This window comes from Pseudoduganella aquatica, assembly GCF_009857595.1.
In the GTDB taxonomy this organism is placed as follows: domain Bacteria; phylum Pseudomonadota; class Gammaproteobacteria; order Burkholderiales; family Burkholderiaceae_D; genus Rugamonas; species Rugamonas aquatica_A.
Genome location: NZ_WWCU01000028.1, coordinates 1 through 86,925, shown reverse-complemented (window position 1 = coordinate 86,925; position 86,925 = coordinate 1). Strand labels below are relative to the sequence as shown.

Below are 86,925 nucleotides of genomic sequence, written 5' to 3'. Positions count from 1 at the left end.
TGGAATAAGAGCAACTGCTGCGAAATCTACATCACGGTCTTGGCGACCAAGGGCGGGTACGGCATCCAGTTGCTCTGCCCCGACGTTCCGTTTTCGGGGCAGATGGAATAATACAAGGGCGGGTTAGCACGCAGTGCGTAACCCGCCGCACCGCAGCGGCTACGGTTCGCGGCGCCGGTATTTGAGTGTTGCGCCGGCGCCGTCGAACAGCAGCACCAGTTCCGCCAATTGCGGCCTGCCGTCGTTCCCCTTCGGCAAGCTCGCGGCGGGCGGATACTGGTACTGCCACACTTCGTAGCCGCTGTTGAAGCGCAGCGCGGCTGCTGGCTCCCCCAGCGCCGCGCGCGCCGCTTCTTTGCTGGCCACGCCGGGCGGCATCGCCGCATCCGGCTCCCCATCCATGTAATCGAAACTGAGCAGCGTGCCGTCCGGCCAGCTGCGGTCCCATATCGGCGCGTAGTAGCTGCGGTCGAGCAGCACCTGGCAGTCGCAGTAGGGCAGCGTGGCCTCGGTTTGCGTGCCGCCCGCGTACAAGGCGCGGAAGGGCAGCGCCGTCGTGCGGCCGCCCGCATGCAGCGTGACGCCGAACAGCGGCCTGGCGGCAAACTGCAGGTAGTTGCCGTCCGGCGCGGCGCACACCTTGTCCGCGTCGGCCAGCATGTCGGCCAGCCACGCGAACATGGCCGAGTTGTTCGACACCAGCCCCGACTCGATCCCCACCAGGCACTCCAGCCGCAGGTCGCCCAGCCGCCGCATGCCTTCGGGCACGCCGGCGCTGCGCACCAGGGCGCGCCAGGTCATGCTGCTGGTCCTGCGGTTGGCCAGCAGTGCGGCGTCCTCGCGCCAGGCTTGCGCGTTGCGTTCCAGGGTGAAGCTGTGGTCCGGCGCCAGGGGAACCGGCAGCGCGATGCTGTCGCCCACCACTTTCAGGGTGACGCCGTCGAGCTTCACGCCGGGCAGGCGCGGCAGCAGCTGGAAACGCAGCGAGGACTGCGGCGCCAGCGCGCGCGCCTGTTCATAGCGGTCCATGCCGCGCAACATCTTGCGGTAGGATTTGTCGACCGGCTCGCGGGTGCCGGAGACGCTTACCGTGGGCATGGGTGTGTCCGCCCCCGGCGCCTGCGCCAAGGCCAGCGCCGAGATCAGCGCCAGCGCGCCAGCCAGCGGCTTGCGGATGCGTTGCGTGTCCATCCCGCCATGGTACGCCGCTGCGCGGCAAGGCCACGCACCGCAGCGGTGCGCTATCCGCTATGATGTTGTTGTCTTGGCAAAATCATCAGCAAAGGAAGCTTGCATGTCCACTACCGTCACCCTGTCCCATGAAGGCCAGCCGCTGCGCAGCGTGTCATCCCTGCACGGTCCGCGCCCCTGGCCGCTGGTGGGCAATCTGCTGCAAGTGAGGGCGCTGAGCGTGCACCGCGACATCGAGCGCCTGTGCCAGCGCTACGGCACATTCTTCCCGCTGTATTTCGGCCGCACCGAGGTGCTGGTGGTGGCCGACCATGAAGCCGTGGCCGCCATCCTGCGCGAGCGCCCGGACGGCTTCCGCCGCCCCAGCGTGACGGCCAATGTGTCCGAGGAAATGGGCGGCTTGCCCGGCCTGTTCATGGCCGAGGGCAGCGAGTGGCGCAACCAGCGCCGCATGGTGATGCAGGGCTTTGCGCCGCACGCCATCAAGGCCTATTTCCCTTCGCTGGCCAAGGTGGCGCTGCGCCTGCGCAAGCGCTGGGACGGCGCGGCGCAGGCCGGGCGCGATATCGACCTGGCGGCGGACCTGAAGCGCTACACGGTGGACATCATCGCCGGCCTGGCCTTCGGCACCGACGTCAACACCATAGACGGCGGCGAGGACACCATACAGCGCCACCTGGACGACATCCTGCCCGCCATCGCGCGCCGCAGCATGGCGCTGTGGCCCTACTGGCGCTACTTCAAGCTGCCGCAGGACCGCCGCCTGGAGCGCTCGGTGGCCGCGCTGGCCAGCGCGGTGGACGAGCTGGTGGCCCAGGCCCGCGCGCGTCTGGCGGCCGACCCGTCGCGCGCGGCGCGCCCCGCCAATCTGCTGGAAGCCATGATCGCCGCCGCCGACCAGCCGGACAGCGGCGTGGACGACCGCGCCGTGGCCGGCAATGTCTCGACCATGCTGCTGGCGGGGGAAGACACCACGGCCAACACCATCGCCTGGTTGCTTTACCTGCTGCAGCGCCACCCGCAAGCCATGGAGAAGGCGCGCGCCGAAGTGCTGCTGCACGCGCCGGATGCATCCAGCTTCAGCATAGTCCAGATGGACGCGCTGGACTATCTGGACGCCTGCATCCAGGAAGCCATGCGCCTGAAGCCGGTGGCGCCCTTCCTGCCGGTGGAAGCGCTGCGCGATACGGCGGTGGCAGGGATAGAAGTGAAGGCGGGGGCGCTGGTGTGGTGCGTGCTGCGCCACCACACGGTGGAGGACAGCCATTTCCCGCGCGCCGCCGAATTCGACCCGCAGCGCTGGCTGCCGGACGCCGGCGGCGCCATCGCCGCCGACAAGAAAGTGGGCGCGCCTTTCGGCTCCGGCCCGCGCACCTGCCCGGGGCGCTATCTGGCGCTGCTGGAGATCAAGATCGCCATGGCGATGATACTGGCGCGCTACGACGTGCTGGCGGTGGACACGGCCGGCGGCGGGGAGGCCGGGGAGGTGATGGGCTTCGTCATGTCGCCCGAAAGCCTGACGCTGCGCCTGAAATTCCGTAGCTGAAAACTATTAAGCTCATCCATTCAATTGTTAAATTAAATTACCACTGTGACAATTGCATAGAATCTAACTTGTTGTTTGAAATATACTCCCTGACGACTAAAATGAAGCGCATCTTTGCCCACGCAAACGACCAGGGGAGTCCTACCATGAACAGCAAAACCATCCAAAATCAAGGTAAATATTTCGCAGCAGCCATTGCCGCGCTGACGCTGGCCGGTTGCGCCGGCACCGAGCCCAAGCTGGGCGGCGGCGGCACGGTCGCCACCGGCGCGGCCGGCGGCGCCAACGCCGCCAACGCCAGCTCGCAGCTGGAAAAATGCGACAAGACGCTGGGCACGCTGGGCGTGGTCGAAGACCAGTCCGCGCCGTGGTACCACGCGCTGTCGCAGTACAAGCTGGGCTCCACCGTGCCGGTGCTGCGCATGATGATCCAGCAGTCCAACTGCTTCGTGGTGGTGGAGCGCGGCGCCGCGCTGAAGAACATGAATATGGAGCGCGACATTCAGCAAAGCGGCGAGATGCGCGCCGGCAGCAACTTCGGCAAGGGCCAGATGGTGGCGGCCGACTACACCATGAGCCCCACCATCAACTTCAGCCAGAAAGGCACGTCCGGCATGGGCGGCGCGCTGGGCGGCTTTGGCCTGATCGGCAGCGTGGCCGGCATGGTGGCGGGCGGCATCAAGGCCAACGAGGCCTCGACCACCCTGCTGATGATAGACAACCGCTCCGGCGTGCAGCTGGCGGCGGCCGAGGGCAGCGCCAAGAACTTCGACTTCAATGTATTCGGCGGCGTGTTCGCGGGTGGCTTTGCAGGCGCCGGTGGCTATTCCAATACGCCTGAGGGTAAAATCCTGATCGCCGCCTTCATGGACTCGTACAACCAGCTCGTGAAAGCGGTGCGCAATTACAAGGCGCAGGAAGTAGCGGGCGGCCTGGGCACCGGCGGCGCGCTGGGCGTGCAGGGCGGCAGCACCCCGGCTTCGCAGCCGGCTGCGGCGCCGGCGTCCAAGACTCCTGCAAAGAAGGACACCAAGAAAAAATAAAGGATAGTGCATGCGTAAACTGCTTGCGGGAGGAGTGGCCATGCTGATCGCAGGCAGTGCCTGGGCGGCTCCGGTTCAGGAGGTGGGCGAACGCTATATGAAGCTGGTGCTGGCCGTGGGCCAGCACGACGCTTCCTACGTGGACGCTTATTACGGACCGGCGCAGCTGCAGGAGCAGGCTGCGAAGGAGAAGCTCAGCCTGGCCGCCATCCGCAGCGAGGCGGCGGCGGCGCGCAAGGCGCTGCCTGCGCCGGGCGCCGATCCAGACGAGGCGCTGCGCATCGCTTTCCTCGACAAGCAGCTGCAGTCCATGCTGATGCGCGTCGATATGCTGGGCGGGAAGAAGTTCAGCTTTGACGAAGAAACCGCCACCATGTACAACGCGGTGGCGCCGCAGCATGACCGCGCCTACTACCTGGAGCTGCAGGACCGCATCGGCAAGCTACTGGGCGGCGAAGGGCCGCTGGCCGCGCGCGTGCAGGCCTTCCGCGCCAAGGTGGAAATCCCCAAGGACAAGCTGCGCCCCGTGATGGAGGCGGCCATCCGCGCCTGCCGCGAGCGCACGGCCAAGTACATCACCATGCCTGCCGGCGAGAGCTTCGTGCTGGAGTTTGTGCAGAACCAGCCCTGGTCCGGCTACAACTGGTACAAGGGCGGCGCGCACAGCCTGATCCAGATCAATACCGAATTCCCGATTTATATCGACCGCGCGGTGGACCTGGGCTGCCATGAAGGCTACCCCGGCCACCACGTCTACAACGCGCTGCTGGAGCAGACCCTGATGAAGGGCAAGAACTGGCAGGAGTTCAGCGTGTACCCGCTGTATTCGCCGATGTCGCTGGTGGCCGAGGGCAGCGCCAACTACGGCATCCTGATGGCGTTCACGCCGCAGGAGCGGCTGGACTTCGAGCGCGGCGTGCTGTATCCGCTGGCTGGACTGGACCCGGCGCTGGCCGAAACCTATGCCGCGCTGACGCAGCTGTTCGGCAAGCTGGCCTACGCGGACAACGACGCCGCGCGCGCCTACCTGGACGGCAAGGCCACGCGCGCGCAGACGGTGGAGTGGCTGGTCAATGTGCTGCTGTATCCGCCGGAGAAGGCCGAGCAGCGCATCCGGTTCTACGACGCCAACCGGGGCTATGTGATCAATTACACCGTGGGCGCGGATCTGGTGGGCGAGTACGTCAAGCGCCACGCCACCTCGGCCGATCCGGAGACGGCGCGCGCGCAGCGCTGGACGGCCTTCCGCCAGCTGCTGTCGTCGCCGCGATTGGCGGACAGCTTGCGGTGAAATGGCGGGTTAGGCGCAGCCGTAACCCGCCATTGCTGAATCAATCGCCGGCGTTGACGTTGCCGATGCCGTTGACGGTCTTGTTGATATGGCGCGGCTTGCCGTAATACGTCAGGCTGCCCATGCCGTTCACCACGGCGTTGAGCGTATCGTGCGCGGTGACTTTCACATTGCCGATGCCGTTGAAATTGACGTCGGCGCGTTCGGTGTCCAGCGCCTTGGTATCCACCTCGCCCACGCCCTGCGCCTTCAGGCGCAGCAGCTTGACCTTGCCTTGCGCTTCGAAGCGGCCAGCGCCCTGGTAGCTCACGTCCAGGCGTTCGCCCGCCATATTCTTCAGTACCGTTTCACCCGCGCCTTCGCCGATGAATTTGGCCAGCGCCGGCACCGTGATCACCACGCGCGGATCGCCGGTGGTGCTGCTGCTGTTGCGTTCGCGGTTGTAGATCTTCAGCTCGCCGTTCACCACTTCCGTCACCAGGCTGCCGAGGAATTTCGGCGTGCCGGACACCTTCAGCGACTGGGTCTTGCCCGCCTCCACGACGATGCTGTAGGCGCCCTTGCTGTCGATGGCGGTGAACGGCTGCACGGTGCGCACCTGCTCGTCGGCATGGGCGGAGAAGGAGGCGGCGGCAAGCGTTGCAATGGCGGTCTGGATCAAAAGACGGTGCATGGTTTCCCCTGTTTTGTGTTGAGTAATTAGTAACGCCATTGTAGTGAGGGGCCGCGCCGCTGTGGTGGATTTTGCGACGAACTGCAAAATCGGCGGCCCCAATTGCAACATTACTTGCCGCTGCGGGGGGATAGGCATACCATGGGCGCGCCTCCACCGACCACAACGACTATGCGCAGCACGGCCGCTCCGAACCGACGCCTGTCCCGCCTTACCGTCCACCTTTGGCTGACGCTGGGGGTGTCGCTGCTGCTGGCGGTCAGTTTCGCGTTTTACGTGCGGGCGGAGAAAAAGATCGACGTGGCCAACGAGCAGCAGCAGCAAGCTGCTTTCCTGGCCAACCAGCTGCGCCAGTCATCCGACGAACTGACGCGCATGGCGCGCACCTATGTCGCCACCGGCGAGGTGCAATACCGGAGCCAGTTCGAGCAGATCATCTCGGTGCGGGAAGGCCGCTTGCCGCGCTTCGCCAAGGAACCGAACAACTATTGGGAAGTGCTGCCGGCCGACGCCGTCCAGGCCGGCCAGGGGGCGGGCGCCTTGCCCCTGATGGCGCTGATACGGCACGCCGGTTTCACGCAGCAGGAACTGGCCCTGCTGGAGCAGGCCAAGCTGCGCTCGGACGCGCTCACCGTCACCGAATTCGCCGCCATGCGCCTGGTGGACGCAGGCAAGCCATCTCCGGCGGCGGCGCGCGCGCAAGCCAGCGCCATGCTGCACGGCGAGGACTACCACCGCGCCAAGGATGGCATCCTCGCGCCCATCCGCCAGTTCTCGCAGCTGGCCGACCAGCGCACGCTGACCGTGGTGCAGCTCAGCGAGCAGCGCGCCTTCCAGCTGCGGCTGGTGTTCCTGTGCCTGGTGGCCATGCTGCTGGTGATGGTGTGGATGGCGCGCGGCGAGGTGCTGGCGGTGCTGGGCGGCTCGGTGCCGCAGCTGTACCGCCATATTTCCCGCCTGGGCAGCGGCGATTTTTCCGCCCCGCCGCCGGCCGCGCCGCGCGACAGCGTGCTGGGCTGGGTGGGCGAGACGCAGCAGCGCCTGGCGCAGGCGGACGCCGAGCGCAAGCAGGCCGAAGGCGAACTGGCGCAGTACCGCAGCGGGCTGGAGCAGCTGGTGGAGGAGCGCACGCAGGCGCTGGCGGCCGCGCTGGACCGGGCCGAGGCGGCCAGCCGCGCCAAGAGCGTGTTCCTGTCGAATATGAGCCACGAGCTGCGCACGCCGCTGAACGCGGTGATCGGTTTTTCCGAGCTGATGGGGCGCTCGCAGTCGCTCAGCGAGGACGAGCGCGAAAACCTGCGCTTTATCCACCACTCCGGCCAGCATCTGCTGACCTTGATCGACCAGGTGCTGGCGCTGTCGCGCACGGACGCCGACCCCGCGCGCCCGGCGGGCGGCCTGAGCGACGTGGAGCAGCTGGGCGCGCAGCCGGCAGCGGAGCCGGCCCCATCCGACGCCGCCGCCGTGCCGCCGGCCGAGGTGCAGGCGCTGGACCACGCCACTTACGAGGCGCTGTGCAACGCGGTCCAGCACCTGGACCGCAAGGGACTCAACGAGCTGCTGCTGCGCGTTGAACCATCGCATCCGGCGCTGGCGCGCAGCATAGAAACCATGGCCGAGCGGCTGGAATACCGCGAGCTGTGGGAAGCGCTGCAGCAGGCCCGCGGCGCGAACGCGCCGGCGAAGCAGGGCGCTTAAGCGCGGCGCCGGCGGCGGTGGAAGGCCAGCGCCGCCAGCGCGATGCCCGAGAGCAGCAGGCTGGACGGTTCGGGGACGCCGGCCGCCGGCGTGCTGCCATCCAGGCGGAAGGGCGTGCCGCCGTCGCGCAGGAACAGGTCGCCGCCGCTTTCATCGAGCTGCAGGTAGCTGCCCGCCGGGTCGCCGGTGTTGGCGGTGCGGAATTCGAGATCCAGTCCGTAGAAACTCAGCAGGTAGTTGCCGGCATCGAGCGTCACCGCGCCGACGTTGAAGTTCACATCGTAGAAGGTGGTGTAGGGATAGCTGATGATGGCGTTCGGCACGGCCGTGTAGTCGCCGGGATTGAGCGTGAGCTCGTAGATGGCGGCGCCTATGCCGTTGTTGCCCGGGTCTTGGTAGATGGTGAAGGTGAACGCGCCCAGGAAGGGGTCTTCCGTCAAGCCCATCTGGAAGAACACGCTGTTGATGGTGCGCGTGCCGGCCAGGCTGAAATCGTCCAGCACACGGCTCTGCGCCAGTGCGGTGGAGAAGTAGCCGCTGCGGGCGTCGTCCGCGCCCAGGCCGTTGTCGTAGATCACGTCCGCATGCGAGAGGGCGGAGCAGGCGGCGAGCAGCGCCGCGAGGAACAGGCGTTTCATGCTTAATCCCGGAAACATTTATAGTTGATGAATGTTAAGCAGGTTTCATGCCTGTTTATTGGCCGTAGGCAAATACGGTACGCAGCCGCGTTGCGCGGCCGGCACTGTAAAATTTTCCGACACTACTTCAGCGCGCCGAATACTTTGCCGATCAGCTTGCTGCCGGTGCCGATGGGGTCGTTGCGGATGGCTTTTTCCTCCTCGCCTATCATGGTGAACAGGCCGTCCAGCGCGCGCTCGGTCACGTAGTCCTCCACCGTGCCGGCCTGCGCCAGGCCCATTTTCGACACCTTGGCCATGGCGCCGTTGTACTTGGCCGAGAGGTTGGACTTGTCCGTCACCTTCTTCACGATGGGCAGGAACTTCACACCCAGCTGGGCCGAGGTCTTTTCGCGGAAGAACTGCGTGACCGAGGTGTCGCCGCCGCTCAGGATGTTTTTCGCGTCGGTCAGCGTCATGTTCTTGACCGCGTCCACCAGCAGCGGCTTGGCCAGCGGCACGGCGGCCTCGGCCGCATGGTTCATGGACACCACCAGGTCGTCGAGCTGCTGCGCGTGGCCCGTCATTTTCAGGATGGGGCGCGCCTGCTCCAGCACCTTGGGCAGCGGGATCTTCACCTTCTCGTTGTTGAGGAAGCCGTTCTCCGTGCCGAGCTTGCTCACGGCCGCGTTCGAGCCGCGTTCCAGCGCCGCTTTCAGGGCGCCGTTCACGTCCGTGCTGGACAGGTCGGCCAGCGAGACGGCCCAGGCGCTGGAGGCGGCCAGCAGCAGCGGCAGCGCGCGGTAGGCCAGACGGGATGGCATGCGGAAGGATGAAAACATGGCGGACTCGCAAGGTAAGGGCAGTAAGGCATGGTACGCCAAGCGCGCCGCGCGTGCCAGTCTTCAGCCCTCACCGGGCCCCGCGCCCAGCCCCCAGCCCCCAGCCCTCAGCCACGTCTCAGGCCTGCGCGCCGCCCTGCACGCTGCTCAGGTGGCGCGGCGCCTGGCGGCGGCCGGCCATCAGGCGCAGCTCCTTGCCCTGCTGCTCGGTGTGCTCGGTGAGCTTCTGTACTTCGCGCTCCAGCAGCTCCACCCGCAGCGCGTGCAGGTCCAGGCCGATCTGGCGCACCGCGAAGTCCAGGGCGGTGCATTCGTCCGGGCGGTAGCTCTCGCCGTTGGGCTTGGGGCCGAGCAGCACAAAGCCGTACAGCGTGCCGCGATGGCTCATGGGCAGGGCCAGCTGGCCGCCGCCGCCCAACTGCGGCGCCATTTCGGCGCGCAGCGCCACGGCGATGCTGTCGTCGGCGGCCATGCTGTCCGGCGCGCCGGCCAGCGTGCCGGCGGTGGCCGGTTCGTAGCGGCCGTCCGCCTGGCGCAGGTAGATGGCGCAGCCGGCCTGGCTGGTGAAGCGGTCCATGGCCTGGCGGCAGGAGTCGAGCAGGGCGTCCACGGTGGTGATATGGGCCGCCTGTTTCACGTAGTGCTGCAGCTTGTGTTCGTTGTCGTGCCACTGGTGGAAGAAGACGCGCTCGACCCAGCGCTCCACCCGGCCGTGCATATGGTGGAAGGCCAGGTAGACCGCCAGCGCGATCAGGCCGTCCAGCACCAGCGTCACGGTGGGGGCATCCGCATGGCCGCCGCCGTGCAGCAGCGAGGACGAGATCCGCTCCACCACGCCGAACACGCACAGCAGCAGCACGCTGACCACGCTGAAGATCAGCATGCGGCTGATGGCGAATTCGAAATGGAACACGCGGTGCTTGAGCACGGAATAGGCCAGGCCGATATACATCAGCAGCTGGCCGGCGAACATGGCCATCACGGTCCAGCGCATGCCCTGGTAGCCGCCGTCCAGCGCCGGCACCCACACCAGGATGGGCGGGATGGTTCCCAGCAGGAAGGACAGCAGCAGCCAGTAGTGGCGCTGGCGCATCTCGCCGCGCGACTGGCGCCAGCCGTCCACCATGCTCAGCATCCACAGCGATACGCCGAGCGCGATCACGATGCCGGTGCAGGGCAGCAGCAGCGGCGCCTCGTTGCCCAGGCCGAACCACAGCGCATAGGCGGCCGTGGCCAGGCACAGCGCGCGGTGCAGCGGCAGCAGCCGCCACAGCCAGCGCCGCAGCGGCGTGTCCGGGTATTGCTGGTAATGCAGGGCGAACAGCACGCCGCAGTACCACAGCATGGGAAACGCGGTGAGCTGGACCAGCTTGGCCAGGCCGAGGGCGGCCCCGGCCGGCAGGTAGTTGATGGTCATGTACAGCGTGAAGTTCTGCACGCAGAAGGCCATGGCCAGCGCGCGCTGCGAGCGGTTCTCGCCCTGCTTGATGCCGATCAGCACGGTAAACAGCAGCGCGGGCACGGCCAGCGCCAGGCGCGCGGCGTAGTCGAACGATTCGGCAAAGGGAACCGGGCTGGCGACCGCCGCCACAGTCAGATGCTTGGTTTGTGCCTGCGGGCCGGACTGGTACAGGGTCAGGCCTACGGGCTCGCCCACGGTGAAGCGGCGCCATCGGTTCTGCACGCGGTCGAACTGCACGCCGTCGCCCGCCTTGGCGCCGAAGGCCAGCAGCGGCGAGCCGGGATCGAGCTGGAGGATCTGCAGCCGGTGCGTGCCCTGGCTTTCCGGGTGCAGGCCGATGTGGTCGTTCAGGCTGGCGCCCAGCGTGCCTTGCTCCTGCGCGAGCGCCAGGGCGCGGAAGGCGCAGCTGGCGTCCATCACCAGCAGCAGCGCGGCGACGGCGCTCAGGGTGCAGATCAGCCATTTCCAGCTTGCGGTAGACAATCGAAAAGCAGCCATTTGAAGCTCCTGTTTGGTGCTCCTGCGCGATCACAGCTTGGACAAGATTTCGATTATAAATTGACAAGTTGCAAGGGCAAAGCGATTTTTGGTTGCAAGCCGCCGCAGTCGCGTTCCGGCAACGGGCGGATGACTCTATACTGCTTCGATCAGAAGAACGGAGGCCGCCATGCAATGGGAAACCCACGAGATCAGCAACCAGTCCGCCGAGCTGAAGGACTACAACCTCTACCTGACCGATCCGCTGCTGCAGGACGCGGTGCAGCGCGGCGGGGCCGGCTGGCATGCGCAGGCGCTGGCCGGACAGGGCGCGCTGCTGGGCAGCGAGGCGGTGATACGCATGGGCGAGCTGGCCAACCGCCACCCGCCCGAGCTGCATACGCATAGCCGCAGCGGCGAGCGCATCGACGTGGTGGAGTTCCATCCCAGCTGGCACGAGTTCCTGGCCATCACGCGCCGCCACGGCCTGGTGTCCCTGCCGTTCGCCGAGCAGCGCGCCGGCGCCTGGAGCGCCTATGCCGCCAGCCAGTACCTGCACAACCAGATCGAGGCCGGCTCCTTCTGCCCGGCCAGCATGACCTTCGCCTGCATCCCCGTGCTGCGGCAGGAGACGGCGCTGTACGCGCAGCTGCAGCCGCTGCTGTTCTCCCATGAGCACGACGCGCGCGACCTGCCGGCCGCCGCCAAGAAATCCATCATGGTCGGCATGGGCATGACGGAAAAGCAGGGCGGCACCGACGTGCGCAGCAACACCACGCGCGCCACCCACACCGGCGGTGTGCAGGGACGCGGCGGCGAGTACAGCCTCGTCGGCCACAAGTGGTTCTTCTCGGCGCCCATGTGCGACGCCCACCTGGTGCTGGCCCGCACCGACGCCGGCCTGTCCTGCTTCTACGTGCCGCGCTGGCGGCCGGACGGCAGCAAGAATCCCATCCACATCCAGCGCCTGAAGGACAAGCTGGGCAACCGCTCCAACTCCAGCAGCGAAGTGGAGTTCCACGGCGCCTGGGGTGTGATGGTGGGGGAGGAGGGACGCGGCATCCCCACCATTATCGAGATGGCCACCAACACCCGGCTGCACAACAGCATCTCCAGCGCCGCCTTCATGCGCCAGGCGCTGGTGCAGGCGCTGAACCACGCGCGCCAGCGCAAGGCCTTCGGCCGCACCCTGGCCGAGCAGCCGCTGATGCGCTCCGTGCTGGCCGACATGGCGCTGGAAAGCGAGGCGGCGCTACGCGTGTCCATGCAGCTGGCGCAGGCCTTCGGCGAGGCGGGCAGCGATAGGGAAACCGCGCAGGCGTGGAAGCGCATCGTCACGCCCTCCGCCAAGTTCTGGATCTGCAAGCGCGCGGTCGAGCTGGCCGGCGAGGCGATGGAAGTCTTCGGCGGCAACGGCTACGTGGAGGGCGGCCCAATGGCGCGCCTGTTCCGCGAAGCGCCTGTCAATTCGATCTGGGAAGGTTCGGGCAATGTGATGTGCCTGGACGTGCTGCGCGCCATTGCGCGCCATCCGGACAGCATGCAGCTGCTGCTGGACGACCTGCAGCGCCGGGCCGGGGACGAGGTGCGCCTGCGCAGTGAAATCGCCGCCCTGCGCGACGCGCTGCGCCAGCCGCCTGAGCAGCTGGAAGCCGGCGCCCGCCGCTACACGCAGAAACTGATGCTGGCCGCGCAGGCGGTGCTGATGCGCGAACAGGCCGCCCCCGCCAGCGCCGAGGCTTTCCTGGCCAGCCGCTACGACGGCGAATGGGGCCGCGTGTTCGGCGCCCTGGACGGACGCGCCGACTGCGGCGCCGTGCTGGCGCAGGCCTGGCCCGGCGGAATTTAACAAGGTGCACGTGATCCCTGAACCGGGTTCGCTGGCGCTGGCAGGCGCCGCCATCCTGGCTCTGGCGGCCGCGCGCCGCCGCAAGGCACTGCGCGCCTGACCGCGCCTGGCCTGCGCCTGCGTCCGGGTCTGCACGACCTGCGCGCAGGCGCTACACTTGCGTCTTTCCCAGACGGAGGTGCATATGCCGGACCCTATCGAATTCCCCATCGCCCAGCGCTGGCCCGCCCAGCATCCTGACCGCATCCAGCTGTATTCGCTGCCCACGCCGAACGGCGTGAAGGTGTCCATCATGCTGGAGGAAACCGGCCTGGCCTACGAGCCGCACCTGGTCGACATCACCAAGGACGAAAGTAACACGCCCGAGTTCAAGTCGCTCAACCCCAACGGCAAAATCCCCGCCATCATCGACCCCGACGGCCCGGGCGGCAAGCCGCTGGCGCTGTTCGAGTCGGGCGCCATCCTGCTCTACCTGGCAGAGAAAACCGGCCAGTTCCTGCCGGCCGATCCGGCCGAGCGCTATGAAACCATCCAGTGGGTGTTCTTCCAGATGGCCGCCATCGGCCCGATGTTCGGCCAGGTGGGCTTCTTCCACAAATTCGCCGGCCGCGAGTACGAGGACAAGCGCCCGCTGCAGCGTTACGTGAACGAGTCCAAGCGCCTGCTGGCGGTGCTGGAAACGCGGCTGGAAGGGCGCGATTGGATCATGGGCGACAGCTATACCATTGCCGACATCGCCATGTTAGGCTGGGTGCGCAACCTGGTCGGCTTCTACGGCGCGGGCGAGCTGGTGGACTATGCCAGCCTGTCGCGCGTGCCGGCCTGGCTGGAACGCTGCCTGGCGCGGCCCGCGGTGCAGCGCGGCCTGGACATTCCGAAGCGCCCGCAGAACTGATAACAACAACCAAGGACGACAGAGTGCAAAAACCTAGCTCGATACTGGCGGCCGGCCTGCTGGCCCTGGCGGCTGCGGCCGCGCATGCGCAGGACGCGAACAGCGTGCGCGCCGATAAAAACATGATCAAGGCCCACCTCAGCTTCCTGGCCGACGACCTGCTGGAAGGCCGCGAAACGGGCAGCCGGGGCTACGACATCGCGGCCCACTATGTCACCACGCAGTTCCTGCAATACGGCCTGGCGCCCAAGGGCGACAAGGGCGGCTTCCTGCAGCGGGTGCCGCTGCGCGCCACACGCCTGGTGCAGGAGTCGCCGCTGCTGGAGCTGAGCGGCAAGGGCGGCACGGAAAAGCTGGCCTACCTGGACGACTACATGACCGGCGGCAGTTTGCTGGAAGACCAGTCGGCCGCCGCCGCGCCGCTGGTGTTCGCGGGCTATGGCATCGAGGCGGACCGCCTCAAGCACCACGACTACGCGGGCCTGGACGTGAAGGGCAAGATCGTCGTGGTCCTCGCCGGCAAGCCGCGCAGCTTCCCCACCGAAGAGGGTGCGCACTTCAGCAGCAGCGAGCAGAAGCGCGAGCTGGCCGCGCGCCACGGCGCCGTGGGCATGATCACCATTCCCACGCCGGCCTCGGAAAAAGCCTTCCCCTTCGCGCGGGCCAAGGAATACCGCTACATCCCCACCATGGCCTGGGTGGACGGCAAGGGCGTGGCGGCGCACCAGCAGCCCACGCTGCAAAACCGCTACACACTGAGCATGCCGGCCGCGCACAAGCTGTTCGCGCAGTCGAAGATGAAGTTGGATAGCATCTATGAACTGGTGGCGGCCGAGAAGCCGCTGCCGCGCGGCGAGCTGGACCTGTCGGCGCGCATGGCCTCGCAAAGCACGCGCAGCGACCTGGCCAGCAGCAATGTGGTGGGCATGATAGAGGGCAGCGACCCCAAGCTGAAACATGAATACGTGGTGTTCAGCGCCCACCTGGACCACCTGGGCCAGGTGAAGGAAAAGAGCGGCGACAATATCTTCAACGGCGCCATGGACAACGCCTCCGGCGTGGCCACGCTGATCGAAACGGCGCGCCTGTTCAGCCAGGGCCAGGTCAAGCCGAAACGCTCCATCCTGTTCGTGGCCGTGACCGGCGAGGAGAAGGGCCTGCTGGGCGCTGATTACTTCGCCAGCAACCCCACGGTGCCGGCCCGCGCCATCGTGGCCAACGTCAATCTCGACATGCCGCTGCTGACCTTCGACTTCAAGAACGTGATGGCCTTCGGCGCCGAGCATTCCAGCCTGAAGGGCAATCTGCAGCGCGCGCTGAAACCGATGAACCTGGAGCTGATTCCGGACCCGTGGCCGGAGCAGGGCCTGTTCACCCGTTCCGACCACTATATGTTCGTGCGCCAGGGCATTCCGTCCATCTTCCTGGCCACCGGCATGGCGTCGTTCCAGAAAGGCGAGGATGGCGCCAAGCAGTGGGAGCACTTCCTGAGCACCAACTACCACCAGCCCTCGGACGACCTGAACCTGCCCTTTAATTTCGACGCCGCTGCGCGCTTTGCGCAGCTCAATTACAACATCGCGCTGGAGATCGCCAACGCGGCCGAAAAGCCCACCTGGAACAAGGGTGACTTCTTCGGCGACACATTTAGGAAATGATATGACCTACGAAGAGTATCTCGACGAAGTGACCACCTTGATCGTCGAGAAATATAACCTTTCGGACGCTGCCGCCATCAAATTGGTAGTAGCGGCCCAGGACGCCGAGTTCTTCGTCAAGCATGACGACGACAAGGCCCTGCGCAATCTCGACCAGGCGCACAAAGACGCAAAAACCCTGTACACATCGGCTTCCGCAGCCGCTGCGCCGGTCCGCAAGCCGCGCCGCTGATCCTTCCGGGCCGCCGTCCGGCGGCCCAACTCCCTCTCGCCGTCAAGCGAAAAAAATAAAGTGGTATCGTCCGCCGCGCGGACGGGCCACGTCCCATGTTACACACAATTCCAACCAAGTATCACAAGTGTTTCATGGAATGTTGTATTCGAGTTCACATGATTGGAAAGCGTGGACGCGTGGAAATGTTACATATACATTCAATCTTGGTAAGCCCGCCACAAGCGACGATGTACCCAAAAACACCGTTACAAGAGAGAAGATCCATGAAGAAAAGTTTCCCATTTGCAGTGTTGATGTTGTCCGCCAGCCCGTATATTTTGGCGGAAGAAGTCCAGCCAGCCGCCGCGCCCGTCGCTGCGGAGCAGACGGCGGACGATATTCAGAAAGTGGTCATCGTATCGACCGGCAGCCGTGGCGCGCAGCGCACCCTGGTCGACACCCCGGTACCGATCGACATCCTGAGCGCCCGCGAGCTGACCAAGACCGGCCAGTCCACGCTGGACAAATCGCTGCAGTTCCGCGTGCCCTCGTTCAACACCGTGCAGACCCCGGTGAACGACGCCACCTCGCTGCTCGATCCGTATGAGATCCGCAATATGGGCCCCAGCCGCGTGCTGATCCTGATCAACGGCAAGCGCAAGAACTCCAGCTCCCTGATCTACACCCAGACCTCGCCCGGCCGTGGCGAAAGCGGCGCCGATATTTCCGCCATTCCGACCGACGCCATCAAGCGCATCGAAGTGCTGCGCGACGGCGCGTCCGCCCAGTACGGCTCGGACGCCATCGCCGGCGTGGTCAACATCATCCTGAAAGACGCCTCCGAAGGCGGCTCCATCACTGCGCGCGGCGGCATCACCCACGAGAGCGACGGCGAAATGGGCGGCCTGAGCCTGAACAAGGGCATCGCGCTGGGCGACCAGGGCTTCGTCAACTTCACGCTGGACGTGTCCAAGACCAAGCTGTCCAACCGTCCCGGCATCGTCGATGCGCGCGGCGACGCAAGCGACTTCGGCGCCACCATCAAGGACGTGCAGGCCTTCCTGGCCATCAAGCCGGACGCCGGCAACATCAACGGCGCGCCCGCCACCGAGGCCGCCAAGGCCCTGGTCAACAGCCGCTACGACCTGGCCGACGGCGTTTCGCTGTACGGCAACGCGGCCTATGTGCACAAGAAAATCGACAGCTTCGCGAACTACCGCACGCCGTACTGGCGTCCGACCGACTACGGCCTGCTGCACGCGTCCGGCACGCCTTACCTGGGCTATGTGCCCAGCTTTATCGGCAAGCTGGACGACTACAACGCCACCGGCGGCGTGAAGTTCCCGCTCGGCGGCTGGAACGCCGACGTGAGCCTGACCTACGGCGGCAACGAGCAGGAATACGGCGTCAGCAATTCGATCAACCGGGGCATGGCGGCGGACTTCGCCTCCGGCGCCAGCAAGGTGCAGTCGCCCACCAGCTTCGCTGCGGGCGGCGTGAAGTTCGAGCACTACGTGTTCAACGGCGACGTGTCCAAGCAGATCACACCGACCGTCAGCGCCTACGCGGGTACCGAGCTGCGCCATGAGAAATACCAGGTGCTGGCGGGCGAGGAAGCGTCCTATATCAAGGGCGGCGCCGACTCCTACGCCGGCAACGATCCGATCAACTCCTTCCCTTCGTCGCGCTCGAATTATGGCGTGTACGGCGGCGCCACCTGGGACATTAGCGACAAGTGGCTGATCGACGGCACCGGCCGCTACGAAAAATATACCGACTTCGGCAGCGCCTTCGTCTGGAAGGCTTCGAGCCGCTTCAAGGTCAGCGACAGCATCACGCTGCGCGGTTCCGCCTCCACCGGCTTCCGCGCACCTTCGCTGGCGCAGACGTTCACGCAAAAGGCACAATATTCCTTCGTGGCCGGGGCCGGCATCCAGGTCTCGGGTCTGGTGAACAACGTTTCTCCTGAAGCGGCTGCCCTGACTGTGCCCAAGCTGACGGCGGAGAAGTCGAACAATATTACGGTAGGCCTGGGTCTGAAGCCCGACAACGACACCTCGATCACCATCGACTACTACCATATCAAGGTCAAAGACCGCATCGTTCTTGGCAAGGAAATCAAGCCGGTTTGCACTCCGCCAACTGGTACGGTGACGCCAGCTATGACTGCCGCCTACAATGCCTGCGTCGCGGCGAGTCCTCTGGACAAGGTGATGGTGCCGAAGGGTCTGGTATCGCTCAGCTTCTTCGTCAACGCACTGACGAGCATCACCTCGGGCATCGACTATGTGGTCTCGCGCAAAAACATCCCGTTCGCGGATGGCAAGCTGACGCTTAATCTGTCGGGCAACTACTCGCTGAAAAACGAGCGCGACGGCGCGGTCAACAATCCTAGCCTGGTGGCCAACGCTGGCCAGTCGGTGCTGGACGCCACGCAGGAAGCGCTGATGTTCACCTCGCGTCCGAAGTTCAAGACCATCATCGGTGCCGACTGGGACTACAAGGACGTCAACCTGTCGCTGAACAACACGGTGTTCGGCCCGACCTACTTCCACCAGGCCGGCCTGGATTCCAACCTGGAGACGGCCTTCAAGACCAAGACCGTGACCGACTTCGCGCTGAACTACAACCTGAACAAGTCCACCACCTTGTCGTTCAACGTGAACAATATGTTCAACGTGACGCCGAAATGGCGCATCCGCGCCATGAACGCCGCCGGCCAGCAAATCCTGGACAGCACCGCGCGCGACGCCTACGGCATGACGCCGGCTGAAGTGCAGAGCAATCTGATCACCTTCAACGGCCGTTACTCCATGGTGACCTACGACGGTTCGCAGTTCAGCCAGCTCGGCCGCAGCTTCGCCGCTTCGCTGAACTACCGCTTCTAAGCCTTCAGCAGCTTAGGGTGGCTTGGGGCGGGTTAGGCGGCATGCGCCGCTAACCCGCCCTTTTTTATTTGACATGGCGCTGCTCGCGGCTTATATTCCAATAAGGTTATATAAGAAAGCGACCCATGCAAACCGATACGCTCAACCGCGCCTTCGCCGCCCTGGCCGACCCGACGCGGCGCGCCATCCTGGCCCGGCTGGCGTCCGGCGAAGCCACCGTCAACGAGCTGGCCGAGCCGTTCGCGCTGACGCAGCCGGCCGTTTCCAAGCACATCAAAGTACTCGAACAGGCCGGGCTGGTGTCGCGCAGCCGCCTGGCGCAGACGCGGCCGTGCAAGCTGGAAGCGGCGCGGCTGAAAGACGTGTCGGACTGGCTGGAAACTTACCGGGGCATGTGGGAAGACCGCCTGGACCGGCTAGGCGATTACCTCAACTCAACGGAAGGGAATAAAAAATGACGCAAGCATTCACCATCTCACGCCAGTATCCGCAGCCGCTGGCCAAGGTATGGCAGGCGTGGACCGAGGCCGAGCGCCTGCAGCAGTGGTGGGGGCCGCAGGGCTGCAAGCTGGAAGTGAAGCGGCTGGAATTCCGGCCGGGCGGCTTCTTCCACTACGCCATGCTGTTCGCCGGCATGCCCGCCATGTGGGGCCGCTTCAACTACCGCGAGATCGTGCCGCAGGAACGTATCGTGTGGCTGAATTCCTTCGCCAACGAGCATTGCGGCATTGCGCGTGCGCCCTTCAGCGAAGCGTGCCCGCTGGAGATAGAAAACACGGTGACGTTCAGCGAGCGGGACGGCGTCACCACGGTGTCGCTGAGCGCCATCCCCTTCGGCGAAACCGCCGCCGAATACCAGTTCTTCGACGAACTGCGCCCTTCGATGCAGCAGGGCTACGGCGGCACGCTGGACCAGCTGGAAGCCCATCTGCGCGCCTGAGAACCAATGGCTCTGGCAGCTCAGGCGGCGCAGCCTGCTCAGGCCGCTGCGCGCGGCTCGCCCAGGTAGGCGCCGCGCGGCGCGCCCAGGCCCTGCTTGACCTGCTTGGAAATCTCGTCGGTCAGCACTTCGTCTTCGCCCGCTTCCAGCGCGGTGACAATGGCGTGGGCGATGTCCGCCGGGGCCGATTTAGGCGCGTCCAGGCCGTGCGTCATGTCGGTGTCCATATAGCCCATGTGGGCCGCCAGCACCTGGGTGTTCTGCTCGCGCAGTTCGCCGCGCAGGCCGTTGGTCAGCGCCCAGGCGGCGGACTTGGATACGCTGTAGGTACCCGAGCTGGCGAAGCTGAGCCAGCTCAGCGCGGACAGCACATTGACGATGGCGCCGCCGCCGTTGGCTTTCAGCGCGGGAGCAAACGCCACGCTCAGCGCCATGGGGCCGAAGAAATTGGTTTCCAGCTCCCTGCGCACTGCATCGGCCGAGCCTGGCGTGGTGATGTCCGAACCGGTGAAGATGCCGGCGTTGTTGATCAGGATGGTGAGGTCGGGAATCGCCTGCACCGCCGCGGCGATGTCGGCCTCGCTGGTCACGTCCAGCTTGATCGGCGTCACGCCGGGCAGGGTGACGGAGGCGGGGTTGCGCGCGGCGGCATACACTTTGCGCGCGCCGGCGGCCAGCGCCGCTTTGGCCAGGGCCAGGCCGAGGCCGCGATTGGCGCCGGTCACGAGTACTACGGAGTCTTTGAAGTTCATGATGATTTCCTTTGGTTGATGGTCAATATGACCGGTCGTCTTAAAAGTGATTCAAAAAAAACGGCGTCCTTTTGGGAGTGCGCCGTCAACGCAAAATACGGGTCAGTACAGTGTGCAAGAACCTGTCCAGCGGGGCCTGGCTTTGCTCGGCCTTGGAGCGCAGCACCGCGCCTTGCCAGGAGTCCACGATAAAGTTGGCCATTTCCAGCGCCGGCTGCCCGGCGCTGATATTGCCTGTGCGCTGGCCTTCGGCAATCAGGCCAGCCATCATTTCGGTCCAGTCCGCGAACTCCTTGTGCAGGGCCTGGCGCGCTGCCGGGATCTGGTTCGACAGTTCGGTGCTGAAATTGCCCAGCAGGCAGCCGCAGTTGAAATCGTTCTCGGCATTGGCTGCAATCAAGGCCTCGAAATACTGCTGCAGCCTCGCCAGCGGCGGCAGGGCGGTGTTGTGCAGCACTTCGCCCAGCTCGGCCGCCTGCTCCGCATAACGGCGCAGCACTTCCAGTCCCAGCGCATCCTTGCTGGCGAAGTGGTTGTAGAACGAGCCTTTCGGTACACCGGCCGCGTCCGTAATATCCTGGACGCTGGTCGCATTGAACCCCTTGCTGTGCAGCAGGTTCAAGCTGGTGGCGACGATTTGCTCTTTAACGTTGGGCTTGGGCATGGCTATAATATGACCGGTCGGCTTAAAAAAATCAAGCATTATTTTTGGGACAGGGGAAGACGGCCTGTTTGACGCATATCAAAGCCGCGTGGGTGGGAATTGCTAGACTGAACTTCTGATTGGAGTTTGGAGGAGACGATCAGGCATAGCGTACACAGAGACGCTACTACCGGCGCCGGCGGTCGGGAAATATACCGGCACCAACAAGAAAAACCAAAAAAAACCCGCGAGTGCAGTGCGCTCGCGGGTTTTTTATATTTTATTTACGCTTGCTGGCGCTGCGGTCGCGGATAGGACGGAACTCGGAGCCTGCGCCCCAGTTCGGCCAGTCCTTGGAGTCGGCCAGGTCGCGGCCCACGGTGTACAGCAGTTCCAGGTCGCGCGCCATGCCGGTGAACGGCCACTGCGCGCTCCACTCGTCCGAAGGCTGGTGGTAGTTGTTGGTGTTGTACGCTTCCTCGGCGGCCTTGCCTGCCGCCAGGCCGCCGTCTATCCAGTCTTGGCCGGAACCGATGGAGAACGCCGGCACGCCGCGCTTGGCCATGGAGAAGTGGTCGGAGCGGAAGAAGTGGCCCGCTTCCGGCTTGGGATCCGGCGTGTACGCCATGTTCCAGCGCTTGGCTTTTTCTATGGTCTGGTCGATCAGTTCCAGCTTGGCGCTGCCGGAAATGGTGAAGTTGCGCGCAGGGCCTTGCGGGCTCAGGGCGTCCATATTGATCACGCCTGCGGTCAGCTCCAGCGGGTACAGCGGGTAGGCGCCGTAGTATTCCGAACCCAGCAGGCCTTTTTCCTCGGCCGTCACGGCCAGGAACACCACGCTGCGCTTGGGCGCAGGCAGCTTGCCGTACACGCGCGCCAGTTCCAGCAGCGCGGCGATGCCGGTGGCGTTGTCCACCGCGCCGTTGTAGATCTTGTCGCCTTTGGCGTCCGGCAGGCCCACGCCCAGGTGGTCCCAGTGGCCGCTGTAGATCACGGTCTGCTGCGGGCGCTCGCTGCCCGGCAGCAGGGCGGCGACGTTTTTCGATTTGATCACCTGCGTGTCCACCGCGTAATGCGCGGACAGGCTCAGGCCCGTCAGCGGCAGCGGCTTGAAGCCGCGCGTTTGCGCTTGCTTCTTGGCCGCCTCGAAATCCAGGCCGGCGCGCTTGAACAGGTCCACGACGACGTCGCGCTGTATCCAGGCCTCCATCGGCGCGTGCGCCTTGGCCGGCTGCTTGCGCACGATGTCGTACATGGTGTTGGTATTGGAGTTCTTCACCGTGGCCCAGCCGTAGGAGGCCGGCGCGGTTTCGTGCACGATGATGGTGCCCAGCGCGCCGCGGCGCGCCATCTCTTCATACTTGTAGGTCCAGCGGCCGTAGTAGGTCATGGCCTTGCCGCCGAAATCGCCCTCGCCGGTTTCGAAGTCCGGGTCGTTGATCAGCACCACCGCCAGCTTGCCCTTCAGGTCCAGGCCTTTGAAGTCGTCCCATTTGCGCTCCGGCGCGGTCACGCCGTAGCCGACGAAGACCAGCGGCGCCTTGTCGAAGTCCACGCGCTTGGCGCCGTTCATGGCGGCGCGCACGGCCATCTGCTCGCCTTGCAGGAAGGGCTGGCTGCCCTTGGCGTCGTTCAGTGTCAGCGTGACCGGACCCTGGATTTCAAAGCGGCCCAGCGGTACTTCCTGGGTCCAGCTGCGCTGGCCTTTGACCAGGTCGCCGCCCGGCTTCATGCCGGCTGCCTTGAACTGCTCGATCAGGTAGTCCACGGTTTTGACTTCGCCTGCGGTGTTCGGGCCACGGCCCTCGAATTCGTCCGACGACAATACTTTAACGTCCTGCGACAGGCGCTGCGGATCGAACTTGGGCGTATCGGTGGCCTGCGCCGCAGCTGCGGATAGCAGCAGGGTGGCTAGCATGGCGTGTTTCACTGTGAACCTCCTTGGGTAATGGATAGGCAAAAACGCTGCAAGTATCGGCCTAATCCCGGCGGAGGTCAACGGCGGCTCTGGCGGGTTAGCGCAAAGCGCGTAACCCGCCATGCCTTAGAGCCGCGTGTCGTAGCGCTTGCCCGCGATGGTGACGCCGCTGAGCGTCACATTGCGCGCGTTGTGCACGAACCAGGGCTCGGCGGCGCGCGGCGTGCCGAAGTCGCAGCGGGTGATGGTCACGTTAGCCAGCGGCAGCAGCGGCACGCCCGCCGGGCCGTTGTAGCTGTGCGCCACGGGGCCGAGCAGCACGAAGGCCTGGTAGCAGGAATACGCGCCGTCCTCGGTCTGCACATTGGCCACGCGCACGTCCGAAATGTGGATGTCCGATACCTCCGGCGGCCGCGTGCGCACGCTGTCGAAGGCGGGCGTGTAGTCGCAGTCGATGGTGATGATGGCGCCGCCGCTGGTGGCCACCGTCTTGGGTGCGATCACGCCGCCCGGTATCGGCGTGTAGAAGCCCGGCTTGGTGCGCACGCCGTTTGCCAGCGTGACCTGGCGCACGTAGAAGTGGCGCAGGAAGCCGCCCCGGTTCATATTCGTCTTCATGCGGATAGCGGTGCCGAGCGGATCGGTGGCCCAGTGCATATTGCGCACGTCCAGGTTCTGCGCGTAGACGTGCTCAATGCCGGCCGCCATTTCGCTGCCCAGTGTGATGGCGCCGTGGCCGGTGTTCATGATGCTGTTCTGGATCACCATGTCGCGCGTCGGGCCGTACTGCACGTCGGTGTTCTTGCCCGCCTTGATGGCGATGCAGTCGTCGCCGGTGTTGAACAGGCAGCCGTCCACCAGTATCGTGTCGCAGGATTCCGGGTCGAAGCCGTCCGAATTCGGCCCCATGCTTTCCATGCGTACTTTCTTGATATGCACGTTGCGGCAGTTGACCGGGTGGTGCTGCCAGAACGGCGTGTTCACCACCTGGTAGCCCTGCATCAGCACGTCCGTGCAGCCGACGAATTCAATCATGCAGGGCCGCAGGTAGTGGCCCGCGCCGAACACGCGCTGCTCGGCGGGCACGCGCGCTTCGGACAGCGCGGGCAGGTATTTCTCGTCGCTGCGCCAGTCGGCGTGGCTGCCTTTGATGAGGGCGAGTTCGGCCGGCGTGAGCTGCGGCGCGAGCGCGGACAGCGAGGCCGGATTGGCTTCGTTGACCACGCCCTGGCGCGCGGTGGCGCCGGCCGGCTTGTTGCGCCAGGCCCAGTTCCACCAGCCGTCCGCTCCGCCGTCCTCGAAGGGCACGTTGCCCTGGCCGTTCAGGATGCTGGTCCAGTCCTCGCCGGTGATGGCGATATTGTTCTGGTTGCGGGCGTAGACCATGGGTGAGTAGTTCAGGCAGTCGTTGCCCTGCCAGCGCGACAGCACCAGTTTGCCGTTCGGGCCGCAGTCGAATTCGCCGTGGCGCGCGTAGTCGGCCGGGTTGGCGCTGAAGTGCACGCGCGCGCCTGCCGCCAGGTGTACGTTGACGTTGGAGCGCAGCACGATGGGGCCTTTGCAGTACCAGTCGCCGGCGGGGATCAGCACGCGGCCGCCGCCGGCCTGGCTGGCGGCGGCGATCGCCGCGCGGATGGCGGGATGGCTGTCCGGCGAACCGGGCGCGGGCACCAGCTGGGTGGCGGCCGGTGTGCCGTGCGCGCCCGCCAGCGGCTTTGCCTCGGCCATCGGGCAGGGGCGGGCGCCGTGCGCGGTGATGACGAAGTCGCGCGCCGGGAAGGACAGCGGCTTGGCGAATTTGGCGGCGATGCGCTCGGCGCGCGTCCAGGGATTCACCGCTGCGTTTTCTGCGGCCATGGCCGGCGCGCCTGCGGCCAGTGCTGCGGCCGATGCGCCCTTCAGCAAAGCGCGGCGGCGCTGGTCGATGGCGTGGTGTTCAGTGTGTTTCATGCTGCGTGATCCTTAGCGGGTGAGGCGGAAATAGTCGACGTCGAGGTAGCCTGCGCTGGCGGGGCCTGCACTGAACAGGCCCACTTGCGCGCCCACCCAGTGTCCTTTGGTGGCGGAGAACGGCGCGCCGGCGGCGAGGTAGTCCTTGCCGTCCACGCTGTAGAGGAACTGCGCCTGCGCGCCTTCCGCCATCACCATGCGCAGCGACAGCGCGGATGGCGCCTGCGCCAGCAGCACCTTGCTCTGTTCCTTGCAGCGCGGGGCGAACGGCGTGCAGGTGGTGTAGACCAGCTGCGTGTCCGCGCCCAGCTTGCGCAGGCCCAGCCACGCGTAGCTCATGCCGTTCAGGATAAGGCCGGCCTGGCCGCCCTCGGCGGCGCCGTTCAGTTCCACGCGGGTGTCCACGGTGAAGGCTGCAGCGGGCAGCTTTTGCGCCAGGATGTTGGGCGCGGCGCGCACATAGCCGTCCGCCTGCGGCGCGGCCAGCACCGGCAGGCGCAGATAGCCGGGCCGCGCGGCCAATGAGTACCAGCCCTCTTGCGGATTGGCGTTCCACTGCCACTGCAAGCCCAGCGCCGGGCCGCTGAATTCGTCGCTGGTGGCCGGCACTTTGACCGGCTGGCGGGCCACCGGCTTGCGGTAGCTGGCCACCGGATTGCCTACGCCGGGCTTGGCGCCGGGCTGGCCGATCAGCGGCCAGCCATCGGTCCACGCCATGGGCTGCAGATGCACCACGCGGCCGTAGGCTTTGCGGTCCTGGAAATGCAGGAACCAGTCCTTGCCGTCCTGCGCGCGCACCCACGCGCCCTGGTGCGGGCCGTTGACGGGGGAGCTGCCCTGGTCCATCACTACGCGGTCCTCATACGGCCCTTCGATGCTGCGCGAACGGAACACCGCCTGCCAGCCTTCCTCCACGCCGCCGGCCGGCGCGAACACGTAGTACCAGCCGTCCTGCTTGTAGAACTTGGGGCCTTCCAGCGTGCGGTAACCGGGCAGCTTGTTGCCGTCGATGACGACCTTGCCCTGCGGGTCCAGCACGCGCTGGCCGTCCGGCGACATGGGGTGCAGCGTGAGCACGTTGTTGAAGCCGGCGCGGCTCTTGGCCCAGCCGTGCAGCAGCCAGGCCTTGCCGTCCTCGTCCCACAGCGGCGTGGGGTCGATCAGGCCGCGCCCCGGCATCAGCAGGTGCGGTTCGCTCCACGGGCCGCGGAAATCGGTGGCGGTCATGACGTAGATGCCGAAGTCCGGGTCCGGGTAGAAGATCCAGAATTTGCCGTCGTGGTAGCGCAGGCAGGGCGCCCACACGCCCGCGCCGTGGCGCGGCACCGCGAAATGCGCTGCGGGTACTTGTTTGGGCAGGGCGTGTCCCACCAGTTCCCAGTTCACCAGGTCCTTCGACTGCAGCAGCGGCAGGCCGGGCGCGCTGTTGAAGCTGGACGAGGTCATATAGTAGGTGTCGCCGACGCGCACCGCGTCCGGGTCCGAATAGTCGGCGTTGAGCACCGGATTCTGGTAGTTGCCGTTGCCCAGATCGGCAACCCAGGGTTCGGTGGCGTGCGCAGTGTTCAGTGTGGCGAGTAGTGCGCAAATCAGGAATGGTTTCATGGCGTCGCTTTTAACTGGTCTGGCCGATAATTTATTGGCCTGACCAATTAAAAGCAAACACTTTTTTGTAACGTGGACTATGCCACCGCGTCGGGCGCCTGGTGCTTGGTGGCGTACATGGCCTGGTCTGCATAACGCAGCAGCTGTGTCATGTCGGCGCCGTGGTCGGGATAATGGGCGATGCCGATGCTGGCCGAAGTGTGCAGCGTACGGCCTTCGCCCACGTGCACCGGGGCGGCCAGCGCCAGGTGGATCTTCTCCTTGACCAGCGCGGCGGACTCGGGCCGCGCCACATGCTCCAGCACCACCACGAATTCGTCGCCGCCGATGCGCGCCACCGTGTCGGCCTCGCGCACGCAGGAGCTGATGCTGCGCGCCACCGCCTGCAGCAGCCTATCGCCGGCCGAGTGGCCGTACAGGTCGTTGACCAGCTTGAATTTGTTCAGGTCGATGAACAGCAGCGCCACGCGGCCCTGCTGGCGCTGGGCGCGCGCGATGGCGGTGGCCAGGCGGTCATGGAACAGGCTGCGGTTCGGCAGGCGCGTCAGGTCGTCGTGCTGGGCCATGAAGTGCAGGCGCGATTCGAGCTGCTTGCGCTGGATGGCGGTGGCGATCTGGGTGGACACGAACAGCAGCAGCTCCTGGTCCTGGTCCGTATAGCCCTGGCAGGCTGCGCCGCCCTCGAACATGGCGCCGTCGCGCAGCACCAGCGCGCCTATGGTGGCTTGCGGCGTGCACAGCGGCACGCTCATCCAGCAAGCCTGTTCCGGGGCCGCCGCCACCAGCAGCGCAGGGGACAGGGTGGACATGGTGTCCGGCGCTACGCGCAGCGGCATATTGCGCCGCAGCGCTTCCTCGCACAGCAGCACGGCCAGCCGCGCGTCCGATTCGGGACCGCTGGCATTGGCGTGGTAGGCGAAATAGAGGACGTCGTCCGGCGCATCGCGCAGGACCACGGCGAACGATTGCACCGGCAGCAGGCCTCCGACGATTTGATGCATGCGCTGGTACAGCGCGGGCAGGTCTTCGGTGGCGTGCGCCGCTTCGGAGATGGCGTACAGCGCGGCCTGCATGGCCTCGGCGCGCTTGCTGGCGGTGATATCGCGCGCCACCGCGATCCGCAACTGGTCGGCCTCGGACCAGCGCGCCGACCACATGATATGCACGATAGAGCCGTCCTTGCGCACATAGCGGTTTTCGAAGCGGCTGTTGGGCTGGCCGTCCATGATGCTGCGCGCCGCCGCCAGCGTGCGCTCGCGGTCGGCCGGGGCCACCAGGTCTATCATGGCCATGCCCACCATCTCGTCCTGGCGGTAGCCGAAAATCCGTTCGCAGGCCGCGCTCACGAACACAAAACGCCCGTTGACGTCCACCATGCAGACGGCGTCAAGCAGGAGATCGGTGAAGCTGGCAACCGGAGCACTGACTAGCGGATTCATAGTGACTATTCTAGTCTCATTTGTTGTGGATTGCGCAATGTATTGCTCATTGGATTGATTACTCAAGGCTAGCATAACGCGCTAGCATCGTATGCCGTTATTCCATTCAAAAATCACGAGAAAGCCCCTTATGATGCCTTTCCGCACACCGAACCTCACTCTGGCGCTGCTGCTGGCTCTGCCGGCCTTCACGGCGCAGGCGCAGCAACAAGCTGCGGAGCCTTCCTCATCGGTTACGGTGGCGGGCAAGCGCAACGCAGCGGGCGACCCGCGCGAGATTATTGCCGCGCGAAGCAAGACCCTGTCGCCCAACCATGCGTCCTCCTGCGCCTTCATGAGCGGCTACAGCGCGGCCGACGACGAGACCATGCTGCGCTATATGAGCGACTTCAACCACGGAGGCCAGGCGGACGGCGCGCAGCGCCTGAGCGAGAACAGTCCGGCAGGCGACGTGTCCACCATAGACGACCGGCGCGCGGCGTCGTCCGATTTCGCCATGCCGGAGATCACCGACACGTCGCAATGCGGTGCGGCCGATTCGCGGATTGCAGTCGCCCGCAACCGCATCATGCGCAAGGACAAAAGCCTGGCCAACGCCTTCGTCGCGATGGACCAGCAGGACTACGCCACCGCGCAGCAGCAGTTCAAGCTGGCCTGGGACAAGATAGGTTACGGCGAAGCCGCCCTGATGCTGGGCAAAATGCACCTGTATGGCATGGGCACGCCGCGCGACACCAAGCTGGCGATCTACTGGCTGGAGCAGGTGGTGGACAAGCCTTACCACCCGGTCTTTGACCGCATGAAATTCGACCCCGCCCAGCCTGAATTGATCAACGATCGCGTGGAAGCGATCATGCTGCTGGCGAAGATCAACCTGGTGGGCATAGGCGTGCCGAAAAATGGCGCCGAGGTGCGCCGCTGGTACGCCAAGGCGGCCGACGTGGGCTTCGCACCCGCCGCGAACCTGCTGGGCATGGCCTTCCTGACCGGCTATGGCGGCGGCCGCGACGTGGCCAAGGCGCGCGCCAGCCTGCAGCAGGCGGGCGAGGAAGGCTATCTGCCGGCGCTGTATGAACTGGGCCGCCTGTACTACAACGGCGACGAGGGCCTGCCCAAGGACTACAAGATGGCGGGCGCCTATTTCAGCGCCGCCGCCAAGGCCGGCCACGTGGAATCGATCTACGCCGCCGCCCGCATGTATGACCTGGGCTACGGCGTGGCGCCGGACCAGCAGCGCGCCATAGCGCTGTACAAGCAGGCCGCCGTGAAAGGCCACCCGGCTGCGGAAGGCGCGCTGGCGACCTACTTCTACGAGGGCAAGCTGGTGCCGCAGGACTATTCCACCGCGCGCAAGCTGTTCAACGAAGCAGCCAAGCAGGGACAGGCGGACGCCATGTTCAACCTGGCCGTGATGACGATGGAAGGCCAGGGCGGCAGCAAGGACATGGCGGTGGCCTATGTCTGGTTCAGCCTCGCCAAGGCGGCCGGCTACGCCGATGCCGACGCGGCGCTGGCGTCGGTGGGACCGCGCCTGACCGCGCAGGAAAAGCAGCGCGCCGACGCGGTGCTCAAACCGACGGCAAAACGCTGAGAGTGCCACACATCCCGTAGGGCGGGTTAGCGGGGCGCGCCGAGCGCGGCGTAACCCGCCATAGCCGCCCGGCACGCTCCGCGCCGCAGCGCCGCTACAGGCGCGACAGCTCCGGCCCGCCGCGCCGGCCCAGCCAGGTGGCGTCGAAGCGCTTCTGCGCAGCCGCCAGCGCTGGCTTGTCGCCGCGCAGGCGGTACACCTCCACCAGGCCGCGCAGCGCCCAGCCGTTGCTCGGCGTGCGCGCGAACGAGGCGCGGAACGCGGCCTCCGCGTCATCCAGCCGGCCGGCCCGCAGCAGGGCCGCGCCCAGCGACTGGCGCACCGGGTAGTACCAGTACGGCGGCTCGGTGTAGGGCAGCGCGTCCTGCAAGGCCACCCCTTCCTCGTAGGCCTTGATGGCGGCGGCCAGGTCGCCGCGCGCTTCGGCCAGGCGGCCGGTGGCGACCGCGCGCGCGGTGCGCACTATGTCCTGTCCCGGCACGCCCCAGTCGGCGAGCGGCTTGAAGTCGCCGCCGCGCTCGATGGCCGCCAATGCATCAATCTCCTCCTGGCTGTTGGACTGCATGCCCTTGCGGGCATAGCCGACCGCGCGCGCGTAGTGCCACATGGCGCGCACCAGCACAAACTGCGGGTCGGGCGCGGGCAGGGCGATCAGCTGCTCGGGACTGCTGAACTGCACGTGCGAGAAGTAGGGCGCGGCCTTCACCGCCTGCATGCCGGCAAAGCTGGGCAGCGCTTCCACCGGGACCGATTTGTCCAGCTTGGCGGCGGAGGCCAGCGCCGTCGGGCCGTCGCCGCCCATCAGCGCGGACACCATGGCGAAGTGGATATTGTGCGGGTAGTAGGCGCCCTTGTAGACGGCGTCGCTTCCGGACTTTCCGAAATACTGCTCGTCGATGGCCATCGCATCCAGGTTGGACTGCAGCGCCTCGCGGTACAGACCCACGCGGTAGTAGATATGCGAGGGCATGTGGACCAGGTGGCCGGCGCCCGGAATCTGGCGCGCCAGGGTGCGGGCATAGGGCAGCGCCTTGTCCGGATGGCTGGACGCTTCCATGGCGTGGATGTAGTAGTGCACCGCGCCGGGATGGGTGGGGCTGCGCTCCAGCACGCGCTCCAGCGCGTCCACCATCTCCGGCGTGCGGCCCTTGCCGCGCGTGCCGGCCGCCTCCCAGTAGTCCCACGGCGACAAATCCATCAGGGACTCGGCGAACAGCACCTGGATGGTGTCGTGATTGGGGAAGGAGCGCGCCGCATCGGCCATGGCGTTGGCATAGGCCGCGTCCAGCGGGGCGCGGCTGTCCGGCGCAGGGGACTGGTAGCGCTGGGCCACCGCGCGTATCAGCGCCTGCTCGGCCGGCGTGGCGCGCCCGGCCAGGCTGGCGGCCTTGGCCGCAGCGGCGGCGGCGGGCTGCACCGCTTCCGGGAACATGGGTGCGTTGATGTTGGGGCCGAGCACCAGGGCCTCGCCCCAGTAGCACATGGCGCAGCCGGGATCGTGGCGCTGGGCGGCGCGGAAGGCGCGCGCAGCTTCCGCGTGGTTGAACCCGAACAGCAGGCGCAGGCCCTGGTCGAAATAGGCCTGGGCGCGGGCGTTGGCGGTGCTGACCGGCAGGTGCAGGCTGCCCAGATTGTTGTACAAGGGCGGATCGCTTGCGGCGGCGGGCTTGCGCTCCTGCTGGGCCGGGCGGAAGGGCGCGGTCTCGGTCTGCGCGGCCAGCATGGCCAGCAGCAAGGGAGGCCGTCCGGCCTGGGCCGCCGTGCACATGGCCTGCGAGCTGAATAGCGGATCGAAGCCGGCATCGAAGCCGGAGGCGGAGCTTTCCGCCTGCGTCAGCGCCACCGGACAGAGCGACAGCAGGGCGACAGCGGTGTAAATGCGTGGGCAAGGCATGGCGCTCTCCTTCCGTTTTTGTTGGAATCTCTGGAGTTTAGGAGACGGGGATCGAAAGGCAAGCGCGGTCAGGCGGAATATAATGGCGCACTCCATAGAAAGGCCATCATGTCGCTACGTTTCGGTACTGTACTGCTCCCTCTCGCAATCATTACGGCCGGTGTGCCGGTGCAGGCCGCCGTGGCGGCCCCCGCAGCGGCTCCCGCCATTGCCCCCGTGGCCGCGTTCGACAAATGGTCGGAAGGCTTTGCCGACGACTACATGCGCCTGAACCCCGAGTACACGACGGCCAGCCAGTATTTTTCCGGCGCCGAACAGGACCAGCTGGACCGGCTGCTGGCGCCAGTCACGCAGGCCGCCCGCGACCGCCAGGCAGCACTGGCGCGCGAGGGCCTGGCCAGGCTGGACGTCTTCCTCGCCGGCCCGCTCAGCGCCACCCAGCGCGCCTCGGCCGAGACCATGCGCTGGACGCTGTCGAACGAACTGGCCGGCCGGCCTTTCCAGGACCACCTGTTCATCTTCTCCCAGCTGGGCGGCCCGCAAGTTGCGCTGCCGCGCCTGATGACGCAGCTGCACCCCATGCGCCGCGCGGCCGACGTGGACAGCTACCTGGCGCGCCTGGAGCTGGCCCCGGCGCGGCTGGACGAAGCCATCGCCATGGCGCGCTCCGCCGCCGCGCGTTCGCTGCTGCCGCCGCGCTTCATCCTGGAGAAGGCGCAGCAGCAGGTGGCCGCCTTCCTCAAGCCCGCAGCCGGCGACAATGTGCTGGTGGCCTCGCTGGCCGAGCGCAGCGCAAAGATTGCGGACCTCACGCCGCAAGCCCGCAGCGCCGCCATCGCGCGCGCCACCCGCATCGTGGACAAGGGCATACGCCCGGCCTACGCCCGCGTGCAGGCCATGCTGGCGGAGCTGCATCCGCGCACCGGCAACGAAGCCGGCATCTCGCGCCTGCCGAACGGCGCCGCCGCTTACGACTATCTGCTGGCGCGCAACGCCGGCACCAGCCTGAACGCGGAGCAGGTGCACGGCATAGGCCTGCGCGAAGTGGCCCGCATCGAAGGGGAGATGGACAAATACTTGCGCCAGCTCGGCTACGCCGAAGGCAGCATCCAGCAGCGCATGGTGAAGCTGGACAAATCGCTGCAGCCCGCCAGCACGCCCGACCCGCGCCCGGCCATGCTGGCGCGCTACGCCGAGCTGCTGCGCGACGCCGAACAGCGCAGCGCGGCCCTGTTCAACCTGAAGCCGCGCGCGCCCATCGAAGTGCGGCGCGAACCCGCGCTGACAGAGACCACCAGCTCCGCGCACTACACGCCGCCGGCGCCGGACGGCAGCCGTCCGGGCGTGTTCTGGATGCCGCTGCCCGGCCCGGAATATGAGATGGTGGTGATGCGCACGCTGGCCTATCACGAGGGCGTGCCGGGCCACCATTTCCAGATCGCGCTGCAGCAGGAAATGGCGGACCTGCCCAAGTACCGCGCGCGCCGCATCTTCAGCGGCGGCAGCGCCAACAGCGAAGGCTGGGCCTTGTACGTGGAGCAGCTGGCGATGGAGCAGGGCTGGTACGAAGGCGACACGGTGGGCATGCTGGGCGGCCTGGCCGAGCAGCTGTTCCGCGCGCGCCGCCTGGTGGTGGACACCGGCCTGCACACCAAGGGCTGGACGCGCCAGCAAGCCATCGACTACGGCATGCCCGCGTCCGAGGTGGACCGCTACGTGGCCAACCCCGGCCAGGCCTGCGCCTACCTGCTCGGCATGCTGCGCATACTCGAACTGCGAGAGCAGGCCCGCAGCGCGCTCGGCGAGCGCTTCACGCTGCCCGCCTTCCACGACGTGGTGCTGCGCGCAGGCTCGGTGCCGATGGACGTGCTGGCCAAGATCGTGGGCCAGTGGATAGCCGATACCAAGGCTGCGGCGTGATGATGGCGGATTGGTTCTCGCCGGCGCAGTGCGTCGGCTACGTGGCGTTTGTGCTCGGTGTCGGTTCCTTCCTGCAAACCAGCGACCGCCGCTTCAAGCTGTTCATGGCCGGCGAATGCCTGGCCTACGTGGTGCACTTTGCGCTGCTCGGCAATCCGACGGCGGTGGCCAGCTCCACCATGTCCATGCTGCGTTCCCTGCTGGCGCTGCGCACGCGTTCCGTGTGGGTGATGGTGGCGGTGATCGCCGCCAACCTGGTCCTGGGCGTGGCGCTGGCGAAGCAGCCCAGCGACTGGCTGCCGCTGGCGGCCTCCTGCCTGGGAACGTATGCGCTGTTCCAGCTGCAAGGCATCCCCATGCGGCTGGTGATGCTGTGCGGGACCTGCCTGTGGATCGCCAACAATGTGATCGCCGGATCGATAGGCGGCACCGCATTGGAAGTGGTGGTGGCCGCCGTCAACCTGAGCACAATCTGGCGCATGGTGCGCCGGGACAACGCGGCGCAAACCGCCTAGGCCGCGCCAGGCAGGAGCAGCAGCTTGCCGGTGGTGGCGCGGCTCGCCATGTCCGCATGGGCCTGGGCCGCATCCGCCAGCGGATAGACGCCGCCGATATGGACAGCCAGCTTGCCCTCGAGGATCCAGCCGAACAGCTGCTCCGTGCGCGCGCGCAGCAGCTCCGGCGTATGGATGTGGTCCATGAACACCGCGTAGCCCAGCTTGATGCTCTTGGGCAGGCTCATGATGTCGAGCGGCCCCGGCCCGCCCAGCACCGGGCCGTACCAGCAGAACGTGCCGGAGCGCCGCAGCACGTCCAGCGAGCCCTGGAAGGTGGACGGGCCGGAGCCGTCGAACACCACATGCACGCCTTCGCCGCCGGACAGCCGGCGCGCCTCTTCGGCGAAATTGCCCTCGGCATCGACGATCACGTGGTCCGCGCCGGCCGCCTTGGCCGCCGCCACTTTGGCCTGCGACGACACGCGGCCGATGACGCGCCCGCCGCGCAGCTTGATGATCTGGCTTAGCAGCAGCCCCACTCCCCCGGCCGCCGCGTGCACGAAAGCGATGTCGCCCGGCTGGACGGGATAGAAGTCTGTCGCGAAATGGCTGGCGGTCAGGCCCTGCATCATCACCGCCGCAGCGGTCTGGTCGCTTATGCCGTGCGGAACGGGCACCAGCGACGCGGCGGGGATCGCGATCTTTTCCGCGTAGCTGCCGGGCGCGTAGACCCAGGCCACGCGCTGGCCCAGGGTGAAGCCTTCCACGCCTTCGCCCAGCGCAAGCACGCGGCCCGCGCCTTCCACGCCGAGGATTTTCGGATTCGGCATCTCGTTCCAGGCCATGCCCTGGCGCACGCCGATATCCATGAAATTCACGCCCGCCACGGCCACTTGCACCAGCACTTCTCCCGCGCCTGCCACGGGCTCCGGCCGCTCCATGTGCGCCATGGCATCGATGCCGCCGATTTTGTTCATCACAACTGCCTTCATTTTCGCTTCCTTTTTATAGATTAGTGATGACGTCTATAATAGGAATGAGTATCAGGACGATCAATCGCTGAAAGTCCATATCTATTGCCCACTCGTCCAGAACTGAAGAAACATGGATCCATTGACCGACATCCTCTCCGGCCTGCGCATCCGCCAGGCCAATTTCACCCGCATGGACGCCAGCGCGCCCTGGGGCGTAAATTCGCCGGGCGAGGGCGGCGTGAACTTTGTGCTGCTGGTGCGCGGCTCGGCGATCCTGTCCACGCCCGGCAGCCCGCAGCCGATCGCGCTGCGCAGCGGCGACGTGTTCATCAAGCTGGACGACAGCCCCTACCGCCTGGTCGACCGCGAGGACTCGGCCCTGATCGACTGCGTGGAGGTGGAGAAGCTGCGGGTTGGGAACCATATCCAGGTGGGCGGGGGCGGTGCTGTGACCACCTTCATCAGCGGCTGGTTTGCGCTGGACGCGCTGGAGGCGGGGCCGTTGATGCGAGTGCTGCCTCCGCTGCTGTGCCTGAAGCTGGACCAGCACCGCAGCCTGGCGTTCCAGTCGGTGCTGGAGATGCTGGCGCTGGAGACGGAGTCGCCCGGCATGGGGGCGGAAGCGGTGGTGAGCCGCCTGTTCGAGCTGTTGTTCGTGCATGCGATCCGCGCCTACTCCATGCAGCCGGGCGGTCCCACGCGCGGCTGGCTGGGCGCCATTGCCGACCGCAACCTGGCGCTGGCGCTGGAAGCCATGCACGGCGCGCCGGCGCAGGACTGGACCGTGGAATCGCTGGCGCGCACGGCCGGCATGTCGCGCTCCGGCTTTGCGGCCCGCTTCAAAACGGTGGTGGGCCAGTCGCCGCTCGACTATCTGACCCAGTGGCGCATGCACTGCGCAACGCGCTTGCTGCAGCAGGGGAATGCCGCCTTGTCCGAGGTGGCGCGCCAGGTTGGCTATGAATCCGTGGCCGCCTTCAACCGCGTGTTCCGCCGCGAAACCGCCATGACGCCGGGCGCGTTCCGCAAGCTAGGCCTACACGGCGTTCGGTGAGGCAGCTGCAGCTCAGACGCCCCACATGATGTATTCGTTTTGCTGGCTGGCCGAGCGCAGCATTTCCAGGAGCGGAAAAGCGCGGGCTGAGAAGCTCACCCGCTGCAAAGCCGCGTGTTCCGCGCTTTCGCCTTCTTCCTGCTCGGGCGTATGGATGTCGTGCTCCACATCCTGCTTAGGATGCTCCTTGGTAAAAGCCACTTCCTGCTCCAGCAGCGACAGCGCCTTGGCTGCTTCCGCTGCAGTGATCACGCCGCGCTGGGGGCTCTTGTGCAGCAGCCGCAAGATGCGTTCGGCGTGTTCCTGATACATCAATACTTCCGGGGAGGATTTGGATTTGAATGAAATTAACATACGCACAATTTCCTGGTCGGGTCATCCACGATGACGTTGCAAATACACTGCGTTTTGCCAGGCAGCCGCTTGAATAGACGCTGCCTGTTGAGATGACATTAGCCCCGTTCGGCCGAATTCCCAAATGAATTCGGCCCGCTTAAGCGGCTTTTAAGGGCGCGCCAGCTTTTTCACCATGGCCAGCGCAACTGCCTTGGCCGACTGCGGGTTCTGGCCCGAGATCAGTTCGCGGTCCTCCACCACGTTCTCGCTCCACGCCTTGGCCTCGACGAAGTTGGCGCCGGCTGCAACCAGGCCATCCTGCGGGAACAACTTCATGTGGCCGCCGTTCAGGAAACCCTTGGCCTGTTCTTCTTCTTCATTGGTGAAGGCCGTCATCTTGTAGTCCTTGTAAATCCATTGCGACGGCTGCGGACGCTGGCCCGCTTCCAGTTTGGCCACGTAGCCGTGCGCATCGGGAACGGTGGACAGCAGGGCGATGGTGCCGTGGCAGGTCAGGCCGGTGGTTTTGCTGTTGTTGTGGAAGTTGGTCAGCAGCTCGCCCAGGTCCTTGTTCTTCAGCAGGTCCTGCATTGGGATATGGCCGCCCGGCACAAACACGGCGTCGAACTTTTCGTAGCCGATCTTCTTCACTTGCGCCAGGCTGATGGCCGGCGAGCCGGTCTTGGCCGTCAATTTGAGCGTGGCCAGCAGCGCCTTGCTTTCCTGGCGCGCCTTCTCATTGCCGCCGAAGAAGCTCACATCGTCCGACTTCTGGTCGGCCGACGGCGCTTTGCCGCTCGGCGTTGCGAACACCACCGTGTGGCCGGCGGCGATGAAGGTCTGCACCGGCTCCATCAACTCGTTGAGGAAGAAGCCAGTCTGCATGACTTTGCCGTCCTGGAGGTTGAGCTTGTCCTGGTCGGATACCACGACCAGTACGGTCCCGGCGGTGGCGAAATTGGCGGCGGCGGCCAGCAGGCCGGCGATGATGGTCTTTTTCATTTACAACTCCTGAGTGTGAGGAGGGCGGCTTGCCCTCCGATGTACACAGCGTATTGCAAACGCAAAAGGCCGTAAATGTCGTAGGATTTACTTCACTTGTTACGTGGCGTAATAATTGATGCGGCGCTGGAGCCTGGATCAGGCGTAGGCTTGCAGCATGGACAGGGCCAGGCGGACCGTGGTGCCGCCCGCCGGACCCTTGCCGATTTCGACCTCTCCGCCCAGGCGGCCGATGCGCTCGCGCATGCCGGTAATGCCCCAGTGGCCGCGCTTGCCGTGCCGCGCGACGGCCGGATCGATGCCGACGCCGTCGTCGCAGACCTCGGCCTGCAAGCCGGTGTCGAGGAAGGCCAGGCGCACGTCGATATGCCGGGCCTGGGCGTGCAGCACGCTGTTCAGCACGGCCTCGCGCAGCACGCAGGCCAATTCCGGCCCCGCCTCGGCGCGCAGCTGGCGCGGCTGGCCCGTCACCGTAAAGCTCAGGCGCTGTTCCGCGCCGGGCGCCGCTTGCGCGGCCGCGTCGCGCAGTGCGGCGAACAATTCGTCCACGCCGGGCGCGCGGCGCAGCTCCATGACTTCGTCGCGGGTGCTGGCCACCAGCGACTCGGCGTAGTCGAGCGCCTGGCCGGCCAGGCGCTGCAATTCCGGCTGCTGCGCCAGCTTTTGCTCGACCACGTGGAAACGCAGCAGCAGCGCTTGCACCGCCTGCAGCAGATTGTCGTGCAGCGAGCGCGCAATCCGGCCGCGCTCCTGCAGCGTGGCATCCATGCGCAGCGCGATATATTGTTCGGCGCGGCGCCGTATCACGGACACCCGCCAGCGGTACAGCAGTGCGGCCGCCGCTAGCAGGACCAGCGCACAAGCCAGGTGGAACCAGGCCGTCTGCCAGAACGCGGGCTCGATCCGGAAGCTGAACTGGGCGCCTTCGAGGTTCCACACGCCGTCCTCGTTGGCGGCGATGACGCGGAAGCGGTAGGGGCCGGGCGGCAGGTTGGTGTACTGCGCGCGGCGCTCCGGCCCGGCTTCGCGCCAGTCCTGGTCGACGCCGTCGAGGCGAAACTTCAGGCGCACCCGCTCCGGGATCGACAAGGCGGCGGCGGTGAAGCTCAATTCGATCGCGCTGGTCTGCTGCGGCAGCACGAGCTTGTCGGCCGGCAGATATTCCTGCTCGGGTGTGCGCAGCGATTGCAGCAGCACGGTGGGCGCGCGTGGATTGCGCGGGATGCTGGCCGGATCGATCCAGCCCACGTCCGTAATCGTGGCGTAGTACAGGCGGCCGTCGTGCGCCAGTGCTAGCGAGGGCTGCGGCCGGGCCTGCGCCGCCATGCCGGTGACGCCGTCCTCGAAGTTGAACAGCTCGGCCTGCAGTGCCGTTTGCGGCGCACTCCAGTAGCGCGCGAGGTCCTGCGCCGGGATGCGGTGCAGCCCGTCATTGCTGTGCAGCCAAAGATTGCCTTGCCGGTCCAGCACCATGCCGGTGACGCGCTGCAGGCTGTCCGGCTGCTGCAGTTTCATGGCGTGCGCGCGGCCGCCTTCGATCCAGGCCACACCCTGCTCGCCCCCCGCCAGCAGTTTGCCGCCCACGTCTAGCAGGCTGAGCACATTGCCGATCCGCAGCCCGGCGCTGGCGGGCAGCAGCCGCGCTTCGGTTGCGCTGAGTTCGGCCAGGCGGTTGTTCGTCATGCCCAGCCAGGTCTTGCCGTTGGCGCCGGTGAGCATGCTGATCGGCGTCGCATCCTCCTGCCCGCGCAGGCGCTGGTCTTGCTCCCACTGGCCATGCTCGAAGGTCCAGAGGCCGCTGCGGGTAATGGACACCAGCAGGCGCCCCCCTTGTCCCGCCGCCAGCGCCTGGATTTGCTTGCTCGGCTCCATGCCGGCCGGCAAATCCCAGCGTTGCTGCGTGTCGCCATGGAACTCCCACAGCGCATCGGCAGTGCCAACCCACACCAAGTCGGGCGCCAGCCGCAGCAAGGTGTGGGGGGCGTCCAGCGTGGTCTCCTGCCGGCTGCCGTCGCTCTTCAGGCGTGCCAGCGGCGCCTTGGCGGCGCCCAGCCAGAGCTCGTCGCCAAAGCCGCGCTGCGCCAGCCAGTAAAAGGCGTTGACCGGAGCCGGCAGACGGTGGAAGCGGTGGCGGCGGTAGCGTTCCACCCCGCCCGGGGTCAGCAGCCATAGATTGTTTTCGCGGTCTATCGTGGTGCTGGTGTAGATGGTGTCGCGCTCCGTCCCGGTGGGGAAAAGTTCGGCGGCGCGCAGCACGCCGTCGCTGCCGGGCGCCAGCCGCACCAGCCCGTCCTCGCGCGTAGCCCACAGCGTGCCGTGCGGCCCGGGTATCGGCGAGCTCTGGTACCGCGCCGGCTGATCAAGCGGGGCAGGGCGCGGCGCGGCTTGTATGTCCAGCACCTGGTACTGCTGGCCGGGCGGTTTGAAGTACATGCCATCCGTGCACCAGGTGACCCGGGACTTCGGCGGAACCTGCGCGTGGACAAAGCGCTCGCTGCCAAGCGGGCGGACATAATTTTCGGATGCGATATTCACCCACAACCGGCCGGCCTTATCGTGATTGACCCAGCGCACCGAGCCTTTGGGCAGCGAGTCTTGCCCCACCGGCAGCCATTTTCCGTCCTGCAGCGTGACCACGCCGCTGCTGGTGGCGACATACATGACATTGTTCTTGTCCGTGGTGATGTCCATCACTGAGCCGCGCGGAAAGCCCCGGCCGGCGGCGTAGTGCGTGGCGCGCTCCGGCGTGAACAGGCTCAGGCCGCCGAAGTAGTAGCCGACGGCCAGGGCGCCCGCCACCTTGTGCGTGGACATGACGTTGGTCGACCGCAGGTCGTGGCCGTACACCTTGCTCACTTTGCGGAAACGCATGCCGTCAAAGTTGTAGAGTCCCACTGCGGACGCGAACCACAGCATGCCGTCGTCGGTCTGGGTTGCGGTCAGGGCCTGCTGGGGCGCGCCGTCCGCCTGGGTCCAGCGGCGCCGCTGGTAAGACTGCCCGTCAGGCTGCAGTTCGGTGGCGTGGGCGGCCAGCGCGAGCAGCCAGTAAAGCATGAGCGCTGCCCAGCGATGGTTAAACATGGGATTGCCTTGCATGCTGCAAAGCATCAATATTACCCGGAAGCAGCATCGGGCGTCGGGAGGTTGGCGCGTGCGCTGCCGTTTTAAGATCGCTGTCTGCTGCTAAGCCCAAGGATTAATAACAGTCAGACCTGCCGCCTCAGCGGGCCGGGTCAGTATCAAAGGGAGTACGCGGCTCTTGAATAGTTCCAGAATGCGTTAAGGGCTTGCGTCAGCAAGGCCCGACGCTTGCCGGCCTCGGCGGCTCGTCCGGTGTTTTGTCCCGGGTTTGGATCATGGTTTCAAGATCGTCATCCGTGATGCCTATCTCCCGTCCCAGGGCGGCGAGCGCGTCTCCCATGCGGACGCGGGCTTCGGGCTTCACCGCACTGGCCAGTATTTCACGAACCTCCGCCTCGGTGCTGCGCCCGTGCAGTGCGGCCCTCACCCGCAATGCACGGTGCACATCTTCGGGTAGGTTGCGTATTGTAAGCATAGCCATAGCGTTTCCCTTAAACTGCATTCAATGCATTCAATGCATTCAATGCATTCAATGCATTCAATGCATTCATACTAGGAAATTGCATGCAGGACTGCAAGGCGCTTGGTCGTCGCCGGACGCAAAAAAGCCACCCGAAGGTGGCTTTCTGAATTCTTGGTGGCCCGGGGCGGAATCGAACCACCGACACAAGGATTTTCAATCCTCTGCTCTACCAACTGAGCTACCAGGCCAAGAGCGCGCAATTATAGCAGGCGGATCCGGGTTTGCCAAGCCGCGTTTTGCGTGGACGGCAAAATGGCCGTCAGAGGGTAAGATTCGTGGTTGATATTCTTGGATTGGAATTCCCATGGTCATAGTCACACACAGCGGCAAGTTCCACGCGGACGATGCCTGGGCGGTCGCCGTATTGAACATCTTGTTCCCGGACAGCGAAATCATCCGCACGCGCGATCCGGCCGTCATCAAAGCGGCGGACTTCGCCATTGATGTCGGCGACGTCTGGGACCCGGCCTCTGGCCGCTTCGACCACCACCAGAAAGGTTTTAGCGCGGCAAGGCAGAGCGGTGTGCCTTACGCCAGCGCGGGGCTGGTCTGGCGCGAATATGGGGCGCGCTGCGTCGCCGCGCTGTCCGCCGCGCATGCGGGACACGAGCTGCCGGAGGATAAGGCGCGCGAGATCGCCTACGCCATCGATGCCGACATCGTGCAATACCTGGATTTGTCGGACGTGGGCGCCGCGAAAAGCGCGCCGGGCGGCTATGGCCTCTCGGCGGTGATCTCGGGCTTCAATCCGAACTGGCTGGACGAGCAGCGGCTGGGCTACGACGGCGAGGCGGACGCATACCGGCTCAGCCAGTTCCGCTGCGCGATGGCGTTGCTGACCGACGTCCTGATCAACGCGGTGAAATACCGGGTTGCCGCCTTGCTCGCGCTGGAGCAGGTGCGGCAGGCGGAGGTGCTGGAGGACGGCAGGGTTATCTTCCTGAAGAACAGCGCGCTGCCCTGGAGCCATGTGGTGCGCAAGGAAATGCCCAAGGTGCTGTTCGTCATCAGCCATAGCATCGCCGAGCAGCGCCACGTGCTGCACACTGTCCCGGTCAGCGCCGGCAGTTTCGATGCGCGCGCCGACTTGCCCGAGGCATGGGCGGGGCTGCGCGATGCGGAACTGGCGGCGGTGACTGGCGTGCCGGACGCAACGTTCTGCCACAACGGCAGATTCATCGCGGCGGTCAAGTCCTACGAAGGCGCGCGCGCCATGGCATTGCTGGCGCTCAAGGCGGTGGAGGAGGATAGTTTGCGGCAGGCTCAGTGCTGAGCCGTTGACGGCGCCGGGCATTCGGCTGAATGCCCGGTGTGCTGAGGATATGGCGTGGCGCCGGCTTACTGTGCAGACTTGCGGCGCGCGGCGGCCAGGCCGAGCAGGCCCAGGCCAAACAAGGCCAGCGATACGGGTTCAGGTACGGTTTGCGTCGTCAGCACCAGCTGGGCGGCTGCGCCACCCCAGAGAACCCAGTCTTCGTCGGGGTTGCCGAAGGTAGGCATCAGCCCGCCCACAGCGAATTTGCCGCCTGCGTTGGCGGTCAGATCGGCCAGGGCGAGGCTGTTCAGGGCAATGCTCTGGTTGCTGCCTTGCTGGGTCGCCTTGGTGAAGGTGGTCGATGCGTACATCTTGCCGGTGCCGAGGTCGTTGTATGCGGCCACGCCGCCCGTGCCGCCTACCAGGGCGTTCTTATCGCCGGTGACGTCGTAGAGCTCCCAGGTTTCGGTCGTGGAGTTGCTACCCATATACAGCGTGTAAAACTTCAGCGTGGCGCTGGTGACGGTGCCGGACACGCCGCTCAGGTCGAAGGCGAAGAAGTCGCGCAGCAGCTTGCCACCGCAGCACTTGCCCGACAGCGTGTTGATATTGGTCGGCGTGTGGCTGCCGCTGTTGTCGTACCAGCCGTAGTCATATGCGGTAATCGTAATGGTTGCTGCGCCGCTTGGCAGGGCGGCAAACAGTCCAAGGGCGGCCAGGGCGGCGAGCGCGAATTTTTTCAGTGACATCATCGGTGCATATCCTTCTTTGAGGGTTGGGTTTCGATTTCTATCGTAAAAGCAATTTACGTTCCATGTAAGTAATATTCGTTACATAACAGTAAGTTAGGAATATTGAGCTGACGAATCGCGGCAAAGTGTAAAATTTTCCGACACTCAACTGGGGCGGATCGGGCCACGCCGCCGGCGGCCAAAGTTAACTAGATATTTTGTTCTACTTAATCTAAACTCGCGCCGGCACCGACAAAAACCCCTACGCGTGAAAGTTGAGTCCCATGAAAAGAGTCCTGACTGCAGTTGTTTTTCTTATTGCTCTGCTGGAAGGGGCTAGCGCCGGCGCGGCGTCGGGGAGGGGCGGATCGGTAGAGGGGCAGGTCGACCGCTACCTGCAAAGCGAAATGCGCGAGCGGCGCATACCGGGCTTGCAGCTGGCTGTGGTCAAGGGCGGAAAGATCGTCATGCTGAAGTCCTTCGGCCTGGCGGAACTGCCGCATTCCCTGCCGGTGACAAAGCGCAGTGTGTTCTCCATCAATTCCGCGACCAAGTCTTTTACCGGGGTTGCGATCCTGCAGCTGGTGGAGCAGGGGAAGCTGGACCTGAACGCCCCCGTGTCGCGCTATCTCAGCGATTTGCCCGGGCCGTGGCAAGGTGTGACGATCACCCAACTGCTGAATCATACGTCGGGCATTCCCGACATCATCAGCCAGAAAACCTCGCGCTTGGCGACGGGCGACAGCCCTGACGCGGCATGGCGGCAGGTGCAGACGCTACCCATGGATTTCGCGCCGGGAGAACGGTTCAGCTACAACCAGACCAATTATCTCCTGCTCGGGAAAATCATCGATCAGCTGAGCGGGCAACCGTTTGCGCAGTTCATCCAGCAGCGGCAGTTCGACGCGGCCGGCATGCGGCAAACGGGCTATGGCGACGTGCATGACGTTATTCCGGACAAGGCGCCCTCGTACAGGTTCGATGCGGACGGCAAGACGCTGAAGCAGGTCACGGATGATTTTCCGGCGATGCTGAGAACCGGGGCGGGGATCAACTCCACGGCGCAAGACCTGGCGCGCTGGATTATCTCGCTTCAAAAAGGGGCGCTGGTGTCACCGGCGGGCTTGGCGCAAATGTGGCAGCGCGGCCGCTTCAATGACGGCAAGCCAGCACCGTGGAGCCTGGGTTGGCCCGCCATCCGCGACAAGGAGTATCGCGCGGTGGCCGGCATAGGCGGCATGCGGTCGGCGTTCTATGTCTATCCGGAGCATGACCTGGCGGTCGTTATCCTGACCAATCTGGCCGGCTCCTCGCCGGAGCAAATGATCGATATCGTCGCCAGCTTCTTTTTGCCGGAACTGAGAAGTGTCAGCGGGGGCTATGCCACCTATCGTTTGCGGGAGCAGGCGAACGTGAGCGGATTTGAACGCCTGGATGAAAAGCTGGCGCAGCTGAAAAAGCAGTCCGGCATCGCCCAGCCGTCGGAAGATGAATTGAATGGATGGGGTTATCGCTTGCTGGGCGCGGGCCAGAAAGCGCAGGCGGTAGCGGTAATGAGCTTGGCAACGCGGCTGTATCCGGACAGCTTCAACACCTACGACAGTTTGGCTGAAGTGTACGAGGCGGCCGGCGAGCGTGACCTGGCCCGGCAAAACTACAAGCGCTCGCTGGCGCTCAATCCCCTAAACACACATGCTGTCGAGCGGTTGCGGGTGCTTGATCAAGCATCTGCACAGTAGCGCCGGAGGCACTCTCTATTTGGGCAACCTGGCCAAGGCTTGGGTTGCGCGCGTGTTGGCGGGATCGAGCGTGAGTGCCCGGTTCAGGTAGAGCGAGGCCATCGCATATTGTTTGATGCTGGAATGGCAGGTGGCAAGCAACTCGTAGATCCCCGACTGTTCTTGCTTGTTGCTGTCTCCCGCCGCAAGGCTCAGGTGCAGTATGCTGATCGCGTCAGCAAAGCGTTCGCGCCGCATCAGGTAGTTCGCCGTTCTGACGAGGTCGCCGGTTTCCGCTGCAAAGTCGTAGTGTTCCGATTTGTTCGTTTTCAGGTCACGATAAAACGCCACCCCCTCATCGAACTGGCGTTCCAGCTTCCCGCGAATATCCAGATAGATGGATTTTTTCGGTATCTGGTATGGCTGCTCGTCAAGGATGGCGGCTATCGCCGCCGATAGCTCACCTAGCTTGAAGTTCTGATTATTGGACAGCAAGAGGATGGTGGTGTCGTTGGTGCCAAGATAGTTGGCTACTGCCTCGTAGTTATTCCCTGAGCCGTCGTGGCGGTGCAAACGGATGCCTTGGGCATCGAACTCCGCCATCCCCAAGCTTGACTCGCTATTCGCATCGTATCGATCGGCCAAGCGGCGCAGCGACGCAAGGCTGATGATTTTTCCGGCATGCAGCGCTGATACCCAACGGTATAGGTCGTGCGCGGACAGGTAGAGCGTTTCGCCGCCCTGGCTGAACGTCGTGTCTTTCCCATCGTTGTCGAACGAGCCCGCCATCGGCGGCGCCAATACTGTGCCGTCGGGTGTCGCGAACTGGCTGCCGCTTCGCGCCAATAGTGTGGAGCGCAGAAAGTTCATATAGCTTGTTCCGCTGACGCGTTCGATCACCTTTTGTTGAAGGAATACGTTGGCGTTGCTGTAGATGTAGCCCTGGCCGGGTGGAAACGCCAGCGCCTTTATTTCCTTTAGTTTCAGAAAGAATTGCTCGTCCGTCGCTTCATGCATGCGGGGAAGTCCGCTGGTGTAGCGCAACAGGTCGATGAGCCTGATCTGCTGAGCCCATGCGGGCAGTTCCGGGAGCAGCTGGGCAATAGGCGCATCGAGATCGAGTTTTCCCGCCTCGACCAGGAACATGATGCCCGCTGCATTGAACTCCTTGGTGATCGAGCCAATCGGAAAGCGGGATTCCATGCTGAGTTGTCGGGTGCGCGTTGCGCTGTCGAAACCAATGGCACGCTGATAAATCGGCGTCCCGCGTTGCGCCACCAGCACGACGCCGTTAAAAACGCCACGCGCATGAGCGCCCGCGATCAACGCGTCGATGCGTTCAACCTTGCCCGGTGCACCCATGGCGACGCCACAGAAACTGAACAATATGCATATCGCAGGTAAGAACCGCATCTTTGGATCTCCTATTCGGTTTGGCCGATAAACCTTGGTGAATTTTTTGAAGCCACGGCAATGTAACATTGTCGAAAATGCAGGGCGGGGGATAAACGACGGGATGCATGTGGGCTGGACAGGATGTCCAATGTTGGCGATAGGCGGGGATGGGGCGGGCGCGCGGATGGCGAGTTTCACAAACGTTCCAGAAACAAAAACGCCCACCTGCATGAGTGGGCGTTGCGTGAACGATGTTCTTGGTGGCCCGGGGCGGAATCGAACCACCGACACAAGGATTTTCAAGACGAGCGCCGCGCTTGCGCCAACGCTGCGATTTCTGTCGATCAAGGATTTCCTATGTAGTAAGGAAGCTCGATGATGTTTTGGATTGAAGATCGCCAGGTAAATTGAGCTTGCCCGTTGCCGGGCTGATGTTCCGGTATCCAAGTACCCTGATGCTTCCTTCTATAGATGATAGCGGAAATTTTCAAGCTAGTTGTCGCCTAATTTGATTGGTTCAAGCTGCTTGTTTCAGTGTCAGTGGTTCCGCCTCCTTTTCGCTCTTCAATGAGTGTCCTTTCTCTGGGTTCAGATGCACGGTCTCGACCGGTTCCCAGTTGCGTACCTCGCCGCTCCAGCGGTTGGGATGCAAGGCCTTTGCGGCCTCGTAGACGGCGGTTCGCTCGCGCAGCAGCGCGGCATCGAGCCCGGCATGGCGCTGCTCTGGCGTGACGAATCCGATGGCGCTGTGTCGGTGTTCGGCGTTGTACCAATGGACGAAGGAACCCACCCACTGGCGCGCGTTCATCAGGTCGGTGAACGGTCGCGCCGGGTAGGCCGGGCGGTACTTCATCGTCTTGAACAAGGCCTCGGAGAACGGGTTGTCATTGCTCACGGCCGGGCGGCTGAACGAGGGCACCACGCCCAGCGCCTGCAACGTGGCCAGCATGGTAGCCCCCTTCATTGGGGCGCCGTTGTCCGAATGCAGCACCACCTGCTCTGGCGCGATTCGTTCGCGCGTGCAGATGTCGCGCATTACCGCTCCTGCCAGCGCACTGCACTCGGCGTCATAGACCTGCCAACCGACGATTTTCCGACTGAAGATGTCCATGAACAGGTACAGATAAAAATAGCTGCCCCTGAGCGAACTCGGCAAGTAGGTGATATCCCAACTGAACAACTGGTTCGGTCCCGTCGCGCTCAGCGCGCGCGGCTTAGCCCTGGGCTTGGACGGCTTCTCGGCACGCCGATGAACCAGCTGGCCATTCCGTTTCAGCAAGCGGTAGATGGTCGACTCCGAGGCCAAATACTCGCCGCGATCAGCCAACCTGGGCACGATTTGACTTGGCGGCAAATGGCCGAACTCCTTCGAGTTGACGACCACCAGCAGGTGTTCACGCTCAAGCTCGCTCAGCGCGTTCACAGGGTGCTGAACCCGCGCCGGCCGGCGGTCGCCCCGCGCTGCCCGCGCGTCCTCTTGCCAGCGCTGCAGGGTGCGTTCGCTCAAGTCAATGGCCGCGCACGCTTGCTCTTGGCGCGCGCCGGCAACGACCGCCTCGGCCACCAATGCCATCACGCTCTGGCGCTGTGGAAGCGCGGTCATTTTTCCTCGTCCTCCCACAGCGCCCGGAACTTTTTTTGCAGCACCAACAGCGCCGCCGCCTCAGCCAATGCCTTGTCTTTGCGTCCCACTTCGCGCTTGAGCTTGGTCAACTCGTCCTTCAGGCCGCGCAGCTCGCGGGCGCTCGGCGCTGGCTCCTTGGCGCCGGCGCAGAACGCCGCTTCCCAGCTCGTTAAATGGTGGGCAAACAGGCCGCGTGCCCGGCACCATGCTTGCACTTCCTCGGTCGTCATGCCATGGGTTTCCCGCAAGGCCGCGAGCTGCTCTTGCGCTGTCCAGTCCTGCGGGCGTTTTTCCGCCGCCTTCGCCGAGACCGGTGTCGATAGGGATTTTTTCTTCATCCAAGATCTTAACGTATGGTGGCTGAGATTGAGTTCCTCAGCCACTGACATGATGGTGCGCGAGCCGCGTGAAAACGCCTTGACCAATGCCTGTTCGATAAATGCTTCTGTATGTCTTGCTGTCATTCCTGCCTCGGTGGAGAGATGTCGATTCCGAGGCGGCAACTGCATTTCGCGCTGCGCCAGACCCTTGGTCAAGTTTCAATCAAACCGATTGAATTACCCGACAAGTAGTCTGACACAGGGGGCTCTTCCAGCAATGTCATGACCTCGTCGCTTGTGGCGATGAGGTCAATGTCCTGAATCTCGGTGTGTATTTCAGGGGCCAACAGGTGCTTCACAACGCCTCCGAACAGGTAGGCGTCTTGACAGGACATGAGGCGCCGCATTAGCGGCTGGGCATCCTGGATGATTTCGTGGCCCCAGAATTCTCGCGTCAGCAAGTACCGGCTTTGCAAACACAACTTCTTCGGCACGAAGACCAATCCACGATGGCCCGAAGTGAGAGCTGCGGGAACAACGGGGAACAGGCTATTCAGATTCTCACGAAGCAGTAGCCGACCACCCAGCTTGCGCTGGAGGTGTGCGTACTGCGGCATCAACCGCTGTAGCGTCGCTTGTGGCACTGGGGGCAGGACCAAAGAGTACTCCACTTCCAAGTAGCGCCATTCGGAACGGTAGCGCTCGATCTCGCTCATCACCTCCTGATCGAGCGAGATCGACACCTGCTGTACATGGCCTTTCAGGCTAGCGATGGCCGCCACCTCACGCGTGATGATGCGGGTGTGAAGGCCGTGTGCCTTGATGGTGTCTATCATGCTCAGCAAGGCGCTACGGTTCTCATCGAGCTTGTAGAGCGGGTCAGCGCCACCGCTAATCGTTATAAACGATTTATTACATTGATCGATGAACTTGGATACGGCATCCTGCTCTTGAGCGCCGTGTGGAAGATGCGGCGATCCCCTCCACGAGCAGTAGGTGCAGGTCTTCGCGCAGCCGAAGCCATGCTTCTTCCAGTTTATGAGAATCGAATGGTTGGGGGCGTTTTGCATGTGGGATTAGGTTTTGACGGGTAAAGAAAGCGTCTTCTTGGTGGAATCGGAGGATGTGGCGAGCGGAGTCGTGATCTCGATTTTTGTGCCTTGCGAAGATAAGGTGGCACTCTTCCAGATGGAGGGTTCTACCGCGACAACGTGCTGAGTTTCGACATCTTTTGCGGCATCGAGTACGACCTCTTTGCGCAGGACCGCTGCGATGAAGCCCGAGTTATTCGAAGAGCGAGAGGCATAGGCCGCTGCCAGCGTTTTGGATGGGAATGGCATCCCGGCCTCGCACTTCTCAATGCACTGGACGATTCGGTCGAATGGGACGAGTTCCTTGCTGAAGTAGCCGCCGCCCTCATTCTCAGTAATGCGGATGTACAGGGACGTCCTGTCGTCGCTTGCGAGAATCTGGTACTTGATGCCGCCTTCGGCATGCTTGCCGAGCTTCTTGCACCGTCCTTCCTTGAGCAACCAGTACGGCACGCTGATGCTGTCTGCTGCTCCTGCGACTTGTTCGGAACTGTCGCTGTTCGGTTTAGTGGCCTTTGCGTTCATGGAAATTCCTTTCTGTAGGGGAGTACTAGCGGCGGTATTTCAGTGAGATATTGAGGTCGAGTGTGGTGATGCGCTTGGGTTTGGTTGGCTTACCCCGGGCGCTGGAACCGATTGCGCGTACTGCTTTGTGAATGGCGATTTGTTGGGGGATGATGGTGAGGGGCAGATTCGTTTTCTTCATTCGGTGCCTCGGTAATAGAAAAAGCCCGAATGGCGGAATCCATTCGGGCTTTAGTGGGCTTTCTTGATGGGGCCTTGGCCCTATCCTTTAGGGTTAGAAGACCACATTGAACTTCCCTTTGTATTGAGGGTCGCTCGCCAGAGATTTGCGTATGGCCGAATTGATGATCATCTGGGCGAAGCCCTCCGGCGTGAACTTGATGCCACTTTTTGCCTCTCCGGGGCTGACGAACATAATTATCTCGGTTGTCTTCGACGATGGCTCAACATCGAAGTTGGCGTAGCCTTTTTCCGTCTTGAAACCGTCATTGGCTTCGTAGTTGAAGGAGCACACCGTGCGTCCGTTGGCGGTGCGCACGCCTTTGGTGGCGGCGTCGGTGAAGCGGTAGGAGAGCTTCTTGCTGATCGCATCTGGCAAGACGTAGGTGTCGAGCTTCACGATCGGTCGGCCCCACATTGGATCTACCGCGTTCCCGAATTCATCCAGGCTTACGTTTTTCATCCCACGGGGGCCGACAGTAGCCAAATAGCTAGCCAACTGCCTGTTGATGGCGGGGATATAGGCGCCGCAGTCCTGCGCCGCAAGTACTGGGTTTGACATCGAAGCGAGCAGAATGCCTACGGACGCAATGCCGAATTTCAGGCGCTTCATGCGCTGGGAGTTGGTTGTGCCGCGATACCACTTGCCGGACCATTGCCAAGTTGGGTTGGCCGTCATGTTCGTCATTGAAGGTGTGCCTTTGCTGTGTAGTCATAAATAAGAATGCCAAGACCTGTTGAGGCCGGGGTTTGGTCGGAGACAACCATCAAAATGATATATGCAGGAAACTGCAGCAGATTCGCAAGGCTGAGCAAATCTGCGAACTCCGCAGCTATATAAAACTGAAATGTCCGAAACTCGCCCATGAACGAGATAGTTCCTCCTTGACGTTTGCAAAGTGCCAAGGTCGAAGCGGCAGTCCGCGCGTAGCCAGTTTGGTGACCCAGCGCGGCATTCCTAGGTTTATTTACGCTTTCAGAGTTGCGCCTCTCCTGCCTGTTGACTACAGGGACGCTGCAACACAACTAATGCTGGTCAAAAAGACAAAAACGCAGTACATTTGCAGCACATTTGGTATCAGGATGCTTTTATGAAACGTCTTAAAGACGAAACTCTCTCGATTCGAACTTCGGCGGAGGTCAAACAACTTTTGCGAATCGCAGCAGAAAAGGAACACCGCTCGATTGCATCGATGGTTGAGGTCCTGATTCTGAAGTACGCACACGAGCATGGCCTGGTAGCGGGAGCTGAGGAACAGAAGAAACAAAAGGTAGCCAATGGAACTCATTGACAACATCAGTCGCCTCCTCGGTGATGACCTGAAGCAAAACCTCAAGCCGGGGGCGCGCGTGAAGATCGCCGCATCCTGCTTTTCCATGTACGCATTTGAAGCCCTGAAGGCGGAATTGGAGAAGATCGAAGAGATGACCTTCATCTTTACATCGCCGACTTTTATTGCCAATGAAGTAACCGACAAAATTCGCAAGGAGCGTCGAGAATTTCACATACCAAAGATGGACCGTGAACGCAGTCTTTACGGCAGTGAGTTCGAAATCCAGCTGCGAAATCAGCTGACCCAGCGTGCGATCGCTAAAGAGTGTGCTGACTGGATGCGACGGAAGGCTCGTTTCAAGAGCAACCGGACTAGAGCTCCTATGCAGCAATTCGCCTGTGTTCAGACTCCCGGTGACATCACGGGCGAGAGCGGTGGCACCGCTTACATGCCGCTGCACGGTTTCACGGCGGTTGATTTGGGTTACCAGCCGGGTAACGCAGTGTCGAACCTCGTCAACAAGATGGACGAGCCGGCCTTTGCGGCCACGTACCTTAGTTTGTTCGAGCAGATTTGGAGCGATCCTGAAAAGCTGGAGGACGTCACGCAGGAAATTTGCGACCACATTGCCTCGGTCTACCAAGAGAATTCCCCGGAGAGCATCTACTTCCTGATGCTCTACAACATCTTCAGTGAGTTCCTTGATGATATTGATGAAGACGTTTTGCCTAATGATCGCACTGGCTACCAAGATACGTTGATTTGGCAAAAGCTCTTCAACTACCAGAAGGACGCGGCCACCGGCATTATCAACAAGCTAGAGACTTACAGCGGCTGCATCCTCGCCGATAGTGTCGGCTTGGGCAAGACCTTTACCGCGCTGGCAGTGATTAAGTACTATGAGCTGCGGAACCGTTCCGTCTTGGTCCTCTGTCCCAAGAAGCTAGCGGACAACTGGCTCAACTACAACCGCAACCTTAAGACCAATATCTTCGCCAAGGATCGATTCAATTACGACGTTCTGTGCCACACGGATCTCAGCCGTACCAGCGGTGAGTCATTTGGCACACCGTTAAACCGTATCAATTGGGGTAACTACGATCTAGTAGTCATCGACGAATCGCACAACTTCCGCAACAACGATGCCTACAAGGACAAGGAGACGCGCTATCAGAAGCTGATGAATAAGGTCATCAAGGAGGGCGTGAAGACCAAAGTGCTGATGCTCTCCGCCACTCCGGTCAACAACCGCTTTGCCGATCTTCGCAATCAGCTGGCCTTGGCCTACGAGGGTGACTCCGAAAGTCTCAGCAAGAAGCTTAAGACCAGCAAGAGTGTGGAAGAGATCTTCCGTGGTGCACAGGCCGCTTTCACCTTGTGGTCGAAGTTAGCGCCAGAGGAGCGCACCGCTCGTGCGATTTTGGATTCGCTCGACTTCGATTTCTTCGAGTTGCTGGACAGCGTGACCATTGCGCGCTCCCGGAAGCACATTCAGACGTTTTACGATACGAAGGACATTGGGCGTTTTCCAGAGCGCCGCAAGCCACTCTCTTTCCATTCCCCGCTGACGCAGCGCTCGGACGTACTAGGCTTCAACGAGATCTTCGAGCAGCTCTCCTTGCTGAAGTTATGCGTCTACACGCCAGTAGCCTACATCCTTCAAAGCCGATTAAAGAAGTACATCGAGCTCCACAACGCACAATCGGGCGACCAGAAAGAGAATCTCAGCCTATATGGACGCGAGAAGGGCCTCCAAGCGCTGATGACCACGAACCTGCTCAAGCGCCTGGAGAGCTCGATAGAGTCCTTCAGGCTGACCTTGCATGCGCTGCGTGGGAATCATGTCAACACGCTGGCGACCATCCGCCGCTTCAACGAAGGCGGCGGTGGGCTAGACGTTGCCGATCTTTCCGAAGTACTGGAAAACCTCGACGCCGAAGATGATGATTTGTCGATGCTGAACGGTGGTGAGATCGGCGGCAAGGTCAAAATCAGCCTAGCCGATATGGACCTACCCTCTTGGGAGCACGATCTCAGTGTCGATCTGGAGATCATCGATGGCTTGCTGGCTTCGATGAACAAGGTCACACCAGAGGACGACGCCAAGCTTCAGCACCTTAAGGCCCACGTGCTTGCAAAGATCGTCAACCCGATCAATCCGGGCAACAAGAAGATCATCATCTTCACGGCCTTCGCTGACACCGCCGATTACCTCTATGCCAATCTTGCGCCGGAGTTGCTGGCACAGCAGCAACTCCATAGCGCTAAGGTCACCGGCACTGGGTCGCCCAAGTCCACGCTCAAGAAGAACTACGACTTCCAAGAGCTGCTGACGTTGTTCTCGCCGCGCTCCAAGTCGAAGGCGCAGGTGCTGCCCCAAGAGCCCGCTGAGATCGATCTGCTGATCGGCACAGACTGCATTTCCGAAGGCCAAAACCTCCAGGACTGCGACTACCTCATCAACTACGACATTCACTGGAACCCGGTCCGCATCATTCAGCGATTCGGACGCGTTGATCGGATCGGCTCGCCCAACGCCAGCATCCAGTTGGTGAACTATTGGCCCGACATCTCACTCGACGAGTACATCAACCTAAAAGAGCGAGTTGAGAGCCGGATGATGATTGCAGACGTCACGGCCACCGGCGACGACAACGTACTATCTGCACAAGCCAATGATGTTAGCTACCGCAAAGAGCAGCTGCGCCGCTTGCAGGAAGAAGTGATCGAACTGGAGGACCTGAAAACAGGTGTGTCGATCACCGACCTCGGGCTTAATGACTTCCGCATGGACTTACTCAACTACGTGAAGACATACGGCGAACCCAACCATGCGCCTAACGGTATGCATGCCGTCGTGTCCGCCAACGCCAGCTTAGGCTTGGAGCCAGGGGTGATCTTCACCCTACGCAACCGCAACCCTGAGGTCAACGTCAACCAACACAACCGGCTGCACCCTTATTACCTTGTCTACATTGGACAAAAGGGCGAGGTCATAAGTGATCACAGCGAGGTCAAGCGTCTGCTGGACCTCGTGCGTAGTGGCTGCAAGGGACAGCCAGAGCCGATCTCCATCGCATGTCAATCCTTCAATAAGGAGACAAGCGACGGAAGGAACATGCAGCTCTACTCCGAATTGCTGAGCAAGACTATTCGCTCCATGATCGAGGTTAAGGAAGAAAAGGACCTAGATAGCCTGTTTAGCCGAGGCAAGACCACTGCGCTAACCAACACCATTAGCGGCCTGGATGACTTCGAACTTATCACTTTCCTCGTAATTCAGGGGGGCGGATGAGCGGAGTTGCGACCTCGGCCAAGCATTCAACTCTGCTCAAGTACCCTAAGCAGGCCACCTATGGGCGCATCCTGCCCAAGACCAAAATCTACGCACACGCAGGGGCCAACACGCGCCTAAAAGACCTGTTCGTAGAACAGGTCGAGCAGATCGTGTGGCTTTACAAACTTGCTCCAGAAACTATAAATCTGCCGGCCAAGCCGGGCGTCCCAGAAGTACAGGTTTTCAGAGTCACTCTGAAGACGGCAGAGCTGTCCATCGACGTACTGAAGTGCATCGATGGAGCCGTGCAATTTCCCATCGTGTTCGAGCTAGAGCACGAGGGCAAAATCAAGGTCATCGCCGCCCACAAGCGCCCCAGCGAAGCAGACGCTAGTAAGTGGGTCGTCAGCGACTATTTTTCGACTGCGTGGATACCTGCCGACATTGAACGCGGCGACATGCCTGTAGTCCTGGATCTTGGCGGGCTCTACGAAGCCTTGCTACAGCGGCTGATTCCACTGGCTCCCCGTGCCCATGAGGGCTTTACTGCCTTGGTTGAGCGCTTGGAGGGCGTGCGGGCCAAGCAGCGTGAAATCGAGAAAATCCGTGCCAAGCTGGCGAAGGAAAAGCAATTCAACCGCAAAGTGGAAATTAACGCTACTTTGCGCCAACTGAACAACGAACTTGAGGAGCTGAGCCACTGAACGTATGTGGCCCAAAATTTGAATATGGAAAAACTGAAAATGCATTCTCCCAACCTAACGCAAGACAACGTCGCTCGCATTCGAGATCTGTTTCCGGGTTGTGTGACCGAAACCAAGGGAGCAAACGGGAACGTTAGGCTTGCTGTGGACTTCGACCAGTTGCGCCAAGAGCTTTCAGAGTCGATTACCGAGGGGCCGCAGGAACGCTACCAGCTGAGTTGGCCAGGAAAAAGAGAGGCTTTACTTACTGCCAACGCTCCCATTGCCAAAACGTTACGCCCATGCCGTAGTGAAAGCGTAGATTTTGATGCTACAAATAACATATTTATCGAGGGCGATAACTTAGAGGCATTAAAATTATTACAGGAAACCTATCTCGGAAAGGTCAGGATGATCTATATTGATCCTCCTTACAACACCGGAAAAGACTTCGTGTATGAGGACGATTTTTCAGAAAGCGCCGATGATTTTCTAGTTCGATCAAACCAGAAGGATGAGGCTGGCAATAGGTTAACTGTTAACACTGAAGCGAGCGGTCGATTTCACTCTGATTGGATGTCGATGCTTTATCCGAGATTAAGGCTAGCGAAAAATTTACTCTCGGATGACGGTGTCATCTTCATTAGCATTGATGACGGGGAGCAAGCGAATCTAAAAAAAATCTGTGATGAGGTTTTCGGCGAGTCATGCTTTATTGCAAATGCGGTTTGGCGATCAAAGGATAATAGTAACAACGACGCCAAGAGATTTTCAATTGACCATAATCACACGCTTATTTACGCAAAAAACCCAAACTGGCAGCCTCATAAGTTATCCGACGATTCAAAAAGAGGCCACTTTAAGAACCCCGACAATGATCCACGAGGTGCGTATTTTGACGGTAATCCTCTCAATTCGCCAAATTATAGAGAAAATTTGATTTATGACTTGATCTCTCCCAGCGGCAACGTGATCTCGCCACCGAAAAATGGGTGGAGATGGTCGAAAGAGGCTATGCAAGAAAGAATTGCATCTGGTGAAATCCGATTTACTAGTGATGAAAGATCCATCCGCAGAAGAACGTATTTGGCGGACATGGAGGGACTTCCTCCGTCCACGCTTTGGATTGATCTGGAAAAAACTGGGCATAACAGACAAGCTAAATATGAACTCATTAAATTAATTCCGGAGGACGTTTTTCCAACTCCTAAGCCAGTGAAGTTAATAAAGTACATGATGGATCTTGTTCAGCCTGGTAATGGGGATATTGTTATGGACTTTTTTGCTGGGTCAGCAACTACAGCCGACGCCGCAATCTCCTATTCTATCGAAACCGGGAAATCTGTTAGATTTATTCTTGTGCAGTTGCCTGAGCCATGTGATGAGAAATCCGATGCCATGAAAGCTGGGTACAGAAATATCGCAGAAATTAGCAAAGAGAGAATTCGGCGCTCTGGAAAGGCGCTACTAAAAGAAGCTAGTGGTGGCTTGATAAAAAAAGACGTTGGCTTCCGGGTTCTGAAGATCGATACATCGAACATGGCCGACATTTATTATGTGCCTGATGGATTCGATAAGGCGAATTTAGATCTATTCGTGGACAACATTAAAAATGATCGAACTGCGGATGATTTACTTTTCCAAGTGATGCTGGATTGGGGAGTGGATTTGGCCTTGCCTATTTCCCAGCAGACCATCCAAGGTAAGGAAGTCTTTTTCGTAGATGGCAATGCATTGGTCGCATGCTTCGATGCACATAGCGGCATCGATGAAAGCTTCGTCAAGGAACTCGCGAAGCATCAACCCCTACGTGTGGTGTTTCGCGATGCGGGCTTCAAGGACAGTGCTGTCAAGATCAACGTCGAACAGATTTTCAAGTTGTTATCACCTTCCACCGAAGTGAAGTGCATCTAAAGGGGGCGGGGTGATGAAACTGAAATTCAAGACTCAACCCTACCAGACCGCTGCCGTTCAGGCTGTGGTGGCTTGCTTCAATGGGCAAACGCCGCAGTATGGCGGGGTTCGCTATCGCCTTGATCCAGGCGAGAAGAAAGAAGCACCTGCTAGCCCTCAGTCCGCCTTCGATTTGGAGGCGGATGTAGGCACGGTCGTAGACCAGGAGGCCGCATTCCGCAACGCCGATGTGATTTTGTCTGAATCTGCACTGCTGGACAACATCCAGCAGGTGCAGCGTTTGCAGAACCTGCCGGTGTCTTCCGAATTGGTAAAAACCAAGGTGAGCAAGGTTAATCTCGACATCGAGATGGAAACTGGCACGGGCAAGACCTATTGCTACATCAAGTCGATCTTCGAGCTGAACAAGCAGTATGGTTGGAGCAAGTTTATCATCGTCGTACCTAGCATCGCCATCCGTGAAGGCGTCGCCAAGTCGTTGGAAATTACGTCAGATCATTTTCTGGAGACGTACCAGAAGAAGGCCCGTTTCTTCATCTACAACTCCAAAGCGCTGCACCATCTGGAGAGTTTTTCGTCCGATGCGGGCATCAACGTCATGGTTATTAACGTTCAGGCCTTCAATGCGACGGGGAAGGATGCTCGCCGCATCTATGAGGAGCTGGACGACTTCCAGTCACGCAAGCCGATTGATGTGATCAGCGCTAATCGTCCCATCCTCATCCTAGACGAACCACAGAAGATGGAAGGCGGCAAGACGCTGGATTCGCTGGTTAATTTCAAGCCATTGATGGTCTTGCGTTACTCCGCCACGCACAAGACCACGCACAACAAGATTCACCGCCTGGACGCGCTGGACGCCTATAATCAGAAGCTGGTCAAGAAGATTGCGGTGCGTGGCATCTCAGTCAAGGGCTTAGCGGGCACCAATGCCTACCTCTACCTACAGAGCGTCGACGTTTCCACCAAGAAGCCACCCGAGGCGCGCGTCGAGTTCGAGCTGAAGCTCGCTAGCGGCCAGATCAAGCGTGTGGTACGCAAGTTGTCCAAGGGGGATAACCTTTTCGTGTTGTCGAACGAACTGGATCAATATCGGGGTTATGTGGTGTCAGACATTAACGCCATCACCGATACCCTGAGCTTCACCAACGGCGTCGAGCTATTGGTAGGCGAAGCTGATGGCGACGTTAACGAAGCTGCGCTTCGCCGCATACAGATCAGAGAGGCGATCAAAGCCCACTTCGACAAGGAGCAGGCTTTGTTCCAGCAAGGCGTCAAAGTGCTGACGCTATTTTTCATCGACGAGGTTGCAAAGTACCGCGACTACAGCGCAGCCGATGAAAAGGGGGAGTACGCGCGCGTGTTCGAAGAAGAATATCAGTTCTACCTGAACGAAGTGCTTGACCTGGATGAAACGCTCTATATCAAGCACCTAAAGGGCATTGCCGTCGAGAAAACCCACAGTGGCTATTTCTCGATCGACAAGAGGACCAAGAAACTGGTTGACCCGGAAATGGGAAAGAAGGCCACCGAGGCCGACGATGTTGACGCCTATGACCTGATACTGAAGGACAAGGAGCGCCTGCTATCCCTTAGCGAGCCGGTACGCTTCATCTTCTCGCATTCAGCCCTCCGTGAAGGCTGGGATAACCCGAACGTGTTTGTCATCTGTGCCCTAAAGCACAGTGACAACACAATTTCTCGTCGGCAGGAAGTTGGTCGGGGTCTTCGTCTTTCGGTGAACCAGCTTGGCGACCGGATGGATCATCCATCCATCGTTCACGACATCAACGTTCTGACCGTGGTCGCGAGCGAAAGCTACAAGGACTTCGTTGCGGCCCTGCAAAAGGACATTAGCGAATCGCTGTCGGCTCGCCCGCGTGTGGCAGACAAGGCGTACTTCACTGGCAAGGTGTTCAACACTACGGATGGCCCGATTACGGTTTCCGAAGACCGGGCTACGGACATTGAGTTCTATCTGATTCAGAATGGCTACGTTGATAAGAAGCGCAATATCACTGAGAAGTATCATCAGGCCAAGAAGGCCGGTACATTGGAAGCATTGCCGGACGAGTTGCAGCCCCATGCAGAGCAGGTTTTCGAGCTGATCGACAGTGTATTTACCGAAGCCCAGATTGTGCAGCCGGAAGATGGTCGAAAGGCGAAGAAGCTGGAGCCCAACGCCAACTTTGAGAAGCAAGAATTCAAAGCGCTTTGGTCTAGGATTAACCGAAAGGCTGCCTACAATGTGCACTTCGACTCAGATGAGCTTGTCACCAAAGCAGTCAAAGCCTTGGATGAGCATTTACGTGTGACGCCTTTGCAGTACACCATCCAGCGCGGCTCTCAGTCCTCACAGGTGACGATTGACGGGCTCAAAGATGGAACAGCTTTCGTTCTTCAGGATTCGATTGTTGAAACGAATGGCAATTCCATCCATTCAGCGGTGAAGTATGATTTGATCGGGAAGTTGGCCGAGGGTACGCAGTTAACGCGGCGAACCGTGGCGGACATCCTGCGTGGAATAAACATGGCAGTTTTTGGGCAGTTCAAGACCAATCCTGAGAATTTCATTGCGGAAGCGAATCGGCTGATCAATGAGCAGAAGGCCACAGTGATTATCGAGCACCTGGCCTATGATCCTGTCGAAGATAAGTTTGACCTGGACATCTTCACCTCCGGACAGACCAAGCAGGACTTTAGCAAAGCCGGAAATAAGCTCCAGCGCCACATTTACGACTATGTGTTGACAGACTCCAACGTCGAACGTGATTTCGTTAAGGAACTGGATACCTGCACTGATGTGATCGTCTACGCCAAGCTACCTCGCGGCTTCCTAATCCCTACGCCCGTAGGCGATTACAATCCGGACTGGGCAATTTCGTTTAAGGAAGGTGCCGTCAAACACGTCTACTTCGTGGCTGAAACAAAGGGTTCAATGTCATCAATGAGCCTCACGCCTATCGAGCAAACGAAAATCGACTGTGCCCGGAAATTCTTTACCGAGATTAACAAACGGTATGCGCCTGAGAATGTACGCTATGACGTGGTGAATAACTTCGGGAAACTAATGGAGCTGGTGAAATAGGGAAAAAATAGTGTCTTGGTTCGGGCCGGAGCTGAAACGGAATGGCTTACGCGGAAAATTTGCGTGAGCCATTGTTTTATTGATCGAGCCCCCATGTGTAGAATATTGGCAGATGATGGGCGATTGGACGATTTGGTCGAGTTTAGTGGAACTAAGCCGCCATTGCTTGGATCGTTATTTGGAATTTCTCCTTGAGGAATAAGGCATCCGGCGCATTTACGACCACAGGAAGCATCTCAATGTCATTTAGAATCGCATAATGAAACCTATGACATCCCTGTGGAATTGTAAGTTTATCTGTATTATTAAGCAGCCCCCACGGAGGGCTCAGCTTACCATCGTTAGAGACATGAACTTTTAGGCGTTCCCATTTTGCTCCGCTCACATTTTTCAATATTTCATCTTTATCAAGGAAAACTCTGCCTGCGTTGATGGTTTGCGGCAAGCTTAACACTGGCAGAAAAGCGATAAACGCTCCGTTAGGAAAAGTATTATCAAAATCAATATTTTCTGGATGGTCAGGCCCATAAATCTTGAATTGTGAGAATGTTAGATCCCAGTTCATAGTGAGTCGTCCTTATTCAGATTTGCAAGGTGAAAACGGTAGAGTATTAGATTAGTGTAGCCGTTGTTGCAATGACTTAGACTTAGTTTGCATGGAATGGCCGAGTGAACGCCTCCTTCGGACCTACGAGACAGAATAGAAGATGGTCGTTTGGACGATTTGGTCGGCCGTAATCAGCTCTGCGATGCGAGGGGGCGCGCCGGACACTTGGACGATTAGGTCGGTAGCGGGGCGTGGCGAGGCGCGAGCCGGGAATGGACCGGAGGACTGCGTGAGCGTAAGGATAGAACGAACGCCGACCAGCATGGGTCGGCGTTTTCACTTTTTATTCTTGGTGGCCCGGGGCGGAATCGAACCACCGACACAAGGATTTTCAAGGATGGTCTCTAGTATTCTCTTCTTTGATACCGCTTCAATAGATATTCGGTGTTAAAGAGTACTAGTCACCATACTTACCCCCCCTCAATGACATGCTGGGCCGTTGCAGATGCATGGCCCGCCACCTTGAGTGCAATCCCAGCATGGGCATCCAAAAACGACATCCACTTTCAAGTCTTTTTTTCCTGCTTTAATATCTGCCACTTTCGAAAATCCAAGCTGGTGGACAACCAAGTCCGTTACCCCAGCATCAAACATGACCCGTTGCGCCGCATTAATCGCAGCATTTACAGCCTCTTGAAATTTCCCATCATCCACGATATTTCTCCTATTTTTGTTACTACTATAAATTGACTTCCATTTATGCAGTCCATACTAAGAAGTTTACTTTTTCCTATCATTTCCCGTGTAAACGCACGAAACAATATTTATCGAGATTGATGTCCCATTCTTTTCAACTTTGTTGTGGACAACTCTAATCGAAACAATGGCTTGGCTAAAGTCACAATATCTTGGTATATCATCACCGCCCACTACAATGATATCTCCAGCTTGGCAGTTGGATATAGAAGACGTGCAATACTCTCCAGCTGCGTAAGCAAAAGATGAAGCAAAAAATAGCAATGCTAGAAATATCTTTTTCATAATTTTATGCGCAGTTAGCTGCAGAAGATAGAGTGGCAAGAGCGCACAGCTGACCAATTTATCGCGGAAAATGACCGTAGAAAGAGACTTCGGTTTTCCCCGAAATGATTTGGGGTGCGTAGGCAACACTACCACCATGAATGATGTATTTGCAATAACTATTTTTGTTATTTTTGAAAATGTTTCTTGGTATTCAAAATTGTAGGCCGAGCGCTACAAAGTGAGAGATCTGCTCGACGCTCAACGGATGGCAATGATCAAGGGTGAACGGAAATAGACCGGACACGAGGACTTCCTGTTCCGGAAACAAAAACGCCGATCTGCATGGATCGGCGTTTCGCGAGGTATGTTCTTGGTGGCCCGGGGCGGAATCGAACCACCGACACAAGGATTTTCAATCCTCTGCTCTACCAACTGAGCTACCAGGCCAAGGTGCAGAACTATAGCAGATCATTTTCTACATGCAAGGGGCTTTTTGGATCGGCATGGCTTTCTTTGACTTGAGGGCAAATATTTTTTGAGGTTTCTGGGGTTTTTCTCAACAAAGGGTGAGCGCATAGTGTGAGCCATCAACCTGAAAGGAAAACCTCATGTCTCACACCACCATCCCCGCCATCGGCCTCGGCACCTTCCGCCTGCAAGGCCAGATCGTTATCGACTCGGTGCGCAACGGCCTGGCAGCGGGCTACCGCCATATCGATACGGCGCAAATCTACGGCAACGAAGCGGAAGTGGGCCAGGCCATGGCCGACAGTGGCGTGCCGCGCGGCGAGCTGTTTGTCACCACCAAGGTCTGGATCGACAGCCTGGAAGCCGGCAAGCTGATTCCCAGTTTGAAGGAAAGCCTGCGCAAGCTGCGCCTGCAACAGCTGGATCTGGCGCTGATCCATTGGCCGTCGCCGGGCGATGCGGTGCCGGTGGCTGAATATATGGGGGCGCTGGCCGAAGCCAAGGAGCAGGGGCTGGCCCGGCAGATCGGCGTGTCCAACTTCACCGTCGCGCATTTGCGGCAGGCTGTGGACGCGGTCGGCGCGGCGCAGATCGCCACGCAGCAGATTGAAATCCATCCCTTCCTGCAGAACCGCAAGGCGTTGGAGTACGCGCGCAGCCAGGGCATCCACCTGACCGCCTACATGCCGCTGGCCTACGGCAAGGTGATGCAGGAGCCGCTTATCGTGGACATCGCGCGCCGCCACAACGCCACGCCGGCGCAGGTGGCGCTGGCCTGGTCGCTGCAGCAGGGCTTTGCGGTGATCCCGTCGTCCACCAGCCCCGCCAATTTGAAGAGCAACCTGGCCGCGCGCGGACTGGTGCTGACTGCCGAGGATATGGCCGCCATCGCCACGCTGGACCGCAACGAGCGCATCGCCAATCCGGACGGCATTGCGCCGCAGTGGGATTAATCATGGACTCCGCACTGGATAAGCTGAAGCAGGGCGGTTTCAGCGTAGGGCTGGAACTGCCGCTGGATAACGACTGGACCATGGCGGGGCAGGCGGCGAATCGGGCCTCCGCGCGCGTGCCGGGCGAGCCGGACATGCGGCGCCACGCGGAACTGGCGAAGCTGGCCGACCGGCTGGGCTACCGTGCCCTGTGGGTGCGCGACGTGCCGCTGTACGATCCGGCCTTTGGCGACGCGGCGCAGGTGTTCGAGGCCTTTACTTATCTCGGCTACCTGGCCGGCGTGACGCAGGAGATCTTGCTGGGCACGGCGGCCGTGGTGCTGCCGCTGCGCGAGCCGGTGCTGACCCTGAAGTCGGCCGCCAGCGTGGACCAGCTGAGCGGCGGACGCTTGCTGCTGGGCGTGGCCAGCGGGGACCGGCCGGTGGAGTATCCGGTCTTCGGCCGCGACTTCGATACGCGTGGCGCGGCCTTCCGCGAGCAGGTGGCCATGGTGCACGACTGGGGCGCTGCGGCGCTGCCGCCCGGTGTGGCGCTGCTGCCGCGTCCCGCGCAGATGCGGGTGCCGCTGCTGGTGGCCGGGCTGGCGCAGCAGACGCCGGAGTGGGTGGGGGCGCACATGGACGGCTGCCTGGCTTATCCCGGCATGCCGCACGACCACCAGCGCCGCGCGGCAGCCTGGCGCGCGGTGGCGGGGCCGGACAAGCCTTACATCAGCTTCTTCCACCTGGACCTGGCGGAAGACCCGGACGCGCCGATGCGCTACCACCGCTTTGGCGGCCGTGTGGGCCGCAAGGGGCTGCTGCTGGAACTGGAGGCGCTGCAGGCGGCCGGGGTGCAGCATATGGGTCTGCATTTGCGCCAGAACCAGCGCCCAGTGGCCGAGGCGATGCAGGAAATCGCCGAGTTTGTGCTGCCGCGCTTCCACGGCCCCGCCCAGCCGCTGGCGGCGTAGGGCGGCGGCGCCCGCGCAGAGGCCGCCGCCGCTATAATGGCCGGATGAATAGCCCAACTTCCCCCTCCTTGCAGCGCGTTGTTGAAAGCGATATTTGCATCGTTGGCAACGGCGCCATCGCCAAGACGGCGGCGCTCGGATTCGCCCAGGCCGGGCAGAGCGTCACTTTGCTGTGCCCTCCGTCGTCCCCATCCCCGTCCCAGCCGGCCGTGCAGGCCAGCTGGGACGTGCGCGTTTATGCGCTGAACCACACCGCGAACAACTTGCTGTCGTCCCTGAAGGTATGGGGTGCGCTGGATGCCGAGCGCGTGGCGCCGGTGGACGCCATGCTGGTCAACGGCGACGGCGGCCAGCCTGGCGGCCTGGCGTTCGACTCCTACGGCGCCCACACCGGCACGCTGGCCTGGATCGTCGAGGACCGCAATCTGAACCAGGCGCTGGACGCGGCGCTGCGCTTCGCCAGCAACGTCACCACCGTCAGCGGCCGCGCCATCGGCCTGCTGCGCGGCGCGGACGACATCAGCGTGCGGCTGGAGGATGGCTCGGCCATCCGCGCCGAGCTGGTGGTGGGCGCGGACGGCGCCGAGTCCTGGGTGCGCGGCCAGTGCGACATCGGCATGGACTACCGCTCTTACGGCCAGCACGCCATCGTGGCCAATTTCCATTGCGAGCGGCCGCACCACGGCGCGGCGCAGCAGTGGTTCACCGGCGCGGACGGCATCGTGGCGCTGCTGCCGCTGCCGGGCAATCTGGTGTCGCTGGTGTGGTCCGCGCCGGAGGCGCTGGCCGACCGCTTGCGAGATGAATCGGCGCAGCAACTGGCGGACCGGCTCGCGGTGTACGCGCAGGAGAAGCTGGGCAAGCTCACCCCGGTGCAGCCGGAAATGGTGCGCGGCTTCCCGTTGCGGCTGATGCGCCCGCACGCCATGGTGGCGCAGCGCGTGGCGCTGGTGGGCGACGCGGCGCACGTGGTGCATCCTTTGGCCGGCCACGGCATGAACCTGGGCTTTGCGGACGTGGAGCAGCTGGTGCGCGCGGTGAATGCGCGCGAGCCGCACCGCAGCATGGGCGACGAACGCGTGCTGGCGCGCTACGCCCGCGCGCGCAAGGAGGAGGTGATGCTGATGCAGCTGGCCACCGATGGCCTGGACCGTTTGTTCGGCGCCGATCTGGAGCCTTTGCGCGTTGTGCGCAATTTGGGATTAAACTTGCTGGACAAATTGCCGGGCTTGAAGCGCCGGCTGATTTCCCACGCGCTTGGTAAGCAATGAATAAGCAGTAGCAGTACCTTCCGGAGCCCCTATGAAATTCAGCAAGACCGCAGTATTGTTCGCATCCGCCATGATGGCGTCCTGTGTCGGCGCAGAGACGTCCACCGAAGCGACCATCAAGAAAGCCATCGAGCCGCGCCTCGGCGCCAACGTCAAGGTCGATTCCGTCAAAGAGACGCCATACGCAGGCCTTTATGAAGTGCGCATCGGCGATGAAATCCGCTACACCGATAAAACCGGCAGCTACCTGATCGTCGGCCACGTTTTCAACCTGAAGACCTCCGAAGACCTGACCCAGGCCCGCATCGACGACATCAACAAGATCAAGTTCTCCGACCTGCCGCTGGAAATGGCGCTGAAAACCGTGAAGGGCAACGGCAAGCGCGTAATGGCCGTGTTTGAAGACCCGAACTGCGGCTACTGCAAGCGCTTCCGCCAGCAGGCGCTGAAGGACGTGGACAACGTCACCATCTACACCTTCATGTACAACATCCTGGCGGAGGATTCCTTCGTCAAGTCCAAGAACATCTGGTGCTCGGCCGACCGCAACAAGGCCTGGGACGACTGGATGGTTTCCGGCAAGGCCGCGCCGGCCGCGCCGGCCGGCTGCACCACGCCGAACGAGCAGGTGCTGGCCCTGGGCCAGAAGCTGCGTATCAACGGCACCCCCAACATCTTCTTTGCCGACGGCAGCCGCGTACCTGGCGCCATCGATATCAAGACGCTGGAATCCAAGTTGTCCTCTATTAAACAGTAAGGAGCCGCAGATGATTACATTGAATGTGAATGGCAAGGACGTGCAGGTTGATGCGGATCCATCCACGCCGGTGCTGTGGGCGCTGCGCGACAACCTGAATATGACCGGCACCAAGTTCGGCTGCGGCATGGCGCTGTGCGGCGCTTGCACCATCCATATCGACGGCAACCCAACCCGCGCCTGCATCACGCCGATTTCGGCGGTGGCTGGCCAGAAGATCACCACCATCGAGGCGATGGAGGGCGACAAGGTTGGCAAGGCGGTGCAGGACGCATGGGTCAAGCACGACGTGCCGCAATGCGGCTACTGTCAAAGCGGCCAGGTGATGAGCGCCACGGCGCTGCTGCGCACCAACAAGGCGCCGAGCGATGCGGACATTGATAGCGCCATGGCGGGCAATATCTGCCGCTGCGGCACCTATCAGCGCATCCGCGCCGCCATCAAAGACGCAGCTAAAACCATCGCCTGAGGAGAACACCATGCGCAAAGAATGGTTGAATCAAGGTACCGCACTGGGTGATGTGGGCGCAGCGGTGGCTGGCGGCCAGGGCGGCGTATCGCGCCGCTCCTTCATGAAGGCAAGCGCAGTGGCGGGCAGCGGCCTGGTGCTGGGTTTCTTCGTCAGCGGCGGCAACAAGATGGCGCGCGCGGCAGAAGCGGCGGCGCCGGCCAAGGTCTATGAACCGAACGCCTTCCTGCGCATTGCGCCGGACAACACCGTCACGGTGCAGGTGAACCGCCTGGAGTTCGGCCAGGGCGTGCAAACGTCGCTGCCCATGCTGATCGCCGAGGAGCTGGACGTGGACTGGGCGCAGATGCGCGGCGAACTGGCCGACGCGGGCGAGCAGTACAAGGACCCGGCGTTCGGCATCCAGATGACCGGCGGCTCCGGCACCATCGCCCACTCCTTCATCCAGTACCGCGAAATCGGCGCCAAGGCGCGCGCCATGCTGGTGGCGGCTGCCGCGGCCGAGTGGAAGGTGAGCCCGGACCAGGTGCGCACCGCGAAAGGCATGCTGATCGGCCCCAACGGCCAGCAGGCCAAGTACGGCGCCTTCGCCGACGCGGCCATGAAGCAGCCCATGCCCGCCACCGTCAAGCTGAAAGATCCGAAAGACTTCGTCATCATCGGCCATCCGGTGAAGCGCCTGGACGCGCAAGCCAAATCGACCGGCAAGCAGCAGTTCGGCATGGACTTCAAGCCTGAAGGCACCAAGGTTGCCGTGGTGGCCCGCCCGCCGGTGTTCGGCGCCAAGGTGGCCAAGCTGGACGCCAGCAAAGCCAAGGCTATCCCCGGCGTGATCGACGTGCTGGAAGTGGCAACCGACCGTGGCGGACGCGGCGTGGCCGTGATCGCCACCGGCTACTGGCCGGCCAAGCAGGGCCGCGAGGCGCTGGTGCTGGAATGGGATACCAGCGCGGTTGAAAAAGTCAGCACCGCCAAGCAGATGGCCGAGTTCAAGGCGCTGGCGCAGAAGCCAGGCCTGCCGGTGAAGAAGGCGGACATGGCCCCGCTGGCCAAGGCCGCAAAGAAGATTACCGCCGTCTACGAGTTCCCTTACCTGGCGCACGCGCCCATGGAACCGCTGAACTGCGTGATCGACCTGAAGGCGGACGGCTGCGAAGTGTGGGCCGGTTCGCAATTCCAGACCCTGGACCAGATGGCCATTGCCCGAACCGCAGGCCTGAAGCCGGAGCAAGTCAAGCTGCACACCATGATGGCCGGCGGAGGTTTCGGCCGCCGCGCGGTGCCAACCTCGGACTACCTGGTGGAAGCGGCCAATGTGGCGCTGGCCTACAAGGCGGCCGGCAAGTCCGGTCCCCTGAAAATCATCTGGAGCCGCGAGGATGACATTCGAGGCGGTTACTACCGTCCGTCGCATGTGCACCGTGCGGAGCTGGGCTTCGACGCCAAGGGCAAGCTGCTGGCGTGGAACCACAGCATCGTGGGCCAGTCCATCATCACCGGTTCGCCGTTCGAGCCGATGATGGTGAAGGACGGCGTGGACGCCACCATGATCGAAGGCATGGGCGAGCCGTATGAGCTGCCGATGAATTTGTCCGTGCACAACGCCAAGGCCAATGTGCCGGTGCTGTGGTGGCGTTCGGTGGGCTCGACCCACACCGCCTTCGTGATGGAAACGCTGATCGACGAAGCCGCGCACGCCGCGAAAATGGACCCGGTGGCCTACCGCAAGCAAGTGATCGACGCCAAGCACGCGCGCCATCACGCCGCGCTGGACCTGGCAGTCGCCAAATCCGGCTACGGCAAGAAGGCGCTGCCCAAGGGCCAGGCCTGGGGCGTGGCGGTGCATGAGTCGTTCGGCACCGTGGTTGCTTACGTGGTGACCGCGTCGGTGAAGGGCGGCGTGCCGCATCTGCACACCGTCACCGCCGGCATCCATTGCAACACGGCCGTCAATCCGATGACCATCGAGGCGCAGGTGCAGGGCGCCGTGCTGATGGCAGTTGGCACGACGCTGCCCGGCGCCGCCATTACGCTCAAGGACGGCGTGGTGGAGCAGCAGAACTTCGGCGACTACGTGGTGGCGCGCATGCCGGACATGCCGCTGGTGGACGTTCACATCGTTCCATCGACGGAACCGCCGACCGGCATGGGCGAGCCTGGCTTCCCGCCGCTGGCGCCGGCCTACGCCAACGCCATCTTCAAGCTCACCGGCAAGCGCCTGCGCAAGCTGCCGTTCGACCTGGCCAAGACGGCCAAGGCCTGACCTGGCTGGCGCCGCGTAGCGCAGCGTGAGCATCACCGGCATCCTGCTGGCGGCCGGAAGGGGGACTCGTTTTGATCCTTCCGGCCAGCGCAACAAGCTGCTGCAATGCCCGGAGGGCCAGCAGGCCTCCGTCGTTGCGGCCAGCGCGCGCCATATGCTGGCGGTGCTGCCGCGCGTGGTGGCCGTGCTGCGGCCCGGCGCGGATGCCGAGACCCTGTCGGCGCAGCTGCTGGCGCTGGGCTGCGAAGTCACTATCTGCCCACAAGCCGATACCGGCATGGCCGCTTCGCTGGCCCATGCGCTGACGTATGCGGGCAAAGATGCACAGGGCTTCATCATTGCCCTCGGGGATATGCCCGATGTGCAGCCATCTACAATACAATCACTGAAAACCGCACTGGAACAGGGCGCCGGTATTGCCGCGCCCATGTACCGGGGGCGGCGTGGCAACCCGGTTGGGTTCAGCCGCCATTACCTGCCACAGCTGCTGGCGCTGGAAGGCGACCAGGGTGCACGCGGCATTTTGAAGCATGCTCCGGTGACGGAGCTGGAAGTGGACGACAGCGGCATCCTGCAAGACGTCGACACGCCTGCAGACCTGCATCCCAAGGACAAAGTATGAAGAAGAACAACATATCGAAGAAACCAGGCGTCAGCTACGGCATCGTAGGCAAAGACCTGGCCGCCCACATGTTTGAAGTCACGCTGACGGTGGACCAGCCGGCGCCCGAAGGCCAACTGCTGGCGCTGCCCGCCTGGATTCCAGGCAGCTATATGATCCGCGAGTTTTCGCGCAACATCGTGCGCATCCGCGCCGAGTCGGACGGCGCCGAGGTCAAGCTGTCCAAGGTGGACAAGCACACCTGGCAAGCCGCGCCGGTGGCGGGCCAGCTCACCGTAGTCTACGAAGTCTACGCATGGGACCTGTCGGTGCGCGCCGCCCATATGGACCAGAGCCACGCCTTCTTCAACGGCACCAGCGTATTCCTGCGCGTGGCGGGCCAGGAGGACGCGCAGCATGTGGTCGACATCCAGCGTCCGGCCGACCCGGCCGCCAAAACCTGGCGCGTGGCCACCTCGCTGCCTGAACTGAAGGCCAAGCGCTACGGCTTCGGCACTTACGCCGCCGCCAATTATGATGAGCTGATCGACCACCCGGTGGAGCTGGGCGACTTCGCACTGGCCACCTTCAAGGCGCACGGCGTGCCGCACGACGTGGTGATCACCGGCCGCGTGCCCAACCTGGATATGGCGCGTCTGTGCGCCGACCTGAAAGCCATCTGCGAAACGCAAATCGCCTTCTTCGAGCCGAAAACCAAACGCGCGCCGATGGACCGCTACGTCTTCATGACCATGGCGGTGGGCGACGGCTACGGCGGCCTGGAGCACCGCGCCTCCACCGCGCTGATCTGCGCCCGCGCCGACCTGCCCACCGCCGCCACGCCGAAAGGCGCGGATATCAGCGAGGGCTACCTGAAATTCCTCGGCCTGTGCAGCCACGAGTATTTCCACACCTGGAACGTCAAGCGCATCAAGCCTTCTGCCTTCGCGCCGTATGACCTGAACACGGAAAACTACACGCCGCTGCTTTGGCTGTTCGAAGGCGGCACCAGCTACTACGACGACCTGATGCTGGTACGCGCCGGCATTATCGGTGAGCCGGCCTACTACAAGCTGCTGGGTAAAACCGTGGGCGGCGTGCTGCGCGGCGCGGGCCGCCTGAAGCAGAGCGTGGCCGATTCCAGCTTCGACGCCTGGGGAAAATACTATCGCCAGGACGAAAACGCGGCCAACGCCATCGTCAGCTACTACACCAAGGGTTCGCTGGTATGCATGACGCTGGACCTGGCCATCCGCAGCAAGACCGCAGGCAAGAAGTCGCTGGACGACGTGATGCAGGCGCTGTGGCAGCGCTACGGCCGCGATTTCTACAAGGGCGCGGGACGCGGCGTGAGCCCGGCCGAAGTGGAGGCGCTGTGCGACGAAGTGGCGGGCGCCAGGCTGAAATCCTTCTTCGACAAATACGTGCGCGGCACGGAAGACCTGCCGCTGGCGAAAATACTGGCGCCGTTCGGCGTGAAGTACAGCGACGAGCGCAAGCCGGCCAAGCCCAGCCTGGACGCGAACCTGGGCCGCGAAGGCGCGGACGCCAAGCTGTCCGCCGTCCACGAAGGCGGCGCGGCGCATGCGGCGGGCCTGTCGGCGGGCGACCTGCTGGTGGCTGTCGACGGCCTTCGCGTCGTTCCCGGCAATCTGGATACGTTGCTGTCACGCTACGCGGTGGGCGACAGCGTTGAAGTGCACGCCTTCCGCCGCGACGAGCTGCGCAGCTTCCGCGTCAAGCTGCAAGGCGACCGCGTACCCAACGTGACGCTGGCGCTGGCTCCCGAGGCTGCGGGCAAGAAGGCTGCGGGCCTGCTGCGGCCGAGCGCGAGCCGCTGATGACCCCCGGGCCTGCGCTGCTCTTCCAACTGGATCTGCGGACCCTGTTGCTGATGTCGGTCGCCATGAGCGGCGGCATGAGCATGGTCATGTACTCGCTGCACCGCAGCTTCCGGGGAGAAGTGCGCGGCCTGAACCGCTGGTCGCTGGGACTGCTGTGCGTGGTTGCCGGGGGCGTGTCGTTTGCGCTGAATGGCCAGTTGCCGGGCGTCTGGCCGGGCAAGGCGGCGCTGCTGGCAGCGAACGCCTTCCTGTTCTGGGGCGTGGGCCTGTCCATGCTGGGCACGCAGGAATTCTTTGGGCGGCGGCCCAGCTGGGGCCTGTTCCACGGCATCTGGCTGGTGGGCATGCTGCTGACCGCCTGGTGGATGCTGGTCCAGCCCCACCTGGGCGCGCGCATTGCCGCGTTCTCGCTGGCGGCTTTCATTTTTTATTCCGTCCAGAGCTGGCTGGCGTGGCGCGAGGGCGTGCGCCATTTCTCCTACTGCTTCTTTGCGGTGCTGGTGACGGCGCAGGCGCTGACCGTGCTGGCGCGCATGTTCACCGCGCTGACGGTGGACGCAGTGACCGAGGACGTACTGGTCAATGGCGCGCTGGTCAACGTGTTCATGGCGCTGGCCAGTTTCATGACGCTGATGCTGGCGGTGGCCTTCCTGATGATGGCCATGCGGCGCCTGCAGGGCATCCTGGAGGAGCGCTCCACGCACGATCCGCTGACCGGGGTGCTGAACCGGCGCGGTTTCGACATCTTCTATAACAAGCAGCGCGTGCAGCTAGGGCGCGACGGCCGGCCGCTGTCGCTGATGAGCATAGACTTGGATCACTTCAAGGCCATCAACGACCGCTACGGCCACGTGGTGGGCGACCGGGTGCTGGTGCAGATTGCGAACATCATCAGCCAGGCGCTGCGCGAGAGCGACTATGTGGCGCGCTTTGGCGGCGAGGAGTTCGTGGTGCTGCTGCCGGACGCGGAAGTGCCGCGCGCGATGATGGTGGCCGAGCGTATCCGCGAGGCGCTGCGGACCGGCTGGGACGACCAGCTGCCGCCGTGCACGGTGAGCATAGGCATAGGCACGCATCTCTCGCGCGAAGAAACGCTGGACGGCCTGATGGACCGCACCGATGCGGCGCTGTACCGCGCCAAGGAAAACGGCCGGGACAGGGTGGAGTTGGCGGCGGCGCCGTGATGGCGGGTTACGCGCGGCGCGCTAACCCGCCCTACGCGGGCACATAGACAATCACCGGTGATGCGGGCACATATACGATCACCGGTTACGCGGGCACATATGCGATCGCCGGTGATGCGGGCACATATACGATCGCCGGTTATACGGGCACATACGTCTCGTAGGGCGGGTTAGGCGCAGCCGTAACCCGCCATTACTGCACCGGCGCCAGGGTCCGGATCTGAAACCGGTACTCCTTGTTGAACAAAAACGTCTCCGAAATATCAAACGTCTTGTGATGCCCTGCCATCAGCTTGCCCGGCTTGGGGAAGGGGGCGGCGGCGCGCATGGCCGCCAGCGCCAGGTTGCTGGCCTTCTGGTCGCGCGAGCGCGCCACGCGCAGGTTCACAATATCACCCTCGCGCCCTATCTTTGCTTCCACCACCACGATGGACGTGAGCAGCGGCGGCAGCGTTCCGCTGAACGCGCCATCCGGCGTGGCCGCCAGGATCTTCGCGGCCAATGCGCGCTTGTAATCGTCCACGCTGTGCATGGCAGGAGGCAGGGGCGGCACCGGCACTTGCTCGGTGGGCAGCGGCGTGCGTGGAATCTCGGCCGGCCTGGACTGCGCGTCGCGCCGGGGCGGCTCCTTGCCGCAGGAGGCCAGCATGGCGGCAAACACGGAAACCAGCAGCACGGCCGCAAGGCGCTGCATGGCGGTGTGCTGCTGTTTGCCCATGGCGGGCCTCCGGATACGGTTTAGCTGAACAGGCGGCGCAGTTCCGCGCCGGGATCCGGTGCGCGCATGAAGGCTTCGCCCACCAGGAAACTGTGGACGTTCGCGTCGCGCATGCGGCGCACGTCGTCTCCATTCAGGATGCCAGATTCGGTGATAACCAGGCGCTCGGAAGGAATGCGGTCCAGCAGGTTCAGCGTGGTGTCCAGCGAGGTTTCAAAGGTGCGCAGATTGCGGTTGTTGATGCCGATCAGATTGCTTTTCAGCTTCAGCGCTGCGCTCAGCTCCTCGCCGTCGTGCGACTCGATCAGCACGTCCATGCCCAGCCCGTGCGCGCAAGCTTCCATTTCCGCCATCAGGCCGTGGTCCAGCGCGGACACGATCAGCAGGATGCAGTCCGCGCCCATCGTGCGCGCTTCATAGATCTGGTACATATCGACCATGAAGTCCTTGCGCAGCACCGGGATGGCGCAGGCGGCGCGCGCCTGTTTCAGGTAGTCGTCGGCGCCCTGGAAGTACTGCACGTCGGTCAGTACGGACAGGCAGGCCGCGCCGTGCGATGCGTAGCTTTGCGCGATGGCGGCAGGGTTGAAGTCGGCGCGCAGCACGCCTTTCGATGGCGACGCTTTTTTCACCTCCGCGATCACGGCCGCGTTGCCGTCGGCGATCTGCTTGCGCAGGCTGGCTTCAAAGCCGCGCAGGCCGGCGCGCAGTTCGGCGTCGCCTTCCGCTTCGGCGCGCACGCTTTCCAGGCTGCGGTGCTTTTTGGCGGCTGCCACTTCATCGGCCTTGGTGGCCAGGATTTTGTTCAGGATGTTGGACATGGTCGTGCTTTCAGTGTTGTTCGGACAGCGCCAGGCGCGCACCGAGTGCCAGGAACAGGCCGCCCGTAATGCGGTTCAGCCAGAGTGCCACCAGCGGTTTGACTTTCAGGCGTGCGCTGGCGAAGGCGGCGAAGACAGCCAGCCCGTTACACCACAACATGCTGTTGAAGTTGAAGATGCAGCCCAGGATCAGGAAGGCCAGCGCCTTGCTGGACGAGTCGGCTGAGATGAATTGCGGCACAAAGGCCAGGAAGAAGAGGGCCACTTTCGGATTCAGCACATTGCTCAAAAAGCCTTGGGCGAAGATGCGGCGGTAGCTGGTTGCAGCAAGGCTGGGGTCTGACCCGGCGGGTCTGACCCCGGCTTCCGCCTCCGGCTTCAGCTTGGCCCGCAGCATGCCGATGCCGACATACGCGATATACGCCGCGCCCACCCACTTCACCGCATTGAACGCCATGGCGGAAGTGGACAGCAGCGCAGACAGGCCGACGGCGGCGGCGGTGACATGCACCATGGTGCCAGCACCGATGCCCAGCGCGGCGGCGCAGCCCGCGCGCCAGCCCTGGGTGGCGCTGCGCGCCATGATGAGCAGGGTATCCGGCCCCGGCATCATATTGAGCAGCAGGCCGGAAACGACGAACAGCGCCAGGTCATGGATGCCGAACATGCCGTTCTCCTTAGTTGGCGGCGCCGAGCTGCTGCGTCACCGAGATGAACTGTTCCACCTTGGCCAGCGCGGCGCCGGAGGTGATGGCCGTGCGCGCTTTGGCCAGGCCGTCCTCGATGGAGGAGGCTACGCCGGCCGCATACAGCGCCGTGCCCGCGTTCAGCGCCACGATGTCGTAGGCCGGTCCCGGTTCGCCGCGCAGCGCTTCCAGCATCTTGGCTTTCGATTCGGTGGCGTCGGCCACTTTCAGGTTGCGGCTGGCGATCATCTGCATGCCGAAATCTTCCGGATGGATTTCATACTCGCGGATTTCGCCGTTCACCAGCTCGCCCACCATGGTGGCCGCGCCCAGCGACACTTCATCCATATTGTCTTTGCCGTACACCACCACCGCATGCTGCGCGCCCAGGCGCTGCAGCACGCGCACCTGGATGCCCACCAGATCCTGGTGGAACACGCCCATCAGGATATTCGGCGCGCCGGCCGGATTGGTGAGCGGCCCCAGGATGTTGAAGATGGAGCGCACGCCCAGTTCGCGCCGCACCGGCGCCACGTGCTTCATGGCGGCGTGGTGGTTGGGCGCGAACATGAAGCCGATGCCGGTCTGCGCGATGGATTGCGCAATCTGCTCCGGCTTCAGGTTGATGTTGGCGCCCAGCGATTCGATCACGTCGGCCGAGCCGGACGAGGACGACACGCTGCGTCCGCCGTGCTTGGCCACGCGCGCGCCGGCCGCCGCCGCCACGAACATGGCGGTGGAGGAGATGTTGAAGGTGTGCGCGCCGTCGCCGCCGGTGCCGACGATGTCGAGCAGGTTGGTGGTGTCGGCCATCGGCACTTTGGTGGAGAACTCGCGCATCACCTGCGCGGCGGCGGCGATTTCGCCTATGGTTTCTTTCTTCACGCGCAGGCCCATGGTCAGGGCCGCGACCATGACGGGCGACATTTCGCCGGACATGATCTGGCGGAACAGGTGCAGCATTTCGTCGTGGAAGATCTCGCGGTGCTCGATGCAGCGCAGCAGCGCTTCTTGATGGGTGATCTGGTGCGTGTTCTTAGGCGTAGGCATGGCAATTCCTATTCGGTTCGTATTGAGCTCGGGACGGATTTTGGGCGTGGGCGCGGTGGCGCCGCCGGAAAATCAGCGTTCCAGGAAGTTCTTCAGCAGCGCGTGGCCGTGTTCCGACAGGATGGACTCGGGGTGGAACTGCACGCCCTCGATGTCGTATTCCTTGTGGCGCACGCCCATGATCTCGCCGTCGTCGGTCCACGCCGTCACTTCCAGGCAGGAAGGCAGCGAGGCGCGTTCGATCGCCAGCGAGTGGTAGCGGATCACGGTGAAAGGACTGGGCAGGTCTTTGAACACGCCCACGCCGGTATGCGCGATTGCGGAAGTTTTGCCATGCATGACTTGCTTGGCGCGGATCACCTTGCCGCCGAAGGCCTCGCCTATGGCCTGGTGGCCAAGGCAGACGCCCAGAATAGGTTTTTTGCCGGCGAAGTGCTTGAGCACCTCGACCGAAATGCCGGCCTGCGCCGGCGCTTTCGGGCCGGGCGAAATGCAGATGCGGTCCGGGTTCATCGCCTCGATGTCGGCGATGGTGATTTCGTCGTTGCGGAAAGTGCGCACGTCCTCGCCCAGCTCGCCGAAGTACTGCACGATGTTGTAGGTAAAGGAGTCGTAATTGTCGATCATCAGCAGCATCTCAGAACTCCCCATCCAGGCCATCTTGCACTTGTTCGGCGGCGCGCAGCACGGCGCGCGCCTTGTTTTCAGTTTCCTGCCATTCCATTTCCGGTATCGAGTCGGCCACGATGCCGGCTGCGGCCTGCACGTACAGCATGCCGTCCTTGATCACGCCGGTGCGGATGGCGATCGCCACGTCCATTTCGCCGCCGAAGGACAGGTAGCCGCAGGCGCCGCCGTAGATGCCGCGCTTGGAAATTTCCAGCTCGTCGATCACTTCCATGGCACGCACTTTCGGCGCGCCCGTCAGGGTGCCGGCTGGGAATGTGGCGCGCAGCACGTCCAGGTTGGACATGCCGTCTTTCAGCCTGCCCTCCACGTTGGAGACGATGTGCTGCACATGCGAGTACTTCTCGATCACCATGCGGTCGGTGACCTTGACGGTGCCGATGTTGGAGATGCGGCCCAGGTCATTGCGCGCCAGGTCGATCAGCATCACGTGTTCGGCGATTTCCTTCGGGTCGGCCAGCAGTTCGGCCGCCAGTTCGGCGTCGCGCTCCGGCGTGCCGCCGCGCGGGCGGGTGCCGGCGATGGGGCGCAGCGTGACTTTCTTCTGGCCGTCGGCCGCCGTCTCGTTGCGCACCAGGATCTCGGGCGAAGCGCCGACGATCTGCATGTCGCCGAAATTGTAGAAGTACATATACGGCGACGGGTTCAGCGAACGCAGCGCGCGGTACAGGGTCAGCGGCGAATCCACATAGGGCTTGCGCAGGCGCTGGCCGATCTGCACCTGCATCAGGTCGCCCGCCATCACGTATTCGTGGGCCTTGGCCACCGCCTTCAGGTAGTCTGCCTTGTCGAAGTCGCGGATGGTTTCGGTGCGCACCGAGGCGGACGTCACCGGCGCGTCCACGCCGCGGCGCAGCAGGCCGCGCAGGTCTTTCAGGCGCTGGCGCGCTTTGGAATAGGCTTCCGGCTGGCTGGTGTCGGCGTAGACGATCAGGTACAGCTTGCCGGAGATGTTGTCGATCACCGCCAGCTCTTCGGTCACCATCAGCTGGATGTCCGGCAGGTTCAGGTCGTCTTTCGGCGCGCCGCCGGCCAGCTTCTTCTCGATATGGCGCACGGTGTCGTAGCCGAAGTAGCCGGCCAGGCCGCCGCAGAAGCGCGGCATGCCGGGGCGCAGCGCCACCTTGAAGCGGGACTGGTACTGCTCGATGAAGTCGAGCGGATTGCCTTCGTGGGTCTCGATCACCGTGCCGTTCTTGACGATCTCGGTCAGCGTGCCGTGCGTGCGCAGCAGCGTGGTCGCGGGCAGGCCGATGAAGGAATAGCGTCCGAAGCGCTCGCCGCCCACCACCGATTCAAGCAGGAAGGTGTTCTTGCCGTGGTTCTGGGTCTGGGCCAGTTTCAGGTAGAGCGTGAGCGGGGTTTCGAGATCGGCGAAGGCTTCCGCGATCAGGGGAATACGGTTGTAGCCTTGCGTGGCCAGCGATTTGAATTCGAGTTCGGTCATGTTCTCTCCATGCCGCCCGGAGCAATAGGTGGAGTTCGGGCGGGAGTAGTTCAAAAAACCTGTCGGCGCACGAAAATGCGGACGACAGCAATCAGCGGGGGTTAGTTAGCCCAGGATTGCCAGCGTCGCCATAGCCAGGCCTCAATCGAGCCCTGGTGCGTGACATTGTGTCTTTTGTTGAGAAACATGCTGTGTTTAGGATCAGTTTGCTATCTGGTTGTGCAAGCGTATCAAGTCGGCCGCGTGTAGCAGCGTGTCAACTATACCATCGGAATCTGTGTCGTGTATAGACTCGCCGTGATTGTAGCCGTACGGCACCGTCAACACCGGGCAGCCGGCCGCCCGCGCGGCCTGCGCGTCGTTCGAGGAATCGCCTATGGCCACCACCTGGGCCGGGGCCAGCGCGAAATCGCGGCACACCTGCAGCAGCGGCAGCGGATGGGGTTTTTTCTGCGCCAGCGAGTCGCCGCCGTAGACCACCTCGAAATAGCCGGCCAGGCCTTTCTGCTCCAGCAGCGGCTGGGCGAAGGCGATGGGCTTGTTGGTCACGCAGGCCAGGCGCAGGCCGTGGGCCTTGAGCGCGTCCAGGCCGGCGGCCACGTCCGGATACAGCGTGCTGTGGTCGCCGTTGATGTCCAGATAATGGCGCTGGTAGGCCGCCATCGCGGCCGTGAAGCGCTGCTCCACGCCGGCGGCGTCGAAATACACGCCCAGCACCAGGCGGATCAGGTGTTCCGAGCCTTTGCCCACCATCAGTTCAATCTGTTCGACGGCCAAGGGCTGCATGCCGATCTCGGCCAGCATGCGGTTGATGGCGACGTGGAAGTCCGGCATGGTGTGCAGCATGGTGCCGTCGAGGTCGATGATGGCGGCCTGTACGCCGCGCAGGGGAGTAGAGGCCGCCGTCGTCATTACACGCCCGCCAGCTGTGCGCGCATGGCGTCGATGACTGCCTTATAGTCCGGCTGGCCGAAGATGGCCGAACCGGCGACAAAGGTGTCCGCGCCGGCCTTGGCGGCGGCGGCGATGTTGTCGATCTTGATGCCGCCATCCACTTCCAGCAGGATGTCGCGGCCGGATTCGTCGATCATGCGGCGCGCTTCGGCGATCTTCTTCAGCGCCTGCGGGATGAAGGACTGGCCGCCGAAACCGGGGTTCACCGACATGATGAGGATCATGTCGATCTTGTCCATCACGTGCTCCAGGTAGCTTAGCGGGGTGGCCGGGTTGAACACCAGGCCGGCCTTGCAGCCGTGGTCGCGGATCAGCTGCAGCGAGCGGTCGATGTGGTCGGACGCTTCCGGGTGGAAGGTGATGATGTTGGCGCCGGCCTTGGCGAAGTCGGGGATGATGCGGTCCACCGGCTTGACCATCAGGTGCACGTCGATCGGCACGTCCACGTGCGGGCGGATGGCCTGGCACACCAGCGGGCCGATGGTCAGGTTGGGCACGTAGTGGTTGTCCATCACGTCGAAGTGGATGATGTCGGCGCCGGCGCTGACGACATTGCGCACTTCCTCGCCCAGGCGGGCGAAGTCGGCGGACAGGATGGAGGGGGCAATACGGAAGGTAGTCATGGATGGGCCTGCGATAAAAAGATGCGCTATTTTACGCTGACCCTTGCGCCCGCGCCGGATTTGCGGTGCAATGTCAGACAGACGATAACAATTCGTTACGCTTGCACGAAGAATTACTGACGAATTATTAAGGATTGCAGATGGCCTCTTATGAATTCACTGTCTCGGTCAGAACCCAGTATCTGCCCGAACAGTCCGATCCCGAACGCACCAATTTCGTGTTCACCTACTCGATCACGATCAAGAACACGGGAACGGTGGCCGCGCAGCTGATCTCGCGTCATTGGATCATCACCGACGCCAACAACCACACGGAAGAGGTGCGCGGCCTGGGCGTGGTCGGCCACCAGCCGCTGCTGCAGCCGGGCGAGCAGTTCGAATACACCAGCGGCACCGCGCTGGCCACGCCGCAAGGCTCCATGGTGGGCGAGTACTTCTGCGTGGCGGAGGACGGCCACCAGTTCGAAGCCAAGATCCCCGAATTCGTGCTGTCGCTGCCGCGCACGCTGCACTAGGAATCGTCGCGACTGCCGGGGTCAGACCCAGCGGGTCTGACCCCAGGTTTTGCCTCTGGTGGCTTCTTCTTGGATGGCAGCGTCCACCAGACAATAAACACCAGCAGAAACAGCGCCACAAACGCTTCCAACATCAACACCCACATAACCAGTCCCCCATGTTATTTGCACGCAGTAGTTTAATCCTTTCCACCAGCGCTGTGGCGCTGGCGCTTTCCGCCTGTACTTCGCCGATGCCGTCCGCGCCAGCGCAGCCTCAGCCATTGCCGCGTCCACCCGAGCCGCAGGCGCCGGTCCAGCCCGCCGCGCCCGCAGCGCCGCAGGCGCAGCCCCCCGCGCCGCCCGCCGCCATCCGCTTCGTGCCGTCCAGTTTCGCCGCGCTGCCGGGCTGGGAGCGGGACGACCTGCGCGCGGCCTGGCCGGCGTTCATGTCGTCCTGCTCTGTGCTGGGCAAGCGCGCAGAGTGGAAGGAGCCGTGCGGCGTGGCGCGCCAGGTCAACGGCAATGACGAAAAGGGCATCCGCCTGTTCTTCGAGAGCTTCTTCGAGCCGCAGCAGGTGATCGCGCCGGACGGGGCGGACACCGGCCTGGTCACCGGCTACTACGAGCCGCTGCTGCGCGGCGCGCGCAAAAAGGGCGGCCCTTACCAGACGCCGCTATATAAGGTGCCGGACGACCTGCTGACCGTGGAGCTGGCCGGCGTCTATCCCGAGCTGAAAGGCATGCGTCTGCGCGGCCGCTTGCAGGGCAAGAAGGTGGTGCCGTACTCCACCCGCGCCGACATCGAGCGCGCCAGCTTCAGCGGCAAGGAACTGCTGTGGGTGGACGATTCGGTGGAAGCGTTCTTCCTGCAAGTGCAGGGCTCCGGCCGCGTGCAGCTGACCGACACCCAGGAAACCGTGCGCGTGGCCTATGCCGACCAGAACGGCTATCCCTACAAGTCCATCGGCCGCTACCTGGTGGACAAGGGCGAGCTGACGCTGGACCAGGCCTCCGCCCAGGGCATCAAGGCCTGGATCGCCGGCCACCCCACGCGCCAGTCCGAGCTGTTCAACGCCAACCCTTCCTACGTCTTCTTCAAGGAAGAAAAACTGCCGGACCCGAAGGTGGGACCCAAGGGCGCGCTGGGCGTGCCGCTGACGCCGCAGCGTTCGGTCGCCATCGACGCTTCGCAGCTGCCGCTGGGCGCGCCGGTGTTCCTGTCCACCACCCAGGCCAATAGCGACATTCCGCTGCAGCGCCTGGTCATGGCGCAGGACACGGGCGGCGCCATCCGTGGCGCGATCCGGGTCGACTACTTCTTCGGCTTCGGCACCGAAGCGGCAGAAAACGCCGGCCGCATGAAGCAGCGCGGCAGCGTCTGGGTGCTGATGCCCAAACAAGTGCCGCCCGCCGCCTCCGCCCAGGCCCGCCGCAAACTCTGATTGCGGCGGGAGCGTAGGGCGGCTTAGGCGCTGTGCGCCGCAACCCGCCGCTGCTAGCGCAACACCAGCACCGGCAGTTCCGTATGCGCCAGCACCTTTTGCGTCTCGCTGCCCAGGAACAGCTTGTTCAGCCCCGTCCTGCCGTGCGACGCCATCACAATCGCGTCGCAGCCCAGCTTTCCTGCCGCTGCAACAATCTCCTGGTAAGGGCTGGGCGAGTTCGCCACGATGCCCTCGCAGGGCACGCCGGCCGCGCTGGCCGCCGCCGTCACCTTGCCTACCGCATCTTGCGCGGCGCGCGCCATCTGGCCCTCGAACACTTCCGCGTCCGGCACCACCACGCCGCTGTCGCCGCTCATCGTCATGAAAGGGAAGGGCTGCAGCACGCTGATGGCGGTTACGCGCCCGCCATGAACGCGTGCCAGCTCCATCACCCGCGCCGTGGCCTGCTCGGACAGGGGCGAACCGTCGGTGGGAAATAAAATGTGCTTGAACATGGTGGTCTCCTGAGCCTGGACGGCAATGATCCAGTGTAGGCGCGAAGGGCCTGTGTCCGGCGCACGCCAGTCGCCATTAGTTTCCTCGTGACAATGTGTGACATTTGCCATATAGCAAAGCCGATACAATCTGCGGCAATTCAACTGCAAAGCACCCCATGGCCACGATCGACGACTACACTTCCGACAAAAATACCTCTGGCGTGCTGGCTGTAGGCAGCCAGGCCAGCGGCGTGTTTGAGCAGCGCGGCGATAGCGACTGGTTCCGCGTCAGCCTGGCCGCCAACACCTATTACACCTTCAAGCTGACGTTGCCGGCGCTGACCGGCTACTCCTACTACGATTACGCTCTGGGCCTGTCGCAAGCCCAGGGCGGCTATGTTTCCTCGGCCGGGTCGAGCGTTAGCGGGACCGAACTGTCCACCGTGTTCAAGTCCGGCCTGGCCGGAGACTACTACTTCAGCGCCACCAACAATTTCGGCAGCCTGGCCACCGCCTACACCGTCAGCGCGATTGCCGGCGCGGCGGACGCCGTGGGGGATACGGCGGCGACGGCTGCGCCCCTCGCGCTGGGCATCAGCACCAGCGGTTCCTTTGAAGGTCCGTCCGACCTCGACGTCTACAAGGTCGCGCTCACGGCGGGCACCCTTTACAGCGTCAAGCCCGCCATGAGTAGCGGCAGCGGCGTGAGTGTTTCCCTGACCGACGCCAACGGCCAATACGTCGCCACCAGTTCCTCCGCAGGCAGCTACTCCTTTGTCGCCGCCTTGAGCGGTAGCTATTACTTGACGCTGAGCGGCAGCAGCAGCGGCAGCACCGGCGCCGCGTCCGACTACAGCGTGCTGATGGCGGCCGGGCTGGACGACTATGGCGCCAACGCGGCCGGCGCGGGCCGGCTGACGGTTGGCAGCTCCACGCCGGGCAAGATGGATGCCGCAGGCGACAAAGACTGGTATGCGGTCTCGCTTAATGCCAATACCACTTACTGGTTCACCGCCAAGCCAGGCGCCAGCGGCGCCTACAGTTCCAGCTACACCCAGCTCAAGCTGTATGACAGCGCCAGCCAGGTCATGGCCGCGCAATCGGGTTCCAATTCGCAGACCGTGCTGCAATTCGTGCCCACCAAGACCGGCACCTATTATTTCGAAGTAAGCGACTCGTCCAGTTACTACCTGGGTAACTATGTGGCCAGCGCCGTCATCGGCACCCGCGACGACTACGGCAGCGACAAAGCCAGCGCCGCGCCGCTGAGCCTGGGCAACACGGTCACCGGCAGCCTGGAACTGGCTTACGACAAGGACGTATTCAAGTTCGCCGTTAAAGCCGGCACCACCTATACCTTCGAGCTGAAGGGGCAGAACCCGGTCGGCAACCCCAGCCTCTATATGAGCGGCGCGGATGCCAACGGGTCGAGCAGCGGCCTGCTCAGCTACACCAAAGCCGGCGCCACCGACTACCGTGTCTACACCGCCAATTACACGGGCGACTACTATCTCACGGTGGCGAACAACTACAGCAGCGGCACCTCCGGCTACACGCTGCAGGTCAATGCGCCGACCGGCGACGATTTCGCCGCCAGCAGCGCCACCACGGGCCTGCTGGCCACCGGCGGCAAACTGGCCGGAGCGCTGAACTTTGCCGGCGACAGCGACTGGATCAAGGTCAAGCTGGTGGCCGGCACCAAGTACGCATTTGTGCTGGAGGGCAAGGCATCCGGCGCCGGCACGCTGGACGTGTCCGGCAGCGAGGTGGTCATGTCCATGGTGTCCTCTTCCGGCTATAGCTCTTACCTGACCACGTTGTCCGGCCTGAGCGGCAAGGGCTACAGCTTCACGGCGGACGCAACCGGCGACTATTACCTGACGCTGGGCGCCAGCACTTATTATGGCGCCGCACCCAGCGGCAGCTACACGCTCAGCAGCTACAACCTGAGCGGCGATACCGTGATGCCCACCCTGTTGTCCTTTTCGCCGGTCAACGGTGGCAAGGGCGCCAGCCTGACTGGCAATCTCACGCTGACCTTTGACGACCTGATGCGCACCGGCGACAGTCCCATCCGCCTGATCGACGCCCAGGGCAATGTGGTGGAGAGCTACAGCGCGTCGAGCAGCCGGATGCAAATCACCGGCAAGGTGGTCACCATCGACCCGACGGCCAATCTGCAGCCTGGCACCAAATACACGCTGGAACTGCCGGCGGGTTCGCTGATGGATTACTCCGGCAACAAATTCCTGGCCGACCGGGTCTACAGCTTCACCACGCTCGATACGGTGGCGCAGGGCGGCAGCGGCAACGACGTCCTGTCCGGCATCGGCACCAATATTCGCCTGTCCGGCGGCGACGGCGTCGATGTCGTCGTGTATGGCAACAGCTATTCGAGCTATGCCGTTACACGCGGCGCCACCGAAACCAAGGTGCTGTACCGTAACGGCGGCAGCGTCGGTTCGGGCGACACGCTGACCGGCGTGGAGCGCTTGCAGTTCTCCGACCGCAACATCGCATTGGATGTGGATGGCAACGGTGGCCAGACCTACCGGCTTTACCAGGCGGCATTCAACCGTACGCCGGACAAGGGCGGCCTGGGATACTGGATGTCGCAAATGGATCAGGGTATGGGTTTGAAGGCGGTGGCGGATGCTTTCCTGTCCAGCCCGGAGTTCCAGAGCCTGTACGGCGTCAGCAGCAGCAACGAAGTGTTTATCGACAATCTGTACCGTAACGTGCTGCACCGCGCGGGCGATACGGGCGGGGTCAACAGTTGGAACTATGCGCTGAACAATGGCGTAAGCCGTGCCGATCTGCTGGCAGCATTTAGCGAGAGCAGCGAATACGTTGCCGAAATTCTCAAGGTGATCGGCAACGGCTTCGAGTATACGCCTTACGGTTGATCCGGCGCCACGCTGCGCAGCGGGCGGGACATCACCAGCGCCGCCGCCAGCACTATCCCGCCGGCCGCCACGCAGGCCATGCCGGTGCGGATGCCGTAGTGGTCGCCCAGATAGCCGGCCGCCAGCGCCCCTGCCGGACCGGTTACCCCGGTCAGGAAGCGCATAGTGGAAATCACGCGGCCGGTGTAGGCGTCCGGCGTGGCCTTCATGCGCAGGGCCATGAAGGGGATGAAGAACAGCATCACCGCGCAGTCATACATGAACACCACCAGGCCGAAGGCCGCCGCGCTGTAGACCGGGTTGCCGAACAGCGAGGCCGGTATCGCCGGCATCAGTGCGAAGCCGGCCACTGTGCCGCAGGTGCCCACCAGAAAGGTCTTGCCCGCCCCGTAGCGGCGGTTCAGCCGCTTGACCAGCACCGCGCTCAGGAATACGCCCAGGCCGCCCAGCATCTGCGCCGCGCCCAGCATGCCCGCCGTCATGCCCAGTTCGCGCGTGGCAAGCAGGATCAGCAGCGCGCTGTAGCCGAACAGGAAAAAGTGCCACAGCGCCGCGCCCCAGGCCAGCGTGCGCAGCAGCGGCTCGTGCCAGATAAAGGCGAAGCCGGAGGCGATGTCGCGCAGCGGATGCTTGTCCGAGGGCACGGGCGCCGGCTCGGCCAGCTGCGTCTTGCGCAAATTCCACGCTGAAATGAAGAAGCTGGCGGCGTCGAACAGGATGGCGAACGGCGCGGTCAGCCATTGCACCAGCAGTCCGGCCAGGCCGGGCGCGACCAGGCGCGAGATGGAATCGGTGGTGGCGAACTTCGACTGCGCCTCGATCAGCTGCTGGCGGCCCACCAGCAGGTTGAGGAAGATCTGCTCGGCAGCGCCGCTGAGTACGCCGCAGGTGGCGAACAGGAAGGTCACCGCGTACAGCCAGTGCATGGACAGCATGCCCAGCCACCAGCCCAGCGGAATGCTGGCCAGCAGCGCGCCCTGCAGCAGGCGGCTCGCCAGCAGGATGGGCAGCTTGCGGCGCCGGTCCAGCCACACGCCGGCGGGCAGGGCGAACAGCGCGTAGGGCAGCGCCTGGCAGGCGGCGATGATGCCCATCTGGCCGGGCGTGGCGTGCAGCAGCAGGGCGGAGCACAGCGGAACGGCCAGGGCGCTGATCTGGGCGCCAAAGCTGTTCAGCACGCTGCTGAGCCAGTAACGGCGGAAGTCCGGATTACGCAGCAGGGGATCGCTGGCCAGTTTGTCACCGACGTAGCGGCGCAGGGCGGGAGGTAGGAATGGCATCGCTGCAAATAATACCAGCGCTGCTATCAGAACCGCTACAATCGGCCGATACCCGCTTTGTATATAAGGAGAGCCCGATGCAATATGAAGACCTGATTGTGGAAACGTACGGCAAGGTTGCCTTGATCCGTTTGAACCGTCCGAAAGCGCTGAACGCGCTGAACGACCGCATGATGAACGAGCTGGGCGACGCTTTCCGCAAGTTCGACGCCGATCCGGACATCGGCTGTATCGTGCTGACCGGTAGCGAAAAAGCCTTTGCCGCCGGCGCGGACATCGCCGCCATGGCCGACTATACCTACCAGGATACCTACCGCGACAATTACATCACCCGCAACTGGGAGCACATCCTGAAAGTGCGCAAGCCGGTGGTGGGCGCGGTAGCCGGCTTCGCGCTGGGCGGCGGCTGCGAGCTGGCCATGATGTGCGATTTCCTGATCGCCGCCGACAGCGCCAAGTTCGGCCAGCCTGAAATCAAGGTCGGCGTCACGCCGGGCGCGGGCGGCACGCAGCGCCTGCCGCGCGCCATCGGCAAGGCCAAAGCCATGGACCTGCTGCTGACCGCGCGCATGATAGATGCGGCTGAAGCCGAACGCATCGGCCTGGTGTCGCGCGTGGTGCCGGCGGACAAGCTGATCGAGGAAACGCTGGCGGCCGCCACCTCCATCGCCTCCATGTCCACGTCGGTCGCCATGCAGATCAAGGACGCCGTCAACCGGGCCTTCGAAACCACGCTGACGGAAGGCGTGAACTACGAGCGCCGCCTGTTCCAGGCAGCCTTCGGCACCCCGGCCCAGCGCGAAGGCATGCACGCCTTCCTGGAAAAGCGGGCGCCGAATTTCGACGGACTCTGAAATTAGGTGTTGACGAGTGTGGAGCCAAGCCCCATAATCTCGTCTCTCTGCTGCTGAACACAACGCTTCAGCAAGAAACGCAGACCTCTTTAAAAATTAACAGTCGATAAGTGTGGGCGTTTGATGATGATGCCGGAGGCGCAAGCCTCTTAGCTCAAATTATTAAACGCTCAACGAAAAAATTAAACGTGACCTTCGAAAGAAGGAATCGTCAGTTATTTTGAAGGGCGACCAAGTCAGCAATGACTTTAAACAGAGATTGAACTGAAGAGTTTGATCCTGGCTCAGATTGAACGCTGGCGGCATGCTTTACACATGCAAGTCGAACGGTAACAGGGAGCTTGCTCCGCTGACGAGTGGCGAACGGGTGAGTAATATATCGGAACGTACCCAAGAGTGGGGGATAACGTAGCGAAAGTTACGCTAATACCGCATACGATCTACGGATGAAAGCAGGGGACCGCAAGGCCTTGTGCTCCTGGAGCGGCCGATATCTGATTAGCTAGTTGGTAGGGTAAAGGCCTACCAAGGCATCGATCAGTAGCTGGTCTGAGAGGACGACCAGCCACAC

The 86,925-nt window shown here is 62.8% G+C and carries 71 protein-coding genes, 2 tRNA genes, 1 rRNA gene and 1 pseudogene; 37 read left to right on the top strand and 38 right to left on the bottom strand.

Annotated features, from left to right (window positions below):
- Positions 1–159 precede the first annotated feature (159 nt).
- Positions 160–1,191: a hypothetical protein gene (locus tag GTP77_RS21390; RefSeq protein WP_228894750.1), complete on the bottom strand. Its 1,032-nt coding sequence runs from the start codon at positions 1,189–1,191 to the stop codon at positions 160–162.
- A gap of 103 nt (positions 1,192–1,294) precedes the next feature.
- On the opposite strand from GTP77_RS21390, the gene GTP77_RS21385 reads away from it, so the two are divergent.
- From GTP77_RS21385 to GTP77_RS21375, 3 genes are all read left to right on the top strand, one after another.
- The gene (locus GTP77_RS21385; RefSeq protein WP_161074174.1) at positions 1,295–2,737 is read left to right on the top strand and encodes a cytochrome P450; all 1,443 of its coding nucleotides are present in this window, start codon (positions 1,295–1,297) and stop codon (positions 2,735–2,737) included.
- 146 nt (positions 2,738–2,883) lie between these two features.
- Positions 2,884–3,780: a CsgG/HfaB family protein gene (locus GTP77_RS21380; protein WP_161074173.1), complete on the top strand. Its 897-nt coding sequence runs from the start codon at positions 2,884–2,886 to the stop codon at positions 3,778–3,780.
- A 10-nt stretch (positions 3,781–3,790) separates the two neighbouring features.
- Complete coding sequence (locus tag GTP77_RS21375) at positions 3,791–5,071, top strand: hypothetical protein (protein ID WP_161074172.1); 1,281 nt, start codon at positions 3,791–3,793, stop codon at positions 5,069–5,071.
- 40 nt (positions 5,072–5,111) lie between these two features.
- Here GTP77_RS21375 and GTP77_RS21370 read toward each other — a convergent pair whose 3' ends face one another.
- Positions 5,112–5,744, bottom strand: a complete 633-nt coding sequence (locus GTP77_RS21370) for a GIN domain-containing protein (protein WP_161074171.1) — start codon at positions 5,742–5,744, stop codon at positions 5,112–5,114.
- 141 nt (positions 5,745–5,885) lie between these two features.
- Between GTP77_RS21370 and GTP77_RS31085 the strand changes: the two genes are divergently transcribed.
- Positions 5,886–7,442, top strand: a complete 1,557-nt coding sequence (locus tag GTP77_RS31085; RefSeq protein WP_187358791.1) for a sensor histidine kinase — start codon at positions 5,886–5,888, stop codon at positions 7,440–7,442.
- Here GTP77_RS31085 and GTP77_RS21360 read toward each other — a convergent pair.
- From GTP77_RS21360 to GTP77_RS21350, 3 genes are all read right to left on the bottom strand, one after another.
- Positions 7,439–8,080, bottom strand: coding sequence for a PEP-CTERM sorting domain-containing protein (locus GTP77_RS21360; protein WP_161074170.1), 642 nt, complete (start codon positions 8,078–8,080; stop codon positions 7,439–7,441). The genes GTP77_RS31085 and GTP77_RS21360 overlap by 4 nt on opposite strands.
- Positions 8,081–8,202: 122 nt before the next feature.
- A complete protein-coding gene (locus tag GTP77_RS21355; RefSeq protein WP_161074169.1) occupies positions 8,203–8,901 on the bottom strand; it encodes a DUF4197 domain-containing protein in 699 nt (232 codons plus the stop codon).
- Positions 8,902–9,019: 118 nt separating this feature from the next.
- Positions 9,020–10,861, bottom strand: coding sequence for a hypothetical protein (locus tag GTP77_RS21350; RefSeq protein ID WP_161074168.1), 1,842 nt, complete (start codon positions 10,859–10,861; stop codon positions 9,020–9,022).
- A gap of 169 nt (positions 10,862–11,030) precedes the next feature.
- Here GTP77_RS21350 and GTP77_RS21345 point away from each other — a divergent pair, with 169 nt between their 5' ends.
- The 8 genes from GTP77_RS21345 to GTP77_RS21310 all read left to right on the top strand — a co-directional run bounded on the left by GTP77_RS21345 (position 11,031) and on the right by GTP77_RS21310 (position 19,284).
- The gene (locus GTP77_RS21345; RefSeq protein WP_161074167.1) at positions 11,031–12,689 is read left to right on the top strand and encodes an acyl-CoA dehydrogenase family protein; all 1,659 of its coding nucleotides are present in this window, start codon (positions 11,031–11,033) and stop codon (positions 12,687–12,689) included.
- A gap of 4 nt (positions 12,690–12,693) precedes the next feature.
- Positions 12,694–12,789, top strand: a complete 96-nt coding sequence (locus GTP77_RS21340; RefSeq protein WP_161074166.1) for a PEP-CTERM sorting domain-containing protein — start codon at positions 12,694–12,696, stop codon at positions 12,787–12,789.
- 84 nt (positions 12,790–12,873) lie between these two features.
- A complete protein-coding gene (locus GTP77_RS21335) occupies positions 12,874–13,584 on the top strand; it encodes a glutathione S-transferase N-terminal domain-containing protein (RefSeq protein WP_161074165.1) in 711 nt (236 codons plus the stop codon).
- A gap of 23 nt (positions 13,585–13,607) precedes the next feature.
- A complete protein-coding gene (locus GTP77_RS21330) occupies positions 13,608–15,242 on the top strand; it encodes a M28 family peptidase (protein WP_223149376.1) in 1,635 nt (544 codons plus the stop codon).
- A 1-nt stretch (position 15,243) separates the two neighbouring features.
- Positions 15,244–15,474 carry a hypothetical protein gene (locus tag GTP77_RS21325; protein ID WP_161074164.1) on the top strand — a complete coding sequence of 77 codons (231 nt, stop codon included), beginning with the start codon at positions 15,244–15,246 and terminating at the stop codon, positions 15,472–15,474.
- 296 nt (positions 15,475–15,770) lie between these two features.
- Complete coding sequence (locus tag GTP77_RS21320; RefSeq protein ID WP_228894759.1) at positions 15,771–18,344, top strand: TonB-dependent receptor plug domain-containing protein; 2,574 nt, start codon at positions 15,771–15,773, stop codon at positions 18,342–18,344.
- 125 nt (positions 18,345–18,469) lie between these two features.
- Positions 18,470–18,802 (top strand): ArsR/SmtB family transcription factor, encoded by a 333-nt coding sequence (locus tag GTP77_RS21315; protein ID WP_161074162.1) that lies wholly within the window; start codon positions 18,470–18,472, stop codon positions 18,800–18,802.
- Positions 18,799–19,284, top strand: a complete 486-nt coding sequence (locus GTP77_RS21310) for an SRPBCC family protein (RefSeq protein ID WP_161074161.1) — start codon at positions 18,799–18,801, stop codon at positions 19,282–19,284. Before GTP77_RS21315 ends, GTP77_RS21310 begins: the two co-directional genes overlap by 4 nt.
- 38 nt (positions 19,285–19,322) lie before the next feature.
- Here GTP77_RS21310 and GTP77_RS21305 read toward each other — a convergent pair whose 3' ends face one another.
- The 6 genes from GTP77_RS21305 to GTP77_RS21280 all read right to left on the bottom strand — a co-directional run bounded on the left by GTP77_RS21305 (position 19,323) and on the right by GTP77_RS21280 (position 27,591).
- Complete coding sequence (locus GTP77_RS21305) at positions 19,323–20,036, bottom strand: SDR family oxidoreductase (RefSeq protein ID WP_161074160.1); 714 nt, start codon at positions 20,034–20,036, stop codon at positions 19,323–19,325.
- 85 nt (positions 20,037–20,121) lie between these two features.
- A complete protein-coding gene (locus tag GTP77_RS21300; protein ID WP_161074159.1) occupies positions 20,122–20,700 on the bottom strand; it encodes a TetR/AcrR family transcriptional regulator in 579 nt (192 codons plus the stop codon).
- 259 nt (positions 20,701–20,959) lie between these two features.
- A complete protein-coding gene (locus tag GTP77_RS21295; protein WP_187358790.1) occupies positions 20,960–22,597 on the bottom strand; it encodes a M28 family metallopeptidase in 1,638 nt (545 codons plus the stop codon).
- A 126-nt stretch (positions 22,598–22,723) separates the two neighbouring features.
- Entirely contained in the window at positions 22,724–24,547 is a 1,824-nt protein-coding gene (locus GTP77_RS21290; protein WP_161074157.1) for a glycoside hydrolase family 28 protein, read from the bottom strand.
- 12 nt (positions 24,548–24,559) lie between these two features.
- Positions 24,560–26,152, bottom strand: a complete 1,593-nt coding sequence (locus GTP77_RS21285) for a glycoside hydrolase family 43 protein (protein WP_161074156.1) — start codon at positions 26,150–26,152, stop codon at positions 24,560–24,562.
- A 77-nt stretch (positions 26,153–26,229) separates the two neighbouring features.
- Positions 26,230–27,591, bottom strand: coding sequence for a sensor domain-containing protein (locus GTP77_RS21280; protein ID WP_161074155.1), 1,362 nt, complete (start codon positions 27,589–27,591; stop codon positions 26,230–26,232).
- A 130-nt stretch (positions 27,592–27,721) separates the two neighbouring features.
- Here GTP77_RS21280 and GTP77_RS21275 point away from each other — a divergent pair, with 130 nt between their 5' ends.
- Entirely contained in the window at positions 27,722–29,182 is a 1,461-nt protein-coding gene (locus GTP77_RS21275; protein ID WP_161074154.1) for an SEL1-like repeat protein, read from the top strand.
- Positions 29,183–29,276: 94 nt separating this feature from the next.
- Here GTP77_RS21275 and GTP77_RS21270 read toward each other — a convergent pair whose 3' ends face one another.
- Complete coding sequence (locus GTP77_RS21270; protein ID WP_229202284.1) at positions 29,277–31,076, bottom strand: tetratricopeptide repeat protein; 1,800 nt, start codon at positions 31,074–31,076, stop codon at positions 29,277–29,279.
- Between the two features lie 108 nt (positions 31,077–31,184).
- On the opposite strand from GTP77_RS21270, the gene GTP77_RS21265 reads away from it, so the two are divergent.
- A complete protein-coding gene (locus GTP77_RS21265; protein WP_161074153.1) occupies positions 31,185–32,996 on the top strand; it encodes a DUF885 domain-containing protein in 1,812 nt (603 codons plus the stop codon).
- Positions 32,996–33,511 carry a YgjV family protein gene (locus GTP77_RS21260; RefSeq protein WP_223149375.1) on the top strand — a complete coding sequence of 172 codons (516 nt, stop codon included), beginning with the start codon at positions 32,996–32,998 and terminating at the stop codon, positions 33,509–33,511. Before GTP77_RS21265 ends, GTP77_RS21260 begins: the two co-directional genes overlap by 1 nt.
- Here GTP77_RS21260 and GTP77_RS21255 read toward each other — a convergent pair.
- Positions 33,508–34,470 (bottom strand): quinone oxidoreductase family protein, encoded by a 963-nt coding sequence (locus tag GTP77_RS21255; protein WP_229202283.1) that lies wholly within the window; start codon positions 34,468–34,470, stop codon positions 33,508–33,510. The genes GTP77_RS21260 and GTP77_RS21255 overlap by 4 nt on opposite strands.
- Positions 34,471–34,597: 127 nt before the next feature.
- On the opposite strand from GTP77_RS21255, the gene GTP77_RS21250 reads away from it, so the two are divergent.
- Complete coding sequence (locus tag GTP77_RS21250) at positions 34,598–35,521, top strand: AraC family transcriptional regulator (protein WP_161074151.1); 924 nt, start codon at positions 34,598–34,600, stop codon at positions 35,519–35,521.
- Between the two features lie 12 nt (positions 35,522–35,533).
- Here the strand turns inward: GTP77_RS21250 and GTP77_RS21245 are convergent, their stop codons facing one another.
- The 5 genes from GTP77_RS21245 to GTP77_RS21225 form a co-directional block, all read right to left on the bottom strand.
- Positions 35,534–35,875: a DUF1840 domain-containing protein gene (locus tag GTP77_RS21245; protein ID WP_161074150.1), complete on the bottom strand. Its 342-nt coding sequence runs from the start codon at positions 35,873–35,875 to the stop codon at positions 35,534–35,536.
- Between the two features lie 150 nt (positions 35,876–36,025).
- Entirely contained in the window at positions 36,026–36,859 is an 834-nt protein-coding gene (locus tag GTP77_RS21240; protein WP_161074149.1) for a type 1 glutamine amidotransferase domain-containing protein, read from the bottom strand.
- A gap of 138 nt (positions 36,860–36,997) precedes the next feature.
- Positions 36,998–39,940, bottom strand: a complete 2,943-nt coding sequence (locus tag GTP77_RS21235) for a sensor histidine kinase (protein WP_223149374.1) — start codon at positions 39,938–39,940, stop codon at positions 36,998–37,000.
- 211 nt (positions 39,941–40,151) lie between these two features.
- Complete coding sequence (locus tag GTP77_RS30700) at positions 40,152–40,421, bottom strand: FitA-like ribbon-helix-helix domain-containing protein (protein ID WP_161074147.1); 270 nt, start codon at positions 40,419–40,421, stop codon at positions 40,152–40,154.
- Positions 40,422–40,575: 154 nt separating this feature from the next.
- A tRNA-Phe gene (locus tag GTP77_RS21225) sits at positions 40,576–40,651 on the bottom strand.
- 116 nt (positions 40,652–40,767) lie between these two features.
- Between GTP77_RS21225 and GTP77_RS21220 the strand changes: the two genes are divergently transcribed.
- A complete protein-coding gene (locus GTP77_RS21220) occupies positions 40,768–41,736 on the top strand; it encodes an MYG1 family protein (protein ID WP_161074146.1) in 969 nt (322 codons plus the stop codon).
- Between the two features lie 65 nt (positions 41,737–41,801).
- On the opposite strand, the gene GTP77_RS21215 is transcribed toward GTP77_RS21220, so the two are convergent.
- Entirely contained in the window at positions 41,802–42,470 is a 669-nt protein-coding gene (locus GTP77_RS21215; RefSeq protein ID WP_161074145.1) for a PEP-CTERM sorting domain-containing protein, read from the bottom strand.
- 263 nt (positions 42,471–42,733) lie between these two features.
- On the opposite strand from GTP77_RS21215, the gene GTP77_RS21210 reads away from it, so the two are divergent.
- The gene (locus tag GTP77_RS21210) at positions 42,734–44,188 is read left to right on the top strand and encodes a serine hydrolase (RefSeq protein ID WP_161074144.1); all 1,455 of its coding nucleotides are present in this window, start codon (positions 42,734–42,736) and stop codon (positions 44,186–44,188) included.
- A 15-nt stretch (positions 44,189–44,203) separates the two neighbouring features.
- Here GTP77_RS21210 and GTP77_RS21205 read toward each other — a convergent pair whose 3' ends face one another.
- The 6 genes and pseudogenes from GTP77_RS21205 to GTP77_RS21180 form a co-directional block, all read right to left on the bottom strand.
- Positions 44,204–45,529, bottom strand: a complete 1,326-nt coding sequence (locus tag GTP77_RS21205) for a serine hydrolase domain-containing protein (protein ID WP_223149373.1) — start codon at positions 45,527–45,529, stop codon at positions 44,204–44,206.
- A gap of 550 nt (positions 45,530–46,079) precedes the next feature.
- Positions 46,080–47,650 (bottom strand): annotated as a pseudogene (locus tag GTP77_RS21200) (IS3 family transposase).
- A 68-nt stretch (positions 47,651–47,718) separates the two neighbouring features.
- Positions 47,719–48,576, bottom strand: a complete 858-nt coding sequence (locus GTP77_RS21195; RefSeq protein WP_161074142.1) for a radical SAM protein — start codon at positions 48,574–48,576, stop codon at positions 47,719–47,721.
- A 6-nt stretch (positions 48,577–48,582) separates the two neighbouring features.
- On the bottom strand, positions 48,583–49,122 hold the full coding sequence (locus GTP77_RS21190; protein ID WP_161074141.1) for a hypothetical protein: 540 nt from the start codon (positions 49,120–49,122) through the stop codon (positions 48,583–48,585).
- Between the two features lie 25 nt (positions 49,123–49,147).
- On the bottom strand, positions 49,148–49,303 hold the full coding sequence (locus tag GTP77_RS21185; RefSeq protein ID WP_161074140.1) for a hypothetical protein: 156 nt from the start codon (positions 49,301–49,303) through the stop codon (positions 49,148–49,150).
- Between the two features lie 93 nt (positions 49,304–49,396).
- On the bottom strand, positions 49,397–50,029 hold the full coding sequence (locus GTP77_RS21180; RefSeq protein WP_161074139.1) for a hypothetical protein: 633 nt from the start codon (positions 50,027–50,029) through the stop codon (positions 49,397–49,399).
- Between the two features lie 403 nt (positions 50,030–50,432).
- Between GTP77_RS21180 and GTP77_RS21175 the strand changes: the two genes are divergently transcribed.
- From GTP77_RS21175 to GTP77_RS21155, 5 genes are read left to right on the top strand one after another with little or no spacing between them, the layout of a single operon-like run.
- Positions 50,433–50,633: a hypothetical protein gene (locus GTP77_RS21175; RefSeq protein ID WP_161074138.1), complete on the top strand. Its 201-nt coding sequence runs from the start codon at positions 50,433–50,435 to the stop codon at positions 50,631–50,633.
- Positions 50,620–53,910, top strand: a complete 3,291-nt coding sequence (locus GTP77_RS21170) for a helicase-related protein (RefSeq protein WP_161074137.1) — start codon at positions 50,620–50,622, stop codon at positions 53,908–53,910. The genes GTP77_RS21175 and GTP77_RS21170 overlap by 14 nt, the downstream gene beginning before the upstream one ends.
- Positions 53,907–54,596 (top strand): DUF4391 domain-containing protein, encoded by a 690-nt coding sequence (locus GTP77_RS21165; RefSeq protein WP_161074136.1) that lies wholly within the window; start codon positions 53,907–53,909, stop codon positions 54,594–54,596. The genes GTP77_RS21170 and GTP77_RS21165 overlap by 4 nt, the downstream gene beginning before the upstream one ends.
- A gap of 24 nt (positions 54,597–54,620) precedes the next feature.
- On the top strand, positions 54,621–56,489 hold the full coding sequence (locus tag GTP77_RS21160) for a site-specific DNA-methyltransferase (protein ID WP_161074135.1): 1,869 nt from the start codon (positions 54,621–54,623) through the stop codon (positions 56,487–56,489).
- A 13-nt stretch (positions 56,490–56,502) separates the two neighbouring features.
- Positions 56,503–59,577: a type III restriction-modification system endonuclease gene (locus GTP77_RS21155; protein WP_161074134.1), complete on the top strand. Its 3,075-nt coding sequence runs from the start codon at positions 56,503–56,505 to the stop codon at positions 59,575–59,577.
- A 151-nt stretch (positions 59,578–59,728) separates the two neighbouring features.
- Here the strand turns inward: GTP77_RS21155 and GTP77_RS21150 are convergent, their stop codons facing one another.
- The 3 genes from GTP77_RS21150 to GTP77_RS21140 all read right to left on the bottom strand — a co-directional run bounded on the left by GTP77_RS21150 (position 59,729) and on the right by GTP77_RS21140 (position 61,594).
- Positions 59,729–60,142 carry a hypothetical protein gene (locus tag GTP77_RS21150; RefSeq protein WP_161074133.1) on the bottom strand — a complete coding sequence of 138 codons (414 nt, stop codon included), beginning with the start codon at positions 60,140–60,142 and terminating at the stop codon, positions 59,729–59,731.
- A gap of 462 nt (positions 60,143–60,604) precedes the next feature.
- Positions 60,605–60,838 (bottom strand): hypothetical protein, encoded by a 234-nt coding sequence (locus GTP77_RS21145; protein WP_161074132.1) that lies wholly within the window; start codon positions 60,836–60,838, stop codon positions 60,605–60,607.
- Positions 60,839–61,518: 680 nt separating this feature from the next.
- Positions 61,519–61,594: transfer RNA gene (locus tag GTP77_RS21140), tRNA-Phe, on the bottom strand.
- A 161-nt stretch (positions 61,595–61,755) separates the two neighbouring features.
- Here GTP77_RS21140 and dkgB point away from each other — a divergent pair.
- The 9 genes from dkgB to GTP77_RS21095 are packed head-to-tail and all read left to right on the top strand — an operon-like array spanning position 61,756 to position 71,910.
- On the top strand, positions 61,756–62,568 hold the full coding sequence (gene dkgB, locus GTP77_RS21135; RefSeq protein ID WP_161074131.1) for a 2,5-didehydrogluconate reductase DkgB: 813 nt from the start codon (positions 61,756–61,758) through the stop codon (positions 62,566–62,568).
- Positions 62,569–62,570: 2 nt separating this feature from the next.
- Positions 62,571–63,521 carry a TIGR03571 family LLM class oxidoreductase gene (locus tag GTP77_RS21130; protein WP_161074130.1) on the top strand — a complete coding sequence of 317 codons (951 nt, stop codon included), beginning with the start codon at positions 62,571–62,573 and terminating at the stop codon, positions 63,519–63,521.
- Between the two features lie 44 nt (positions 63,522–63,565).
- The gene (locus GTP77_RS21125; RefSeq protein ID WP_161074129.1) at positions 63,566–64,792 is read left to right on the top strand and encodes an FAD-dependent monooxygenase; all 1,227 of its coding nucleotides are present in this window, start codon (positions 63,566–63,568) and stop codon (positions 64,790–64,792) included.
- Positions 64,793–64,823: 31 nt separating this feature from the next.
- Positions 64,824–65,549: a DsbC family protein gene (locus tag GTP77_RS21120; protein WP_161074128.1), complete on the top strand. Its 726-nt coding sequence runs from the start codon at positions 64,824–64,826 to the stop codon at positions 65,547–65,549.
- 10 nt (positions 65,550–65,559) lie between these two features.
- The gene (locus GTP77_RS21115; protein WP_161074127.1) at positions 65,560–66,018 is read left to right on the top strand and encodes a (2Fe-2S)-binding protein; all 459 of its coding nucleotides are present in this window, start codon (positions 65,560–65,562) and stop codon (positions 66,016–66,018) included.
- Between the two features lie 10 nt (positions 66,019–66,028).
- Entirely contained in the window at positions 66,029–68,281 is a 2,253-nt protein-coding gene (locus GTP77_RS21110; protein WP_161074126.1) for a xanthine dehydrogenase family protein molybdopterin-binding subunit, read from the top strand.
- A gap of 25 nt (positions 68,282–68,306) precedes the next feature.
- Positions 68,307–68,903 carry a nucleotidyltransferase family protein gene (locus GTP77_RS21105; RefSeq protein WP_161074125.1) on the top strand — a complete coding sequence of 199 codons (597 nt, stop codon included), beginning with the start codon at positions 68,307–68,309 and terminating at the stop codon, positions 68,901–68,903.
- Positions 68,900–70,723 carry a M61 family metallopeptidase gene (locus tag GTP77_RS21100; RefSeq protein ID WP_161074124.1) on the top strand — a complete coding sequence of 608 codons (1,824 nt, stop codon included), beginning with the start codon at positions 68,900–68,902 and terminating at the stop codon, positions 70,721–70,723. Before GTP77_RS21105 ends, GTP77_RS21100 begins: the two co-directional genes overlap by 4 nt.
- Positions 70,723–71,910: a GGDEF domain-containing protein gene (locus GTP77_RS21095; protein ID WP_161074123.1), complete on the top strand. Its 1,188-nt coding sequence runs from the start codon at positions 70,723–70,725 to the stop codon at positions 71,908–71,910. Before GTP77_RS21100 ends, GTP77_RS21095 begins: the two co-directional genes overlap by 1 nt.
- A 193-nt stretch (positions 71,911–72,103) precedes the next feature.
- On the opposite strand, the gene GTP77_RS21090 is transcribed toward GTP77_RS21095, so the two are convergent.
- The 8 genes from GTP77_RS21090 to rpe all read right to left on the bottom strand — a co-directional run bounded on the left by GTP77_RS21090 (position 72,104) and on the right by rpe (position 78,896).
- A complete protein-coding gene (locus tag GTP77_RS21090; RefSeq protein ID WP_161074122.1) occupies positions 72,104–72,628 on the bottom strand; it encodes a hypothetical protein in 525 nt (174 codons plus the stop codon).
- A gap of 20 nt (positions 72,629–72,648) precedes the next feature.
- A complete protein-coding gene (gene trpC, locus GTP77_RS21085) occupies positions 72,649–73,449 on the bottom strand; it encodes an indole-3-glycerol phosphate synthase TrpC (protein WP_161074121.1) in 801 nt (266 codons plus the stop codon).
- A gap of 10 nt (positions 73,450–73,459) precedes the next feature.
- Positions 73,460–74,116, bottom strand: a complete 657-nt coding sequence (locus tag GTP77_RS21080; protein WP_161074120.1) for a LysE family translocator — start codon at positions 74,114–74,116, stop codon at positions 73,460–73,462.
- Positions 74,117–74,126: 10 nt separating this feature from the next.
- Entirely contained in the window at positions 74,127–75,185 is a 1,059-nt protein-coding gene (gene trpD / locus GTP77_RS21075) for an anthranilate phosphoribosyltransferase (protein WP_161074119.1), read from the bottom strand.
- A 72-nt stretch (positions 75,186–75,257) separates the two neighbouring features.
- Positions 75,258–75,821, bottom strand: a complete 564-nt coding sequence (locus GTP77_RS21070) for an anthranilate synthase component II (protein ID WP_161074118.1) — start codon at positions 75,819–75,821, stop codon at positions 75,258–75,260.
- Between the two features lies 1 nt (position 75,822).
- On the bottom strand, positions 75,823–77,319 hold the full coding sequence (gene trpE, locus GTP77_RS21065) for an anthranilate synthase component I (protein ID WP_161074117.1): 1,497 nt from the start codon (positions 77,317–77,319) through the stop codon (positions 75,823–75,825).
- Between the two features lie 201 nt (positions 77,320–77,520).
- Positions 77,521–78,231: a phosphoglycolate phosphatase gene (locus GTP77_RS21060; protein WP_161074116.1), complete on the bottom strand. Its 711-nt coding sequence runs from the start codon at positions 78,229–78,231 to the stop codon at positions 77,521–77,523.
- Positions 78,231–78,896, bottom strand: a complete 666-nt coding sequence (gene rpe, locus GTP77_RS21055; RefSeq protein ID WP_056403590.1) for a ribulose-phosphate 3-epimerase — start codon at positions 78,894–78,896, stop codon at positions 78,231–78,233. Before rpe ends, GTP77_RS21060 begins: the two co-directional genes overlap by 1 nt.
- A 140-nt stretch (positions 78,897–79,036) precedes the next feature.
- On the opposite strand from rpe, the gene apaG reads away from it, so the two are divergent.
- A complete protein-coding gene (gene apaG / locus GTP77_RS21050; RefSeq protein ID WP_161074115.1) occupies positions 79,037–79,411 on the top strand; it encodes a Co2+/Mg2+ efflux facilitator ApaG/CorD in 375 nt (124 codons plus the stop codon).
- Positions 79,412–79,569: 158 nt separating this feature from the next.
- Positions 79,570–80,835: a murein transglycosylase A gene (gene mltA, locus GTP77_RS21045; RefSeq protein ID WP_228894901.1), complete on the top strand. Its 1,266-nt coding sequence runs from the start codon at positions 79,570–79,572 to the stop codon at positions 80,833–80,835.
- Positions 80,836–80,888: 53 nt separating this feature from the next.
- On the opposite strand, the gene GTP77_RS21040 is transcribed toward mltA, so the two are convergent.
- On the bottom strand, positions 80,889–81,332 hold the full coding sequence (locus tag GTP77_RS21040) for a universal stress protein (protein WP_161074113.1): 444 nt from the start codon (positions 81,330–81,332) through the stop codon (positions 80,889–80,891).
- 158 nt (positions 81,333–81,490) lie between these two features.
- Between GTP77_RS21040 and GTP77_RS21035 the strand changes: the two genes are divergently transcribed.
- Positions 81,491–84,220, top strand: a complete 2,730-nt coding sequence (locus tag GTP77_RS21035; protein ID WP_161074112.1) for a DUF4214 domain-containing protein — start codon at positions 81,491–81,493, stop codon at positions 84,218–84,220.
- Here GTP77_RS21035 and GTP77_RS21030 read toward each other — a convergent pair.
- A complete protein-coding gene (locus GTP77_RS21030; RefSeq protein ID WP_161074111.1) occupies positions 84,211–85,500 on the bottom strand; it encodes an MFS transporter in 1,290 nt (429 codons plus the stop codon). The two genes, GTP77_RS21035 and GTP77_RS21030, sit on opposite strands and share 10 nt — an antisense overlap.
- A gap of 77 nt (positions 85,501–85,577) precedes the next feature.
- Between GTP77_RS21030 and GTP77_RS21025 the strand changes: the two genes are divergently transcribed.
- Both GTP77_RS21025 and GTP77_RS21020 read left to right on the top strand, forming a co-directional pair.
- Positions 85,578–86,354, top strand: coding sequence for an enoyl-CoA hydratase (locus tag GTP77_RS21025; RefSeq protein WP_161074110.1), 777 nt, complete (start codon positions 85,578–85,580; stop codon positions 86,352–86,354).
- 261 nt (positions 86,355–86,615) lie between these two features.
- Positions 86,616–86,925, top strand: a 16S ribosomal RNA gene (locus GTP77_RS21020); the annotation flags it as partial.

What these genes read in the sequence shown, in the direction of transcription:
- GTP77_RS21390 (WP_228894750.1), bottom strand. Translation starts at nt 1,191, where the DNA reads ATGGACACGCAACGCATCCGCAAGCCGCTGGCTGGCGCGCTGGCGCTG.
- GTP77_RS21385 (WP_161074174.1), top strand. Translation starts at nt 1,295, where the DNA reads ATGTCCACTACCGTCACCCTGTCCCATGAAGGCCAGCCGCTGCGCAGC.
- GTP77_RS21380 (WP_161074173.1), top strand. Translation starts at nt 2,884, where the DNA reads ATGAACAGCAAAACCATCCAAAATCAAGGTAAATATTTCGCAGCAGCC.
- GTP77_RS21375 (WP_161074172.1), top strand. Translation starts at nt 3,791, where the DNA reads ATGCGTAAACTGCTTGCGGGAGGAGTGGCCATGCTGATCGCAGGCAGT.
- GTP77_RS21370 (WP_161074171.1), bottom strand. Translation starts at nt 5,744, where the DNA reads ATGCACCGTCTTTTGATCCAGACCGCCATTGCAACGCTTGCCGCCGCC.
- GTP77_RS31085 (WP_187358791.1), top strand. Translation starts at nt 5,886, where the DNA reads ATGGGCGCGCCTCCACCGACCACAACGACTATGCGCAGCACGGCCGCT.
- GTP77_RS21360 (WP_161074170.1), bottom strand. Translation starts at nt 8,080, where the DNA reads ATGAAACGCCTGTTCCTCGCGGCGCTGCTCGCCGCCTGCTCCGCCCTC.
- GTP77_RS21355 (WP_161074169.1), bottom strand. Translation starts at nt 8,901, where the DNA reads ATGTTTTCATCCTTCCGCATGCCATCCCGTCTGGCCTACCGCGCGCTG.
- GTP77_RS21350 (WP_161074168.1), bottom strand. Translation starts at nt 10,861, where the DNA reads ATGGCTGCTTTTCGATTGTCTACCGCAAGCTGGAAATGGCTGATCTGC.
- GTP77_RS21345 (WP_161074167.1), top strand. Translation starts at nt 11,031, where the DNA reads ATGCAATGGGAAACCCACGAGATCAGCAACCAGTCCGCCGAGCTGAAG.
- GTP77_RS21335 (WP_161074165.1), top strand. Translation starts at nt 12,874, where the DNA reads ATGCCGGACCCTATCGAATTCCCCATCGCCCAGCGCTGGCCCGCCCAG.
- GTP77_RS21325 (WP_161074164.1), top strand. Translation starts at nt 15,244, where the DNA reads ATGACCTACGAAGAGTATCTCGACGAAGTGACCACCTTGATCGTCGAG.
- GTP77_RS21320 (WP_228894759.1), top strand. Translation starts at nt 15,771, where the DNA reads ATGTTGTCCGCCAGCCCGTATATTTTGGCGGAAGAAGTCCAGCCAGCC.
- GTP77_RS21315 (WP_161074162.1), top strand. Translation starts at nt 18,470, where the DNA reads ATGCAAACCGATACGCTCAACCGCGCCTTCGCCGCCCTGGCCGACCCG.
- GTP77_RS21310 (WP_161074161.1), top strand. Translation starts at nt 18,799, where the DNA reads ATGACGCAAGCATTCACCATCTCACGCCAGTATCCGCAGCCGCTGGCC.
- GTP77_RS21305 (WP_161074160.1), bottom strand. Translation starts at nt 20,036, where the DNA reads ATGAACTTCAAAGACTCCGTAGTACTCGTGACCGGCGCCAATCGCGGC.
- GTP77_RS21300 (WP_161074159.1), bottom strand. Translation starts at nt 20,700, where the DNA reads ATGCCCAAGCCCAACGTTAAAGAGCAAATCGTCGCCACCAGCTTGAAC.
- GTP77_RS21295 (WP_187358790.1), bottom strand. Translation starts at nt 22,597, where the DNA reads ATGCTAGCCACCCTGCTGCTATCCGCAGCTGCGGCGCAGGCCACCGAT.
- GTP77_RS21290 (WP_161074157.1), bottom strand. Translation starts at nt 24,547, where the DNA reads ATGAAACACACTGAACACCACGCCATCGACCAGCGCCGCCGCGCTTTG.
- GTP77_RS21285 (WP_161074156.1), bottom strand. Translation starts at nt 26,152, where the DNA reads ATGAAACCATTCCTGATTTGCGCACTACTCGCCACACTGAACACTGCG.
- GTP77_RS21280 (WP_161074155.1), bottom strand. Translation starts at nt 27,591, where the DNA reads ATGAATCCGCTAGTCAGTGCTCCGGTTGCCAGCTTCACCGATCTCCTG.
- GTP77_RS21275 (WP_161074154.1), top strand. Translation starts at nt 27,722, where the DNA reads ATGATGCCTTTCCGCACACCGAACCTCACTCTGGCGCTGCTGCTGGCT.
- GTP77_RS21270 (WP_229202284.1), bottom strand. Translation starts at nt 31,076, where the DNA reads ATGCCTTGCCCACGCATTTACACCGCTGTCGCCCTGCTGTCGCTCTGT.
- GTP77_RS21265 (WP_161074153.1), top strand. Translation starts at nt 31,185, where the DNA reads ATGTCGCTACGTTTCGGTACTGTACTGCTCCCTCTCGCAATCATTACG.
- GTP77_RS21260 (WP_223149375.1), top strand. Translation starts at nt 32,996, where the DNA reads ATGATGGCGGATTGGTTCTCGCCGGCGCAGTGCGTCGGCTACGTGGCG.
- GTP77_RS21255 (WP_229202283.1), bottom strand. Translation starts at nt 34,470, where the DNA reads ATGAACAAAATCGGCGGCATCGATGCCATGGCGCACATGGAGCGGCCG.
- GTP77_RS21250 (WP_161074151.1), top strand. Translation starts at nt 34,598, where the DNA reads ATGGATCCATTGACCGACATCCTCTCCGGCCTGCGCATCCGCCAGGCC.
- GTP77_RS21245 (WP_161074150.1), bottom strand. Translation starts at nt 35,875, where the DNA reads ATGTTAATTTCATTCAAATCCAAATCCTCCCCGGAAGTATTGATGTAT.
- GTP77_RS21240 (WP_161074149.1), bottom strand. Translation starts at nt 36,859, where the DNA reads ATGAAAAAGACCATCATCGCCGGCCTGCTGGCCGCCGCCGCCAATTTC.
- GTP77_RS21235 (WP_223149374.1), bottom strand. Translation starts at nt 39,940, where the DNA reads ATGTTTAACCATCGCTGGGCAGCGCTCATGCTTTACTGGCTGCTCGCG.
- GTP77_RS30700 (WP_161074147.1), bottom strand. Translation starts at nt 40,421, where the DNA reads ATGGCTATGCTTACAATACGCAACCTACCCGAAGATGTGCACCGTGCA.
- GTP77_RS21220 (WP_161074146.1), top strand. Translation starts at nt 40,768, where the DNA reads ATGGTCATAGTCACACACAGCGGCAAGTTCCACGCGGACGATGCCTGG.
- GTP77_RS21215 (WP_161074145.1), bottom strand. Translation starts at nt 42,470, where the DNA reads ATGATGTCACTGAAAAAATTCGCGCTCGCCGCCCTGGCCGCCCTTGGA.
- GTP77_RS21210 (WP_161074144.1), top strand. Translation starts at nt 42,734, where the DNA reads ATGAAAAGAGTCCTGACTGCAGTTGTTTTTCTTATTGCTCTGCTGGAA.
- GTP77_RS21205 (WP_223149373.1), bottom strand. Translation starts at nt 45,529, where the DNA reads ATGGGTGCACCGGGCAAGGTTGAACGCATCGACGCGTTGATCGCGGGC.
- GTP77_RS21195 (WP_161074142.1), bottom strand. Translation starts at nt 48,576, where the DNA reads ATGCAAAACGCCCCCAACCATTCGATTCTCATAAACTGGAAGAAGCAT.
- GTP77_RS21190 (WP_161074141.1), bottom strand. Translation starts at nt 49,122, where the DNA reads ATGAACGCAAAGGCCACTAAACCGAACAGCGACAGTTCCGAACAAGTC.
- GTP77_RS21185 (WP_161074140.1), bottom strand. Translation starts at nt 49,303, where the DNA reads ATGAAGAAAACGAATCTGCCCCTCACCATCATCCCCCAACAAATCGCC.
- GTP77_RS21180 (WP_161074139.1), bottom strand. Translation starts at nt 50,029, where the DNA reads ATGACGAACATGACGGCCAACCCAACTTGGCAATGGTCCGGCAAGTGG.
- GTP77_RS21175 (WP_161074138.1), top strand. Translation starts at nt 50,433, where the DNA reads ATGAAACGTCTTAAAGACGAAACTCTCTCGATTCGAACTTCGGCGGAG.
- GTP77_RS21170 (WP_161074137.1), top strand. Translation starts at nt 50,620, where the DNA reads ATGGAACTCATTGACAACATCAGTCGCCTCCTCGGTGATGACCTGAAG.
- GTP77_RS21165 (WP_161074136.1), top strand. Translation starts at nt 53,907, where the DNA reads ATGAGCGGAGTTGCGACCTCGGCCAAGCATTCAACTCTGCTCAAGTAC.
- GTP77_RS21160 (WP_161074135.1), top strand. Translation starts at nt 54,621, where the DNA reads ATGGAAAAACTGAAAATGCATTCTCCCAACCTAACGCAAGACAACGTC.
- GTP77_RS21155 (WP_161074134.1), top strand. Translation starts at nt 56,503, where the DNA reads ATGAAACTGAAATTCAAGACTCAACCCTACCAGACCGCTGCCGTTCAG.
- GTP77_RS21150 (WP_161074133.1), bottom strand. Translation starts at nt 60,142, where the DNA reads ATGAACTGGGATCTAACATTCTCACAATTCAAGATTTATGGGCCTGAC.
- dkgB (WP_161074131.1), top strand. Translation starts at nt 61,756, where the DNA reads ATGTCTCACACCACCATCCCCGCCATCGGCCTCGGCACCTTCCGCCTG.
- GTP77_RS21130 (WP_161074130.1), top strand. Translation starts at nt 62,571, where the DNA reads ATGGACTCCGCACTGGATAAGCTGAAGCAGGGCGGTTTCAGCGTAGGG.
- GTP77_RS21125 (WP_161074129.1), top strand. Translation starts at nt 63,566, where the DNA reads ATGAATAGCCCAACTTCCCCCTCCTTGCAGCGCGTTGTTGAAAGCGAT.
- GTP77_RS21120 (WP_161074128.1), top strand. Translation starts at nt 64,824, where the DNA reads ATGAAATTCAGCAAGACCGCAGTATTGTTCGCATCCGCCATGATGGCG.
- GTP77_RS21115 (WP_161074127.1), top strand. Translation starts at nt 65,560, where the DNA reads ATGATTACATTGAATGTGAATGGCAAGGACGTGCAGGTTGATGCGGAT.
- GTP77_RS21110 (WP_161074126.1), top strand. Translation starts at nt 66,029, where the DNA reads ATGCGCAAAGAATGGTTGAATCAAGGTACCGCACTGGGTGATGTGGGC.
- GTP77_RS21100 (WP_161074124.1), top strand. Translation starts at nt 68,900, where the DNA reads ATGAAGAAGAACAACATATCGAAGAAACCAGGCGTCAGCTACGGCATC.
- GTP77_RS21095 (WP_161074123.1), top strand. Translation starts at nt 70,723, where the DNA reads ATGACCCCCGGGCCTGCGCTGCTCTTCCAACTGGATCTGCGGACCCTG.
- GTP77_RS21090 (WP_161074122.1), bottom strand. Translation starts at nt 72,628, where the DNA reads ATGGGCAAACAGCAGCACACCGCCATGCAGCGCCTTGCGGCCGTGCTG.
- trpC (WP_161074121.1), bottom strand. Translation starts at nt 73,449, where the DNA reads ATGTCCAACATCCTGAACAAAATCCTGGCCACCAAGGCCGATGAAGTG.
- GTP77_RS21080 (WP_161074120.1), bottom strand. Translation starts at nt 74,116, where the DNA reads ATGTTCGGCATCCATGACCTGGCGCTGTTCGTCGTTTCCGGCCTGCTG.
- trpD (WP_161074119.1), bottom strand. Translation starts at nt 75,185, where the DNA reads ATGCCTACGCCTAAGAACACGCACCAGATCACCCATCAAGAAGCGCTG.
- GTP77_RS21070 (WP_161074118.1), bottom strand. Translation starts at nt 75,821, where the DNA reads ATGCTGCTGATGATCGACAATTACGACTCCTTTACCTACAACATCGTG.
- trpE (WP_161074117.1), bottom strand. Translation starts at nt 77,319, where the DNA reads ATGACCGAACTCGAATTCAAATCGCTGGCCACGCAAGGCTACAACCGT.
- GTP77_RS21060 (WP_161074116.1), bottom strand. Translation starts at nt 78,231, where the DNA reads ATGACGACGGCGGCCTCTACTCCCCTGCGCGGCGTACAGGCCGCCATC.
- rpe (WP_056403590.1), bottom strand. Translation starts at nt 78,896, where the DNA reads ATGACTACCTTCCGTATTGCCCCCTCCATCCTGTCCGCCGACTTCGCC.
- apaG (WP_161074115.1), top strand. Translation starts at nt 79,037, where the DNA reads ATGGCCTCTTATGAATTCACTGTCTCGGTCAGAACCCAGTATCTGCCC.
- mltA (WP_228894901.1), top strand. Translation starts at nt 79,570, where the DNA reads ATGTTATTTGCACGCAGTAGTTTAATCCTTTCCACCAGCGCTGTGGCG.
- GTP77_RS21040 (WP_161074113.1), bottom strand. Translation starts at nt 81,332, where the DNA reads ATGTTCAAGCACATTTTATTTCCCACCGACGGTTCGCCCCTGTCCGAG.
- GTP77_RS21035 (WP_161074112.1), top strand. Translation starts at nt 81,491, where the DNA reads ATGGCCACGATCGACGACTACACTTCCGACAAAAATACCTCTGGCGTG.
- GTP77_RS21030 (WP_161074111.1), bottom strand. Translation starts at nt 85,500, where the DNA reads ATGCCATTCCTACCTCCCGCCCTGCGCCGCTACGTCGGTGACAAACTG.
- GTP77_RS21025 (WP_161074110.1), top strand. Translation starts at nt 85,578, where the DNA reads ATGCAATATGAAGACCTGATTGTGGAAACGTACGGCAAGGTTGCCTTG.